This window comes from Tsukamurella sp. 1534 (assembly GCF_000312385.1).
Classification (GTDB): Bacteria; Actinomycetota; Actinomycetes; order Mycobacteriales; family Mycobacteriaceae; genus Tsukamurella.
This window is the reverse complement of sequence record NZ_HE997626.1, coordinates 1,955,647-2,042,683: the sequence shown is the minus strand read 5'-3', so window position 1 is coordinate 2,042,683 and position 87,037 is coordinate 1,955,647. Positions and strand designations below refer to the sequence as shown.

Here is an 87,037-nt window from a genome sequence, read left to right as displayed (position 1 = left end):
GGCTGGTGCGCGGCACCGCGTTCGGGTGGACCCTCCTCGCGGTGGTACTCGCCGCGGTGTTCGGGGTCCTGTCCACCGAGGTCACCGAGCTCGTCGAGGCGAACCCGATGATGCTCGAGGCGCTCGGCGTCTCCCGCGCGACCGACCTCGTCGGCAGCATCGCGGTCCTGTTCATCGCGCTGTGCGCGGCGGCGGCGGGGCTGCAGGTGGTGGGCCGCCTCGGGCAGGAGGAGGCGACGGGGCGCCTCGGCCTCGTCGGGTCGACCCGGGTGCGGCAGCGCGCGTGGTGGCTCGCCTGGGGCGGCACGGCCCTGGCGGTCGCGGCGACGGTGCTCCTCGCCGGCGCCCTCGTGCTCGGGGTGGCGACGGCCGCCGCCAGCGGGAACGGATCCGACGTGGGGGTCTCGTTCGGCGCCGGCCTCGGCTACCTGGTTCCCGTCTGCTTCGTGGTGGCGGTGGGGCTCGCGGCGCGCGGCGCCACGTCGCGCCCGGTCGCCCTGGGCTGGCTCCTCGTGGCGTGGGCCGCGGTGGTGGGAATGCTCGCCGAGACGCTGCGGCTGCCCGGCTGGGCGCGCGACCTGTCGCCGCTGCACGCCGTCGGCACCCTCCCGATCGACGCGGCGAGCGCGCCGGTGATCGCCGGACTCGCCGCGGCGACGGTGCTCCTCGGGGCCGGTGCGATCGCCCTCGCCGCGCGCCGCGACGTGGCCGCGGGATAGGGCACGGGCCCCGGACGACGGAGAACCCCCTCCGGGCGTGAACCTCACGCGCCGAAGGGGGCCCCGTCATTCCAGGTGGGTGGCCGCCTAGCGGTCAGCCACCTCCTTGATCCTGAAATTCACCATTTCTCGGATCACCTCCTTTCCGTTGACAGGACCGACGCTACGCCCGGCCGCGGCCCCCGGCAACGGATTTAATCTCTCGGCGAACGACGAGGTCAGGGCTTCGCGGGCCGGTCCACGAACCACGCGGTGAACACGGTCTCGCCGCCGTCGCGCGCGTACCGCACGTCGCCGCCCAGCAGGCGCGCGTTCTCCCGGGCGATCGCGAGCCCCAGGCCCACGCCACCGCTGCGGGTGCGCGCCTCGGCCACCTTGTGCAGGCGGGTGAACACGGCCTCCTCGTGCCCCGCGGGCACCCCGTCGCCCCGGTCGCGCACGGTCACCAGCGCACCGTCGGCGGTCGGGTCCACGGCGACGGTGACCGGCTCGGCCCCGTGCCGCAGCGCGTTGCCCACGAGGTTGGTCACGACGGCGACCACGCGCCTCGGATCGGTGCGCAGCACCGCCGGGCGCCCGGAGACGGCGACGCGGGACCAGCCGCGCCGCTCCAGCGCGGACCCGACGAGCTCCCTCACCTCGAGCTCCTCGATCTGCAGGGAGACGGTGCCGGCGTCGCGCCGCGTCATCTCCAGCAGGTCCTCCACGAGCTGCGCCAGCTCGTCGATCTCCCGCCCCACGAGCCGGGCCGCGCGGCCGGGCGGACCGTCGCCCCGCACCTGCTCCCGCAGCACCTCCGCGGCCGGGACGAGCGCGGCGAGGGGGCTGCGGAGCTCGTGCGAGACGTCGCTGACGAACCGCCGCGAGCGCTCCTCCTCACGGCTGAGCACCTCGATCACCTCGGACTGCCGGTCCAGCATGGCGTTGAACGTGGTGGTCATGTCGCGCAGCTCGGCGACGGAGGTCTCGGGCAGGCGCGCGTCCCGGTCACCCGAGGCGACCTGCGCCGCGACCTCCTTGAGCCGGCGCAGCGGCCGGGTGAGCAGGCGCGCGAGGACCAGTCCGACCGCGCCGCCGAGCATCCCGCCGCCCACGGACGCCGCGGCGATGAGCAGAGTCAGCTGGCGCAGCCGCGCGGACACGTCGCCGAGGGGCGCGAGCCGGTAGATCGTCACCGCGGAGGCGCCCGGCGGCAGCACGTTCGAGCTGAGCGAATGCCCCACCAGCACCTGCCCGTCGGGCATCCGCTGGAACCGGTACCCCACGTTCAGTCTCTGGAGGTAGTTCTCCATCTCCGGGGGCACGAGCGGCGCCACGCCTCCGCCCTGCTCCACGACCCGCCCATCCCGGAAGACGGCGGTGTCCGGCCCCAGCTCCGACAGGTCGCGGCCCTTGTCGAACATCTCCATCTCGTGCCGGAAGGTGGTGAGCGCGGCCTCCTGCGCGTCCTCGTAGACCCACCCCCGGGCGAGGTACCCCAGCGCGCCCCCGGTGACCAAGGCCGTGGCGCACGCGATGAGCACCGTCGACAGGATGACCCGGAGGCGCAGGCTCACCTGTCGCCCCGGAACCGGTAACCGAATCCGCGGACGGTCTCGATCCGGCTCTCGCCGTCGTCGGGATCGATCTTCGCGCGCAACCGCAGGATGGCGTTGTCCACGAGGCGCGAGTCGCCGAGGAAGTCCTGGTTCCAGGCGAGGCTCAGCAGCTGCTCGCGGCTGAGCACCTGCCCTGCGTGGTCCTCGAAGGCGTACATCATGCGCTTCTCGATCGGGCTCAGCGGCAGCGCGACACCGTCGCGGAAGACCTCGGCGGCCGCACGGTCGATCACGAGCCCCGTGCCGGGGGCGGGCGCGACGGCCGCGGGGTCCGGCTCGGGCGCCGGCGGATCTTCGAGTACCGCGCGCCGCATCGCGGCCTTGATCCGGGCGTCCAGCACGCGCGGGCTGACCGGCTTGACCACGTAGTCGTCCGCGCCGGCCTCGAGGCCCGCGACGGTGTCGATGTCGTCGGAACGCGCCGTGAGGATGATGATCGGCACCCGGCTCGACCGCCGGATCCTGCGGCACACGGCGAAGCCGTCCTCCCCCGGGAGGCCGAGGTCGAGGAGCACCACGTCCGCGGCGCCGACGCGCTCCTCGAGGTCGTCGGTGGCCGCCGGCAGGTGCGCGAGGCGGTGGTCGAGCAGTTCCAGCGAGAGGGTCAGCCCCTCGACGATGTTCTCGTCATCCTCGATGAGCAGCAGGGCGACCACCCGCGCGCCTCCGTTCCGCCGTCATCGCCGCCGGGAGCTCGGCGACCCAGTCCGCCGCGAGGCACAGGACGCGGGCGAGCGCCGCCGAGAACCCGGCGAGCAGCCACGCGCCGAGCACGTCGGCGGGGCGGTGCCACTGCTGCGCGACCACGGCCACCGAGACCACGACGGCGGGGCCCAGCATGGTGAGGGCGACCACGGCGCGTGAGGAGCCCGCCCGCGCGGCGACCGTCGCGGCGACGGCGATCACCGCGACCGCCGCGACGGTGTTCGACGGGAACGAGTTGAGCAGCGGCCCCACGCCCAGCTCGGGGCGCGGCAGTACGACCTTGAGCGCCACGGCGGCGACCACGCCCACGCCGAGGGTGAGGAACGCCTCCACCCACACCCGCAGCGAGTGGCGCGCGAGCACCACCGCGCCGGCGGCGACGGCCAGGGCCAGGAGGATCGGCACCTGCAGATCGCCCAGCACCCCACGGGTGGGGACGTCGACGCCGGCGGCGCCGGAGACGCGGTTCATGACCTCCTGGTCGATGAACTGGCCCACCGGCGTGCCCACGGCACCCAGGTAGAGCATCGCGAAGGCCAGCGCGGACAGCGCGGCCGCGATGAGCGGTCGGTCGATTCGGTACATGACTCCTAGCCTGCGGTCGCGACGTCGCCGTGACCTCTCCACCGCGACGCGACCATGTCTCAGTCATGTCACAGTAGCGGTCGGGCGACGGCGCGCCGGGGAGGCTACGCCGAGCCGTACCAGTCGGCCATCTGCTTCGACGACGCCCAGCGAGCGTACGTCGGGTCCTGGGGCCAGCCGTCGGGGGCGTCCTGCCACACCTCCTGGCGCCCGTAGGGCAGCACGTCGAGGAGGCCGAAGGTGTAGGACACCTGCTCGGCGCCCCGGCTGAAGGTCTGCCACTGGTGGTAGACGGTGTCCCCGTCGCGCACGAAGGTGTTGTAGGCGAAGCCGCCGCCGGGGCTGGCCCCCATGTCGGCGCCGAAGCTCGATCCGGCGGTCGAGTACCAGGTCATCGTGTTCCCGAGCTTCTTCTTGTAGGCGAGGACCTCGTCGATCGGGCCGTTGGTGATCACCACCATCCGGGCGTCCCAGTTCTCCAGGAAGTCGAGCCGGGCGTAGTGCGCCGTGACACCGGTGCAGCCGCCGCACTGCCACTCGTTCCCGTCGGTCCACATGTGGTGGTAGGTGATGAGCTGGCTCCTGCCGTCGAAGACCTCGGCGAGGGTCACGGTGGAGCCGTCCTCGGCGGTCAGCCGGTACTCGGGGAGCTGCACGGCGGGCAGCCGCCGGCGCTGGGCGGCGATGGCGTCCAGTTCGCGGGTGGCGGCCTTCTCGCGGATGCGCAATTCGTCGAGCTGCTGCTGCCAGGTCTCGCGGTCGACGACGGGCGGTACGGCGTTCATGGGTTCCTCCGACTGATGTTCACGGTGTACACATCTGTTATGTTCACACCGTACACACGAGTGGCAGGGGGCACAAGGGTTCATGGCGTACCACCACGGGGACCTGGCGCAGGCGCTGGTCGACGCGGGCCTGGAGGTCACGCGCGGCGGCGGGCCGTCGGCGCTGACCATCCGCGAGGTGACCCGCCGGGTGGGCGTCAGCCCCAACGCCGCCTACCGCCACTTCCCCGACCGGCTGGCCCTGCTGCGGGCGGTGTCCGCCGCGATCGAGCAGCGGATGGCCGACGCGATGCCGGTCTCCGCGGGGCAGGGCCCGGTCGAGCGGCTGCGCGCCGTGGGCCTGGGCTACATCGCTTTCGCGCTCGCTGAGCCCGGCTGGTTCTCCGTCTGCTTCTTCGGCGACGAGGTGCCCGACCCCGAATCCCTCTCCGGCATACCGCCGTACGTCGCCCTCACCGATTCCCTCGACCTCATGGTGCACGCGGGCCTACTCGCACCCGCGGCGCGACGGTCCGCCACCTGGTCCTGTTGGTCGATGGTGCACGGCTTCGCGGAGATGGCGTTGCGCGGCCCCCTGCACCACCTGCCCGGCGATCAGCAGTGGCCGCTCGCCGAGGCCGCGGTGGACGCCGCCATCGCGGGCGTCATGGCCTGAGCGCCCGTGCCGCGGCTCCGGCCGTTCCGAACGTCGGGTTCTGCGGGCCTCCGCGCCGGGATTCGGCGGACGGCCGCTGAACCCGGATCTCGGGAACCGCGACGCGGCCCGGCGCCGCGTGTCCGGCGACCACGACGGTGCGCCCGCGGAACAGACCGGCGGGGTCCAGGATCTCGTCGAGCAGCCGCCCGGCGTCGGCGCGGTCCAGGTGCTCCGTCGGCTCGTCCAGCAGGACGACGGTGGCGCGGCTCACCAGGGCGCGGGCCAGCAGCAGCCTGCGCCGCTGGCCGCCGGAGAGCGAATCGGCGCCGTGATCCAGCGCGGTGTGCACCCCATCGGTGAGCCCGTCGATCCACGGGCCCAGCCCCACTGCGCGCAGCGCGGTCTCGATCTCCGCATCGGTCGCATCGCCGCGCGCCACGCGGCAGTTCTCGGCGAGCGAGGTGGCGAAGACGTGCGCGTCCTCGCCGAAGAACCCGACCGCGGCGGGGAGGTCCGCGTAGTCCGCGGCGGGCGCACCGTCCACGAGCACCCGGCCGCCGCGGGTGTCGAGGCCGGCCAGGGCCAGCAGCAGCGTGGTCTTCCCGGCGCCGGATTCGCCGCGCACCAGGAGCCTGTCGCCGGGGCGCAGGACGAGGCCGTCCAGCTCCAGCACGGGACGCCCGGCCACGGTCCGCTCCCCCGCCGCGGGGGCCGGAACGAGATCCAGCAGGGGCGCGAGGCGCGAGGCGGCGTCGGCCGATCTCACGTACTGCCGGGCGGCGTCGGGCAGCGGGGCGACCGCCTCGAACGCGCTCAGCGGCAGCAGGATCAGGATGCCCAGCGTCATCGGGTCCGCGGCGCCCGCGCGGGTGAATGCGAGCAGGAGGGCGCCGAGGACGGCCACCCCCACCGCGAGCGGCACCGCGGCGTCGGCGAGCGCGCCGATCCGGGCGGCGCGGTCCACCGCCGAGCGACGCGCTGCCTCCGCCTCATCGGCACGGGCGCGCACGGCGGCGAGACGTCCGGCGACGGCGAGCTCCCCGGCGTGGTCGAGCACCGCCGACGCGGCGGCGCCGAACTCCTCGCTGCCGGCGGCCTCGGCGGCGGCGCGGGCGCGGGTGGCCCGCACCACGAGCCACGGCGCGAGCACCCCGGCCACCAGCAGGCAGCCCGCCAGAACCGCGCCCGCGCGCGGGTCGACGAACGCCGCCCAGCCGACCGCGGCACCGGACACGGTGAGCGCGGTCGCCGCGGGGATCACGGTGCGCACCAGCAGGTCCCCCACCGCGTCCACGTCGGCGCCGGTGCGCGCCAACAGCTCCCCGTCGCGCAGGCGGACGCTCGCGGCGGGCGGCGCGGCGGCGAGCCGCGCGTACAGCGCCACCCGCAGCTCGGTGAGCCCGGACAGCGCCACGCGGTGCGTAGCGAGCCGCTCGACGTACCGCATGAGCCCGCGGGTGATTCCCAGCGCCCGGACCGCCGTCACGGCGACCGACAGCGCGAGCACCGGAGGCATGGTCCAGGCCTTCGTGATCAACCACGCGGAGAGCCCGGCGAGCGCCAGGGCACTGCCCGCGGTGAGAACGCCCGCACCGATCGCGCCCAGCAGCGCGAGCGGCCGGGTCCGCAGGGCGCGCAGGCAGATCCGCAGGTCATGCACGGCGCACCTCCAGCACCTCGTCGGCCGCCGCGAGCACCCGCTCGTCGTGACCGACGATCACCACCAGGGCCCCGGCGCCGGCGCGGGCGCGCAGCTCGGCGAGCACGCGGTCGGCGTGGTCCGGGTCCAGGTGCGCGGTCGGCTCGTCGAACAGCAGCACGTCGCGACCGAGCGCGAGAGTCCGCGCCAGGGCGAGCCGCTGCCGCTGACCGGCCGACAGCCCCGCGCCGCCCGTCCCGACGGGACGCTCCCACCCCCGCTCGGCGACCACCTCGTCGAGCCCCGTGGCCGCGACGACCCGCGGAACGGATTGCGGCACAGGAGCCCCCAGGAGCGTGAAGTTGTGTTCCAGGGAACCCGGCTCGAGGTAAGGGTGCTGCGGGCACCACGCGACGCGCGCCCACCACTCGGGGCCGCCGCGCAGGGGCGCACCGCCCACGGTGACCTCCCCGCGGTCCGGCACCGTCAACCCTGCGAGAACCGTGAGGAGGGTGGACTTCCCGCATCCATTGGGCCCCGTGAGCGCGGTGATCCGCCCGGGCCGGAGAACTCCGTCGAAGCCCGACGGGGCCGCGCCGTCCCGCCCGTCGACCGCGACGCCGCGCAGGACGATCTCGCCGGTGCGGGCGGCGCCGTCCCCGACCGCGGGTGCGGGGTGGTCGAGGAGGGCGAACACCCGCGACGTGGCCTCCACTCCCTGCTCGGCGGCGTGGAACCGGGCGCCGACCGCGCGCAGCGGCTGGTACACCTCGGGGGCCAGCACGAGCGCGAAGACGCCCGCGAACAAGGTCATCTCACCGAACACCAGCCGCAGGCCGATGCTCACGGCGACGAGCGCCACGCACAGTGTGGCGAGCAGTTCGAGCACCATCGAGGAGAGGAACGCGATGCGCAGGGCTCCCATCGTCTCGGCCGCGTTGCGCTCGCCGAGCTCGCGGACGGTGCGCTCGGGGCCGCGCTGACGGCCGAGCGCGCGCAGGGTGGGCAACCCGGCCACGAGGTCCAGCAACCGGGAGGAGAGTCTCGCCATGGCCGCGAGGCGCCGGCGCGTACGGTCGCGGGTGAGCAGGCCGATGAGGACCATGAAGACGGGCAGCAGCGGCAGTGTGCCCAGGGCGATGGCGCCCGAGATCGGATCGGCCACGAACATCGCCACGACCAGGGCGGGCGTGGCGATCACGCTGAGCGCCAACGCCGGAACGTAGCCGGTGAGGTAGGGCAGCAGGTCGTCCAGGCCCCGGGTGAGGGCGGTGCGAAGTTCCTCGTGATCGGTGCCCGCGGGCAGCCTGCCGGGCCCGACGGCGCCGAGCGCGGCGGACCGCAACTGGGACACCACGCGGTCCGCGGACCGTCGCTCGATCCGCGAGCGCACGTAGGTGGTGAGCACCCGGACGGCGACGGCGCCCGCGACCAGGAGCACCGGGCCGGGCAGGTCCGCGGGACCGGTCACGAGGCGGGCGAGTACCGTCGCCACGCCGTACGCGAGCGCGATCACGGCGGCGGTATCGACCACGCCGCAGGCGATCACGGCCGCCATGAGCCCGCGGGAGCTGCGGGCGTACCGCAGCAGCCGCGGGTCCACAGGACCCGTGCGCGTGCGGACGGCCGGTTCAGGCACGGGGGCTCAGGCCGATCGACGGCGGGATCTGCGTGGCGCTGATCCGCTTGCGGAACACCCAGTAGGTCCAGGCCTGGTAGATCATCACCATCGGCAGCAGCACCACTGTGCACCAGGACATGACGACCAGGGTGTAGTGCGAGGACGAGGCGTCGGCGATGCTGATGGACCGCGCGGGATCCGTGGCGTTGAGCACGTCGGGGAACAGCGACCCGAACAGCAGCACGCTCACTCCGATCACCGCGAGGGAGGTGGCGGCGAAGGCCGCGAGCTCACGGTCGGCGCGGATCATCGCGCCCGCCGCGACGAGGCCGGCGGCGGCCGTCACCACCATGGTCCACGTCCACGGCTTCCCGTAGGAGAGCTGCGTCCACAGCACGAAGGCGGCGCCGATCACGGTGACGGGCAGCCACATCCGCGCGGCAAGGGTGCGGGCGTCGGTGCGCACGGCACCGTCGGACTTGAGTGCCACGAAGATCGCGCCGTGCAGCAGGAACAGCCCCAGCAGCGCGACACCGCCGAGCAGGCCGTACGGGTTGAGCAGATCCCAGACCTCGGAGGTCATCCGGCCGTCGGCGTCGATGTCCACGCCTCGCAGGATGTTCGCGAACACCAGGCCCCAGCAGAACGCCGGGATCCAGGAGCCGAGGCCGATGCCGAAGTCCGCCCAGCCGCGCCACCGCGGATCGTTGATCTTGCCGCGCCACTCGATCGCGCAGACCCGCACGATGAGCCCCACGAGGATCGCGAGCAGGACCAGGTAGAAGCCGGAGAACACCGTGGCGTACCAGACCGGGAAGGCCGCGAACATGGCCGCGCCGGCCGTGATCAGCCACACCTCGTTGCCGTCCCACACGGGGCCGATGGTGTTGAGCAGCACCCGGCGCCGGGTGTCGTAGTCGGCGTGGCCGCGGCGCCGGCCGAGGATCGGCATGAGCATGCCGACTCCGAAGTCGAAGCCCTCCAGCACGAAGTAGCCGGTGAACAGGAACGCGATCGCGAGGAACCAGTAGTCGGGGAGCGTCATGGCAGTCCTCCTAGTACGCGAACGAGAGTCGGTCGGACGGCGTCTTCTCCCCCGGCGGCGCCCCGTCGGGGTCGCCGGGTTCGTCGGGCCCGTCGCCGGTCCCGTCGTCGTCGGCGTGCGGGTCGTGCAACGCGGGCCCCTCGATCACGTACCGGCGCAGCAGCGCGAACCACAGGATGTAGAGCACGCCGTAGACGGCGGCGAAGGTGATGAGCGAGAAGGCCATCATCATCGTGGAGTGACCGGACACGGCATCGGCGACGGTGAGCCGGATCGTCTGATCGCCGTTGGGATTCGGGACCACGACCCACGGCTGGCGCCCCATCTCGGTGAACACCCAGCCGGAGCTGTTGGCGAGGAACGGGGTGGGCAGGGCGATGAGGCACAGCCTGCTGAACCACTTCGACGACGGTATGCGGCCCCGCCGGGTGACCCACAGGCCGGCCAGGGCCAGCAGGCCGGATCCGACGGACCAGCCCATCATCGCGCGGAACGCCCAGTACGAGACGAACAGGTTGGGTCGGTAGTCGCCGGGGCCGAACTTCTCCACGGCCTCGGCCTGCAGTTCCGTCACGCCCTTGAGGGTGGAGTTCGGGTCGCCGTTGGCGAGGAACGAGGTGACGTACGGCACCTGCAGCACGTGCTGCACCGATTCGCAGTTGTTGTGCGTGCCGATGGTGAGCAGCGAGAACGACGCACCGGTCTCCGTGTGGCAGAGCGATTCCGCGGACGCCATCTTCATCGGTTGTTGCTCGAACATGAGCTTGGCCTGGGCGTCGCCGGTCACCGCGAGGCCGACCGCCGAGACGATCATGACCCCGAGGCCGAACCGGGTGACGGGCCGGAACATCCGCGCCAGTTCCACCGCATCGGGGTCGCCCTTGCGCATGCCGCGCACCATCCACCAGCCGCCGATCGCGGCGACGAAGGTCCCCGCGGTGAGCCATGCGCCGAACACGGTGTGCGGGAACGCCGCGAGGGTGGTGGAGTTGGTGAGCACGGCCCAGATGCTCGTGAGCTCGGCACGGCCGGTGTCGGGGTTGAACGTGGCGCCCACGGGGTGCTGCATCCACGAGTTGGCGGCGACGATGAAGTACGCGGACGCGTTGACGCCGAGCGCGACGAGCCAGATGCAGCCGAGGTGGATGTACTTCGGCAGCCTGGTCCAGCCGAAGATCCACAGGCCGAGGAACGTCGATTCCATGAAGAAGGCCACCAGGCCCTCGAGCGCGAGGGGCGCGCCGAACACGTCGCCCACGAACTTGCTGTACTCGCTCCAGGCCATCCCGAACTGGAACTCCTGGACGATGCCGGTGGCCACGCCGAGGGCGAAGTTGATGAGGAACAGCTTGCCGAAGAAGTTGGTGGCGCGCAGCCACACCCGCTTCCCCGTGACCAGCCAGATCGTCTGCATCGTCGCGACCATGGGGGCGAGGCCGATGGTCAGCGGGACCAGGATGAAGTGCATCACCGTGGTCATGCCGAACTGCCAACGGGCGATGTCGAGTGCGTTCATCCAACTCTCCCTGGGCTGAGGGTGGACCGGCGCCGTCACCGACCCGTGTTACTACGGTACGTAGTAGCTACTACGAATGGTAGTAGCTACGCCGTTTCATCCCAAGAACTGAGACTAAGCACACGTCCGGCGCGGCGGGCGACGAATGCACCCCCGCGAACGCGCGGTTCCGCCGCCCAGGAGGCCGGATTCGGCTTCGTACGGCCGGAGCGGCCCCGTTCTCGCCGGAGGAACCGGCCGGACGTCAGGCGGCGTCGGCCGGCCGGCCGGCCGCCCGGCGCTGATGGGCGACGCTGGCGGCCACCACGATCGCCGCCAGGGCGGTGGAGAGGCCGACCGCGCTGCGCTGGCTGGGTTCGACGATCATCGCGACGATGACGAACACGATGAACGCGATCACCGCGTACGTCGCCCACGGGAAGAACCACATCTGCAGCGGCGACCGCTCCGTCGCCCGGCGGCGCAGCGCGATCTGGCTCACCGCGATCACCAGGTACACGAACAGCGCGACGGCCCCCGTCGTGGCCAGGAGGTACCCGAACAACTTCTCCGGCAACACGTAGTTGCCGATCACCGCGAGGAACCCCAGCAGCATCGACGCGAGGACCGCGACCGCGGGAACGCCGCGCGGCGTGGTCCGGCCGGCGGCGCGGGGAGCGTCGCCCCGCTGCGCCAGCGAGTACAGCATCCGGGACGCGGTGTAGAGCGCGCTGTTGAGGCAGGACGCCACCGCGACCAGCACCACGACGTCCATGATTCCCGCGGCGGCGGGGATGTTCATGCCCTTGAGCACCGCCTGATAGGAGCCCGTCGCCGAATCCAGCGAGTTCCACGGCACCAGCGCCACCACCACGAAGATCGAGCCGAGGTAGAACAGGCAGATCCGCCAGACCACCGAGTTCACCGCCTTGGTGATGCCCTTCGCGGGCTCCGGGGACTCCGCGGCGGCGATGGTCACGATCTCCGAGCCCATGAACGTGAACATCGTGGTGAGCATCGCCGCGATCACCGCGCCCACCCCGTTCGGCATGAATCCGCCGGTGTCCCACAGATGATGCACCCCGGACACGCCCGATCCGGGTAGCACGCCGAAGATCGCGAGGGCGCCCAACACCAGGAACGCCGCGATCGCCAGCACCTTGATCAGGGCGAACCAGAACTCGAACTCCCCGTAGTTGCCCACGGAGAACAGGTTCGTCACCGTCAGCAGCACGACCACGACGAGCGCCCAGGTCCACTGCGGGCCGCCCACCACCTTCGCCAGGATCACCGCCGCGGCCGTGGCCTCCACCGGGATCACCAGCACCCAGAAGAGCCAGTACAACCACCCGATGCTGCACCCGGCCCAGCGGCCCAGGGCGCGGTCGGCGTAGGTCGAGAAGGAGCCGGTGTCCGGATGCGCGGTGGCCATCTCGCCGAGCATCCGCATCACGAGGATCACGAGGAGGCCCGCGAGCGCGTACGAGACGAGCACGGCGGGGCCCGCGAGGTTGATCGCGGTGGCGGAGCCCACGAACAGGCCCGCGCCGATCACCCCGGCGATCGAGATCATGGTGATGTGCCTCGGTTTGAGGCTCGTGCCCAACTGATCGCCGCTGCGCCGGTCGTCGATCCGCGTGTTCATCCTCGGGACAGTAGACCCGACGGGCCCGCCTCACCGGGAGTGCCGGGATTGTCCGTAACGCGACGGGGACCGACGCTCGAGGACGCGGAAACCGCTCTCGCCGCCACGTTCTCGCGACGCGGTGTTCTCGCTACGCGGTGTTCTCGATACCGGCGTCGATGAGGTCGCGGACCGTCGAGTCCATCGGGGCGTCGGGCAGCGCGCGCCCGTTGAGCGTGTGCACCCGCGCGCACAGCGTGATCGACGAGACCAGCCACACCCCGTCGTTCATCGCGAGGTCCGCGGGGAACAGCGGCTCGATCGCGGTGGCGACGCCCTTGTCCTCCGCGGCCTCGAACAGGGCGCGCACCGTGGTGCCGGGCAGGATGCCCTGCTCGTCGGGCGGAGTGACGAGGGTGCGGCCGCGCGCGATCACGACGGTGGCCCGCGGGGCCTCGAGCACGCGGCCCTCGCTGGAGGTGAAGATCACGTCGTCCGCGCCCTGCTCCGCGGCGTACCGCACGGCGGCCATGTTCACCGCGTAGGACAGCGTCTTGGCGCCCATCAGCAGCCACGGCGCGGCTTTCGCGAGATCCGCCGAGTAGCCCCGGTTGAGGGTGATCGCCGAGATCCCGTCGCGGCGTGCGGCCAGCGCGCGCTCGGGCAGGGGCGAGACGGCGACGTACGCGGTCGGCGTGCCCGGCGCCGACTCCCGGCCGCGGGTGTACACGAGGCGCAGGGCCCCCTCTCCGCCCGCCGACTCGCCGAACAGCATCGCGGCGCGCTCCATCGCGGCCCACCAGGCGGAGTCGTTGAGCGCCGGCAGCCCCAGCGCCTCCGCCGAGCGGGCGAGGCGGTCCAGGTGCGCGCGTCCCTTGAGGGGGCGGCCGTCGCGCACGAGCACGGTCTCGAAGCACCCGTCGCCGCGGACCACCCCGAGGTCGTCGGCGTACAGCAGAGGCGAACCGGAGTCCTGCGTCGAACCGTCCAGGGTCACCACCACGGAAGCGTCTGCCATGGCGGCAACAGTAAGCCACGCGGACGACGGGCGCTGAGGCGGCGGGCGTACAGTCGGGGTGTGGTCGATTCCGTTCACTCGACGTCCGGCATCCTGAATCCCGAGGACACCCCGGATGCGGGCGTGACCTGGCATTACGGCGATCCCTTCGCGGAGCAGAGAGCCGCCGAACGCGGCGCCGCGGTGGTCGATCGATCCAACCGCCGCGTCATCACTCTCACCGGCCCCGAGCGTCTGTCGTGGCTGCACTCCATCACCAGCCAGCACCTCACGCACCTGGCCGACGGCGCCTCCGTGCAGAACCTCAACCTCGACGGCAGCGGCCGTGTGCTGGACCACTTCTGGGTCACCGACGTCGACGGCACCACCTACCTGGACACCGAACCGGAGACGCTCGCACCGAAGGAGGCGCCGCTCTCCCCCGATCTCGCCACCTACCTGCAGCGCATGGTGTTCCGCTCGCAGGTGGAGGTCGCGGCCCGCCCGGACCTCGCGGTGCTCACCGTGATCGGGCCCGAGGCCGACGCCGTCGCCCGCACCGTCGACGCGGTGCGCCGCCCCGACCCCGACGGGGTCACGCTGATCGTGCCGCGGGACGGCCTGGCCGAGGCGTTCGCCGCGCTCGTCGCCGCCGGGGCGCGCCCGGCGGGCACGTGGGCCTACGAGGCCCGACGGGCCGCCGCCGCCCACGCCCGCGCGGGGCTCGACACCGACGACAGGACGATCCCGCACGAGGTCGACTGGATCGGCACCGCCGTGCACCTGGACAAGGGCTGCTACCGCGGCCAGGAGACCGTCGCGCGGGTGCACAACATCGGCCGTCCGCCGCGCCGGTTCGTGCTGCTGCACCTCGACGGTTCCGCCGGCGAACGCCCGTCCACCGGCGACCCCGTGACGCTCGACGGGCGCACCGTCGGGCGGGTCGGCACCGTCGTCGAGCACGCCGACTACGGCCCGATCGCGCTCGCCCTGATCAAGCGGAACGTCCCCGACGACGCGCGGCTCGAGGCCGGCGGCGCCGCGGCGGCCATCGACGCCGACGTCACCCCGTCCACCGACCGCGGCGACCAGGCCGGACGGGCCGCGGTCGACCGTCTGCGCGGCCGGTGACCCGCCGGTGACCGATGCCGGACGCGTCGTCGCCGTATGCGTCGTCGCGGAGGAGCACCACCTCGATCCGCGGAAACCCGAGCAGCGCACCGCCATCGACAAGCGTCCCGCCGTGGGACCGGTCGCCGTCGACGAGCTGGGCCCGGTCACGGACCACGTGTGCGATACGCGACACCACGGCGGCCACGAGCAGGCCGTGTACGCGTACTCCGACCACGAGGCCGCCCGCTGGGCCGACGAGCTGGGCCGGGAGCTGCCCCTCGGCTGGTTCGGCGAGAACCTCCGCGTCGACGGGCACACGACCGACCTCGTGGTGGGCACGCGCCTGCGCGTCGGCGACGAGCTCGAACTCGAGGTGACGATCCCCCGCACCCCGTGCCGCACGTTCGCGCTGTGGTCCGGCGAGGACGACTGGCTCAAGCGGTTCACCGCTCGCGGCGACACCGGCGCGTACTTCCGCGTCCTCAATCCGGGGCCGGTGGCGGCCGGCGACCGCCTGACCGTGGTCCACGCACCCGGTCACGGCGCCACCGTGCGGGACCTTTTCCACGCGACACGACCGGAGCGCCTGCGCGCTCTCCTCACCTCCCCTGACCTGCCCCCGAAGGTCGAACGGGACGCCCGGCGGGCACTCAATCGCGCGGACTGACACCCAGGCGGCAGCATCAATTGCGAGAGCACGCTAAACTGGGCGGCAGGAAGAATTTGTACACGAAGAAAGGGGCCGCCACCCACCGGGCACACCGGTAGCTGGCCGCCCCTTCATTGCGCAAGGGGGTCCCCCATGGGCCGCGGCCGGGCAAAGGCGAAGCAGACCAAGGTGGCACGGGAGCTCAAGTACAGCTCGCCGTCCACCGACCTGAAGAGGCTGCAGGACGAGCTGGCGAGTGGCGGGAACGACGAGGACGACGTGCTCGCCTCGCACCCCGAGTGGAGCGACGTGGCGGGCGAGGCCTACCGCGAGGAGGAGTGGCGCCGCGCCTGACAGGCGCCGCCATCACCGCCGGCACACTCACATCCTGAGTCTTCAGTCCTGAGAACCGAGGTTCCCCCGGAACCGGTTCTCAGGACTTCCGGCGTTCTCAGAACCTCGGGTGCGACCCGTTCAGCACAGCGCCGGCGGACTCCCCGTCGGCCTTCTTGATCGACCCCAGCACCCAGCTGTCGATGTGCCGTGCCGTGAGCACGGCCAGCGCGCGGTCCACGTCCTCGGGCGCCACGATGGCGACCATGCCGACGCCCATGTTGAAGGTCTTCTCCATCTCGGCCTGCTCCACGCGGCCGCGCTGTCCGATGAGCGCGAACACGGCCGACGGGCTCCAGGTGTTGCGGTCGAGCTCGGCGACGAGTCCCTCCGGGATCACGCGGCCGAGGTTGGCCTCCAGGCCGCCGCCGGTGACGTGGCAGAAGGTGCGGACCTGGGTCTCCTGGGTGAGCCGCAGGCAGTCCAGGGCGTAGATGGCGGTGGGCTCCAGCAGCTCCTCACCGAGGGTGCGGCCGAACTCCTCGACGTAGCCGCCGAGGTCCATGTGCCCCCACTCGAGGAGCACCTTGCGGGCCAGGCTGTAGCCGTTGCTGTGCAGGCCGGAGCTCTTCATCGCGATGACCACGTCGCCCGCGCGCACGTTGTCCGGGCCCAGCACCTCGTCTGCCTCGACGACGCCGACGCCGGTCGCGGACAGGTCGTACTCGCCCTCGGCCATGAGGCCGGGGTGCTCGGCGGTCTCGCCGCCGAGGAGGGCGCAGCCGGCGCGCACGCAGCCCTCGGCGATGCCGCCGACCAGCTCGGCGACGGTCTCGGGGATCACCTTGCCGACGGCGATGTAGTCCTGCAGGAACAGCGGCTCGGCGCCGGTGACCACGAGGTCGTCGACCACCATGGCCACCAGGTCGATGCCCACCGTGTCGTGCTTGCCCATGGCCTGCGCGACCGCGATCTTGGTGCCCACGCCGTCGGTCGACGCGGCGAGCACCGGCTCGCGGTACTTCTTCAGCGCGAACAGGCCCGCGAAGCCGCCGAGGCCGCCGAGGACCTCGGGGCGGGTGGCGCGCTTGGCGTGCGGCTTGAAGAGTTCGACGGCCCTGTCACCGGCCTCGATGTCGACTCCTGCTGCTGCGTACGAAGCGCCCTGCGGCGGCTGGGGAGAGGTATCCGTCACGGGGTCATAGGCTACCCGACCCCGGGCTTCCGCGATCTACGGGCGACGGAGGACGGCAGCCGACGGCTACGGGCGGCGCAGGGCCGACGCGTTGTCGTTGTCGGCCTGGAGAGACGACGCGTGGCCCGAACCGGCCTTGAGCATGTTCTCGAGCACCGCCTTGCCCATCGACGTGCTCTCGGGCAGCGGGATCGGGTATTCGCCGTCGAAGCAGGCGCGGCACATCGAGCTTCCGGCGTGCTCGGTGGCCGCGGTCATCTCCTCCAAGGAGATGTAGCCCAGGGAGTCGGCGCCGATCGCGGCCCGGACGGATTCGACCATCGCGTCCACGGAGTCCGCGCCGCCGCCGTTGGCGATGAGCTCGGCGGGAGAGGCGAAGTCGATGCCGTAGAAGCAGGGCCATTTGACGGGGGACGACGCGATGCGCACGTGGATCTCGGCGGCGCCGGCCTCGCGGAGCATCCGGATCAGGGCGCGCTGCGTGTTGCCGCGGACGATGGAATCGTCGACCACCACGAGCCGCTTGCCGCGGATCACCTCGCGCAGCGGGTTGAGCTTGAGCCGGATGCCCAGCTGGCGGATGGTCTGCGACGGCTGGATGAAGGTGCGGCCCACGTAGGCGTTCTTCATCAGGCCCTGGCCGTACGGGATGCCGGACTCCTGCGCGTAGCCGACGGCCGCGGGGGTGCCGGACTCCGGCACCGGGATCACCAGGTCGCCCTCGGCGGGGTGCTCGCGGGCCAGGCGGCGGCCGATGTCCACGCGGGTGGAGTGCACGGAGCGGCCGTGGATCACGGAGTCGGGACGGGCCAGGTAGACGTATTCGAAGATGCAGGACTTCGGGGTGGGCTGGGCGAACCGGGTGGAGCGGACGCCGTCCTCGTCGATGGCGAGCAGCTCGCCGGGCTCGATGTCGCGGACGAACGAGGCGCCCACGATGTCGAACGCGGCGGTCTCGGACGCCACGACCCAGCCGCGGTCCAGGCGGCCCAGCGAGAGCGGACGCACGCCGTGCGGGTCCCGCGCCGCGTACAGGGTGTGCTCGTCCATGAAGGTGAGGCAGAACGCGCCCTTGAGGGTGGGCAGCAGTTCCATCGCGGCCTGCTCCAGCGTGCGGTCGGCGGCCGCGTGCGCGAGGAGGGCACCCACGATGTCCGAGTCGGAGGTGGCGGCGTTGCCCGCCTGGGTGCCGGCGACGCCCAGCTCGGCCGCGCGCTCCGCGAGTTCCGCGGTGTTCACCAGGTTGCCGTTGTGGCCCAGGGCCACGCCGTTGCCGGCGTTGGTGGTGCGGAAGATGGGCTGGCTGTTCTCCCAGGTGGTGGATCCGGTGGTCGAGTAGCGGCAGTGGCCGATGGCCACGTGGCCGGGCATGGAGCTCAGCGTCTGCTCGTCGAACACCTGGCTGACCAGGCCGAGGTCCTTGAACACGAGCACCTGCTGGCCGTCGCCGACGGCGATGCCGGCGGCCTCCTGGCCGCGGTGCTGCAGGGCGTACAGGCCGTAGTAGCTGAGCTTGGCGACGTCCTCCCCCGTGGCCCAGACGCCGAACACGCCGCATTCCTCCCGCGGTTCCTGCTCGTCCGCGTCATCGTAGGGGTTGCTGGAATCGACGACGGTGAGCGGAAGCTGCTGCACGGCTACTCCTGGGGCTGGCTGGGGCGGGCCTGATTCGATTGTAGGGCCGATTCACGTGTCCAAACGAATCGACGAGTAGGTTTCTTCCCGTCGGCGGCGTGCGCGCCGCCCGGGGAAGGGGCCGACGATGAGGTGTGCGACGACCCGAGCGACCGTCGCGACGGAGCTGGTCGACTGATGGCGAAGACGGTGGATCCGGCGCACGTGCGGGCGGCCGTGCTGGCGGTACGGGAGTGGATCGAGGACGACGACGCGCCGAAGCCGCCGCGCGCGGCGATCGCCGACGCGGTGCGGTCCACGGCACGGACCCTCGCGCAGGACGCGCCGGGCGGATCCGTCGAGGTGCGGGTGCCGCCCCTCGTCGCGGTGCAGTGCGTCGACGGTCCGCGGCACACCCGGGGGACGCCGCCGAACGTCGTGGAGTGCGGTCCGCGCACGTGGCTGCGCCTGGCGACGGGCCTGGACGTGTTCGACGGGGCGTCCGACTCGGTGCAGGCGAGCGGCTCCCGGGCGGGCGAGATCGCCCGCTACCTGCCGGTGCTGCGGCTGTAGCCCTCGGAGCGAGCTACTTCGCGGCGCGCACCTTGTCGACGGCCTTCGTCAGGGTCTGCGCGAAACCCGGCCGGTCGAGGCGTCCGCCCTGCGACCCGGATGCGGTGACCACCACGGTGTACCCGCGCACCTGCGCGACGCCCTCGAGCTGGTTGACGTCGACCTTGCGCTGCTTGCCGGGCTTGCCATCCTTGCCGTTGATGGTCACGGTGCCGGTACCCCGGGTGGCGATCACGGTGGCGCCCGCAGGGGTGCCGGGGACGTTCACGAGCGAGAGGCTGATGTTGATCAGGGCCTTCGCGGGGACCTGCTCGGACGGCTGCAGTTCGACGGTGACGTCGCTGCAGCGCTGCAGGTTCGCGCGGTTCACGGCGGTGGGCTCGGGCGAGAGCACCTCGACGAGACCGGTGGTGGTGCGGTCGCTGAAGGCGCTCACCATGGGAAGGTCGCTCGCCTTCTGCTGCAGCGCGGGGGTCACCTTGGGTGCGCACTCGGCGGGCGTGACCTTGAGCTTGTCGGCGAACTGGTTGAGCGGGGCGATCATCTCGAGGCGCTCCGCCACGGTGAGGGGCATGACCTCGTACCCGGCGGGGAACTCGCCGTCGGCGAGGAGGAGCTGGTCGACGGGGGTCGTGGGCCGGCCGGGATCCGCCTGCGCGACGGCGGCGGGGACGACGAGGGCGGCGGCCACCGCGCCCACGGCGACGGTCTGACGGAGAGTGCGCACTTCGGACTCCTGGTTCGATCCGCGAGCCCGGCGGGCTCCTTGCTGTGTCGCAGCACTGTAGCGGAGTGTGTTGATATTGCAAACACCGCGGTTCGGATGCTGGGAATTCCCCGCGCGATGCCGAGCGGTTCTGCCACAGTTCGTCGCATGGGTGCCGACGTCGAAGCCAGGGTGTTCACGCGCGAGGACCGCATGCGGTTCCGGCGCCAGGTGCAGCGCGGAACGGACGCCATCGCCCGGATGCTGGCCGACGGCCTGTTCACCGACGACGGTGCGCCGCCGGAGCCCCTGTTGGGCATGGAGGTCGAGCTCAACCTGGTGGACGACGCCATGGAGCCGGCGATGGCGAACGCGGCGGCCCTGGACGCCATCGCGGACCCGGACTTCCAGACCGAACTGGGCCAGTTCAACATCGAGATCAACGTGGCACCAAGGCCTTTCGTCGATCAGCAGACGATGAACCTGGAGGATTCGCTGCGGGCGTCGCTCAACCGCGCGGACGAGCGGGCCCGGGTGGGCGGCGCGCACCTGGTGATGATCGGCATGCTGCCGACACTGGAGGAGAAGCACTTCGCGGCGCAGTGGTTCTCGGCGAACCCGCGGTACGACCTGCTCAACGAGCAGGTGTTCGTGGCCCGTGGCGAGGACATCGAGATCGACATCGACGGTGCGCCGATGCCGGGCGAGGTGGTGGGCGAGCGCCTGGACATCACGTCGGACACGATCCTTCCGGAGGCGGCGTGCACGTCGCTGCAGCTGCACCTGCGGGTGGCGCCGGAGGACTTCGCGGCGCACTGGAACGCGGCGCAGGCGATCGCGGGCGTGCAGGTGGCGATCGCGGCGAATTCGCCGTTCCTGGCGGGGAAGGCGCTGTGGCACGAGTCCCGTATCCCCCTGTTCGAGCAGGCCACCGACACCCGCCCGATCGAGCTGCGGAACCAGGGCGTGCGGCCTCGGGTGTGGTTCGGGGAGCGGTGGATCACGTCGACCTTCGACCTGTTCGAGGAGAACACCCGCTACTTCCCCGCCCTGCTGCCCGTGTGCGGCGACGTGGACCCGCTGGAGGTGGTGGCGAACGGCGGCGTTCCGGAGCTGCCGGAGCTGCGGCTGCACAACGGCACCGTGTACCGGTGGAACCGCCCGGTGTACGACGTGGTGGACGGTCACGCGCACCTGCGGGTGGAGAACCGGGTGCTGCCGGCGGGCCCCACGGTCGTGGACACGATGGCGAACGCCGCCTTCTACTACGGCGTGGTGCGCGCGCTGGTGGAGGCGGACCGCCCGATCTGGACGCAGATGAGCTTCGACGCGGCCACCGAGAACCTCCATTCGGGCGCGCGCGACGGCTTCGACGCGGGACTGTACTGGCCGAACGTCGGCTGGATCCGCCCGGACGAGCTGGTGCTGCGACGCCTGCTGCCGCTGATGGACGAGGGCCTGAAGTCGTACGGCGTGGGCTCACGGTCGCGGGAGCGGTACATGCAGGTGCTGGAGGGGCGCTGCGTGCACCGTCAGACGGGATCGAGCTGGCAGCGCGCCGCCGTCGCCGCGCGGGAGGCCGCGGGCGATTCGCGGGAGCGGGCGCTGCGCGGAATGCTCGCCGACTACGTACATCTCATGCACGAAGGCAACCCCGTGCACACCTGGGAGGCGTGAATCATCCCGCAGTAGTGCATGGCCCCGTCCCCGGCCCAGCCTATCGATGACGAACTACGTTCGTCACCCACGCTCCGCACAGCAACGCCCCGCACATTCAAGGAGACGTCAAGACCCCTCCTTTCTGTACCGTGCCAAGCGATTGTCTCGATCGATATTCTCTGCAGACTCCCGACTTTCCGTGTACACCTCAGGGTATCGAGTCCTGTTCCAGTTCGGCGGCCGGAATACGCGAGACCTTTCGAGAGAGCCCGCCTCTCGTAGGCCGCAGCCATCACTCAGGCGCGATCGGGAGACGTCACATCGGGTGCCCTTTCCGATGGCGATGGCGATGGCGATGGCGATGGCGATGGCAGTAAGCCATAGTGCGGCCTAAAGGCTCATCATTACCGACGACTAATGGAAGGACTCAGCAAGGTCTAGGGTATGAAGAAAGTCGCGACGATCCCGGTCAGACAACGGATTGCCCGAGACAACCGCATGGCCGAGCCCCCCCTTCGCTCCAGCAAGATCAAACACGTAGTTCTTCATAAGCCCTTTCCCGTGATTGGTGAATCCACGAATCACGGGCTTTGATAACCAAAGTAGCTCTCGTCGTCAGGGGTGAAGAAGTGCCAATAAAGATTCGGGTAGCGTTCGATGATGATGTCGCCGAGATAAATGGCGATATCGATAACAACGGAGTACCAGCGAGATGACAGCATTCCAGGAGCTTCAGGGATGGGCGGATTGCGTCCTTCGACGTTGGCGATGAACCAGTCGTTGACCGCTTGGATCGACGCGTCGTCGGTGCCGGTTGGGATACCGTTGAGCTCCAGCAACTTGCGGAACTGTTGCTTACGTTGAGGCTTCTGTGCAAGCCAGTTCTCGTACTGGGCTCGCGCTGCTTCGCGTGTGTCATCCTCTGGGCGCGCGGGAGAGATTACAGTGAACTCCTCGTAGTCGCCCCAATTTACTGAGCCGCTCATGATTAGATCACCCTCCAAGGTATTTTGGCGGCATCGAGTGCACGTTGTTGTCCTGCTGCGCTCCCTGCTGGCCGGGCTGCTGCCCGGGCGCGGTCTGCTGGGCCGGCGCCCCACGTTCGCGACCCCACGTCCACGCCCATCGGCTTCCACCCCGTCCCACTGCGCGCGTTGTCTACTGTTTGGAATCGCACGCTAGCAGGTTACTGCTGGCATTATTAAGTAGCGCTGCGAACGTGTCCGAATCCGTCGAGCGTCACTCCGATCGCGGGAGCTCGCCTAGCCGCCGAGAAGGTGCCGCAGCGCGCCGTCGAGGTCGGGGTGGCGGAACGGGTGGCCGCGCTCCTCCAGGACCGCGGGACGCACCCGCTGGCTGGCGAAGGCCAGATCGTCCGCGCCCTCCCGGCCGAGCAGCAGCGCCGGCCCGAACGCCGGAACGGGGAGGAGCGTCGGCCGGTGCAGGGTCCGGCCGAGCGCCCGGGTGTAGTCCGCGTTGCGCACGACACCGGGCGCGACGGCGTTGACCGGACCGGAAAGCGTTGGGTCCCACAGGGACCGGTGATAGACGTCAACGAGGTCGTCGATACCGACCCAGGGCTGCCACTGCCGGCCGTCGCCGAGCCGGCCGCCGAGGCCGGCGCGGAACAGGGGCAGTTGGAGCCCGAGCACCCCGCCCGACGGTGTCTGCACGATGCCGGTGCGCACCGCGACCACGCGGGTGCGTCCTCCCGCGCCGTCGCGGGCGGCGTCCTCCCAGCGGTGTACCACATCGGCGAGGAAATCGGGTTCGCCGGGGCCCGAGGAGGATTCGGTCAGCACCTCGTCACCGCGGTCCCGGCCGTAGTAGCCGACGGCCGAGGCCCCGACGAACACGGGCACACCGGCGTCGGCGGCGGCGCGGGCCAGCAGGCGGGTGGGCTCGATGCGGCTGTCGGCCACGATCTCCTTGTGGCGCTCGGTGAATCGGCCCGCGATGCTCGCCCCGGCGAGGTGGATCACGGCGTCCACCCCGTCGAGGGCGGCGGGGTCCGGCGCGACGGGGTCCCACCGGCGTTCGTCGTCGTCCCGCGGCTCGCCGCGGACGAGGGAGAGCACGCGGTGGCCGCCGGTGCGGAGGAATGCGACGAGGTCGGTTCCCACCAGGCCGGACGCTCCGGTGACGGCCACCGTCGACGGGGCGAGGCCGGCGGCAGCCGCCCTGCGGTGCGCCGCGAGATCGCCCGCGAGGCGGCGGTACCGGAACTCGATCACCTCGGACAACAGCCGTTCGGGCGCGGGCGTGGCCACCTCGTCGATGACGCGGGTGTGCTCGTCGTCGACAGGCTCGAACTCGTGCACGTGCCGCCACGGGAACAGTCCGGCGGGCAGCGAGCGGAGCCCTCCCGCCACCACCTCGTCCACGAACCGGCGCCCCGCGACGAAGCCGTCCGGGTCGTGGCGCGCGCGCCACTGCAGGCCCGCGGGCAGGTCGATCACCGTGGTGCCGTCGGCGAGCGAGGCGGCCTGGGTGCGGGCCCGCATCGGTACCCACGGCGCCATGAGCCTGGTGAAGGCGCCCCGCCTCGAGAACCACGCGAAGACCTCGTCGACGGGCGCCTCGACGACTGCTGAGCGACGGATTCCCATGGGCTCCACGGTAGCCCCGGCTCCGCCGGCGCGCCGGGTACTACAGTCGCCCCATGCCCACGTAACCGTAGTTGCAGCGCAACTGCTCACGGGTGAGCGGGAATTCGGGACGCCACCGGCCGTACCGCACGAGTCCGGGTTCCACCATCTCGGTGCCTTCGAGCCAGGAGGCGATCTCGTCGCGGCTGCGCAGGTGCAACCGGTTCGCGGTGGATTCGTAGCGCTGCCGCACCCATTCCACCTCGGCCGCGATCTCAGGGTCCGGGCAGTCCGACGCGACGTGGGAGATGGCGAGGCAGCTGCCGGGGACGACCGCCTCGCGGTAGCGGCGCAACAGGGCGGCGGGCGCGTCCTCGTCGCGCACGAACACGAGGCCGCCCACCGCGAGCAGACCGACGGGGCGGGTGAAGTCGATGAGCTCCCGGGTAAGCGGATGCGCAAGAACGGATTCGGGGTCGCGGATATCGGCCTTGATCATCGCCGCGGACGTGTCGCCGCCGAGAAGCTGCCGCCCCAGTTCGTACGAGACGGGTTCGTCGTGCACGAACACGGCCCTGGCCTCGGGGTTCACGATGCGCGCCAGCTCGTGCACCGTACCGCCGGCTGTGATTCCGGATCCCAGGTCGAGGAACTGGTCCACACCGTCGGCGGACATGGTCTGGACGGCGCGGCGGGCGAACGTCCTGTTCAGCCGGGCGCCGAGCGCCCAGTGCGGCGCCGTCCTCGCGATCTCCTCCCCCGCCTCGCGGTCGACGGGCAGGTAGCTGGTGCCGCCGAGGAAGTAGTCGTACAGGCGAGAGCCGTTGGGGCGGTCCATGTCCAGGGGGCGCGTGCCACCGTCCTCCTGGGACCGCCGGCTCGAGTGGGGGTCCGTCATATCGCGTCAGAATCTAGCCGAGCCGGTCGTTCGCCGTACTATGCGATGACGAACATCACGAACGGGGAGGGACATGAGCGAGCTCTCATCGCCGTCGTCGCCACTGCGGTACGTGGCGCGCGGGGAATCCGTGATCGTCCTCCTGGTCGACGAGTTCGTCATGTCCATCGCGGATCACGTCTATCTGCCCTTCCCGGCGGCGGTGATCCGCGCGGAACTGGTCACGGCGTTCCAGAACGTGATCGCCGAACTGGGCAGTGACGATTTCGATCCAGCGGTCGGCCGCGACGTGGGGCGCACGCTGGTCGACCTCCAGATCACCGTGCCTGAGGGCGCGGCGGCCGCCGGCCGCTCGATCGCGGGCCTGCCCGACGCGCTCATGCGGGAACCGTCGGCGGAGGTCCGGCGCCGGGTCGCGCTGATCCTCGCCGAGCTCATGGCCGGCTATTCGGACGCACTCACCCGGCGCATCATCGACGGGCAGGCCGTGGCCCAGCGCGCGGCCGAGATCGCCCGGCGGTCCGCCGAGGAGGGCGAGCGGCAGGCCCAGGCGCGGCTGCGAATGATGTTCGAGCACGCCCGATCCCCCGTGTTCGTGGCCGACGGGGCCGGCAGGGTCCTGGAGGCGAGCCCCGTGATGGCGGCGATGATGACGGAGAACCCCTCGCTGACCGGGCCCGACGGCGCGAACGTGCTGAGGCTGCTCGCCGAGGATCCGCACGAGGTGGAGGGCGCGCTCGCCGAGCTCGCGGCGGCCGACGACGAATCACTCACCCGCTACCTCGAGCACCGCGGCACCGTCCTGGGCGGCCTGCCCCGGGTGCGCCGCTGGGCGCTGAGCCGGATCCGCTCCCACGACGACCGGCCGGCGCTCATCGTCGGCGTCGGTCACGATGTGACCGAGCTGCGCACCGCGCACGCACGACTGGACCATCTCGCGCACCACGATCCGCTGACGGGGCTCCCCAACCGCCGCAGCCTCGCCGCGGACCTCCGCTCCAGGCGGTCGCAGGCGCTCGGCTTCTGCCTCATCGACCTGGACGGGTTCAAGGCGATCAACGATCGCCTGGGCCACGCGGCGGGCGACCGCCTGCTGGTGGCCACGGCGCAGCGGATGCAATCGGCGCTGAGCGGCAAGGGGGTGCTGTACCGGGTGGGCGGCGACGAGTTCGCGGTCCTGGTGCCGCCGCCCTTCCAGCCGGGCGATGCGGCGCAGGTGGTGCAGCGGGCGCTGCAGACGCCCGTGGAGGTGGCGCCGGGGACGTCGGTGCGGATCGGTGCCAGCGCCGGCACCGCCGTCACTTCGGCGACGCGGAACAGCGTGGAGGCGTTGATCTCCGCGGCCGATACCGCCCTCTACCGCTCCAAGGGCGCGCGGCGCTCCTGATCCCGCGCGGCCCGCATCCGCGCATGCAAGGTCCCGGCGAGCCACAACAGGAACACGATCAGGGCCGTGGACAGCACCTGCCCGCGGACGCCGTCGTTGGCGATCGCGAGGACCACGATGCCGGCGAGCAGCGCGCCGACGGCCCACGAGAGGTACGGGTAGCCCCACATCTTCAGGGGCAGTGGCGTCCCGTCGCGCTCGGCGCGGCGGCGCAACACGATCTGGGAGGCGATGGTCGCGAACCACGTCACGATGAGGGTGGAGCCCACCACCTCGAGCAGGCGGTCGAGTACCTCGGCGCCCCACAGATAGCTCGCCGGCACGGCGAGGAAGCCGATCACGGAACTGGCCAGCACGGCGGCGACGGGCACGCCGTCCTTGTTCGCGTGCCCGGCCGCGGCGGGCGCCATGCCGCGCTCGGCGAGCGAGTAGAGCATGCGCGAGCTGCCGTAGAGGTTCGCGTTGAGCGAGCTGAGCAGCGCCACCACGATGACGACGCCCAGCACCTTCCCGGCCGCGCTGAGCCCGGCGGCGTCGAGCACGGCCACGAAGGGCTGCTTCTTGACCTCGGGGTCGTTCCACGGCAGGGCCAGGAGGATCACGGCGACGCTGCCCACGTAGAACACGAGGATCCGCCACACGGTGGCGCGGATGGCGCGGCCGACGGTGCGCTGCGGGTCCTGCGTCTCGGCGGCGGCCACGGCCACGATCTCGATGCCGCCGAACGCGAAGGCCACCACGAGCAGGGCGGCGATGACGCCGCCGGTGCCGTTCGGCGCGAAGTCGGAGAGGTTGCTCAGGCCCGGCGACGGTTCGCCGGTCCAGCCGAGCAGGAACGCGATGCCGACCAGGAGGAAGATCGCGACGAACGCGACCTTGATGAGTGCGAACCAGAACTCGAACTCGCCGAACCCGCGGACGGCGGCGAGGTTGAGGGCGGTGAGCACCACCATGAACGTGAGGGCCCAGGCCCACACGGGCGGGCCGCCGCCCAGGAGGCCGTTGAGGATGGTGCCGGCTGCGACGGCCTCGGCCGCGACCACCAGGCACAACTGCACCCACCACAGCCAGCCGACGGCGAAACCCGCGCCCGGCCCCAGGGCGCGTCCCGCGTAGTAGGAGAAGGCGCCTGGGTTGGGGTCGGCGGCCACCATCTCGCCGAGCATGCGCATCACGGCGATCACGATGAGCCCGGCCACCGCGTAGGCGAGGAGCACGGCCGGGCCGGCCGCCGCGATGCCCTGCCCGGAGCCGACGAACAGGCCGGCCCCGATCGCCGAGCCGAGGCTCATCATGATCAGGTGCCGGGCCCGGAGCCCCGCGTGCAGGCCGGGGTCGGGCGCGGCGGCCTCGCTCGACGGTGCCGACATCAGGCGAACAGCGCGGGCAGAGTGCCCTCGTGCGTCGCGCGCAGCTCGGCCAGGGTCACCGAGAACCGGCCCTGCACCTCCACCGAGTCACTGCCCTGGTCCACGACGCCGATCCGCGCGGCGGGCAGCCCGCGGGCGGAGCACATCGCGGCGAACCGGGTCTCCTCCGTGCGCGGCACGGCCACCAGGACGCGGCCCGTCGACTCCGAGAACAGCTGGACGAACGCGTCCGCGCCCTCCGGCAGGATCAACCGGCAGCCGGTCTCGCCGGCCAGGGCGCCCTCGACGACGGCCTGCCACAGGCCGCCCTCCGACAGATCGTGCGCCGCGGAGGCGAGGCCGTCGCGGGAGGCGGCGGTGAGCACCTCGGCGAGCAGCTTCTCGCGCTGCAGGTCGACCTTCGGCGGCACGCCGCCGAGGTGGTCGTGCTCGACCTGCGCCCAGATGGAGCCGTCGAACTCGTCGTGGGTGTCGCCCAGCAGGTAGAGCGTCTCGCCGGGTTCGGTGCCGAACCCCGTCGGGATGCGGCGGCGCACGTCGTCGATGACGCCGAGCACGCCGATGACGGGCGTGGGCAGGATGGCGGTGCTGCCGGTCTGGTTGTAGAAGCTCACGTTGCCGCCGGTCACCGGGATGCCCAGCTCGACGCACCCGTCGGCGATGCCGTGCACGGCCTGCTGGAACTGCCACATCACGCCCGGGTCCTCGGGCGAGCCGAAGTTCAGGCAGTCGGTGACGGCCTTCGGGGTGGCGCCGGTGACGGCCACGTTGCGGTAGGCCTCGGCGAGCGCGAGCCGGCCGCCCTCGTACGGATCGAGGTAGGTGTACCGGCCCGAGGCGTCGGTCGAGAGGGCGATGCCGCGCTGGGTGGACTCGTCGATGCGGAGCACCCCGCCGTCGGCGTTCTCGGCGAGCACGGTGTTGCCGCGCACGTACCGGTCGTACTGCTCGGTGATGAACTTGCGCGAGCACAGCGCCGGCGAGGCGAGCATCGCCAGCGCGGTGGCGCGCAGCTCGTCGTCGGAAGCGGGGCGGCGCAGGCCGGCGGTGGTATTCGCGATGAGCTCGTCCATGAACGCGGGCCGCTCGACGGGGCGCTGGTAGACGGGGCCGTCGTGCGCGATGGTCCGCGCGGGGGCGTCGACGACGGTCTCGCCGTTCCACGTGATCTCGAGGTGCTCGCCGTCGGTGACCTCGCCGATGACGGTGGCGAGCACGTCCCACTTGGCGCACACGGCCATGAACTCGTCGACGTTCTCCGGGGTCACCACGGCGCACATGCGCTCCTGCGACTCCGAGGAGAGCACCTCGGCCGGGGTCATGCCGGTGGCCCGGGTGGGCACCTGCTCCAGGGCGATGTGCATGCCGCCGGAGCCGGCTGCGGCCAGCTCGGACGTGGCGCAGGACAGGCCGGCGCCGCCGAGGTCCTGGATGCCCACGACGAGCTTCTCGCGGTACAGGTCGAGGCAGCACTCGATGAGCACCTTCTCGGTGAACGGGTCGCCCACCTGCACGGCGGGCAGCTTCTTCGGCTTCTCCCCCTCGTCGAAGGTCTCGGAGGCGAGCACGGAGACGCCGCCGATGCCGTCGAGGCCGGTGCGGGCGCCGAACAGGATGATCTTGTTGCCGGTGCCCGAGGCGAAGGCCAGGTGCAGATCCTCGGCGCGGAGCACGCCGGCGCACAGGGCGTTGACCAGCGGGTTGCCGGCGTAGGAGGCGTCGAAGACGGTCTCGCCGCCCACGTTGGGCAGGCCCAGGGAGTTGCCGTATCCACCGACACCGCGGACCACGCCGTCGAGCACGCGGCGGGTGTCGGGGGCGTCGGCGGGGCCGAAGCGCAGCTGATCCATCACGGCGATCGGGCGGGCGCCCATGGCCATGATGTCGCGGACGATGCCGCCGACGCCGGTCGCGGCGCCCTGGTAGGGCTCCACGTACGACGGGTGGTTGTGCGACTCCACCTTGAAGGTGACCGCCCACCCGTCGCCGATGTCCACGACGCCGGCGTTCTCGCCGATGCCGGCGAGCATGGTGGAGCGCATCTCGTCGGTGGTGGTCTCGCCGAAGTAGCGCAGGTGCACCTTGGAGCTCTTGTAGGAGCAGTGCTCGGACCACATCACCGAGTACATGGCCAGCTCGGCGTCGGTGGGGCGGCGCCCCAGGATCTCGCGGATCCGCTGGTACTCGTCGTCCTTGAGGCCGAGCTCGCGGAACGGCTGGTCGACATCGGGCGTGGCGGCGGCTTCAGAGACCGTGTCTACGTGCACACGCACCAGTTTAGAGGCCGCTCGGATCGGCCTCCCGGGCGAGCCACCCCGCCAGCAGCACCCGGGCCTGTTCCGCGGGCTCGCCGTCCGCGGGTCGCAGCACGAGTTCGGGGACGGTCGGCGCCTCGTAGGGCGCGTCGACGCCGGTGAAGTCCGTGATCTCCCCGGCCCGGGCCTTGGCGTACATGCCCTTGGGATCGCGGAGTTCGCACAGGTCGATGGGGGTGTCCACGTACACCTCGTAGAACGGCAGCCCCGCCTCGGCGTGGGCGGCGCGGATCCGGTCCCGGTCGGCGCGGTACGGGCTGATGAGCGCGGCGATCGCGACGGTGCCGGCGTCTGCGAGGATCTGCGCCACCGCGCCCACCCGGCGCACGTTCTCGGCGCGGTCCGCGGCGGAGAACCCGAGGTCGGCGTTGAGGCCGTGCCGCAGGTTGTCGCCGTCCAGCCGGTAGGCGGGGGTGCCGCGGGCGACGAGCAGCCGCTCCAACTCGGCGGCGACGGTCGACTTGCCCGATGCGGAGAGCCCGGTCAGCCAGATCGTCCCGCCGCGGGTGGCGCGCTCCTCGCGGCGCACCGTCGCGCCGTGCCAGACCACGGCGCTGCTGCGCAGGGTGTGCCCGCCGATCATCCCCGCGGCCACGGTCTCGTCGGTCTGCGGGTGCACCAGTACGAAGCTGCCCAGGGTGCGGTTGCGCCGGTACGGGTCGAACAGCACCGGCCGGCGGGCCACGAGACGCACGCGCCCGATGTCGTTGAGCCCGAGGGCCTGCGCGTCCCGGTCGCGGTGCAGCGTGCTGGTGTCGAGCCGGTAGTCGAGCGCCTCCACCCGCACGAGGTCCGACGAGTTGGCGTGCAGCATGCGGTATTCGGTTCCGGCGGTGAGCGCGGCGGTGTCGGAGAACCAGCAGATCGTCGTATCCAGGTCGCTCGCCGACTGCGGCCGGTTCGCCGGGCGGCAGAGGACGTCTCCGCGACCCACGTCGAGGTGGTCGGCGAGGCGCACGCACGCGGCGTCCCCCGCGTCCAGGCGGTCGGCCTTCGCGCCGCCGGGCCGGTACAGCTCGGCCACCGTCGTGCTGAAGCCTGAGGGCAGGGCCACCACCTCGTCGCCCACGGCGAACGATCCGGAGGCGACGGTGCCCGCCACGCCGCGGAAGTCGGTGCCGTGCGGACGGATCACGTACTGCACCGGCAGGCGCGCGTCGATCAGGTTCCGATCGCTCACCACGTGCACGTTCTCCAGGTGGTAGAGAAGTGACGGCCCGTCGTACCAGGGGGTGTTCGGCGACCGCTCGGTCACGTTGTCGCCGAGCAGGGCGGAGACGGGGATGGCCTCCACGTCGTGCACCTCGAGCTTCGCGGCGAATTCGGCGAACTCGGAACGGATCTCGTCGAACCGGGCCCGGTCCCAGCCCACCAGGTCCATCTTGTTCACGCAGAGCACCACGTGCTCAACGCCCAGCAGCGAGGTGAGGAACGTGTGCCGGCGGGACTGCCGGGTGAGGCCGTGCCGGGCGTCGACGAGGATGAGTGCCACGTCGGCGGTGGAGGCGCCGGTGACCATGTTCCGGGTGTACTGCTCGTGCCCCGGAGTGTCGGCGAGGATGAACTTGCGCGTGCCCGTGGCGAAATACCGGTAGGCGACGTCGATGGTGATGCCCTGCTCCCGCTCGGCGCGCAGGCCGTCGGTGAGCAGTGCCAGGTCCACCCCCTCGTCGCCGCGCGCCCTCGTGGAGGCGGCGACGGCGCTGAGCTGGTCCTCCAGAATCGATTTGGACTCGAAGAGCAGACGCCCGATGAGAGTGGACTTGCCGTCGTCCACACTGCCGGCGGTCGCGATCCGCAGGATCTCCATCAGAAGTACCCCTCCTTCTTCCGATCCTCCATGCCGGCCTCGGAGATCCGGTCGTCGGCGCGGGTGGCCCCGCGCTCGGTGATGCGGGTGGCGGCGATCTCCGCCACCACCGCTTCGGGTGTCGCGGCATCGGATTCGACTGCGCCCGTGCAGGTCGCATCTCCGACGGTGCGGTAACGCACCGTCCGTAGGCTCGGGGTCTCGCCCGCCTGGGGCGCGACGAGCGGCCCGGTGGCGAGCAGCATCCCGTCGCGCTCGATCACCTCGCGGCGGTGCGCGTAGTACAGCGCCGGCAGGTCGATCCCCTCGGCGGCGATGTACTGCCACACGTCGAGCTCGGTCCAGTCGGAGAGCGGGAACACGCGGATGTGTTCGCCGCGCTGGTGCAGGCCGTTGAACACGTTCCACAGCTCGGGCCGCTGTGCGCGGGGGTCCCACTGCCCGAACCGGTCCCGGAAGCTGAAGATCCGCTCCTTGGCGCGGGCCTTGTCCTCATCGCGGCGCGCGCCACCGAAGGCGGCGTCGAACCGGTGCTCGGTGATGCTGCGGAGCAGGGTGGCGGTCTGCAGCCGGTTGCGAGTGGCGCCGGGCCCGGCCGGCTCCACGACGGCGCCGGAGTCGATGTCGTCCTGCACGCTCCCGATCACGAGCCGCAGTCCCATCCGCCGCGCCAGCGCGTCGCGGAAGGCGAGGACCTCGCCGAAGTTGTGCCCGGTGTCGATGTGCATGACCGGGAAGGGGATCGGCGCGGGCCAGAACGCCTTGGCCGCGAGATGCAGCATCACCACGGAGTCCTTACCGCCGGAGAACAGCAGCACGGGGCGCTCCTGCGTGGCGGCGACCTCGCGGAAGACGTAGACGGACTCGGCCTCGAGCCGCCGCAGATGGTCCGCCCGGCCCGTACGGGTGGATGGCGTCGATACCGACATTCCGCCTCCGGTTCATATTTGGACCATGCCGGTCCATTTCTGACATTCGGAGAGTAGAACGCGTTCTCGTGTGCTGTCAACGGCGGGCTGCCGTCGTCAACGCCCCGGGTTGCGGCCGCCGATCCGCACGGTGATCCGGTCCGCCGCCGCGACGAGCGCGGACGCGCGGGCCGCGATGCCCGCCTCGTCGAGCACGTCGCTCACGTACAGGCTGGCCACCATCGCCTGGGCGCCGTCGGCGTCGTACACGGGCGCGGAGATCACGCTGACGTTCCGTCCCTCGCCCGACGGTGCCGCCTCGTCGCGCAGGTGGACGCGGTCGCCGATGCCGGCGACCACCTCGCCGAGCACTGCCCGGAGCTCGGCCGGGATGTCGCCGGGCACGCCCGCCATCAGGCGGTGCAGCTGCTGCCCCGCGGGGGTCAGCAGCTCCACCAGGTACCCGTCCGCGCGGCACGCCTCGATCACCCGCGCCAGCCTGTCCCCGTCGTCGCGGCCGGTGTCGTGGGACATCCACCGCTCCAGCCGGCCGGTGCGGTCCCACAGCACGTACATCAGGCCGACGGGCGGTGTGAAGGGGTAGCCGTCGCCCACCTTCACCATCGGGGGCTGCCGCGGGTCGACGGCCACGTCGAGCACCGTCACCCGGTCGCCGACGACGCCCGACAGCGACACCGGATGCCCGAACGCCTCCCACAGGCCCGTGAGCACGTCGCCGCCGGCCGGGTCCGCCCGCAGGGACCGTCGCGCGGCGCGCCCGACCGGGATGAGCGCAGGCCCGAGGCGGTACGTCTTGTCCCGGTCGTCGCGCAGCAGGTAGCCGGATTCCACGAGCGTGGTGGCGATTCCGAGGCAGGTGGGTTTGCTCAGCCCGACGCGGCGCGCCAGCTCGGACAGCCCGAACCGCTCGGTGTCGTGCGCGGAGAGGAAGTCGAGCACCGCCACCACCCGCGCCGCCGGCGGCGACGTCCGCCCGCCGGCACCGTCCCCCGTCGCCGCCCGTTCGTCCGCCATGGCACCTCCCTTGACACCCGCCGACGCGCCCGCCTACGGTCTGAAACAGGTTCTACTTGACTGGTCCATATTTGTACCACCATCGGAGGTCGGATGTACAGCGAGCCGCTCACGCGGGCCATCGAGGAGGCCGAGGCCGTCGTCGCCGCGGCGCCCCACATCGAGAACGAGGCCGACCTGCTGGAGGGCATGCAGTACCTGGCCCAGGGCGTCGCCGCCTGCGTGCACGGCGCGTTCCACTTCGACAAGGACCACCCGTTCCTGCTCAGCGGCACGGGGCCGTTCACCAAGATGGGCCTCGACAACCCGGACACGCTGTACTTCGGCGCCCGCGTCGACGGCGCGCACGAGTACGTGGTCACCGGGCGCCGGGGAACGACCTGCGACATCAGCTTCCAGGTTCTCGGCGGCGGCGAGTACACCGACGACAACGTGCCGGCCAGCACCGTCGCCTTCGACGACCGCGAGCTCACCGTCGACGACGACGGTCGGTTCGAGGTGCGGTTCGGCCCCGGCGAACCGGGCCCCGGCTACTACCGACTGCCGCCTGGTAAGGCGCAATTGGTGATCCGCGAGGTGTTCGACGACTGGTCCGCCCGCCGGAGCACGTTCGCGATCGCCCGTGCCGACACCGCGGGCACACCTCCGCCGGCGCTCACCGAGGAGCTGCTCCGCAAGCGGTACGCCGCCGCGGGCAAGCAGCTGGTGAACCGGGTCAGGACGTGGCTGCAGTTCCCCAAATGGTTCTACGATCCGCTCCCGGTGAACACGCTGACGGCACCGAGGCTCACCCCCGGCGGCCTCGCCACGCAGTACTCCTCGGTGGGCCACTACGAGCTCGGTGATCACGAGGCGCTCGTCATCACCGTGCCGCGGGGCGACGCCCCGTACCTGGGCTTCCAGCTGGGCAGCCTCTGGTACATCTCGCTCGACTACATCCACCACCAGACCTCGCTCAACGGCAGCCAGGCGCAGGTGGACCCGGACGGGATGATCCGGATCGTGGTGGCTGAGAAGGACCCCGGCGTCGTCAATTGGATCGAGACGCTGGGCCACCGGCGCGGCTACCTCCAGTTCCGGTGGCAGCGCACGGCGCGCGAGCTGACGGCGAAGGACGGCCCCACGGCGCAGGTGGTGCCCGTCTCCGAGGTCGCCTCCCATCTCCCCCACTACGAGGACAACAGGATCGACAACGACGCCCGGCGCGCGCGGATCGCGGAGCGGCAGAGGCTGATCGGCGAGAGGATGGTGGGCTGATGACGGGGCTCGGACTCGACGGGAGGGTCGTCGTGATCGCGGGCGCCGGCCCGGCGCTCGGCGCCACCCTGGCGCGGAGGTTCGCGGAGGAGTCGGCGACGGTCGTCCTGGTCGCGCGGAACGCGGAACGCCTGGAGGCGATGGCCGCCGAGGTGCCGGGAGCGGTGGCCGTGGCCGCCGACATCACCGACGAGGAGTCGATCGCCGCGCTGGCCGCCACGGTGCGGGAGCGGTTCGGTCGCGTGGACGCGCTGATCAACAACGCCTTCACCTACCCCTCGATGCAGCGGCTGGTGAAGACCGATCCCGCCCACGTCCTGGAGAGCGTGAACCTCATGGCGCTCGGGGCGATGCGCACGGTGCTCGGCCTGCGGGAGGCGCTCGCGGCCGCCGACGGCGGCGGCGCCGTGGTGAACGTCAACTCCATGGTGATCCGCCACTCGGACCTCCGCTACGGCGGCTACAAGGCGGGGAAGACCGCGCAGCTCGCGCTCGCACAGTCCCTCGCCACGGAGCTCGGACCGGAGGGCATCCGGATCAATTCCGTGGTGCCCGGCTGGATCTGGGGCGACACTCTCAAGGCGTACTTCGAGTACCGCGCGAGCACCAAGGGCGGCACCGTGGAGGAGGACTACGCCGAGGCGGCGAAGAACTCCGACCTCAGGCGCCTGCCCACCGAGGACGAAGTCGCCTCGGCGGTGCTCTTCCTCGCCTCACCCCGCGCGTCCGGCATCACGGGCCAGACGCTCGACGTCAACTGCGGAGAATTCCATGTCTAGCAACGGATCGGGCGCCCGGCGCGGAGTCGGCACGGTGGACGACCTCCACGAATCAGCCATGCGCCGCACCGGGCTCAGCGATTTCGGCGACCCGTCGGACGGCTACCGGGAGGCCCTGCAGGTGCTGCTCGACGCGTACCGCGACGAGGCTGCGCTCACCGAGACCGGCTCCAAGATCTCGCGGGTGTTCCTCCGCGGCGCCCTCTCCGCCCGGCTGATCAGCGAGGCCGCGTTCGCCGCGCACCCCGCCCACGCGGACGTCACCGTCGACCGGCCGATCTTCGTCACGGGGCTGCCCCGGTCGGGAACCACGGCGCTGCACCGGCTTCTGGACGCCGATCCCGGGAACCAGGGGCTGCAGATGTGGCTCGCCGAGGTGCCGCAGCCACGGCCGCCGCGCGCGACGTGGGCCGAGAACCCCGTCTACCGGCTGCTCGACGAGCAGTACGCGCGGCACCACACCGAGCACCCGGAATTCATGGGGCTGCACTACATGTCGGCGTCCGAGGTGGAGGAGTGCTGGCAACTGCTGCGCCAGTCGGCGCAGTCGGTCTCCTACGAGTGCCTCGCGCACGTCCCGTCGTACGCGCGCTGGCTCGCCGGGCACGACTGGACCGCGGCGTACCGCCGGCACCGGCGCAACCTGCAGCTGATCGGCATGCGCGATCCAGGTCAACGCTGGGTGCTCAAGAACCCGAGCCACCTGTTCGCGCTGGATGCGTTGTTCGAGGTGTATCCGGACGCGCTGGTGGTGCAGACCCACCGGCCGCCCGAGACGATCATCGCCTCGGTGTGTTCGCTGGCGCAGCACGCGACCGACGGCTGGTCCACGGCGTTCACCGGTGCCACGATCGGGGCGGATCAACTGGACACCTGGGCACGCGGACTCGAGGCGTTCGACGCGGCCCGGGCCCGGCAGACCGCCGCCGGCCGGGGCGGGCAGTTCGTGGACGTGGACTACCGCGACCTCGTGGCCGATCCGCTCGGCACCGTCGGGAACATCTACGGCGCGTTCGGGATCGAGCTGACCGAGGACGCGCGACGGTCGATGGGGGCGATGCACGACGCGAGCCGCTCGGGCGCCCGCCGCCCCAACCACAGCTACTCGCTGGCCGATTACGGCCTCACCGAGGACTCGGTCCGCGCCCGGTTCGCCGACTCCCCCGCCACCGCCCGCGATTGAACACCGTTACGCAGTCGGATTCTGCGTAACGGTGTTCGACCCGGCGGGGCGGGCCGCCCGGGATCAGTGGGCGGCGGCGGGCTCGGGGGCGTGGTCGTCGACCATCGTCGTCTCGTCGAACGGATCCTGCCGGTCGAGGACGGTGCGCGTCCGGTCCAGGTCGACGGTGCGCGTCCACTTCCCGACGAGCAGGGTGGCGATCGCGTTGCCGGAGAAGTTGGTCAGCGCGCGGGCCTCGGACATGAAGCGGTCGATGCCCACGATCACGCTGACGCCGCCCAGCAGCTCGGGGCGGTGGCTCTGCAGGCCGCCCGCGAGGGTCGCGAGTCCGGCGCCGGTGACGCCCGCCGCGCCCTTCGAGGCGATCATCATGAACAGCAGCAGGGAGAACTGCTCGGCGTAGCTCAGCGGCGAGCCCATGGCGTCGGCGATGAACAGCGAGGCCATCGTGAGGTAGATGGCGGTGCCGTCCAGGTTGAACGAGTACCCGGTGGGCACCACGATGCCGACGGTGGTCTTCTCCACGCCCGCGTGCTCCATCTTCGCGATCAGCCGCGGCAGCGCGGACTCGCTGGACGAGGTGGCGACGATCAGCAGGTACTCGCGGCCCAGGTAGCGCGCCAGCTTGAACACGTTGAGCCCGGTCACGAACCGCAACAGCCCTCCGAGCACCACGAACACGAACAGGATGCACGTGATGTAGAAGGCCAGCATCAGCCAGCCCAGCTGGATCACCGCGTCGAATCCGGTGGCGCCGACCACGGCGGCCATCGCGCCGAAGGCGCCGACCGGGGCCAGCCACAGGACCATGACCAGGACCCGGAACACCAGCTTCTGCAGCACCGCGATCGCCCGCACGACCGGCTCGCCCGCCGGCCCCATCGCCTGCAGGGCGAAGCCCACCAGCAGGGCGACGAACAGCGCCTGCAGCACGCTGCCCGCGGTGAGCGCGGAGAACAGCGTCTCCGGGACGATGCCCTGGATGAAACCCCAGGTGCCGCCCGCGGCGTGTGCCTGGTCGGCGTACTTGGCGCCCACGCTGGGATCGGGCTCGATGCCGAGACCGGTGCCCGGCTTGAGCAGGTTGCCCACGAGGATGCCGATCCCGAGCGCGAACGTCGACATGGCGATGAAGTAGCCCAGCGCGAGGCCGCCGATCTTGCCGACGCTCGCGGCCGCCCGCACGGAGCCGATGCCGAGCACGATGGTGCAGAAGATGACGGGGCTGATCATCATCTTGATGAGGCTGACGAACAGGTCGCCCAGGGGCTTGAGCCCCTTCCCGAACTCGGGGGCGACGAGGCCGACGATCACGCCGGCCACCACACCGACGATCACGGCGATGTACAACCAGTGGGTGCGGTCGCGTTTGCGACCGGGCGCTGCGGGCTGTTCCTCGGTTGTGGTCACGGCTGCGTCCTCTCGTTCCTGACGGGCTGAAGTCCGTGATGATTGTGCGGCACCGTGTGACCTGCAGCACAGTTTGTGTTCATTGTGTAAACGTTGTCGTCGTGAGAACTCGTTCGCGCAGTGTGGCCGCACAGTCGTTCCTGGCCCAGATCGCCGTGCTGCTGGCCGTCGCCGTCGGCGCGACGTGGCTGGTGGTCGCGCAGGCGCGCGACGACGGCGATCGCACGGCCCGCAGCCAGACCACCGCGGCGGCGGTCGCCCTGGCGGCGTCGCCCGCGACCGCCGCGGCGCTCGCGGCTCCGGACGGCTCGGGGGTCCTGCAGCCGGAGACCCAGCGCATCGCGAAGCTCAGCGGGCTCGACTTCCTGGTGGTGATGCGGCCGGATCGCACCCGCCTGAGCCACGCCGACCCCGCCCTCATCGGCGGCAGGTTCACCGGGACCATCGACCGCGCGGTGCGCGGCGAGACGTTCACCGAGACCTACTCGGGCAGCCTCGGCCCGTCGATCCGGGCGGTCACCCCCGTCTACGACGGCGCCGGGACCCTCGTGGGGCTCGTGTCCGCGGGCGTCACCCGGGACCGGCTCGGCGACCAGGTGCAGGCGGCGCTCCCCCGGATCGTGGCCGTGGTCGCGGCGGGCGTGCTGCTGCTCGTCGCGCTGTCCTTCCTCGCCGAGCGCCGCCTGCGTCGTCAGACGCTCGGGCTGTCCGCCGACGACCTCCGTGGCCTCTACGAGCATCACGACGCGGTGCTGCACACCCTCTCGGAGGGGCTCGTCGTGTTCGACGTGGACGCGCCCGACGGCCCGGCGCCCGTGGTCAACGACGAGGCGCGGCGCCTGCTCGAGCTGCCCGACGGTGCCGTGCGCCAGGCCGACCTCCCCGCCTCGCTGCGCGGATCGGCCGACCTCACGGACGAGTTGCACGTCACGAGCAGCCGTGTGCTGCTGGTGAATCGGAGGCCGGTGAGCGGGCCCACGGGCACGCTGGGTTCGGTGCTGACGGTGCGCGACCGGACCGAGCTGCAGACGGTGCTCGGGGAGCTCGACACCGCCCGGTCCCTCGCCGACGCGCTGAGCGCGCAGGCGCACGAGCACGCCAATCGGCTGCACTCGGTGATCACGATGATCGAACTGGGCGAGGGCGATTCCGCCGCGGAGCTGGCGGTGGCGGACCGCACCGCGTCGCAGGGACTGATCGACCGGCTCGCCGGGGACGCCGCGCCGTCGGCGGCCGCGCTCCTGGTCGCCAAGACCGCCTCCGCGGCGGCCCTCGACGTGGAGTTCACGGTGGCCGACGGGACCGACCTGACGAGCGCCGGGCTGGCGGACACCCCGTTGCTCACGCTGCTGGGCAACCTGGCGGACAACGCGATCGACGCGGCGGGGCCCGGCGGCTGGGTGGAGCTCTCCGCCGGGATCGACAGCGACGGTACGTGGTGCCTGCGGGTCGCCGACAGCGGCCCGGGGATGACGGCGGAGGAGTTCGCCCGGGCCCGCGAGCGCGGCTACAGCACCAAGGACCGCAGCGACAGGCTGCACGGCGGCGGCCTGGGCCTGGCCCTGGTGGATCAGGTGGTCCGTCAGGCGAATGGGACGATCGAGGTGAGCCCGTCGCCGTCCACGGTGACGGTCCGGCTACCGGGAGGGGCGCGATGAGCGGCGATGTGCGGGTGCTCGTCGTGGACGACGAGCCGCGGATCGCCCGCGCGCACGCCGAATACGTCGGCAGGGTGACCGGTTTCGCGGTCGCGGGCATCGCGGGCACGGCCGACGGTGCGCTGCGTGAGGCGCGGGCCGCGCAGCGGCGGGGCGAACCGATCGATCTGGTGCTCGCGGATGTCGGCCTCCCGGACCGGAGCGGACTCGAGCTCGCGGCCGACCTGGCCGAGCTGTCGCCACGGCCCGACGTCATCGTGATCACCTCGGCGCGCGACATCGCGACGGTGCGCGGCGCCATGGCCCGCGGCGCGATCCTCTACCTCATCAAGCCGTTCACCTTCGCGGCGTTCGCCGACCGGCTGGAGCGCTACCGCGGGTTCCGCTCGGCGCTCGCCGGCGGCGACGTGGGCCAGCGGGAGGTGGACGCGGCCTTCGCCGCGCTCCGCGACGCCCCGTCGGCGCCCGCCGCGCCGAAGGGCATGGCACCGTCGACCCTGGAGGCGGTGACGGGCGCCCTCCGGCACGCCGACGGCCCGCTCGGGGCCGCAGACGTGGCGGCGCAGACCGGCGTGTCCCGGGTGACGGCGTGGCGCTACCTGGAGCGGCTCGCGAACGACCGCTTGTGCGAACGGATCACGGAGTACGGCGGTCGCGGCCGGCCCGAAGTGCGCTACCGCTGGCTCTGACCCGCGGCCTTCTCCTCCAGTGCGCGGTACCGGCGGTTCCGCGCCGCGAGGATGGCTCCGGCCGCGAGCGCCGCGGCGGTGGACGCCACGAGGATCGCCAGCTTGGCGTTGCCCAGCGCACCCGGGGCACCTCCGAACGTGATCTCGGCGATGAGCAGCGAGACCGTGAAGCCGATGCCGGCGAGCAGCGAGACGGCCAGGAGGTCGACCCACCGGATCGCGGGGTCCAGGCTGCTGCGGGTGAGCCGTGTGACGCCCCACGTCGCCGCAAGGATGCCGAGCGGCTTGCCCAGCAGCAGGCCGGCCGCGATGCCCAGCACCACCGGGTCCGTCAGGGCTGCAGCCGGATCCGCGCCCGAGGAGCCGACCACCTGTACGCCGGCCGCCATGAAGGCGAAGACCGGGACCGCGAATCCGGCGGAGAGGGGGCGGAACCTGTGCTCGAACTCCTCGGCCAGCCCGGAACCGGAATCGGGCCCGCCCTTGAGCACCGGCACGGCGAAGCCCAGGAGGACGCTGGCGATGGTGGCATGGATCCCCGAGGCGTGCACCAGTGCCCAGAAGGCGAAGCCGATGGGCAGCAGGACGAGCCAGGCGGCCAGGTGGTGCCGGGAGAAGGCCGCCGCGTAGCGGTGCGTGAGAAAGGCGAACAGCGCCAGCGGCACGAGGCCGAGAAGCAATGGGCCCCAGTGCACTTCGGCGGTGTACGCGACCGCGATGATCGTGATCGCGAGGAGGTCGTCGACCACGGCGAGCGTCAGGAGGAACAGCCGGAGCGCCGACGGCAGATGCGATCCGACCACGGCGAGCACGGCCACAGCGAAGGCGATGTCGGTGGCGGTGGGGATCGCCCAGCCGTCCGCGCCGGCCCGACCGGCGGTGAACGCCAGGTAGATCAGGGCGGGCGCGACCACGCCGCCGATCGCGGCGACCACGGGCACCGTCGCCGTACGGGGCGAGCGGAGCTCGCCGAGCGTGAACTCGCGTTTGAGCTCGAGGCCCACGAGGAAGAAGAAGATCGCGAGCAGGCCGTCGGAGGCCCACTGTCCGAGCGTGAGGTCCAGATGCCAGGGCGCGTAGCCGATGCGGGTGTCGCGCACCGTTTCGTAGACCCCCGAGAGGGGGCTGTTGGCGGCGATCAGCGCGGCGACGGCCGCGCCGACGAGCAGGAAGCCGCCCACGGTCTCCTTGCGGAGGAGCTCGGTGACGCGACGCGTCTCGTCCGGCGAGCCCCGCTGGAACAGAACGGGGCCGCGGGGCAGTACGGGAAGTGTGGGCACGGGTCGGGGATCCTTCGGGGTCGACGACGAGGACGAAACTGCCGACCAGACTTCCCGGCGCACCGCGCTCACACTTTACACGTTCTTTACGCTCAGGGCATCCGCGCCGACTGCCGACGCCCACCGAAAAGGCGTTGCGGAAGGGCGTGCCGGCGGTGCTAGCGTCCCGCCATGGACACCCCGGATCTCGCCGCCGCATGGCCGCCGTTCGCGGTCGAGCTGCGCACACCGCGGCTGACGCTGCGCGTGGTCCGGGACGAGGACCTCCCCGGCCTGGCGGCCGCCGCGGCGGCGGGCGTCCACGATCCAGGGCGGACCCCGTTCAGCGTCCCGTGGACCGATCAGTCACCGGAGGCCCTCCCCGCCGCGATGGCGCAATACCACTGGTCGCTTCGCGCGCGCTGCCGCCCGGAGGATTGGGAGCTCGCCTTCGTCGTCCTGCGCGACGGCGCGCCGATCGGGGCCCAGCACCTCTCGGCCCGGGACTTCCGGGTCACGAGAACGGTGGATTCGGGGTCGTGGCTGACCCGGACGGCCCAGGGAATCGGGCTCGGGAAGGAGATGCGGGCGGCGTTGCTGCTCTTCGCCTTCGATCGCCTGGGTGCCGAACGCGCGACGTCGGCGGCCATGGCCTTCAACGCCCCGTCGAACGGGGTGTCCCGCGCACTCGGCTACCGGGAGAACGGCCGCGACCGCGTGACCACCCGCCCGGGAGTCGCCGAGGAGCTGGTGCGGCTGCGCCTCGACCGGGACGAGTTCGTCCGCCCCGAGTGGGCACCTGCCGTGCGGGGCGATGCTCCCCTGCTGCGCTATGTGGGCCTGTCGGACAACGCGTCCCGCTCATAGGCGGTGCGCGCGCCGCGGTCGGCCGTGCGGGTCTGATCGGGGACCAGGAGCCGGTCCAGCAGGTCGCGCACCGGTTGCGGGGCCAGCGACTGCACGCCGTGCAGGAGTCGCACGCTGCGCGGCACGTGCACCTCGAACCGCGGCCGCACCAGCGCATCCGCGATGGCCTCGGCGATCCGCTCGGGGGTGAGCATCGCAGCGGCGCCCGTCGTGGTGCCGGCGGCGAGCGCCGTGTCCACCACCGCGGGCATCACCACGCTGAGTTCGACCCCGGACCCGCGCAGTTCGCGGCGAACGGCCTTGAGGTACCCGTATATCCCGTGTTTGGTGGCACTGTAGGTCGCCTCCCCCGCGGGGCTGAGCTTCGACGCCGCGGAGGCCACGGTCACGATGTGCCCGTGCCGCCGCATCGCCATCCGGTCAGCGGCGAGCCGGGTGCCGAGGATCGGCCCCACGAGGTTCACCGCGACCTGTCGCCGCACGGACCCCGCGCTCTCCTCGCGGAAGGGCCCCACCCACATGACACCCGCGTTGTTGATCAGCGCGTCGAGCGGGCGGTCCCCCTCGGCGGCGTCGAGGAACGCGGCGAACGACTGCTCGTCGCTCACGTCCAGGCGCATCGCCGCCGCGTGGCCGCCCGCGCCGCGGATCTCCTCCGCGACACGGGTGGCGGCCGCCTCGTCGAGGTCGCCGATCGCCAGTCGCGCACCGCGCGACGCCAGGAGCCGGGCGGTGGCCGCGCCGATCCCCGCGCCGGCGCCGGTCACCGCCACGTGCCTACCGTTCAGGTCTCGCCGCGCCACGAGCGCTCCTCTCCTCGCAGGCGAGGCTACAGCGCGGCGGGCGACGGCGCGGAGTTCTTGGCGGCCACGGAATCCGCGCTGGTGAGGTACTCCTGGTGCATCACGCGCCGGGTGATCCTCGGGGTGAAGGTGCGCCCCAGCGCGGCCAGCGAGCCGAGGGGCGTGTTCGCGCGGGTCGAACGCCGCTCGATCGCCCGCACGATGATCCGCGCGGCACGCTCCGGGCTGATGGCCCGCGCACCGTCGTAGGCCTCGGTCGGAGCGATCATCGCGGTCCGCACCAGAGGCATGTGGACGTTGCAGAACGTGACGTGGTCGGAGAGCGTCTCGGTGCCCGCCACATCGCTGAAGGCGTCGAGCGCGGCCTTGCTCGCCACGTAGGCGGAGAACCGCGCGCCGCGGGCGAGGACGCCGATGCTGGAGACGTTGACCACGTGGCCGAAGCCGCGCTCGCGCATGTGCGGCAACAGCGCCAGCGTCATCCGCACGGCCCCGAAGTAGTTGACGTCCATGGTGCGTTCGAAGTCGTGCATGCGGTCGGCGGAGGCGCGCACGGACCGCCGGATGGACCGGCCGGCGTTGTTGACGAGGTAGTCGACGTGGCCGTGGTCGCGCAGGATCCGCGCGACGGTGACGTCGACGGCGTCGCCGTCGGTCACGTCACAGACGTACGAGTCCGCGTCGCCACCCGAGGCCCGGATCTCGGCGACCGCGGCGTCCATCTCGGAACCGTTGCGCGCCAACAGGATCACCCGGGCACCACGGCGGGCGAGGGCGTCGGCGGTGGCGCGCCCGATGCCCGCCGAGGCGCCGGTGATGACGACGGTGCGTCCGGCGATCCGGTCGCCTCGCCGGAACCGGGCGGGATCGAGGTGGGAGCGCCAGTACGAGAACAGCTTCGGCCCGTACTCCGGCAGCGGCGGCACCGCGATGCCGGTGCCCGCCAGCGCCCGCCGGGTGGCCTCCGAGGTGTAGGTGGCGGTGAACCCGAGGTTCTCGAACGCCTTGGGCGGGATGCCGGCCTGCTTGAGCACGGTGTCGCGGACCAGACCCGCTCGGCCCGCCCCGCTCACGCGGATCGCGGAATCGACCACGCCGTGCGGGATCCGGCCGAGCGCGCGCGGCGCGCCGGCGGGGCGCGCGATCGCCCGGTAGACGTCCAGGACGCTCTGCGGCTCCGGGTTGACCAGGTGGAACACCTCGCCGTCGTGTCCCGGCCGGTGCATCAGTTCGACCGTCGCGGCCGCCACGTAGTCCACGGGGACCACGTTGGTGTCGCCCGTGTCGGGCAGCACCACCGGCAGAACTCCGGGCACCTTCGCCATCGCCGCGAAGGTCGGGAAGAAGTAGTACGGCCCGTCGACCTTGTCCATCTCGCCGGTGCGCGAGTCGCCGACCACGACGGCCGGGCGGTAGACGCGCCACCGCACGTCGTCGGCGGCGCGCACGAGCGCCTCGGACTCGAATTTGGTGCGGTGGTACGGCGACGGGAAGCCCTGACCGAGATCGAAATCGGCCTCGCCGAAGGGGCCGCGGTGGTCGCCCGCCACGGCGACGGACGACACGTGGTGCAGCTCCGCGCCCGTCCGGCGGGCGAGCTCCACGATCGCGCGGGTGCCCTCCACGTTCACCCGGTCGTTGACCTCGGCCTTGGCGGCCATGTCGTACACGGCGCCCAGGTGCAGGATCCGGTCGACGGCGGGCGGCGCACCGTCGAGGCCCAGGCCGGGCGCGGCGAGGTCGCCGAGCACGGGCAGCACCCGGTCGGCGCCCCACTCGGCGCGCCACGCGTCGAGCTTCCCGGCGGACGACGGCCGGACCAGCACGTGGACGACGGCCGCGGGGGCGCGCTCGAGCAGCAGCGGGACGATGCGCCGCCCCAGGAATCCGGTGGCGCCGGTGACGAGATAGGTACCCATGTGACCCTCCAGGGAGCCGAGATCCATAACTGACTTTCGGGTAAGGTTACTCGAGAGTCAGTTCCGGCACCAGGGCTTCAGGGTTGTGTGAGCAGGGTCTCCAGATCGGACGCGTCCACCAGCGGATCCTCCAGATCGACCACCAGGCGCGAGTGCGCGATGAGCCGGGCGTGCCCGGTGATCGACGAGTGCAGGGCCGAATACTCCCCCACCCGCCCGGCGTCGAGCACGGTGCCCGTGAACCGGTTGCCCCGCGGCGAGATCGTCACCAGGGACTGCCCCTCGGCGATCTCGCCGCGGCGGTGCATGAGCGCCAGCCGCGCCGACGTGCCGGTCCCCGTGGGGCTCCGGCACAGCACGCCGGGGTGCACGTACGTCGCGGACCGCGATTCGAACCGGCCGTCGCCCAGATCGCGCACGGGCCCGCAGAAGTGCGCGAACGGCAGCGGCCCCACGTCCCCCAGGTCCGGGTGCTCCTGCAACAGCCCCGGCCGCGCCGCGCGCACGAACGCGTCCCCGAACGCGGTGAGCGCGATCTGCTCGTCGGAGGTGAGCTCGAACTCCCGCTCCGCAGCGTCGATCAGCGCGTAGTAGGCGCCGCTCCACACCAGGTCGAACCGGACGCGCCCGTAGAAGGGCACCTCCACGAACAGTCCCTCCTGGGCGACGTACGCGGGCTCGCTGCGCGTGGTGATGGACTCGACCCGGTCGCCGTGCACGACGGCCTCGATCCGGGCGAGCCCGGCGGGCGACTCCAGCACCACATCCTGCACACCCTCGCGCATCGGGATCGCACCGCTCTGCAGCAGCGCCGTCGCGGTGCAGATGGTGTTGGAGCCCGAGTACATCGGATACCCCATGGCCTCCATGATGATGTAGCCCGCCTGCGCCTCCGGGTGCGACGGTTCCACGATGAGGTCCACCGACATCGCCGGATCGCCGTACGGCTCGGAGAGCAGCAGCCTCCGCAGCCCGTCGCCCTCCTCCTGGAGGTAGCGGGCCTTGTCCCGCACCGACATCCCCGGGAGCGGTTCGATCCCGGCGATCACGATGCGGCTCACGTCGCCGCCCGACTGGGTGTCGATGAGCTCCAGGGAGCGCTCACGTCGCAGCATGAGGCGCTCCCGTCTCCGCCCAGTGGCGGTCCGGGACCACCACGAGGTTGCCGATGTACTTCTTGGCCATGAACTCCGTCTGGGCCTCGTGGAACCGCGACAGCGGATACGTGCCGTGCAGCAGCGGGCGGATGCTCCCCTCCTCGATGTACCGCAGCAGCCTGCGGAACGCGGTGCGGGTGCCCTGCGAGGAGCCGTGCAGATCCAGCTGTTTCAGGTACATCGTGCGCAGGTCCAGTTGAACGACGGGGCCGCCGATGGCGCCGGCGGTGGTGTAGCGGCCCTCGGGGCGGAGGATCCGCAACAGATCGTTGAACATCGGGCCCGCGACGAGGTCCGCGACCACGTCGACCGGGGCTCCGACCACCCGCTCGACCTCGGCCACCAGGTCGCCGCCCGCGTCCCGCAGGATCACGTCCTCCGCGCCGATGTCCTTGAGCGCCTGCTCCTTCCCCGCGCTGGACACCGCGTACGGGATCGCTCCGCGCACCCGCGCGAGTTGGACGATCGCGGACCCCACCCCGCCCGAGGCCCCGGTCACGAGGACCACCTCGCCGCTCGCCAGGCGCGCGCGGTCGAGCATCTGCTCGGCGGTGAGATAGGCGCAGCAGAACGTCGCGAGTTCCGCGTCGGCGAGGGGCGCGTCCACGCGGTAGGCGTTCTCCGCGGGGACCACCGCGTACTCCGCGTAGCCGCCGTCGCGGCCGTGCCCGATGTAGTCGATGTCCGCGAGGCTCTCGTCGCCCTCGGGGCGGTTGTAGATGCTGAAATCGATCATGACCCGCTCCCCTACGCGGGCCTCGTCCACGCCCTCGCCCACCGCGGCGACGCGACCCACGACATCGGCGCCCTGGATGCGCGGGAAGGTCAGGGTGGACCGGCCGCGCCGCCAGGTGGAGACGGATCCGGGATCGGTGTCGCTGCCGTAGGCGCCCTCGCGGACCCACACGTCGGTGTTGTTCATTCCGCAGGCGTGGACGTCGAGCAGGACCTCACCGGGCCCCGGCACGGGTATGGGGACGTCCTCGCGGTGGACCAGTTGCTCGAGGCCTCCGTGGCCGACGAGCTGGACCGCCGTCATGGTCGATGGGATCGAGTCTCGGGATACTTCGCTCGGCTCCATTTCCCGATGCTACATACGCACGAACTCCGAGACCAGGACGTGTTGCGGATCCTCCGAATCGTCGTAACCCGGGTACCGGATGAGGGCGAATTGGAAGCCCGTCACCGCATCCTGGCCGGTCCGGCCGCCGTGCTCCCGGCGCACGGCGGAGCCGACGAAGCCGCGGAGCAGGCGGTACGGGACCGCGTCGCTCACGTCGCCGCGCGAGGCCCCGATGCCCACCTCGGTGCACACGTCCGAGAGGGCCTTGTCGCGGCGGCGTTCGGGGAAGAAGACGGCGTGCCGCCAGCGTCGTGCGGCGGGAGGCGAGGCGTCCGCCCATGGGCTCACCGTGCCGCCGGCCGTGGCCACCCGGTACACGACGTGAAAATCGTGCCGGGCCGGCTCGGGGGCGAAGAACCGCCAGTTGGGGATGAGCACCCCGAGCCTGTCGGCGCGGCGCACCCGGTCGAACATCTTGTTGGGGTGCTGCGCGGCCGCGGTCACCAGGAGGGCCCCGGCGAGCCCCCATTCGACCGCCCGCGCGGCGGGTTCACGCCGAGGCACGGCTGCCCTCCTTCCTCTCCGGGATCCCGGCGACCCGCGCTTCGGTCTCGAATGCGCGCACCAGCGCGGCGATCCGCAGCGCGTGCTCCTCGCGGTACAGGAGGTCGTCGTGGTCGGCGCCCGCGATCACCTCGCGGCGAGCGAGGGCGCCCGCGGCGGCGTATTCGTCCTGCAGCCGCGCGTGGACCGGGTCGTGGGCCTCGCTGAGTTCGGCGGTGACCACGAGCCGGGGCACCGCGGTCGCGGGCGGGTCGCCCGCTTTCGCCTCGAAATCCCGGAGGAGCTCTCGCCATTCGCGGTCCGCGGCCGCCCACAGCCGCGGATCGCGGAACCGGTCCACCGCGGGACCGCGGACGTGTTCGGGCAGACGGTCGACGGTGCGCGGGCGTTGCGCCAGTTCACCGAGCCCGAGGCGCATGGACCAGGCGATGATCCGCAGCGCCGCACCGAGCTGCGCGGTGCCCGTGGCCTGCACCTCGGACCGCCGGAGCTGGCCGGGGTGGCTCGCGTCGAGCAGGGTGACGGCGCCGACGGCGGGCCCCGCGGATTCCGCCGCACGCAGCGCGAGGTACCCGCCGAGCGAGTGACCCACGAGGTGCACCGGCGCGCCCGCGCCCTCGGCCCGCACGAGGTCGGCGAGCCTGGTGACCTCGGCGTCCAGCGAGCCCCCGAGCGGCGGATCCTCCGCCCGGTCGTAGGTGATGACCCGGTGATCGGCGGCGAGGTCGAGGGCGAGGTGCTCCCACGCCTCGGGGATGGCGCCGAGCCCGTTGACCAGGATCACCGTGGCCGTCGCGGCCGCCCCGGGCGGCTCCCCGGCGACGCGGTAGCGGAGCGCCCCGGCCGCGGTGCGCAGGACCCGCTCGTCGCCCCTCCCCGCCCGGACCCGGCGGCGCCGCCGGAGACGGGCGCCGTTGAGGGCGACGGCGGCGGCCGCGGCACCGAGGGCGACGGTCCGCGGGAACGCGTCGCTGCGCGGCGCACCCGCGGCGTCGGCGCCGCCGGCGCGCCGGCGCCGGTCGGTGGCGTACAGCAGCGGCGGGTACATCGAGGTGAAGGCCCAGAAGAACCGGCCGAGCCCCATCACCCGGGTGTTGGCGAGGTGGAACGTCCCCATCGCGGCGGCGAAGAACGGCGCGGGCCGGCCGCCGAACAGCAGTGACACCGGGAACAGGCACTCGCATGCGAGGACTCCCCGCTCGAGTGCGGCGGTGACCCGGGGGAAGGAGTCGAACACCTTCCAGGCCAACGGGTCCCCGTATGTCCGGGTTCGGGTCACCTCGCGCACCGCGCGCCCGCTGCGCCACGCGGGGCTGGTCAGCTTGACCCATCCGGACGCGGTGTACGACAGCGTCGCCTGCGAGGCGAGATACCACAGGCACGCGTCGACGAGCCTGGGATTCGCGCGCCCCGCCCGCGCCAGGGCGCACACCGCGGACACCATGAACGAGACGTGATCGGCACCGTCGGCGCCGAAGTGGTTGCGCGGCTGCAGGACCGCGGAGGTGACCGCGAGTGACGCACCGGCCGCGGCCCGCACCGGCGCGGGCGTGGGCGCCAGCAGTGCCGACGCGGCCGCCAGGCGGGCGATGTGCGCGGCGCGGGTCGCGGCGGGGCCGGACACGGGATCGACCACCGCACCCAGTCGCGGCGACCGCGCGAGGAATTCATCCCGCTCGATCGACCAGTCCGCGAGACCGCCGGGGCCACGGTCGATCTCACGCGTGAGGTACTCGGCGGAGGCGACCGCGTGGCACACCGCGGCCAGCCGCTCGGCTCCGCCGAGGGCCTCGTCGCGACCGAGTCGCGGTCGGCGCGAGAGAAGTCGGGAAGGACGAATCATGGTGCGCCTCCTGGGTGGTCGCGGTCGCGCCCCGCTGCTGCGCGGGGCGCGACCGTCGATCGATCGGATCAGAAGGCGCCGGCAGCGGCGGCGAAGTCCGCGCCGCCGCCCATGCCCGCCACGTCCACACCGCCGCCGCCACCGGCGGCGAATCCGACGCTCGTGACGGGCGCCGTGATGCCCACGTACTCGGGGCGATCCAGCTCCACGGGGAGGCCCGCGAGAACTGCACTGTCGTTCACCTTGGAGATCATCTCGGCCATGAGAGAACCTTCTTCCTGATTCGTGAGAAGAGTTTGCGAATGCGGGTGAACGCTCCCGATCCGCTGCTCGAATCGAGAACGGCCGCAACGTAACGCGCCCCCGGGAGGCGGTCAACGGATCTCCGCGACGGTCCCTGAGATATCCCTGAACGAAACGTCGAACGCAAATAGTCGTACACCGGCCGAGCAGCATATTTGCCGACGCACATCGCCGGAATTCCATTGCGGAACGGGGTTGCCTTATGTGAACCAGGGTGTGATGCCCACCACGTCCGCCGCACACGGCTCCGACGTCACCGCGGCCCGATTCCTCCCGGTTCCGTCAACAGCCGATTCGCCCGACTCCGCGACGCCCCGCGGCCGGACTTGTCAGACCCCCGGTGCACGCTCGGCACATGCCCCTCGAACGGCGGGATCGCGCGGAGGCCACGATCCTCCACGCCGACCTGGACTCGTTCTACGCCTCGGTGGAGCAACGGGATCACCCGTGGCTCCGCGGGCGGCCGGTCCTCGTCGGATCGGGCGTGGTGCTGGCCGCGAGCTACGAGGCCAAAGCCCGCGGCGTCCGCTCTCCCATGCCGCACCGCGAAGCGCTGGCGCTGTGCCCGTTCGCCTACACGATGCCCGCCCGGTTCGACGCCTACATGGAGGCCAGCAGGCGGGTGTTCGAGATCTTCCGGGACATCACACCACTGGTCGAGGGCATCTCGGTCGACGAGGCCTTCCTGGACGTGGGCGGCCTGCACCGGATCGACGGGACGCCGGCGCAGATAGCCGCGCGCCTGCGCGAGCGGGTGCGCGTGGAGGTGGGCCTGCCGATCAGCGTCGGCATCGCCCGGTCCAAGTTCCTCGCCAAAGTGGCGAGCGCCGTCAGCAAGCCCGACGGCCTGCTCGTGGTCCCGCCGGGCACGGAACTGCGCTTCCTGCATCCGCTGCCGGTGCGCCGCCTCTGGGGCGTCGGCCCGAAGACCGAGGCCAGGCTTCACGACGCGGGCATCGTCACCGTCGGGCAGATGGCCGAGCTGGGCGAACGCCGGCTGAGCGCGCTGCTGGGGCCGGGGTCCGGGCGGCACCTGTTCGCGCTGTCCATGGCCCACGATCCGCGCAGGGTGGAAACGGGCCGCCGGCGCAAGTCGATCGGCGCGCAGCGCGCTCTCGGGCGGCGACCGAAGTCCGAGAAGGACATCGAGGACACGGCCCTCGCCATCGTCGATCGGCTGGGCGAACGCCTGCGGTCGGCGGGGCGGGTCACGCGCACCGTCGAACTGCGGCTCCGGTTCGACGACTTCACGTCCGTCAGCCGGTCCCGCTCCCTCCGCGAGCCCACCGACGAGACGCGGATCATCCTCGTCGCCGCACGCAGGCTCCTCGCCGAGGCGATGCCCCTTCTCCGCGACCGTGGGTGCACCCTGATCGGCCTGTCGCTGGCGAACCTCGAGAACCACGGCGCCGTGCAGCTCAGCCTGCCGTTCGACCGCGACGAGCACGGCCCGGACCTCGATCTGGCGCTGGATTCGCTGCGCACCCGGTTCGGCCGCGCGGCCGTCACCCGCGGCGCGCTCCTGCACCGCCCGCTGGGCCCGGACGCCCCGATGCTCACCGAACAGGATTGAGAACGTTTATTAACATAGCGCCTGCGCGGGACCGCCCCGGCCACTAGCGTGGACGGCGGACCGAGGAGTGAGCACATGCCGACGACGACCCATCCCACCCACTGCACGCTGTGCGAGGCGCATTGCGGAATTCTCGTCACGGTCGACGGGGAGCGGCAGGTCACGCGCATCGCCGGCGACCCCGACGACGTGCTGTCGCGCGGCTACATCTGCCCGAAGGCCACCGCGATGGGCGGCCTGCACCACGATCCCGACCGGCTCCGCACGCCCGTACGCAGGACGGCCGACGGGTTCGAGCCCGTCGGGTGGGACGAGGCGCTCGACGAGGTCGGCGCGCGCCTGCGGGCCGTCCGCAAGGAGCACGGCTTCCGCGCGCTCGCGATGTACCTCGGCAACCCGGCCGCGCACAGCGTGGGTGTCGCGAACGGCCTCCTGCTGCGGATCGCGATGCTCACGCCGAACTTCTTCTCCGCCTCCTCCATCGACCAGTACCCGCACGAGTTCACCGCGTGGCGGACGCTCGGCTCGAACACGCTGGTGCCCGTGGTCGACATCGACCGCACCCGCCGACTGGTGATCGTCGGCGCCAATCCCGCGGTGTCGAACGGGTCGGTCTCCACGATGCCCGGTGCGAAGAAGCGGATCAGGGCGGTCCGCGAACGCGGCGGGACGGTGGTGGTGATCGATCCGCGCCGCACCGAGACCGCGAGGATCGCGGACCAGCACGTGGCCGTCGCGCCGGGCGGCGACGTGTACCTGCTGCTGGGCGTGCTGCACGTCCTGCTCGCCGAGGGGCTGTGCGACCTGGGCGCAGTCCGCCGGATCGCGGACGGCGTCGACGAGCTGCGGGCCCTGGTGGCCGGCGCGACGCCGGAGGCGATGGCGCCCCTCGCCGGCGTGGACGCCGGGACCATCACGGCCCTCGCCCGCGAGCACGCCGCCGCGGAGTCGGCCGCGATGTACTGCCGCATCGGAATCTGCCAGCAGGAGACCGGCACCCTGGTGACCTGGCTGATCACGGCGATCAACACGGTCACGGGCAACCTGGACCGGCCCGGCGGGATGATGTTCACGACGCCGCCGATCGACGCGCCCGCGCTCGCGAAGTTCCTTCCCGTCGGCTACCGGAAGTGGACCGACCGATCGGGGAGGTACCCGTCGTTCCGCGGGGAGCTGCCCGTCGCGGCCCTCGCCGACGAGGTGACGACGCCGGGGCCGGGCCGGATCCGTGCGATGGTCACGTTCGCCGGCAACCCCGTCTCCTCGATCCCCCACCGCGGCGAGCTCGACGAGGGCCTCGCGGGCCTGGATCTCCTGGTGTCCGTGGACATCTACGTCACGGAGACCACCCGGCACGCCGATTTCATCCTGCCCCCGCTCTCGCACCTGGAGCGCGGCGGCTTCAACTTCCTCTTCCCCGTGTTCAGCGTGCGGAACAACGCCCGGTACTCGCACCCCGTCCTCGATCCGCCCACGGGCGGGCTGGACGACTGGCAGATCCTCAACCGGCTGATCCTCGAGGTGCTGCCCGTGCCCGCGCGCAGGCTCCTCGGCCGCCCGCTCCGCCGGCTCAGCGACGCCTTCACCCCCGACCGGATGGCGGCGCTCCCCCTCGCACTCGGGCCCTACGGCGTCCTGCGCCGCGGCCGCCGGGGGCTCACCGTCCGGCGGATGCGCGAGACCGCGGGCGGGGTCGACCTCGGCCCGCTGCGGCCCCGGCTGCGGAAGGTGATCGCCACCCGCGACCGCCGGGTACGGCTCGCGCCGGAGTCGTTCGTCGCCGAGGCCCGCTCGACGCTCGCCGCGGCGCTGGCCGGCCGCGGACCGTCGACGCCCGAGGACGACGGATACGACTTGAAACTGATCGGCCGGCGGCAGCTCAAGAGCAACAACTCGTGGCTGCACAACCTGCCCACGATGGTCTCCGGCTCGAACCGCTGTTCCGTGCTGATGCACCCGGCGGACGCGGAGCGGTGCGGTGTGACCGGCGCCGAGACCGTCGCGGTCAGCTCGCGCACCGGCACCATCGAGGTGGCCCTGGAGGTGAGTGACGAGATGCGTCCCGGCACCGTCGCCGTCCCGCACGGCTGGGGCCACAGCGGCACCGGGTGGCGCGTGGCCGACGGGCTGCCGGGGCAGAACGTCAACACCCTGCACGACCCCGCCCGGGTCGACCGGCTCTCCGGCAACGCCGCCGTGAACAGCACCTGGGTGCGGGTCACGACGGCCTGACCCGGCGCCGCGCTACGTGTGCGTGAGGCGCCACTCCGCGGCCTCGGCCCTCTCTGCGGCGGCGCGCTCGGCGAACTCGGCGCGCGCCCGCCGGTGCTCGGGCGTGCGGCGGATGATCGCATACGCGACGCCCACCACGAGGAACCAGATCGGGGTCACGATCATCGCCTGCAGGGTGTCGGTCTCGCGCGTGAACGCCCACAGCAGGAACGCGAAGAACGCGAACACCACCCACGGCATGAGGGACCCGAGTGGCATCGCGAAGGTGCTCTCGGCGTGCGCCTGCGGGCGGCGCGCCCGGTACACCAGGTAGCTGGCCAGGATGATCGACCACACGAACATGAAACACAGCGACGAGACGGTGGTGACCACCGTGAAGCCCGCCGACTTGTCGAGGTCGAACGCCAGCAGCACCACCGAGGACAGCAGCATGACGGCCGTGAGGAACAGCGCGTTCTGCGGCACCTTCCGGCGCGACAGCTTCGCGAACACGCGGGGCGCGTCGCCCTCCGTCGCGAGCCCGTAGACCATGCGTGAGGTGGAGTAGATGCCCGAGTTCGCCGACGACATCGCCGAGGTCAGCACGACGGCGTTGACGAGGTGGGCGGCGGCCCCGAAGCCGGCGAGGGTGAAGAGCATGACGAACGGGGACTCGTCCTTGCTGAACCGGTCCCACGGCACGACCGACATGAGCACGATCAGCGAGCCCACGTAGAACAGCAGGATGCGCAGGGGGATCGAGTTGATCGCCCGCGGCAGGTTCTTCTCCGGGTTCTTGGTCTCGGCGGCGGTGGTGCCCACCAACTCGATGCCGACGAAGGCGAACACCGCGATCTGGAAGCCCGCGACGAATCCCATGAAGCCCGTGGGGAACACGCCGCCGAACTCCCAGAGGTTGGTCAGCGAGGCGCGGGCACCGTCGTGCTCGAACCCGGTGATGGTGAGCACCGCACCCACGATGATGAGGGCGACGATCGCGATGATCTTGATCATGGCGAACCAGAACTCGGTCTCGCCGAAGGCGCGGACGGTCGGCAGGTTCAGCCCGATCAGCAGCAGGATCACGGCGATCGCCGGGATCCACGGCGGGATGTCCTCGGCCCAGAACGTGATGTACACCGACGCGATCACCACCACATCGGCGACGGCGGTGACCACCCAGCAGAACCAGTACGTCCAGCCGGTGAAGTGCGCGGCCCACGGGCCCAGGATGTCGCCGGCGAAATCGGAGAAGTTGCGGTATCCGGTGCGACTCAGCAGCAACTCGCCCATCGCCCGCATGACGAAGTAGAGCATGAAGCCGATCACCATGTACACGAGGATCACCGACGGCCCGGCCACCGAGATGGTCTTGCCGGAGCCCATGAAAAGGCCGGTGCCGATCGCGCCGCCGATCGCGATGAGCTGGATGTGCCGGTTCGTGAGGGCCCGGGTGAGATGCTGGTCGTCCTCCGCGTCCGGCGGGACCTCAGGCGATGTATTCATGTCTCGCAACACTAATGGACGGCGCGGAGACCTCGATCACGCGGGCGCGGGGCCTCCGGCGCCTCGCTCGGCGACGAACCGGCGGGTGACGGCCATGTCGCGATCCCCGAGACCATCGTCGACGAGCTCGGTGAACGCGGCGAGCACCGCGGGCAGCAGGGCCGCCTCCGTGCCGGTCGCGTCGGCGACCTCGGCGCCGGAACGGAGGTCCTTGAGCAGGTACTTGGCCATGCCCGACGGGGAGTCGTCCCCCGTGATCAGCTTCTCGGCGCGGGTCTGCAGCAGGCGCGACGAGGCGTAGCCGTGGCCCAGCAGCTCCCACATCGCGCGCACGTCGATGCCGGAGCGGTCGGCGAGCACCGTCGCCTCGCCGAGAGCGAGGATCGTGGACGCGACCACGAGCTGGTTGCACGCCTTGGCCACCTGCCCGGCGCCGAGCGGGCCCAGCCGGACCGGGGTCCCGCACGGCGCGAGCGCCGCCGCGACGCGGTCGCAGTCCTGTTCGGCGCCGCCGAGCATGATGGACAGGTTCCCGGCGTGCGCGCCGTCCTCGCCGCCGGAGACCGGGGCGTCGACCACGCGGACCCGGCCCTCTGTAGCGCCGTCCAGCCGGTCCGCGAGCGCGCGGACGCCGGGCGCCGATGTCGTGGATCCGATCGCGAGGAGCAACGGCCGGTCGCCGGCGGCGAGTCCCCGCTCGCCCGCCAGGACCTCCTCGATCTCGGGCAGGTCGGGCAGCATGAGCAGCACCACGTCGGCGGCCGCCGCGACGCCCGCGGCATCGTCGTGCCACGTCGCGCCCGCCTCCACCAGATCGGGCCGCGGCTGGCGCGCGGTGATGTGCACGGCGCCGTGGTGGTCCAGCAGGTGCCGCGCCATGGGGTCGCCCATGGCGCCCAGGCCGATGACGCCGACGGCGGTACCGGCCTCCGATTCCCGGGCCGTCGTCACGTCACTCCGGCGCGAGGAAGGCGGCGAGGGCGGCGGAGTAGAGGCCGATGTCGGCGGAGCCCATCAACTCCCGCGCGCTGTGCATGGCCAGCTGCGGTGCGCCCACGTCGACGGTGGTCAGACCGGTGCGGGCCGCGGTGATCGGGCCGATCGTCGACCCGCAGGGCAGGTCCGCCCGGTGCACGTACCGCTGCAGGGGCACGCCAGCCTGCTCGGCGGCGAGCGCGAACAGCGCCTCCCCGTCGGAATCGGACGCGTACCGCAGGTTCTGGTTCACCTTGAGCACCGGCCCGCCGTTGACGGCGATCTGGTGCCCGGGCTCGTGCCGGTCCGGGTAGTTCGGGTGCGTCGCGTGCGCCATATCGCCGGAGGCCACCGCGGACAGGCTCAGCGTGCGCAGGAAATCCTCGCGGGACAGCTTGTGCGAGAGCCCGATCCGCTCCAGCACCGTGATCAGGAAGTCGGATGCCGCGCCGCGATCGGAGCCCGAGCCCACCTCCTCGTGGTCGAACAGCGCGAGCACGGGCACGATGCCGTCCACCGGGCGCACCCCGAGCAGCGCCTCGGTGCCCGCGTAGCACGTGCCCTGGTTGTCCAGCCGGGGCGCGGACACCAGCGCACCGTCGGACCCGACGGTGCGCGACGGGGCGAGGTCGTGCGTCATCAGCTCGAACCCGAGCACGTCGTCCGCGGCGTACCCCTCGGACGCGGCCACCCGGGACAGGAACCGGCCGGCCCCGGCGGTACCCCACACGGCGTGCACGTGCCGCTGCGGGTCGAGTTCCACGCCCTTGCGGTCCTCGGAGAGGTGGATCGCCAGCTGGGGTACCCGCAGCAGCGGTTCGTCGATGCGCACCAGCGTGTGCACCACGCGCCCGCCCTCGCGGACGGCGATCCGGCCCGAGACGCCCAGGTCGCGGTCGAGCCAGGAGTTGAGCCAGGCGCCGCCGTACGGTTCGAGCCGCACCTGCGCGAGGCCCGCCGATTCCGCGTCGTGATGCTGTTTGACCCGCAGGTTCGGGCTGTCGGTGTGGCCGCCGACGATGCGGAAGGCCGGCAGCTCGCCGTGCTCGCAGTGCGAGGAGTCGAACGCGATGACGGACCCGCCGCGCACCACGAAGTGCCTGCCGGGACCGGGCCACGGATCGTGCTCGGCGAGCTCGGTGTAGCCCGCCTCGACGAGCCGGCGCGCCACCGTCCGGCACACGTGGAACGGCGACGGCGACGCGTCGACGAACGCGCAGAGGCCCGCTGCGTCCGCCCCGACCGGCCCCGTGGTCATCAGACCGCCAGCACCGCGTCCAGCGCGGAGAAGAAGAGGCCGAGGCCGTCGTCCGACGGGCCGGTGAGGGCCTCGGTGGCGTGCTCGGGGTGCGGCATGAGGCCGACCACGCGGCCGTTCGCGGACGCGATGCCGGCGATCGCCCGCGAGGAGCCGTTGGGGTTGCCGCCGGCGTACCGGAACGCCACGCGCCCCTCGCCCTCCAGCTCGTCGAGGGTGTGCGCATCGGCCACGTAGCGGCCCTCGCCCGATTTGAGCGGCACCAGGATCTCGGCGCCCGACTCGTAGCGGGAGGTCCACGCGGTGTTCGTGGCCTCGACGCGGAGCCACTCGTCGCGGCAGATGAAGTGCAGGCCCTCGTTGCGCACCAGCGCGCCCGGCAGCAGGCCGGACTCACAGAGGATCTGGAAGCCGTTGCAGATGCCCAGCACGGGCATGCCCTTGCCCGCGGCCTCGACGACCTCGGTCATCACGGGCGCGAGGGAGGCGATGGCGCCGGCCCGGAGGTAGTCGCCGTAGGAGAACCCGCCGGGCACGACCACCGCGTCCACGCCCTTGAGGTCGTGGTCCTTGTGCCACAGCGACACGGCCTCGGCGCCCGCGCGCTCCACGGCGCGCGACGCGTCGACGTCGTCGAGCGTGCCGGGGAAGGTGATGACGCCGATCCGTGCGGTCACGCGGTCACCCGCGTCACGGTGAAGTCCTCGATGACGGTGTTCGCCAGCACGTCCGAGGCGATCTGCTGCAGCTGCTCGTCGGACAGATCGCCCTCCACTTCGAGCTCGAATCGCTTGCCCTGCCGCACATCCGCGACGCCGGGGAACCCCAGGCGACCCAGCGCGCCCACGATCGCCTGGCCCTGGGGATCCAGGATCTCGGCCTTCGGCATCACGTCCACCACAATCCGCGCCACGTGCGGCTCCCTCTCGGTTCGTCGTCGCGTGATCGGCGTGTCGATCGCGCTGTATCAAGGAGTTTACCGGCGCATACTGGCCCCATGCGACTCACCCACTTCCGCCATTCCTGCGTCCTCGTGGAGATGTCCGACACCCGGGTCCTGTTCGACCCGGGCAACTTCAGCCACGGCTTCGAAGGGCTGACGGGGCTCGACGCGATCGTGGTGACCCATCAGCACCCGGACCACATCGACCCCGAGCGGATCGACGCGCTCGTCGACGCCAATCCCGGCGCGCAGCTGTTCGCCGACCCCACCACCGCCGCGGACCGCGGCGGCCGCTGGATCGCCGCGGTGCCGGGCCACGACTACGGCATCGGCAACCTGATCGCCCGCGCGGTCGGCGGCCGGCACGCGATCATCCACCCGGACATCCCGCAGATCGACAACACGTCGGTGCTGCTCGGCGACGAGGAACAGCCGGCCCGGTTCTACCACCCGGGCGACGCGCTGCACGTCCCCGAGGACGTCCAGGTCGGCGTCCTCGGGCTCCCCGTGAGCGCCCCGTGGTGCAAGATCAGCGAGACCGTCGACTTCTTCCGGGCCGTCGCGCCCGCCGCCGCGGTGCCCATCCACGACGCGCTGCTCTCCGCGGAGGGCGACGGGATCTACCTCGGCCGGCTCGCGGCCATGGCGCCCGACGGTGCCGAGCTCGTCCGGGTGGCGACGGAGGCCTCCGCGGAGTTCTGACGCGGCGGCGCACCCCGGCGCCCTCCCGGCGGACGTCCCTCGTGACCGCCTTCCGGCGTGATATGACCTAGGTCACAATCCGCTTCGGAAGGGTATGCAATGTCACCCGAGGTCATCGCGCTGGCCGTCCTCGTCGTCGTCTTCCTCATCGCGACGGTCCGCGGCGTCAACATGGGCGCACTCGCCCTGGTCGCCGCGTTCATCGTGGGCATGGCGGTGTTCGGCGTCGACGACAAGGAGGTGCTCAAGGGCTTCCCCGGGGATCTCTTCGTCATCCTCGTCGGCGTCACCTACCTGTTCGCCCTGGCCAAGAACAACGGCACCGTCGACTGGATCGTGCACGGCGCGGTGCGCGCCGTCCGCGGGCGGGTGGCGCTGATCCCGTGGGCGATGTTCCTGGTGAGCGCCGCGGTCACCGCGATCGGCGCGGTGAGCCCCGCGACGGTGGCGATCGTGGCGCCGGTGGCGGCGGGCTTCGCGGCGCGGTACCGGATCCACCCGATCCTGATGGGGATGATGGTGGTGCAGGGCGCCACCGCGGGCAGCTTCTCCCCCATCGGCATCTTCGGCTCCATCACCAACGGCGTCGTGGAGTCGAACAAGCTCCCGGGGAACCCTGCGTTCCTGTTCGGCGCCACCTTCCTCTCCTGCGTGGCGATCGCCGTGATCGTCTTCCTCGCGTTCGGCGGCCGCGAGCTGGTCGCCCGCGGGAACGAGCCCGAGGTCATGGCGACGGCGGGCGCCGACGCGGAGACCGCGGCCCACGCCGCCACGTCGGCCGCCCGGCCCACGGAGCCGCACTCCGCGGCCGAGGTGCAACGCGCCCGCCCGGCCGGCGGCGCGGGCGACGGTTCGCCGGGCGCCGACGAACCGGACGGGGACGTGACCCGGTTGGACGCGCAGCGCACCGGCACACTGCTCGGCATCGCGGCGCTCATCGTGGGGGCCCTGGGCTTCGATCTCAACGTCGGTTTCACGGCGCTCGGCATCGCCGTCGTCCTCACCCTGGCGTTCCCCGATTCCGCGAAGGACGCGGTCGAGAAGATCAGCTGGAGCACCGTGCTGCTCATCGCGGGCATCGTGACGTACGTCGACCTGCTGCAGGAGCAGGGCGTGGTGGACTGGCTCGGCGAGGGAGTCGCGGCAGTCGGGTCCCCTTTGCTGGCAGCGCTTCTCATCTGCCTGATCGGCGCGGTGGTGTCGGCGTTCGCGTCCACCACCGGCATCATCGGGGCGCTCATCCCGCTCGCCGTGCCGTTCCTGCTGACGAATCAGGTGAGCGCCGTCGGGCTCATCGCGGCGCTCGCGATCTCCAGCTCCGTGGTCGACTGCAGCCCCTTCTCCACGAACGGCGCGCTGGTCGTCGCCAATGCGGCACCGGACCAGCGGGACATGGTGTTCCGCCGGCTCATGCAGTGGGGCATGTCGATCGTCGTGCTGGGCCCGCTCATCGCGTGGCTGGTGCTGGTGGTCCCGACGGCGTGACCCGGGTCGCCGTCAGAGGCGGAACAGGTTGACCTTGTACGCCGATACCATGGGTGTGAATCCCATGGCGCCCAGCAGGATCCGGTACTTCCACGGCCAGGTGGCCCCGACCGTCTTCTGCGGCCGCGCGAAGGACCGGGAATCGACCAGCTCCAGGCCCGCGGCCGCGAGCGAGCCGGGATCGTCACAGGTCCACTTCATCCGCGCGGTGACCGCACGGAACACCGGGTTGCGCTCCTGGTTGTCCATCATCATCGCGCCGCCGGTGTCGAGCGCGAGGGTGTCGCCCACGAACCGTCGGGCGATCCGGCCGAGCACGTCGAGCACCTCGGCCTCCGGGAAGTACAGCAGGACGGCCTCCGACAGCAGGAAGACCGGCCCCGGGCGCTCGGCGACCACGTCGTGCCAGCCGTCGTCGAACACCGATCCGGCGATCATCGTGTACCGGTCGGAGTCCTCGAAGAACCTGCGGCGCAACGCCATGGTGTCCGGGACGTCGAGGTCGAACCACCGCACATCACCGTTGTCGAGTCGGTCGAACCGGGTGGACAGCCCGCAGCCGAGATCGACGACGGTGCCGTCGGGGTGCTCCGCGAGGAAGTCCCGGATGTAGCCGTCGAAGATCGACGCACGCAGCACCGACCCGGCGAGCGCCGGGCCGCGGAACCGGCGGAAGTCGTAGTCGATCGCGTCCACCAACTCGACCGCCCGGCGATCACCGAGGACGCTGCGGTGGGCGCGGGCGTCCTGCGCCCGCCCGTAGAGCGGGATGAGGAGCGTCTCCTGGACGTCGCCGAGCTCGACGGGCACCTTCATGAGGTTACCCTAACTCGGGCGTCAAGACTCAGGCCGCGAGCAGCACCTTCGCGCGCGACGCGTACACCTGCGGGCGCGCGCCGTGGTGCAGCGCGAGGTCGACGGCGTCGAGCATCGTCCGGGTCACCGTGGACGACGCCAGCCGCCGCGCGTCGACGCTGAGCCGCAGCACGCCGCCCCGGCGGGCGATCCGGTTGGACTGGGCGAGCAGCGCGCGGCACCACCAGGGCTCGCTGAGGAACCCGTCGCCGATCCCGAGCACCCGGGCCCTCTCCTCCTCCCCGGTGATGAGGTCGGTGGTCGCGGTGTAGCCGAGGTTCACGCGGAAGCCCGCTTCGGGCAGCGCGAGCAGGGCACCCGTCGACGCGTTCCAGCGGGGCGCGGCGAAGACCCGTGTCCGCAGGCCGACCTCCTCGAGCACCCGGTCGGCGGCCGCGAGACGCAGTTTCGCCTCATGGGTGCCGAGGGTGGAGAACTCGGCACGGCGGCGCTTGGTGGCGGCCTGGTCATAACCGTTGAGCACGATCGCGTCACCGGCGGCGCGACGTTCCCGCAGGTAGGACTGCGTCGAAGGATCGTCGACGAGCCGGTACTTGCCCTTGAGCCGGGGCGCCACGAGCAGCGATACGGGTACGTCGCGGTCCGCCATCTGCTCGGTGAACCACTCGGCGCGCTCACGCGTGGCATCGGAGAGTGACGAGACCGAGACGTACAACGGCGAGCTCATGGCCTCAGTGTGAGCCGCACACCTTGCGCGCGCGAGGACGAAAGGTTGCGTGTCGCTGAACGAATCCGCCGAATCCGGTCAGCCCGGAAGGACCGCCTCGATGGCGCCGACCACCTCGTCGGACTCCGGCTCGGTGCGGGGACGGAAACGCTGCACACTCGCGTGATCGGGCGCGACGAGGAACTTCTCGAAGTTCCACTGGATGTCGCCGGCCTGGCCCTCCGCGTCCGGGGTCGTGGTCAGCTCGGCGTAGAGCGGGCTGCGGCCCTCGCCGTTGACATCGGTCTTCTCCAGCAGCGGGAACGTGACGCCGTAGGTGGTGGAACAGAACGTCGCGATCTCCTCGGCCGTGCCGGGCTCCTGCCCCGCGAACTGGTTGCACGGCACGCCGAGCACCGTGAGGCCGCGGTCGGCGTAGCGCGTGGCGAGGGCCTCGAGGCCGGCGTACTGCGGCGTGAGGCCGCATTTGCTGGCGACGTTGACGACGAGCACGGCCCGGCCGGCGTAGTCGGCGAGGGAGGTGGGCGCACCGTCGAGGGTGGTGAGGGCGATGGAGTCCAGAGCGGTCATGCCACCGACCGTACCCACGCGGCGGACGCGGTGTAACACAGAACACATCATTCTCATTGGCGCAATGATTGCGCAAGAGTTATGGTTTTTGGGTGCAAGCAACACCCGCGTCCGTGACTCCCGGGGCCCTCACCGAGGTCTTCGACGAGTTCGTGGGCCGCCTCATGTGCAACGTCACCCAGGAGACCCTGGGCACGATGTTGTCCTCCGAGATCACGGCCCACCAGTTCCACGTCCTCCTCCAGCTCAACGTCACCGACGAGCCGATGCCCATCAACAGGCTCGCCGAGGATCTGGGACTGTCCGTCGCCGCCACCGGACGGAACGTGGAGAAGCTTGTCCAGCACGGGATGGTCGACCGCCGCGAGGACGCGACGGATCGCCGGATCAAGAACCTGACGATCACCGAGATCGGCCGAAAAACACTTGCGGAGAGCTTCACCGACAAGCAACGTGAGATCCAGGCCTTCGCCGAGCGGCTCCCCGTCGATCTGAGGACGCGGCTGCACGACGTGATGCTCGAGATCCTCGATCAGGGGCTGATCCCCCACAACCCCTTCTTCACCGCATTGAAAGAGAACGCATGAGTACCGAGAACACGCTCGACAAGAGCGAGATCCCGCACGCGGGTGAGGGCCTCGACCGTCGCGTCCTGATGGTGGCCGGTGTGGTCGTCCTCGGATCGATCATGGCCATCCTGGACATGACCATCGTGGCGGTCGCGCAGAACACCTTCCAGTCCCAGTGGAGCGCATCGCCCGCCACCGTGGCCTGGACGATGACCGGCTACACCCTGGCGCTCGCCGCGGTGATCCCCGTGACAGGCTGGGCCGCAGACCGATTCGGCACCAAGCGGCTGTACATGACGGCCACCGCACTGTTCGTCGCAGGGTCCGCGCTGTGCGCCACCGCGACGTCCATCGATCTGCTGATCCTGTACCGGGTCCTGCAGGGCCTCGGCGGCGGCATGTTGATGCCGCTGGGCATGATGATCCTGACCCGGGCCGCCGGCCCGGAGCGCATCGGCCGCGTCATGGCCGTACTGGGCATCCCGATGCTGCTGGGCCCCATCGGCGGCCCGATCCTGGGCGGCTGGCTGATCGAGTCCTTCTCGTGGCACTGGATCTTCCTGATCAACGTGCCGATCGGCGCGATCGCCATCGTCTACGCCTGGTTCGTGCTGGACAAGGACGAGCCCGTCAAGGGCGAGAAGTTCGACGTCGTCGGATTCCTCCTGCTCTCCCCCGGCCTCGCGCTGTTCCTGTTCGGCGTCTCCTCGATCCCGGAGGCACAGCAGGACACGTCGATGTACACCGGGCGCGTCATCCCCGCCACCGTCGTCGGCCTCGTGCTGATCGTCGGATTCGTGTTCTGGGCGCTGCGCGCCAAGCTGCCGCTGCTCGACCTGCGGCTGTTCAAGAACCGGAACATGACGGTGGCCATGATCACCTTCGCCATGTTCGCGATCGCCTTCTTCGGCAGCTCGATCCTGTACGCGCAGTACTTCATCGGCATCCGCGGAACGTCGACCCTGATGGCCGGCCTGCTGCTGGCCCCGCAGGGGATCGGCGCGATGGTCACCATGCCGATCGCCGGCGTGCTGACCGACAAGATGGGCCCGGGCAAGTTCGTCATGACCGGCCTGGCTCTGATCACCCTCGGTATGGTGTCCTTCACCCAGCTGACCCCCGAGACGCCGTACTGGCTGCTCCTCGGTTCGCTGTTCGTGCAGGGGCTCGGCATGGGTATGACGATGATGCCCACGATGTCGGCGGCGATCCGCACCCTGGCACCGGAGTCCATCTCGCGCGGTTCCACGCTGACGAACATCGTGCAGCAGATCTCCGCGTCGATCGGTACCGCGATCTTCTCGGTGCTGTTCACCAACTGGCTGACCAACGCCGGGCCGACGATGCCGAGCCCGACGGGCGGCGAGGTCGCGAGCGGCGCGGCGGCGTTCGGCGCGAACTCCAGCCCCGCGAGCCGCGATGCGGCGGTCGCCCAGATGAGTGAGCCGGGCTTCTCGAAGTTCCTGCACGACAACCTGCCGTTCGCGGCGGAGGCCTTCGGGAACACCTACTTCGTGGCCGCGGTCCTGGTGGCGCTGTGCATCATCCCGGCGTTCTTCCTGCCCCGCACGCACGAGGCGGACACCGAGGCGGCGGAGCGCCAGATGGTGATGCCGCACTGATCGCGTCCCGTTGAGACGACGGAAGCGCCCGGTCCCCGGTTCAGGGGCCGGGCGCTTCCGTCGTCAGGGCACCCCGTCCGGACGCATCGGCGTTCGCGCGGTGCGGCGTTCGCGCGGTGCGCGGATCAGGCCAGCAGGCGGTCCATGTCGAACTTCGCTTCGACCGGCGCGATGTAGGCCTTGAGCGCGCGCACGTCGCCCGCGCCGCCGGTCGCGCACGTGTACGCGAGGGTGACGCGCGGCTTCGCCTTCCCGATGGCGTATTCGACGCGGTGCTGCGCGGCACCGGGGCAGGGCTGGCCCGCGGCGGCGCGGGGCAGGGCGTCGACGTTCGCGCTGAGGGCGCGCCACGTGGTCGCGTCCAGCGTCGCCGTCTCGGTGGCGGTCGGCGGGGCGGTGCCCCACACGCTGCTGTAATTGCCCACCCGGATCGTGGCGACGCCGTCGCGCACGGTGATCCGGTACTCGCGATGGGTCTTCATCGACGTCGAGGGGCCGATGTAGACGTAGGTGATGATCGGGCCGGGCCCGCCCGGCGCGGGGGCCGGCACCGGGGCGGCCTGGGCGGGCGCGGCGACCGTGCCGCACACCGTCGCCGCCGCGACCACTGAGATGAAGAGCTTCTTCATCTCACTGAAGCTACTGCGCCGCGCCGAGCCTGTCGAGTATCCAGGCGTACTCGAACGCGGTCTCGCGCCATTTCGCGTAACGGCCGCTCACGCCCGCGTGCCCGGCCACCATCTCGGTCTTGAGCAGGATCCGTTCGCCCGACGTGCTGTTCGCGAGCAGTCTCGCGACCCACTTCGCCGGCTCCGTGGGGAGCACCCGGGTGTCGTTGAGCGAGGTCGTCACCAGCATCGCGGGGTACGGCCTGGCCTCGACGTTCTCATAGGGCGAGTAGGCCTTCATGTACCGGTAGACCTCGGCGTTCTCGAGCGGGTTGCCCCACTCGTCCCACTCCCCGACGGTGAGCGGGAGCGACGGGTCGAGGATCGACGTCAGCGGGTCCACGAACGGCACGTCGGCGACGATGCCCGCGAAGGACTCGGGCGCCAGGTTCGCGACGGCGCCCACGAGGAGCCCGCCGGCGCTGCCGCCCATGGCCACCAGCCGGTCCGGGGCGGTGCGTCCCTCGTCGACGAGGTGCCGCGCGACGTCCACGAAATCGGTGAAGGTGTTGTTCTTCTCCAGCTTCTTCCCGTGGTCGTACCAGGCGCGGCCCATCTCGCCGCCGCCCCGGACGTGCGCCACGGCGAACACGACGCCGCGGTCCAGCAGCGAGAGGCGGGCCACGGAGAACCACGGGTCCATGGTGGCCTCGTACGAGCCGTAGCCGTAGAGCAGTGTCGGCGCGGGGCCGCCGGCGTCGATGTCGGTGCGGCGCACCACGGAGACGGGGACGCGAGCTCCGTCCCGGGCGGTGACCCACACCTGCTCGGCGGCGTACTGGCCGGCGTCGTAGCCGGGCACGTTGATCCGCTTGAGCACGGTCTGTTCGCCGGTGTCCGGCGTGAGTTCGAGGACGGTGCCGGGCGTGACGAAGGATTCGTACGCCAGGCGCAGCCGCGGGGCGTCCCACTCCGGGTTCGCGGCGGTGCCCACGTTGGCGAGCGGTTCGCCCGGATCCCATTCGGAGAAGGACGGTTCCGCCTCCGTCGCGGCGAGCGCGAGGCGCGGCAGGCCGCCGCGGCGGTAGCCGAGGGCCAGGGTGCGGGCGAACGCGTCCACGAAGTCGAGCCGCACGTCGTCGCGGTGCGGCACCAGGACCGTCCAGTCCGACGGTGCGCCGACGGGCGCCGAGGCCAGTTCGAAGTTGATGCCGGTGCGGTTGTGTAGGAACAGGAACCGGTCCTCGCCGCCGAGCACCGCGTGGTCGACCGAGTACTCGACGTCCTCCTCGCGCGGGAGCAGCACCTGGAATTCGCCGGTCGGATCGGTGGCGTCCAGGATCGAGGTCTCGGAGCTCAGCGTCGCGGAGGCGACGATCATGAGGTACTTCTCGCTGCGGGTGAGGCCGACGCCCACCCCGAAGCGTTGGTCCGGCTCGTGGAAGACACGGACATCCTCCGCGCCGGCGCCCAGTTCGTGCCGCCAGATGCTGTCCGGGCGCCACGCCTCGTCGACGGTGGTGTAGAACAGGTGCCGCGAATCGGGCGCCCAGGTGGCGCCGTAGAAGGCGCCGGACACCTCGTCGGCGAGCACCTCGCCGGTGTCGATCACCTTGAACCGCAGCGTGAACCGTTCGTCCCCCGAGGTGTCCAGGGAGTACGCCAGCAGCGCCCCGTCCGGGGAGACGGACGCGGCGCCGACGGCGATGTACTCGTGGCCCTCCGCCTCCGCGTTGAGGTCGAGGAGCACTTGCTCGCCGGGGAGCGGATCGTCGGAGAGCACCGGCGGGTTCCAGTCGTCCTCGGCCGCGATCGGGGCGCGGCAGTGGATGCCGTACTGCTTCCCCTCCTGCGTGCGGGCGTAGTACCAGTGGCGTCCGCGGCGCTGCGGGACCGACATGTCGGTCTCCTGCGTGTGCGCCTTGATCTCACCGAAGATCTTCTCGCGTAGCGGTTCCTGTGCGGCTGTCGCCTCTTCGGTGTACGCGTTGTGCTCGCGCAGGTAGGCGAGCACCTCGTCGTTCTCGGTGTCGGCCAACCAGGCGTACTGGTCGATCACGGTGTCCCCGTGGAAGGTCCGCTCGCTGGGAACCTTCTTGGCGACGGGCTGCACCGCCGCGCTCATGCGGCTCCACCGGGCCAGTCGGCGAAGCTCAGACCCGAGATGCGTTCGTACGCCTCGATGTAGCGCGCGCGGGTCCGATCGACCACGTCCTGCGGCAGCGGGGGCGGAGGCGTCTCGGAGTCGGTCGACCAGCCGGAGGGGCCGGTGAGCCAATCGCGCACGATCTGCTTGTCGAAGCTGGCCAGCGTCGTGCCGGGCTCGTACTCCGCGGCGTCCCAGTAGCGCGAGGAGTCGGGGGTGAGCACCTCGTCGGCGAGGAGCAGTTCCCCGTCGGGCGTGAGACCGAACTCGAACTTGGTGTCCGCGAGGATGATCCCCCGGTTCCGGGCGATCTCGGACCCGCGGGAGTAGACGTCCAGGGTGAGGGCGCGCAGCTTCGTCGCGAGTTCCTCCCCGACATCGGCCACGATGCGCTCGAAGGAGACGTTCTCGTCGTGGTCCCCCACCGCCGCCTTGGTGGCGGGGGTGAAGATCGGCGGTTCGATGCGGCTGCCGTCCACGAGCCCGTCGGGCAGCGGGACGCCGCACACGGCGCCGCCCGCGCGGTACTCCTTGAGCCCGGAACCGGTGAGGTACCCGCGGGCAACGCATTCGACGGGCACCATGTCGAGCCGGCGGGTGATGAGCGCGCGGCCGAGCACGGATTCGGGGATGCGCGGATCGTCGACCAGCCCCGCCAGGTGGTTCGGCACCCCGAGGGCGTCGAAGAAGTAGACCGACATCGCCGTGAGCACCCGCCCCTTGTCCGGGATCGGGGTGTCCAGGATGTGGTCGTACGCGCTGACGCGGTCGCTCGCGACGAGCAGCAGATGCTCCTCGTCCACCTCGTACAGCTCACGGACCTTGCCCGAGTAGATCGGCGTGTATTCGCTCAGTTCCGGTCGCACGCCCCCAGCCTATTGCATGGGTCGGCGGATTTCCGGCGGCAGGTTCACAGCGGTTTCCGTGACGAAACCGCAGGAACTCGCCACGGAAACCGCTGTGAACCGCGCCGAAAGGGATCCGATCGCCGCTCTGGTGCGTCCAATGAGTATGTTCCGGCGAACCCGCGACCTCATGCCCCAGGAGACCGAGTACGCCGTGCGCGCGACGTCCGCCTCGGTGATCCACGGGATCCGGCGCATCGGCGACGGGCCGCCGACGGTCCACGACGTGCGCGACGCCCTCACGCCGGCGTATCCCGATGCCGTCTTCACCGGCTGGACCGCGGCGGCATTGCACGGCGCGGATTTCGTCGACGGCCATCCCCCGGAGCTCTGGGTCCCGCAGCACCGCTCGCGGAACGGCGTGATCATCCGGTCCGGAACGATGTCGCCCGAGGACATCACCGTCGTCTCACGGCGTCGATCAGTGCGTCCGCGAAGACCGCTACGGGCGGTCCGTCACTTCTCTTCCGCAGGTCCGGGCATATCTCGCCGCCCATCGGGGTATGCACGGGCGCAGGCGGGCGCTGCAGGTCCTCGCCGAAGCGAGCACCGGCGCGGATTCGCCGTGGGAGACCTACACGCGACTCACCGTGCACAGATCGGGCCTGCGGATGTTCCTACCCCAGCGGCCCGTCGGCGGCACCGGCTACCGAGTGGACCTCGGGTCCGATGAGCACCGGATAGCCATCGAGTACGACGGGGGGCTACCACCGTTCGATCGCGCAGCAGCGCAAGGACATCCGCCGCTGGAACGCGATCGGCGGCGAGGGCTGGAGCATCATCGGGGTCACAGCCACGACCCTGGTCCACGACCGTGCCGCGTTCATCGCCCGGGTCGAACAGGAGCTGCGGGTCCGTGGCTGGACCGGTCCGGCGCCGATGTACCCGCGCCTCGACCTCCCCGTTCGCGAGATCGACGCCGTTCGTAGCGGTTTCCGCGCTGAACATGCAGGACGCGGTCGCTGGAACCCCTGCGAACCGGCCCTCAGAGGATGGGCGACGGGGTGTAGGCGGCGGCGTCGGGGTGCTTCGCGACCAGGGCCTCCACATCGGCGACGACCTGGGCGACCTGCGCCTCCGCCGCACCGGTGAAGGCGGCGCGGTCGGCGACGGCGTCGTCGAGTTGCGCGCGGGTGAGGCCGAGGCGCGGATCGGCGGCGAGGCGGTCCAGCAGGTCGGGCTCGCGGCCCTCCTCGCGCATGGCCAGCGCCACGGCGACGGCGTGCTCCTTGATCACCTCGTGCGCCACCTCGCGGCCGACGCCCGCCCGTACCGCGGCCATGAGCACGCGGGTGGTGGCGAGGAAGGGCAGGTACCGGTCGAGCTCGTTGGAGATCACCGCCGGGTAGGCGCCGAACTCGTCGAGCACCGTCAGGAACGTCTCGAAGAGGCCGTCGATCGCGAAGAAGGCGTCGGGCAGGGCCACGCGGCGGATCACGGAGCAGAACACGTCACCCTCGTTCCACTGCGCGCCGGCCATCTCGGCCGCCATCGAGCCGTAGCCGCGGAGCACCACCGCGAGACCGTTGACGCGCTCGCACGAGCGGGTGTTCATCTTGTGCGGCATCGCGGAGCTGCCCACCTGCCCGGGCTGGAAGCCCTCGGTGACCAGCTCGTGTCCCGCCATGAGCCGGATGGTCGTGGCGAGCGACGACGGCCCCGCGGCCAGCTGCACGAGCGCGCTCACGGTGTCGTGGTCCAGCGACCGCGGGTACACCTGCCCCACGGACACGAAGGATTCCGAGAATCCGAGGTGCTCGGCCACCCGCGATTCCAGCGATGCCAGCTTCGACGCGTCGCCGCCCAGCAGGTCCAGCATGTCCTGCGACGTGCCCATCGGCCCCTTGATGCCGCGCAGCGGGTACCGGTTGATCAGGTCCTCGACGCGGGCGATCGCCACGAGCAGCTCGTTGGCGGCGCTGGCGAAGCGCTTCCCCAGCGTGGTCGCCTGCGCGGCGACGTTGTGCGACCGGCCGGCCATGACCACCGACGAGTACTGCGCGGCGCGCTCGGCCAACCGGGCGGCGACCGCGACGGCGTGGTCCCGGACGTGGATCAGGGACTGCAGCACCTGCAGCTGCTCGACGTTCTCCGTGAGGTCCCGCGAGGTCATGCCCTTGTGGATCTGCTCGTGCCCCGCGAGGTCGCTGAACTCCTCGATCCGGGCCTTGACGTCGTGCCGGGTCACGCGCTCCCGCTCCGCGATCGACGCGAGGTCCACCCGGTCCACGACGGCCTCGTAGGCCTCCACCGCACCGTCGGGCACGTCGATCCCGAGGTCGCGCTGGGCCTTGAGGACCGCGATCCACAGCTGCCGCTCCAGCACGATCTTGTGCTCGGGCGACCACAGCTCGCGCATGCGCGGGCTGGCGTAGCGGTTGGCGAGGACGTTGGGGATGCGGGGGGCACTCACCCCTCCATCATCGCACCCGGGCCGGAGCCGCGGCACCGCACATCGGGCCCGACGGTGCGCCTCACCGTCAGGGGGCGATCGGCGCCAGATCATCGATGACCGCGGCGACCGCGTCTCGCACCGCGCGGGTGATGCCGGCGTCGGGATCGGTGAAGGCCGCGAGGGCCGCCCCGTCCTCGATGGCCACCAGCCGCTGCACGCGGACCTTGTCGACGGTGCGCCCGGACCGCTCGAGCACCTCGGCGTGCAGGTCCACGAGCTCTCCGCGCAGCCGGGCCTGCAGCAGCGACAGCTCGGGGTCGCGCGTGCACACCACCAGCCGCTCGTACCGGGAGACGAGGGCGCTGCGCTCCTCCTCGGTCTCGGAGGCGAAGAACACCGAGGCGATGAGCCGGGCGAGCGCGGCCTCCCCTCGTCGCCGGCGGCTCACCGCGGCGACCCGCTCCCGGACCGCGCTCACATCGTGGTCACCGGCGTAGGCGACAGCGTGAGAGAGCAGGTCTCCCAACGACTCGAAGTAGTACGTCGTGGCAGCCAGGGGGATGTGCGCCCGGTGCGCGACGGCGCGGTGGCGCACCGACTCGAACCCGCCCTCGACGAGGAGCTCGCCCGCCGCGGCCACCAGGGCCGCGCGACGACGCTCACCCTTGGGAGTGGTCGCGGCTGTCACAGAAGGACATGCTGCCAGGGCGCCGCGCTCCCAAAGCTGGTTTCGACCAAATCGTCATGCCGACTTCGCAGCGCACGGCCGTTGCAGCCGCATCACAGCGCCTGGTGGCCGATGTCCTTGCGGAAGTGACTGCCGGGCAGCTTGATCCGTTCGAGCTTGGCGTACGCATCCGCGCGCGCCGCCGCGAGATCGTCGCCCACGCCCACCACGTTGAGGACGCGTCCCCCGGCGGAGACCAGCCGGCCTTCGCCGTCGAGGGCGGTTCCGGCGTGGTAGATCCCGGGGCCGTCGGCACCGGTGATGACGTCGCCCTTACGGGGCGTGGCGGGGTAGTTCTCCGCGGCGAGCACCACGGTGATGGCGGCACCGTCGCGCCACTGCAGCGGAGGCAGATCCGCGAGCGTGCCGGTGGCCGTGGCGTGGAGCGCCTCGGCGAGCGGGGATTCGAGCAGGCCGAGGACCGCCTGGGTCTCGGGGTCGCCGAAGCGACAGTTGAACTCGACGACGGCGGGCCCCTCCGCGCCGATCGCGAGGCCCGCGTACAGCAGGCCCGAGAACGGCACGCCGCGGCGCACCATCTCCCGCGCGACGGGCCGCACGACGGTGTCCACGATCTCGTCGACCACGCCCTCCGCGAGCCACGGTAGCGGCGAGTACGCGCCCATGCCACCGGTGTTCGGGCCGGTGTCGCCGTCGCCGACGCGCTTGTGGTCCTGCGCGGGCAGCAGCGGCACGACGGTCTCCCCGTCGACGAGGCAGAACAGCGACACCTCGGGACCGTCGAGGAAGGACTCGAACAGCGCCGGCCGGCCGGACTCGATGAGGTCGGCGGCGTGCGCGCGGGCGGCGGCGCGGTCGGCGGTGACGACGACGCCCTTCCCGGCGGCCAGGCCGTCGTCCTTGATCACCCAGGTGGGGCCGAACCGGTCCAGCGCGGCGTCGATGATGGCGGGGCTGTCGACGATCTCGCTGCGCGCCGTGCGCACGCCGGCGGCCTCCATGACGTCCTTCGCGAAGGCCTTGCTGCCCTCGATCTTCGCGGCCTCCGCCGACGGTCCGAACACGGCGATGCCGCGGGCGCGGACGGCGTCGGCGACGCCGAGCACCAGCGGCACCTCGGGCCCGATCACCACGAGGTCCGCGCCGAGTTCCGCGGCCAGCGCGGCCACCGACTCCCCTGACGAGGCATCCACCTCGTGGTTCGTGGCCGACGCCGCGGTGCCGGGATTGCCGGGCGCGGCGTGCAGCTCGGTGACCCGGGGGTCACGGGACAGCGCTTCGATGAGGGCGTGTTCGCGGCCGCCGGTGCCGATGACGAGTACTCGCACGCCGCTGACCTTACCCAATGGCGGGCTGCTCATATAGCCTGGCCGTATGGCAGATTCGAATGGTACGACCAGCACAGTCTTCTCGAAGATCATCGCCGGCGAGCTCCCGGGCCGGTTCGTGTACCAGGACGATTCGGTGGTGGCCTTCCTGACCATCGCCCCGCTCACCCAGGGCCACGTGCTCGTGGTGCCGCGCGACGAGGTGGACAACTGGGAGTCCGTCGACGACGAGCTGTGGAACCGCATCACCGAGGTCAGCCGCAAGCTGGGCCGCGCCGTGAAGCGCGCGTTCGACGCGCCGCGGGCGGGCCTCATCGTCGCCGGGATGGAGGTGCCGCACCTCCACGTGCACGTCTTCCCCGCCTACACGCTCACCGATTTCAACTTCGACAGCGTCGACACGAATCCGTCGGCCGAGTCCCTCGACGAGGCGCAGACGAAGATCGTCGAGGCGCTCGCCGCGGAGTGATCACCGCGGTGTAGTCACCGGGGCAGGCTGACCGAGAAGGTGGCGCCCTGCCCGGGCGCGGTGTCCAGCCACACGGTGCCGCCGTGCCGCTCGACGATGCCGTGCACGATCGACAGCCCCAGTCCCGCACCGCCGCTCCCGCGACTGCGGGACGAGTCCGTGCGGTAGAAGCGCTCGAACACCCGGCTCGCCTCATCGGGCTCCATCCCCGGCCCGGTGTCCGCCACGGACAGCAGCACGCGGTCGGCCTGCGTCGCGACGCGGACTCGCACGGACGCGTCGTCGGGCGTGTGCCGCAAGGCGTTCGAGACCAGATTGGTCACCACCTGGTGCAGCCGGTCGCGATCACCGTCGACCACCACCTCGGGGCTCTCCACGTCCAGATCGATGTCGCGGCCCGGCTCGCGGGCCTGCGCGGCGTGCACCACCTCGCCCGCGACGGCCACCAGATCCACGGGCTCCGCCGCGAGCGGGCGACGCGCGTCCAGCCGCGCCAGCATGAGCAGGTCCTCGACCAGCAACCCCATGCGCTGCGCCTCGGATTCGATGCGGGACATGAGGAACTCGGTATCGTCGGACGCGCCCTGCCGGTACAGCTCGGCGAAGCCGCGGATCGACGTGAGCGGGGTGCGCAGTTCGTGCGACGCGTCGCCCACGAACCGGCGCATGCGCTCCTCATCGGCCCTGGCCTGCTCCTCCGATGCCGCCACCCGGCCGAACGAGTCCTGCACCTGGTGCAGCATGGTGTTCAGCGAGGCGGACAGCCGCCCGACCTCGGTCTGCGGCGGCGCCGCCGGGACCCGGCGGGTGAGATCGCCCGCCGCGATCGCCTCGGCGGTGGCCTCCACCTCCTCCAGCGGGCGCAGCGATCTGCGCACCACCAGGTAGCCGAGACCGCCGGCGATGATGAGGACGCCGCCGCCGATCAGCAGCTCCAGGGCGACGAGGGCGCGCATGGTGCCCTCGACCTCGGACAGCGTCACCGCGACGAAGCTCACCCCGAACTCCGAATGCGATTGCACGACGCGCCATTTCGGTCCCTTCCCGCCCATGGAGTTCACCGTGACGGCGTCGCCGCGCAGATCGCCGAGGCCGCTGAGGTCCGGGCGGTCGGTGAAGTCCGGGTTGCTCACCTGCACCTGGGTCCCGTCGGCGAGGAACGTCGCCTGATAGAAGCGGGTGGGAGGGCCGCTGCCCCGCGAGGGAACCGGGAAGTCGAGCGGTTTGGGCCTGCCCCAGGTGTCGGCGGCCTGGCGGAGCGACTGGTCCTCCCGGGACATCAGCCGGTCCTCCATCGCCGTCGTCAGCGCGATCCCCGAGGCGAGCAGGCCGATGAACACGAGGCCCACCACGATCCCCACCAGCGAGAAGCGCAGGGGGATACGGGATGCGAGACCGGTACGGGTGCGCACCTGCCGCCTACCGGGGCTCGCGCAGCACGTAGCCCACCCCCCGCAGGGTGTGGATCAGCCGATTCTCCCCGGTGTCCACCTTGCGGCGCAGATAGGAGACGTACGATTCCACGACGTTGACGTCGCCGCCGAAGTCGTAGTGCCACACGTGATCCAGGATTCGCGGCTTGGACAGGACGACGCCGGCGTTGACCATGAAGTAGCGCAGCAGCGTGAACTCGGTGGGTGACAGGGAGACCAGCTCCCCGGCCTTCCACACCTCGTGCGTCTCGTCGTCGAGCTCCAGATCGGCGAAGGTGAGCCGCGTGCTCACCTCCTTCTCGCCGAAGTCGCTCCGCCGGAGCAGCACGTTGATGCGGGCCACCACCTCCTCCAGGCTGAACGGCTTGGTGACGTAGTCGTCGCCGCCCAGGGTGAGCCCGGCCACCTTGTCCTCCACGGAGTCGCGGGCGGTGAGGAACAGCGCGGGCGCCTCCACGCCGTCCTGGCGGAGCCGCTTGAGCAGCCCGAATCCGTCCATCCCCGGCATCATGATGTCGAGCACCATGACGTCCGGGCTGAAGGTGCGCACCCGGTCCAGGGCCGACGGGCCGTCGTGGGCGACGGCCACGTCGAACCCCTGGAACTTGAGGCTGACCTGCAGGAGTTCCCGGATGCTCTGCTCGTCGTCCACGACGAGGACCCGGGCCGACACATCATTCTTCACGCTGGACACCCGGCCATACTGCCGCGCGCAACACCGCGCACTCTGACATCTCCCTGGCAGTTCGCTGTGAACGCTCCCGCGCTACCGCGGCTTGGCGGTGGTCGGCGGCGCCTGGCCGTTCTCGTTCGGGTTCGTGCCGGCGCCGTGGTTCGGGTTGGTGCAGATGGTGCCCTGGTCCGGGCCGGTGCACGGCACGTCGTACTCGCTACCCTCCCCCGGCTGCTGCGTGGGCTTGACGGTGGTGACCGTCTTCGTGGGCGCGGGCGCGCCGCCGCCGGGGTGGTTCGCGTGGCCGCCGCCCGTCCGCGTCGCGGGCGGGGCGGTCACGCCGGTGGCGGGCGCGCCGGTCGACGGGGTCGCCGGCTGCGAGGCCGTCACCGAGAACGTGCTCTCCGAGGCCGGGGCCGGGGCCGGCTCGGACGAGTCGTCGCCACACGCGCTGAGAGCCAGCACGGCGCAGGCCACCGCACCCGCCGCTGCGATCTTCGATCCCATGGACACTCCGACACTCCTCTGCGTTCGGTGGTGCCCACCCGGGGCCGGGCGGGCCATTCCGACCGTATCAACGTATCGGCGTACGCCAATCCCCTTGCGCCGTCAGGACAACCCGCGGCGCACGGGACCTGCGATCGCACATCAGCCGCGGAGGAACTCCAGGATCTCCGGGGTGGGCTTGTCCACGATGTCGGCAACCTCGGGGTGCTTCGAGACGTACTTCGCCACGAGCGGGCACACGGGCACCACGCGCTTGCCGGCCGCGCGGGTGTCGGCCAGCGCATCGTGCACCAGCGTGGAGCTGAGCCCCCGCCCGGAGAACTTCTCGTCCAGCTCGGTGTGCGGGAAGATCCGCTGCTCACCGCGGTCCACGAACTGCGTGAAGCCGGCGAGCTCGCCGTTCACCGTGATGTCGTAGCGGCCTTCGGCGTCGTTGCGGACGACGGCCACGGTCTCGTTCTGATCGCTCACTGGGGACTCCTCTTCCGGGGCTTCAAACGGGTCGTGGGCAGCGGCGGCGCGGGCAGGTACTGCTCGTCCCGCCAGCCGTCCACACTCCCGAAACGTTCGGTCCGCGCTTCCCATTCCGCGCGGTACTCCACGATGTCCTCGTGGCTGCGGCCGACGAAGTTCCACCACATCACGATGTCCTCGCCGAAGGGCGTGCCGCCGAGCAGGATCACGCGAGCCGGCTCCTCGGTGGGGTTGTGCAGCCGGAGTCCGCCGTGGCCCGGCCCCATGTAGCCGAGATCGCCCCGGTTCAGGGAGACCCCGTCGAACAGGAGGCGCTCGGTATCGAGGAGCGCCCCGTGCTCGAACGCGGCGTCCACCTCGAGCGTCACCCGGGCCCCGGGCCGCAGGACGAGCTCCGCTCCGAGCAACGGGGTCGCGGTCGTGACGTCCGCATCGCTGCCGGCGAGGGAGCCGATGAACACCTTCACGGTGCCGCCCGGTCCACCGGAGCGCACGTCGGGCAGGTCCACGACGGGCGGCACGTAATGCTGGAAACCGTTGTGCGCATTACGTACGCGGTCCGGCAGGGCGAGCCACAGCTGCACGCCGTGCAGCCGCTCGGTGCGCGGCGTGGACACCTCGGAGTGGCTGATGCCGAAACCCGCCGACATCAGGTTGAGCTCGCCCGGCAGCACCGGCGCCTGGACGCCCGCGCTGTCGCGGTGCTCGATCTCGCCCTCGAACAGCCAGCTCACCGTCTGCAGGCCGGTGTGCGGGTGCGGCGGCACGTTCATGCCGCCGGTGGCCGAGACGTCGTCGGGGCCGTAGTGATCCGCGAAGCACCACGCGCCGATCATCGACCGCTCGTGGGTCGGGAGGGTGCGGCGCACCGTCATCGCGCGGGGGCCGCCGAGCGGGACCTCGCGGGCCTCGATCACCTCGACTCCGGAGCCGGGGGCCGAGGCCCCGCATTCGACCTCTTCCGGCTGACGGTCGGTGTTGCTCATGTTCGCTAGCCTAGTGCCATGCCAGGGCAGCGCGTCAGAATCGACAAGGCGTCCCCGGACGCGTACCGCACGCTCGTCGCCGTGTCCGCGGCGGTCGGCGACACGGCAGCGGCGGCAGGACTGAGCCGCGCCGTCGTCGAGCTGGTGAACCTGCGCTGCTCGCAGATCAACGGCTGCGCGTACTGCCTTTCGCTGCACCACGACGCGGGCATCAAGGCCGGTCTCACCGAACAGCAGATCGCCGTGCTGCCTGCGTGGCGGGACGCGCCGTCGCTGTTCGACGATCAGCAGCGCGCGGCCCTCGAGATCGCAGAGCTGGTGACCGAACTGCCCGACCACTTCGCCGCGGACGCCGGCTACGACTGCGCCACCGACGTCCTCGACACCGCGCAGACCTCGGCCGTCGTGTGGGCCGCGATCGCGATCAACTCCTTCAACCGCCTGTCCATCGTCAGCGGGTACGAGGTGCGCAAGCGCGGCTGATCCGGGTTCCGACGGTGCGCCGCGCACCGGCCGAACCTCCACCCCAGGACGGATGCCGGAGCCGGCGATCGGTGGTTGAGTGGGCGCATGACCGAACGGATCACGGAGTTCACGCGCGCGGGCCTGACGTTCCCGGTGGTCGACACCGGCCCCCTCGACGGGGACATCGTCGTTCTCCTGCACGGATTCCCGCAGACCGCGTCGTCGTGGGGCCCGACGGCGGAGCTGCTCAACGCGCAGGGCTTCCGCACCGTGGCGCCCACCCAACGCGGCTACTCGCACACCGCGAACCCGAAGAGCCGCTGGCAGTACCGCAGCTCGCAGCTGGTCGCCGACGTGGCCGAGCTGCTGCGCGTCACGGGGCCCGCGCACCTGGTGGGCCACGACTGGGGTGCATCCACCGCGTGGCTGGTCGCCGCGGAGCATCCCGGCCTGGTGCGCAGCCTCACCACGGTCTCCGTGCCGCATCCGTTCGCGTTCCTGCGCTCCTTCCTCCGGTCCACGCAGGCCCTGAAGTCGTACTACATGTATCTGTTCCAGATCCCCGTGCTCCCGGAGTTGCTCGCCCGGCGCTACCCCGGCGCGGTCTCCGAATTCCTGCGGAGGGGCGGCATGCCCGAAGAGGCCCGGCGGGCGACCCACGACGAGATCGTCGAGCCCGGACTGTTCGGGACCGCGCTGAACTGGTACCGCGGCATGCCGTTCGTGTCGGTGGCGGGCGGCGCACCGTCGCACGTGCAGTGCCCCACCACCCACATCTGGAGCGACCAGGACATCGCCCTGGTCCGCGCGGGCGCCGACCTCGCGGGCGAGTACGTGGACGCCCCCTACCGCCTCATCGTGCTCGAGGGCGTGAGCCACTGGATCCCGGACGAGCGGCCCGCCGAACTCGCCGAGGCGATCGTCGAGAACACCCGGCCGCGCTAGGCCGGGACGCGATCAGAGGATCCGCTGCATCAGAACGAGATCGAGCCACCGTCCGAACTTGATGCCCACCTGCGGCATCTGCCCCGTCACCCGGAATCCGAGCTTGCGGTGCAGCGCCACCGACGCGTGGTTCGACTCCTCGATCGCCGCCACCACCACGTGCACACCGGCGGCCTGGGCGCGCTCGATCAGCGCGCGCATGAGCGCCTCGGCGATGCCGCGGCGGTAGTAGCCGTCGGCGACGTACACCGAGTTCTCCACGGTGAGGCGGTAACCCGACTTCGCGCGGAACGGCCCGTACGAGGCGTAACCGCCGAGCTCACCGTCGACGATGGCGACGAGCACGGGGAATCCGCCGGCGCGACGCTCCGCGAGCCACGCCTCGCGCTCGGCGAGGTCGGACTTCTCCTCGCTCCAGATCGCCGTCGAGTTCTCCACGGCGTCGTTGTGGATCTCGAGGATCGCCGGCAGGTCGGCCGGCTGGGCGTCACGGATCTCCATACCCGCGATCGTATGCCCTCGCCCGGCGGCGGGCCCGGCCTAGTCGGCCACGATGCGCGGCAGCTCCGAGGCCTTCGACGTGAACTCCGGCGCCCGCTTCTCCAGGAACGCGGCCACGCCCTCCTTGCCGTCGCCGATCGACGTGTAGAACATGCCCAGCGAGTCGGCGAGGTGCGCCTCCAGCGGGGTCGCGACGCCCATGTTGCGGTAGATGAGCCGCTTGTTGATCGCCACGCCGACGGCGGAGCGGCCCTTGACCCAGGACCGGGCCAGCTCCTGCGCGGTGGAGACCAGATCCTCGGGCTCGTGCAGGCTCCGCACCAGCCCGCCCTCGTGCGCGGCCTCCGCCGTGAGGATGTCGGCCGAGTACACCCATTCCAGCGCCTGCGCGGGGCCCACGATCCGCGGCAGGAACCAGCTCGAGCACGCCTCCATGACGATGCCGAGCCGGCCGAACACGAAACCGATCCGCGCCCTGGTCGACGCGAGCCGGGTGTCCATCGCGAGTGTCATCGTGGCGCCGATGCCCACCGCGGGGCCGTTGATCGCGGCGATCACGGGCTTGGGCAGCGCGTGGATCGCCAGCGTCAGCTTGCCGCCGGTGTCGCGCACGCCGTCCTGGTACGGGGCCTCGTCGTAGGAGGCCGCGAACTCCTCGGGCGTGGGCGAGAGCGATTCGTCCAGGCCGAACACGTTGCCCTCGCCCGTCAGGTCCATCCCCGCGCAGAAGGCGCGGCCCGCCCCGGTGACGACCACCGCGCGGATGTCGTCGCCGTGGGCGTGCACCTCGAAGAACTCGGTCAGCTCCCGCGCCATGGTGACGCTGAACGCATTGAGCTGCTCCGGCCTGTCCAGCACCAGAGTGGCGACGCCGTCCTCGTCGATGCTCCAGCTGATGGTCTCGAAGGAATCCGTCATGCCGGCCACGATATGCTGTGAGCCGCCGGCCGTACGGCCGCACGCCTCCCTAGCTCAGTGGTAGAGCACCGCTCTTGTAAAGCGAAGGTCGTCGGTTCAATCCCGACGGGGGGCTCCACGATCCTGCATCAGCCGCTCGCCCCCGACGACATCGAGGGCGCGTGGGCGCCGGCCGAACGGGCGGCGGCGGAGGTGCTCGCGGCACTCCGCTGAGCCCGCGCACCGCGCCCGCAGCGCCCGCCTGCGGGATCGTCGACGAGACGGTTCGCGACAGTTGATCGACCGAGGTGAGAAGGCACTCCGATAGACCTGAATCACCCCGGGGTCTGGCACAGTAACGGCAGACGTTCCTTCGACGACTCCGTAACGACGCAACGACCCCGAGGAGGTGTGTACCCACGATGAAGCCGGATCTCCGCGACCGTCTCGCGAACGCAGTCCAGGTCCTGACGGGCCGCAAGGCGGCGACCGCGGATACCGCAGGCCTGCCGGTCCTGACACCGCTGCAGCCCATCGACCTCCGCGACGCCGAAGCGGTCGGCGAGGTCCTCGAGGTCGCCATGAAAGTCGGCGAGGTGCTCCTCGATTCGGGAACGGGCGCCGTGGACACCGAGGCGCAGGTGCGCTACGTCGCCGCGACGTACGGCATCGACGACGTGACGGTCACCGTGACCTACAACGCGATCACGGTGTCCGTGCAGCGCGGCCGCGGCCTCCCCCCGTCGACGTACATCCGCACCGTCAGCCACCGCTCGCTCGATTACACCCGGCTGTCCCAGGTGGACACCCTGGTGCGGCGCATCGGCCGCGGCCGGATCCGGCCCGATCAGGCGCTCACCGCGCTCGAATCGATCATGACCGCGGGGCACCCGTACTCGCGCCTCGTCGCGACCGGCGGCTGGGCCCTGATGTCCGGCGCGCTCACGCTGCTGCTGGGCGGCAGGCTCGGACTCGCCGCCGTCGCGTTCGTCACCACCGCGATCATCTACGTCGTCAACGTGCGCCTCGGCCAGCTCGGCCTGCCGTACTTCTTCCAGCAGGTGGTGGGCGGCTTCCTCGCGACGCTGCCCGCGGCGCTGATCTACAAGCTGTCCATCGGCTTCGGCTGGGACGTGGAGCCCTACCGGGTGATCGTCGCCGGGATCATCGTGCTGATGGCCGGGCTGTCGCTGGTCGGCGCGGTGCAGGACGCCATCACCGGGGCGCCGGTCACCGGCGCCGCCCGGTTCTTCGAGGTCATCGTGTTCACCGGCGGCGTGGTCGCCGGCGTCGGCATGGCCCTGCGGGTGGCCTCCCAGCTGGGCGCCACGCTGCCGCCGCTGCGCCAGGAGCCGTTCGACTACGCGCCCCTGCCGATCCTGGTGTCCACCGGGGGCATCGCCGCGGCCGCGTTCGCTCTCGCCGGATACGCGCAGGTGCGCGCCCTCATCGCGTCCTTCCTCGCGGGCTGCATGGGCGCGTTCGTCTCCGGCTCACTGCTCGACGCCGGCCTGGGCCCGATCGTCGGCTCCACCGTCGCCGCCACGACCGTCGGCCTCGCCGGTGGTCTCCTCGCCCGGCGTGCAGTGGTGCCTCCCCTGATCGTCGCCGTCGCGGGCATCACGCCGCTCGTCCCCGGCCTCGCGGTGTACCGCGGCCTGTCCGAGCTGATGGAGGGCCAGACCACCGCGGCGCTCACCAACATGGCCACCGCGCTCACCGTCGGGTGCGCGCTGGCCGCGGGCGTGACGCTCGGCGAGTGGGTGGCCCGCACCATCCGCCGCCCGCACATCAGCGGTATCCCGTTCCGCCGGGTCCGCGGGCAGATGGAACCCCGGGTAAACTGACAAGCGCTTACCAATCCCTAGTGAAGGTGCGTTCATGCCCCCGAAGACCACGGACATCAGCGAAGACGAACTGGAGCCCGTCGCGGACGAGACCGCGCACCAGGCGCAGCGAGTCGTCGCGGCCTACGCGGAGGACGCCGACGAGTGCCGGATGCTGCTGTCGATGCTGGGCATCGGCCCCAAGGAGGCCTAACCGGCGATGGCAGCTGCTGAGGGCGGGGACGGGCGTACCGATGGTCGTGATCCGGAACCGCGCTCCGCGGTGACGGCGCGCGCGAAGAAGGACTCCGCGAAGGGCGGCTCCGAGTTCGTCGTGGTGGCCAACCGGCTGCCCGTCGACGTCGAGCGCGCCCCGGACGGCACCCTCACCTGGAGGGAGGCACCGGGCGGCCTGGTGACGGCGCTCAAGCCGATCCTCAGTGCCCACAACGGCGCCTGGGTCGGCTGGCCCGGCGCCCCGGACGTCGGCGGCGAGCCGATCGACGGCGAGAACATGCTGCTCTGCCCCGTCAAGCTCAGCGCACAGGAGGTGCAGGAGCACTACGAGGGCTTCTCCAACGGCAGCCTCTGGCCGCTGTACCACGACGTGATCGTCAAACCCGAGTACCACCGCGAATGGTGGAACACCTACGTCGAGGTCAACCGCCGGTTCGCGGAGGAGACCGCCAAGATCGCCGCGCCCGACGCCACCGTCTGGGTGCAGGACTACCAGCTGCAGCTGGTCCCCAAGATGTTGCGGATGCTGCGGCCCGACGTGAAGATCGGGTTCTTCCTGCACATCCCGTTCCCGCCCGTCGAACTGTTCATGCAGATGCCGTGGCGGCGCGAGATCATCGAGGGCATCCTCGGCGCCGACCTCGTGGGCTTCCACCTCCCCGGCGGCGCGCAGAACTTCCTCTACCTGGCGAACCGGCTCGTCGGCTACCCCACCAGCAAAGGCACCATCGGCGTGCGCTCGCGGTTCGGCGTTGTCACCGTCGGGTTCCGGTCGGTCCGGGTGGGCGCGTTCCCCATCTCCATCGACTCCGCCGATCTCGCGGCCACCGCGAAGACCCCGGAGACCCGCAAGCGGGCCCGCGCGCTCCGCAAGGAACTCGGCTCACCCGAGAAGATCATGCTCGGCGTGGACCGGCTCGATTACACCAAGGGCATCGACGTGCGGCTGCGCGCGATCGGCGAGCTCTACGAGGAGGGCCGCCTCGATCCGGAGCGGCACGTGTTCGTGCAGCTGGCCACCCCGTCGCGCGAACGGGTCGAGTCCTACCGCACGATGCGCAGCGACATCGAGCGCATGGTGGGCCGCATCAACGGCGACTTCGGGCAGGTCGGCCATCCCGCGATCCACTACATCCACCGCCCGGTGCCGCGACGGGAGCTGCTGGCGTTCTTCGGGGCGGCCGACGTGATGCTGGTGACCCCGCTGCGCGACGGCATGAACCTGGTCGCCAAGGAGTACCTGGCCTGCCGCACCGATTCCTCCGGCGCGCTGGTGCTCAGCGAGTTCACCGGCGCCGCAGCCGAACTCCGCCAGGCCTATCAGTGCAACCCGCACGACCTCGAGGGCGTCAAGAACGCCATCGACGAGGCGGTGCACCAGGATCCCGAGGAGGGTAAGCGCCGTATCCGCGCGATGCGCCGCCAGGTGCTGCAGTACGACGTGGACCGCTGGGCCCGAACCTTCCTGCAGACGCTGTCCGGCCGGGTCGACGAGGCACCGCGCACGTGATCCCGGCCGACCTGCGGGCCGCGCTGGAGCTCTTCGCCGGGCTCCCCCGCGTGCTCGTCGCCACCGATTACGACGGGGTGACCGCGCCCATCGTGTCCGATCCCGCCGCGGCGCACCCGCTGCCGGGAACCGTGGAGGCCCTCGTCGCGCTCGCCGCGCTTCCCGGGGTGACCGTCGCCGTGGTGTCGGGGCGGGACCGCGCCACCCTGGACCGGCTGTCGGGCGTCGAGGAGCCGATCGTGACGGTCGGGAGCCACGGCGCCGAATGGGCCGAGGGTTTCGAATCCCCGCTCGACGCGGCGGCGCTCGCCCGGCGGGACGCCGTCCTCGCCGGGCTCGAGGAGATCGCCGCCCGCCACCCCGGCGCCGCGGTGGAGCGGAAGCCGCTGGGCGCGGCGCTGCACGTGCGGAACGTGGCGGACGCCGCGGACGCGGACGGCGCGCTGGAGCAGGCCCGACGGGGCCCCGCCTCGGTGCCGGGCGTGCACGCCACCGAGGGTAAGGCCGTACTGGAACTGACCGTCACCGACGCGTCGAAGGGCCGCGCCCTCACCCTGATCCGCGACCGCGTGGGCGCGCAGGCGGTGCTGTACCTGGGCGACGACGTGACCGACGAGAAGGCTTTCGCCGTACTCGAATCCGCCGGCGACGTGTCCGTCAAGGTGGGCGACGGCGAGACCGCCGCCCGCTTCCGCGTCCGCGGACCGGAGGACGCCCGCGCGGTGTTCGAGGACCTGGCCGCCCTGCGCGCCTGACCCGCGCGAACGCTGCGGACGACGGTTCAGGCCATCGGGGTCAGCGCGGCGGGATCGTCGACGGGGAGCGGCGCCGACGATGCGGCGGTCACCGCGAGCCGCTGCAGCCGGATGGATCCGCCGTGATTGTCGAGGAACGCGATATCGGCGGCGTCGCGGCCGGTCGCGATCCGCATCATCGTCTCCCGCGGCGCGAGGCCGGTACCGTCGAGCACGGACCAGCGCCCGTCGATCAGGACCTCCGCGACGGCGTGGAAGTCCATCGGGTCGCAGCCGGGGGCGTACACCGCCGTCATCCGCGCGGGCAGCTTCAGCGCCCGCAGCAGCGCGACGGTGAGGTGCGCGTAGTCCCGGCACACGCCCGCGGACGCGAGCAGGGTGTCCGAGGCGCCGTCCAGCGGCGTGCTCGCGCCCGGCCGGTAGTCGAGCCGCCCGGCCACGAAATCCCTGACCGCCAACGCCTTCTCGGCGTCCGTGCCACCCGGGAACTGGCGCCCCGCGTACCCGAAGAACCGGTCGACGTCCGCGTACCGCGACGGGCGCAGGTACACCGACCGCAGGTACTCGTCGACGGGCTCCGGCGACGCCGTGCCCGTGACCTGCGCCCGGTACTCCATCCGCGCCTCGCCCGGCGCCGCCTCCACGCGGTGCAGCCGGGAACCGTGCGGGCCCACGAGCTCCGTAACCGGTTGCGGCGCACCGTCGAGCGTGAACGACAGCTCCTCGCGCACCTCCAGCCCGGGAACCCGTGCCACCGCGATCTGGTACTCCAGCACCGTGGCCCCGTGCACCGTGCACGAGACCTCGGAGGACACGGACCGGACGATCGGTCCTAGTTCTTCTTGTTCAGTGCCGACATCGATTGCCACGTGGGCCAGTCTATGGTCCAGTCGAAGATGTCCCCGTCAGCCTCCGACAGCGGGATCGACGTGTTGGTCACCTCCACCGGGTCACCGATCATCGCGATCTGGAAGTACGACTGCGCATCCGACAGGGACAGGTTGATGCAGCCGTTGGTCACGTTCGACGCGCCCTGGTTCCCGACGGTCTGCGGATTGGCGTGGATGAACTCACCGTTGTTGGAGATCCGCACCGCGAACCGCTCACGCACGTTGAAGTACCCCGCCGCGGGGTTGGACATGAAGAAGTCCTCGTGCATCTCGCTCACCACGTGGATGCCGGAGCGGGTCACGTTGCGCGGCAGGTCGCCCTCGCCGTAGGAGCACGGCAGATCGAGCACCACCTGGGTCCCGCGCATCACCCGGATGCGGTGGGAGTCCGCGTCCGCCTTGACGATCTGCGCGCGGCCGATGCGGAACGCGCTCGTCACATCGGCGGCCCCGTACGCGCCGCCGCCGTGGTCCAGCCCGTACAGCTTGCCGTTCATCGACACCTTCGTGCCCGGCCGCCAGTACTCCTTGGGCCGCCAGTGCGCGCGCGAACCGTTGTCCTCCGGAAGCCAGGCCCAGGATCCCTCGGTGTGCGGCGTGGTGGTGACCTCGAGGGCCTTCTCGACGGCCTCCTTGTCCTCGACGGTGCCCGAGAACTTGAGGATCAGCGGCGCGCCGATCCCCACCTCGGCGTCGTCGGCCACGTTGATCACCACGGACAGCGTCTCGCCCGGGTCCACGACGGTCACCGCGTGGTCGAGGCTCGAGAACGTGCCCGCCTCACCGTCCGCGACGCCGGACCACTTGTAGGTGGCGCCGTAGCCCAGGGGCTCGGCGACGGTGTAGGTGGTGCCGTCGGGAGAGGCGTTGAGCTTGACCGGCTTCCCGGTGGCGGTGTTGGTCAGCGCCACCCCGGGCCGGAACCGCCCGCCGTTCGCCTGGACGGAGACCGTGGCCGCCGGTGCCGGCTTCTCGTCGCCCGACGGGGTGTAGGTGTACGTGGGCCCCTCGGCCTTCTGCGATCCGGGGAGGATCCCGCCGCCGCGGCCGCACGCGGCGGCGACGGCCGCCACCGAGGCGACGGT

At 71.5% G+C, this 87,037-nt stretch carries 79 protein-coding genes, 1 tRNA gene and 1 pseudogene (1 of these 81 cut by a window edge); 28 read left to right on the top strand and 53 right to left on the bottom strand.

Going from position 1 to position 87,037, the window contains the following annotated elements; translation table 11 throughout:
- A pseudogene (locus BN39_RS09820) lies at positions 1–719 on the top strand (hypothetical protein); the annotation flags it as partial.
- Positions 720–937: 218 nt separating this feature from the next.
- Here the strand turns inward: BN39_RS09820 and BN39_RS09815 are convergent.
- The 4 genes from BN39_RS09815 to BN39_RS09800 form a co-directional block, all read right to left on the bottom strand.
- Positions 938–2,275, bottom strand: coding sequence for a cell wall metabolism sensor histidine kinase WalK (locus BN39_RS09815; protein ID WP_019202222.1), 1,338 nt, complete (start codon positions 2,273–2,275; stop codon positions 938–940).
- The gene (locus BN39_RS09810; RefSeq protein ID WP_019202221.1) at positions 2,272–2,973 is read right to left on the bottom strand and encodes a response regulator transcription factor; all 702 of its coding nucleotides are present in this window, start codon (positions 2,971–2,973) and stop codon (positions 2,272–2,274) included. The genes BN39_RS09815 and BN39_RS09810 overlap by 4 nt, the downstream gene beginning before the upstream one ends.
- Entirely contained in the window at positions 2,945–3,607 is a 663-nt protein-coding gene (locus tag BN39_RS22210) for a phosphatase PAP2 family protein (protein ID WP_019202220.1), read from the bottom strand. The genes BN39_RS09810 and BN39_RS22210 overlap by 29 nt, the downstream gene beginning before the upstream one ends.
- A gap of 104 nt (positions 3,608–3,711) precedes the next feature.
- Positions 3,712–4,392, bottom strand: coding sequence for a DUF899 family protein (locus tag BN39_RS09800; protein WP_019202219.1), 681 nt, complete (start codon positions 4,390–4,392; stop codon positions 3,712–3,714).
- An 82-nt stretch (positions 4,393–4,474) separates the two neighbouring features.
- Here BN39_RS09800 and BN39_RS09795 point away from each other — a divergent pair, with 82 nt between their 5' ends.
- Positions 4,475–5,047, top strand: a complete 573-nt coding sequence (locus BN39_RS09795; RefSeq protein WP_019202218.1) for a TetR/AcrR family transcriptional regulator — start codon at positions 4,475–4,477, stop codon at positions 5,045–5,047.
- On the opposite strand, the gene cydC is transcribed toward BN39_RS09795, so the two are convergent.
- The 6 genes from cydC to BN39_RS09765 form a co-directional block, all read right to left on the bottom strand.
- Positions 5,037–6,689 (bottom strand): thiol reductant ABC exporter subunit CydC, encoded by a 1,653-nt coding sequence (cydC, locus tag BN39_RS09790; RefSeq protein WP_019202217.1) that lies wholly within the window; start codon positions 6,687–6,689, stop codon positions 5,037–5,039. The genes BN39_RS09795 and cydC overlap by 11 nt on opposite strands.
- Complete coding sequence (gene cydD, locus BN39_RS09785) at positions 6,682–8,307, bottom strand: thiol reductant ABC exporter subunit CydD (protein ID WP_040766122.1); 1,626 nt, start codon at positions 8,305–8,307, stop codon at positions 6,682–6,684. Before cydD ends, cydC begins: the two co-directional genes overlap by 8 nt.
- On the bottom strand, positions 8,300–9,334 hold the full coding sequence (gene cydB / locus BN39_RS09780) for a cytochrome d ubiquinol oxidase subunit II (protein ID WP_019202215.1): 1,035 nt from the start codon (positions 9,332–9,334) through the stop codon (positions 8,300–8,302). The genes cydD and cydB overlap by 8 nt, the downstream gene beginning before the upstream one ends.
- A 10-nt stretch (positions 9,335–9,344) precedes the next feature.
- A complete protein-coding gene (locus BN39_RS09775) occupies positions 9,345–10,850 on the bottom strand; it encodes a cytochrome ubiquinol oxidase subunit I (RefSeq protein WP_019202214.1) in 1,506 nt (501 codons plus the stop codon).
- A gap of 244 nt (positions 10,851–11,094) precedes the next feature.
- Complete coding sequence (locus tag BN39_RS09770; RefSeq protein ID WP_019202213.1) at positions 11,095–12,474, bottom strand: amino acid permease; 1,380 nt, start codon at positions 12,472–12,474, stop codon at positions 11,095–11,097.
- Positions 12,475–12,604: 130 nt separating this feature from the next.
- Positions 12,605–13,471 carry an aminodeoxychorismate lyase gene (locus tag BN39_RS09765; RefSeq protein ID WP_019202212.1) on the bottom strand — a complete coding sequence of 289 codons (867 nt, stop codon included), beginning with the start codon at positions 13,469–13,471 and terminating at the stop codon, positions 12,605–12,607.
- Positions 13,472–13,531: 60 nt separating this feature from the next.
- On the opposite strand from BN39_RS09765, the gene BN39_RS09760 reads away from it, so the two are divergent.
- The 3 genes from BN39_RS09760 (at position 13,532) to BN39_RS09750 (ending at position 15,566) form a co-directional block, all read left to right on the top strand.
- Positions 13,532–14,581: a folate-binding protein YgfZ gene (locus BN39_RS09760; protein ID WP_019202211.1), complete on the top strand. Its 1,050-nt coding sequence runs from the start codon at positions 13,532–13,534 to the stop codon at positions 14,579–14,581.
- Positions 14,582–14,588: 7 nt separating this feature from the next.
- Complete coding sequence (locus BN39_RS09755) at positions 14,589–15,230, top strand: MOSC domain-containing protein (RefSeq protein ID WP_019202210.1); 642 nt, start codon at positions 14,589–14,591, stop codon at positions 15,228–15,230.
- A gap of 135 nt (positions 15,231–15,365) precedes the next feature.
- A complete protein-coding gene (locus BN39_RS09750; protein WP_019202209.1) occupies positions 15,366–15,566 on the top strand; it encodes a DUF3073 domain-containing protein in 201 nt (66 codons plus the stop codon).
- Between the two features lie 97 nt (positions 15,567–15,663).
- Here BN39_RS09750 and purM read toward each other — a convergent pair whose 3' ends face one another.
- Positions 15,664–16,740, bottom strand: coding sequence for a phosphoribosylformylglycinamidine cyclo-ligase (gene purM / locus BN39_RS09745; protein WP_019202208.1), 1,077 nt, complete (start codon positions 16,738–16,740; stop codon positions 15,664–15,666).
- A gap of 66 nt (positions 16,741–16,806) precedes the next feature.
- Entirely contained in the window at positions 16,807–18,375 is a 1,569-nt protein-coding gene (gene purF / locus BN39_RS09740; protein WP_019202207.1) for an amidophosphoribosyltransferase, read from the bottom strand.
- 177 nt (positions 18,376–18,552) lie between these two features.
- Here purF and BN39_RS09735 point away from each other — a divergent pair, with 177 nt between their 5' ends.
- On the top strand, positions 18,553–18,927 hold the full coding sequence (locus BN39_RS09735) for a sterol carrier family protein (RefSeq protein WP_019202206.1): 375 nt from the start codon (positions 18,553–18,555) through the stop codon (positions 18,925–18,927).
- 13 nt (positions 18,928–18,940) lie between these two features.
- Here BN39_RS09735 and BN39_RS09730 read toward each other — a convergent pair whose 3' ends face one another.
- Positions 18,941–19,654 carry a hypothetical protein gene (locus BN39_RS09730; RefSeq protein WP_019202205.1) on the bottom strand — a complete coding sequence of 238 codons (714 nt, stop codon included), beginning with the start codon at positions 19,652–19,654 and terminating at the stop codon, positions 18,941–18,943.
- 147 nt (positions 19,655–19,801) lie between these two features.
- Between BN39_RS09730 and BN39_RS09725 the strand changes: the two genes are divergently transcribed.
- Positions 19,802–21,310 (top strand): glutamate-cysteine ligase family protein, encoded by a 1,509-nt coding sequence (locus BN39_RS09725; protein WP_019202204.1) that lies wholly within the window; start codon positions 19,802–19,804, stop codon positions 21,308–21,310.
- A 563-nt stretch (positions 21,311–21,873) separates the two neighbouring features.
- On the opposite strand, the gene BN39_RS23195 is transcribed toward BN39_RS09725, so the two are convergent.
- The 3 genes from BN39_RS23195 to BN39_RS09715 all read right to left on the bottom strand — a co-directional run bounded on the left by BN39_RS23195 (position 21,874) and on the right by BN39_RS09715 (position 24,778).
- Complete coding sequence (locus BN39_RS23195; RefSeq protein ID WP_148281457.1) at positions 21,874–22,278, bottom strand: hypothetical protein; 405 nt, start codon at positions 22,276–22,278, stop codon at positions 21,874–21,876.
- 276 nt (positions 22,279–22,554) lie between these two features.
- Positions 22,555–23,901, bottom strand: coding sequence for a TIGR01777 family oxidoreductase (locus BN39_RS09720; RefSeq protein WP_019202202.1), 1,347 nt, complete (start codon positions 23,899–23,901; stop codon positions 22,555–22,557).
- 40 nt (positions 23,902–23,941) lie between these two features.
- A complete protein-coding gene (locus BN39_RS09715) occupies positions 23,942–24,778 on the bottom strand; it encodes an SAM-dependent methyltransferase (protein ID WP_019202201.1) in 837 nt (278 codons plus the stop codon).
- A gap of 73 nt (positions 24,779–24,851) precedes the next feature.
- On the opposite strand from BN39_RS09715, the gene BN39_RS09710 reads away from it, so the two are divergent.
- The gene (locus tag BN39_RS09710; RefSeq protein WP_019202200.1) at positions 24,852–26,165 is read left to right on the top strand and encodes a sensor domain-containing diguanylate cyclase; all 1,314 of its coding nucleotides are present in this window, start codon (positions 24,852–24,854) and stop codon (positions 26,163–26,165) included.
- On the opposite strand, the gene BN39_RS09705 is transcribed toward BN39_RS09710, so the two are convergent.
- From BN39_RS09705 to BN39_RS09685, 5 genes are all read right to left on the bottom strand, one after another.
- Positions 26,135–27,535 carry an amino acid permease gene (locus tag BN39_RS09705; RefSeq protein WP_019202199.1) on the bottom strand — a complete coding sequence of 467 codons (1,401 nt, stop codon included), beginning with the start codon at positions 27,533–27,535 and terminating at the stop codon, positions 26,135–26,137. The two genes, BN39_RS09710 and BN39_RS09705, sit on opposite strands and share 31 nt — an antisense overlap.
- A complete protein-coding gene (purL, locus tag BN39_RS09700; RefSeq protein ID WP_081585977.1) occupies positions 27,535–29,808 on the bottom strand; it encodes a phosphoribosylformylglycinamidine synthase subunit PurL in 2,274 nt (757 codons plus the stop codon). Before purL ends, BN39_RS09705 begins: the two co-directional genes overlap by 1 nt.
- Positions 29,809–29,812: 4 nt before the next feature.
- Positions 29,813–31,660 carry an adenylyl-sulfate kinase gene (cysC, locus tag BN39_RS09695; protein WP_019202197.1) on the bottom strand — a complete coding sequence of 616 codons (1,848 nt, stop codon included), beginning with the start codon at positions 31,658–31,660 and terminating at the stop codon, positions 29,813–29,815.
- Positions 31,660–32,589: a sulfate adenylyltransferase subunit CysD gene (gene cysD, locus BN39_RS09690; protein ID WP_019202196.1), complete on the bottom strand. Its 930-nt coding sequence runs from the start codon at positions 32,587–32,589 to the stop codon at positions 31,660–31,662. The genes cysC and cysD overlap by 1 nt, the downstream gene beginning before the upstream one ends.
- A 96-nt stretch (positions 32,590–32,685) precedes the next feature.
- Positions 32,686–33,603 (bottom strand): helix-turn-helix domain-containing protein, encoded by a 918-nt coding sequence (locus BN39_RS09685; RefSeq protein WP_019202195.1) that lies wholly within the window; start codon positions 33,601–33,603, stop codon positions 32,686–32,688.
- A 93-nt stretch (positions 33,604–33,696) separates the two neighbouring features.
- Here BN39_RS09685 and BN39_RS09680 point away from each other — a divergent pair, with 93 nt between their 5' ends.
- The 3 genes from BN39_RS09680 to BN39_RS09670 are packed head-to-tail and all read left to right on the top strand — an operon-like array spanning position 33,697 to position 36,822.
- A complete protein-coding gene (locus BN39_RS09680; protein ID WP_019202194.1) occupies positions 33,697–34,860 on the top strand; it encodes a hypothetical protein in 1,164 nt (387 codons plus the stop codon).
- Positions 34,860–35,639, top strand: a complete 780-nt coding sequence (locus tag BN39_RS09675; protein ID WP_019202193.1) for an SDR family oxidoreductase — start codon at positions 34,860–34,862, stop codon at positions 35,637–35,639. The genes BN39_RS09680 and BN39_RS09675 overlap by 1 nt, the downstream gene beginning before the upstream one ends.
- On the top strand, positions 35,632–36,822 hold the full coding sequence (locus BN39_RS09670; RefSeq protein WP_040766119.1) for a sulfotransferase: 1,191 nt from the start codon (positions 35,632–35,634) through the stop codon (positions 36,820–36,822). The genes BN39_RS09675 and BN39_RS09670 overlap by 8 nt, the downstream gene beginning before the upstream one ends.
- A 63-nt stretch (positions 36,823–36,885) precedes the next feature.
- Here BN39_RS09670 and BN39_RS09665 read toward each other — a convergent pair whose 3' ends face one another.
- Complete coding sequence (locus tag BN39_RS09665; RefSeq protein WP_019202191.1) at positions 36,886–38,232, bottom strand: cation:dicarboxylate symporter family transporter; 1,347 nt, start codon at positions 38,230–38,232, stop codon at positions 36,886–36,888.
- A gap of 101 nt (positions 38,233–38,333) precedes the next feature.
- Here BN39_RS09665 and BN39_RS09660 point away from each other — a divergent pair, with 101 nt between their 5' ends.
- Positions 38,334–39,890: an ATP-binding protein gene (locus BN39_RS09660; RefSeq protein WP_040766117.1), complete on the top strand. Its 1,557-nt coding sequence runs from the start codon at positions 38,334–38,336 to the stop codon at positions 39,888–39,890.
- Positions 39,887–40,579: a response regulator gene (locus BN39_RS09655; RefSeq protein WP_040766115.1), complete on the top strand. Its 693-nt coding sequence runs from the start codon at positions 39,887–39,889 to the stop codon at positions 40,577–40,579. Before BN39_RS09660 ends, BN39_RS09655 begins: the two co-directional genes overlap by 4 nt.
- On the opposite strand, the gene nhaA is transcribed toward BN39_RS09655, so the two are convergent.
- Positions 40,564–41,859 carry a Na+/H+ antiporter NhaA gene (gene nhaA / locus BN39_RS09650; protein ID WP_019202188.1) on the bottom strand — a complete coding sequence of 432 codons (1,296 nt, stop codon included), beginning with the start codon at positions 41,857–41,859 and terminating at the stop codon, positions 40,564–40,566. The genes BN39_RS09655 and nhaA overlap by 16 nt on opposite strands.
- Before the next feature lie 171 nt (positions 41,860–42,030).
- Between nhaA and BN39_RS09645 the strand changes: the two genes are divergently transcribed.
- Positions 42,031–42,705, top strand: a complete 675-nt coding sequence (locus BN39_RS09645) for a GNAT family N-acetyltransferase (RefSeq protein ID WP_019202187.1) — start codon at positions 42,031–42,033, stop codon at positions 42,703–42,705.
- On the opposite strand, the gene BN39_RS09640 is transcribed toward BN39_RS09645, so the two are convergent.
- The 7 genes from BN39_RS09640 to BN39_RS23190 form a co-directional block, all read right to left on the bottom strand.
- Positions 42,669–43,478 carry an SDR family NAD(P)-dependent oxidoreductase gene (locus BN39_RS09640; protein WP_019202186.1) on the bottom strand — a complete coding sequence of 270 codons (810 nt, stop codon included), beginning with the start codon at positions 43,476–43,478 and terminating at the stop codon, positions 42,669–42,671. The genes BN39_RS09645 and BN39_RS09640 overlap by 37 nt on opposite strands.
- A 56-nt stretch (positions 43,479–43,534) precedes the next feature.
- Positions 43,535–45,427 carry an SDR family oxidoreductase gene (locus BN39_RS09635; RefSeq protein ID WP_040767251.1) on the bottom strand — a complete coding sequence of 631 codons (1,893 nt, stop codon included), beginning with the start codon at positions 45,425–45,427 and terminating at the stop codon, positions 43,535–43,537.
- A 77-nt stretch (positions 45,428–45,504) separates the two neighbouring features.
- Positions 45,505–46,542, bottom strand: coding sequence for a proline racemase family protein (locus BN39_RS09630; protein WP_019202184.1), 1,038 nt, complete (start codon positions 46,540–46,542; stop codon positions 45,505–45,507).
- Positions 46,529–47,623 (bottom strand): alcohol dehydrogenase family protein, encoded by a 1,095-nt coding sequence (locus BN39_RS09625; protein ID WP_019202183.1) that lies wholly within the window; start codon positions 47,621–47,623, stop codon positions 46,529–46,531. Before BN39_RS09625 ends, BN39_RS09630 begins: the two co-directional genes overlap by 14 nt.
- A gap of 51 nt (positions 47,624–47,674) precedes the next feature.
- Positions 47,675–48,211: a DUF5819 family protein gene (locus BN39_RS09620; RefSeq protein WP_019202182.1), complete on the bottom strand. Its 537-nt coding sequence runs from the start codon at positions 48,209–48,211 to the stop codon at positions 47,675–47,677.
- Positions 48,198–50,054, bottom strand: coding sequence for an alpha/beta fold hydrolase (locus tag BN39_RS09615; RefSeq protein WP_148281456.1), 1,857 nt, complete (start codon positions 50,052–50,054; stop codon positions 48,198–48,200). Before BN39_RS09615 ends, BN39_RS09620 begins: the two co-directional genes overlap by 14 nt.
- 68 nt (positions 50,055–50,122) lie before the next feature.
- Complete coding sequence (locus BN39_RS23190; protein WP_019202180.1) at positions 50,123–50,317, bottom strand: hypothetical protein; 195 nt, start codon at positions 50,315–50,317, stop codon at positions 50,123–50,125.
- Positions 50,318–50,712: 395 nt separating this feature from the next.
- On the opposite strand from BN39_RS23190, the gene dinB reads away from it, so the two are divergent.
- Both dinB and BN39_RS09600 read left to right on the top strand, forming a co-directional pair.
- Positions 50,713–51,930 carry a DNA polymerase IV gene (gene dinB, locus BN39_RS09605; RefSeq protein WP_019202179.1) on the top strand — a complete coding sequence of 406 codons (1,218 nt, stop codon included), beginning with the start codon at positions 50,713–50,715 and terminating at the stop codon, positions 51,928–51,930.
- A gap of 75 nt (positions 51,931–52,005) precedes the next feature.
- On the top strand, positions 52,006–54,162 hold the full coding sequence (locus BN39_RS09600; protein WP_019202178.1) for a molybdopterin-dependent oxidoreductase: 2,157 nt from the start codon (positions 52,006–52,008) through the stop codon (positions 54,160–54,162).
- Between the two features lie 12 nt (positions 54,163–54,174).
- Here BN39_RS09600 and BN39_RS09595 read toward each other — a convergent pair whose 3' ends face one another.
- The 5 genes from BN39_RS09595 to purS are packed head-to-tail and all read right to left on the bottom strand — an operon-like array spanning position 54,175 to position 58,793.
- Positions 54,175–55,647, bottom strand: coding sequence for an amino acid permease (locus BN39_RS09595; RefSeq protein WP_019202177.1), 1,473 nt, complete (start codon positions 55,645–55,647; stop codon positions 54,175–54,177).
- Between the two features lie 36 nt (positions 55,648–55,683).
- On the bottom strand, positions 55,684–56,598 hold the full coding sequence (locus BN39_RS09590) for an NAD(P)-dependent oxidoreductase (RefSeq protein WP_019202176.1): 915 nt from the start codon (positions 56,596–56,598) through the stop codon (positions 55,684–55,686).
- A 1-nt stretch (position 56,599) separates the two neighbouring features.
- Complete coding sequence (locus tag BN39_RS09585; RefSeq protein WP_019202175.1) at positions 56,600–57,880, bottom strand: M18 family aminopeptidase; 1,281 nt, start codon at positions 57,878–57,880, stop codon at positions 56,600–56,602.
- Entirely contained in the window at positions 57,880–58,557 is a 678-nt protein-coding gene (purQ, locus tag BN39_RS09580) for a phosphoribosylformylglycinamidine synthase subunit PurQ (RefSeq protein ID WP_019202174.1), read from the bottom strand. Before purQ ends, BN39_RS09585 begins: the two co-directional genes overlap by 1 nt.
- Positions 58,554–58,793 (bottom strand): phosphoribosylformylglycinamidine synthase subunit PurS, encoded by a 240-nt coding sequence (gene purS / locus BN39_RS09575; protein ID WP_040766109.1) that lies wholly within the window; start codon positions 58,791–58,793, stop codon positions 58,554–58,556. The genes purQ and purS overlap by 4 nt, the downstream gene beginning before the upstream one ends.
- Positions 58,794–58,877: 84 nt before the next feature.
- Between purS and BN39_RS09570 the strand changes: the two genes are divergently transcribed.
- The gene (locus tag BN39_RS09570) at positions 58,878–59,525 is read left to right on the top strand and encodes an MBL fold metallo-hydrolase (RefSeq protein WP_019202172.1); all 648 of its coding nucleotides are present in this window, start codon (positions 58,878–58,880) and stop codon (positions 59,523–59,525) included.
- Positions 59,526–59,624: 99 nt separating this feature from the next.
- Positions 59,625–61,010: an SLC13 family permease gene (locus BN39_RS09565; protein ID WP_019202171.1), complete on the top strand. Its 1,386-nt coding sequence runs from the start codon at positions 59,625–59,627 to the stop codon at positions 61,008–61,010.
- Between the two features lie 12 nt (positions 61,011–61,022).
- Here BN39_RS09565 and BN39_RS09560 read toward each other — a convergent pair whose 3' ends face one another.
- The 3 genes from BN39_RS09560 to BN39_RS09550 all read right to left on the bottom strand — a co-directional run bounded on the left by BN39_RS09560 (position 61,023) and on the right by BN39_RS09550 (position 63,123).
- Positions 61,023–61,826 (bottom strand): class I SAM-dependent methyltransferase, encoded by an 804-nt coding sequence (locus tag BN39_RS09560; protein ID WP_019202170.1) that lies wholly within the window; start codon positions 61,824–61,826, stop codon positions 61,023–61,025.
- Between the two features lie 28 nt (positions 61,827–61,854).
- Complete coding sequence (locus BN39_RS09555) at positions 61,855–62,553, bottom strand: DUF2334 domain-containing protein (RefSeq protein WP_019202169.1); 699 nt, start codon at positions 62,551–62,553, stop codon at positions 61,855–61,857.
- Positions 62,554–62,631: 78 nt separating this feature from the next.
- Complete coding sequence (locus tag BN39_RS09550; protein ID WP_040767229.1) at positions 62,632–63,123, bottom strand: glutathione peroxidase; 492 nt, start codon at positions 63,121–63,123, stop codon at positions 62,632–62,634.
- A 92-nt stretch (positions 63,124–63,215) separates the two neighbouring features.
- On the opposite strand from BN39_RS09550, the gene BN39_RS09545 reads away from it, so the two are divergent.
- Positions 63,216–63,710 (top strand): MarR family winged helix-turn-helix transcriptional regulator, encoded by a 495-nt coding sequence (locus BN39_RS09545; protein WP_148281455.1) that lies wholly within the window; start codon positions 63,216–63,218, stop codon positions 63,708–63,710.
- Positions 63,707–65,314, top strand: coding sequence for a DHA2 family efflux MFS transporter permease subunit (locus tag BN39_RS09540; protein ID WP_019202166.1), 1,608 nt, complete (start codon positions 63,707–63,709; stop codon positions 65,312–65,314). Before BN39_RS09545 ends, BN39_RS09540 begins: the two co-directional genes overlap by 4 nt.
- A 125-nt stretch (positions 65,315–65,439) precedes the next feature.
- Here BN39_RS09540 and BN39_RS09535 read toward each other — a convergent pair whose 3' ends face one another.
- The 6 genes from BN39_RS09535 to purD all read right to left on the bottom strand — a co-directional run bounded on the left by BN39_RS09535 (position 65,440) and on the right by purD (position 73,384).
- Complete coding sequence (locus tag BN39_RS09535; RefSeq protein WP_019202165.1) at positions 65,440–65,943, bottom strand: hypothetical protein; 504 nt, start codon at positions 65,941–65,943, stop codon at positions 65,440–65,442.
- Between the two features lie 10 nt (positions 65,944–65,953).
- Complete coding sequence (locus tag BN39_RS09530) at positions 65,954–68,047, bottom strand: S9 family peptidase (protein WP_019202164.1); 2,094 nt, start codon at positions 68,045–68,047, stop codon at positions 65,954–65,956.
- Complete coding sequence (locus tag BN39_RS09525) at positions 68,044–68,934, bottom strand: phosphoribosylaminoimidazolesuccinocarboxamide synthase (protein WP_019202163.1); 891 nt, start codon at positions 68,932–68,934, stop codon at positions 68,044–68,046. The genes BN39_RS09530 and BN39_RS09525 overlap by 4 nt, the downstream gene beginning before the upstream one ends.
- A gap of 1,024 nt (positions 68,935–69,958) precedes the next feature.
- Positions 69,959–71,386: an adenylosuccinate lyase gene (gene purB / locus BN39_RS09515; RefSeq protein WP_019202160.1), complete on the bottom strand. Its 1,428-nt coding sequence runs from the start codon at positions 71,384–71,386 to the stop codon at positions 69,959–69,961.
- 67 nt (positions 71,387–71,453) lie between these two features.
- Positions 71,454–72,056, bottom strand: coding sequence for a TetR/AcrR family transcriptional regulator (locus BN39_RS09510; RefSeq protein ID WP_040766107.1), 603 nt, complete (start codon positions 72,054–72,056; stop codon positions 71,454–71,456).
- 92 nt (positions 72,057–72,148) lie between these two features.
- Positions 72,149–73,384 (bottom strand): phosphoribosylamine--glycine ligase, encoded by a 1,236-nt coding sequence (gene purD, locus BN39_RS09505; RefSeq protein ID WP_192814843.1) that lies wholly within the window; start codon positions 73,382–73,384, stop codon positions 72,149–72,151.
- 46 nt (positions 73,385–73,430) lie between these two features.
- Here purD and BN39_RS09500 point away from each other — a divergent pair, with 46 nt between their 5' ends.
- On the top strand, positions 73,431–73,853 hold the full coding sequence (locus BN39_RS09500; protein WP_019202157.1) for an HIT family protein: 423 nt from the start codon (positions 73,431–73,433) through the stop codon (positions 73,851–73,853).
- A 14-nt stretch (positions 73,854–73,867) separates the two neighbouring features.
- On the opposite strand, the gene BN39_RS09495 is transcribed toward BN39_RS09500, so the two are convergent.
- From BN39_RS09495 to BN39_RS09475, 5 genes are all read right to left on the bottom strand, one after another.
- Complete coding sequence (locus tag BN39_RS09495; protein WP_019202156.1) at positions 73,868–75,265, bottom strand: cell wall metabolism sensor histidine kinase WalK; 1,398 nt, start codon at positions 75,263–75,265, stop codon at positions 73,868–73,870.
- A gap of 7 nt (positions 75,266–75,272) precedes the next feature.
- Positions 75,273–75,971, bottom strand: coding sequence for a response regulator transcription factor (locus BN39_RS09490; RefSeq protein WP_040767220.1), 699 nt, complete (start codon positions 75,969–75,971; stop codon positions 75,273–75,275).
- An 81-nt stretch (positions 75,972–76,052) separates the two neighbouring features.
- Entirely contained in the window at positions 76,053–76,466 is a 414-nt protein-coding gene (locus BN39_RS22205; protein ID WP_019202154.1) for a hypothetical protein, read from the bottom strand.
- A 141-nt stretch (positions 76,467–76,607) separates the two neighbouring features.
- The gene (locus BN39_RS09480) at positions 76,608–76,937 is read right to left on the bottom strand and encodes a GNAT family N-acetyltransferase (protein WP_019202153.1); all 330 of its coding nucleotides are present in this window, start codon (positions 76,935–76,937) and stop codon (positions 76,608–76,610) included.
- A complete protein-coding gene (locus BN39_RS09475; RefSeq protein ID WP_019202152.1) occupies positions 76,934–77,926 on the bottom strand; it encodes a pirin family protein in 993 nt (330 codons plus the stop codon). The genes BN39_RS09480 and BN39_RS09475 overlap by 4 nt, the downstream gene beginning before the upstream one ends.
- Positions 77,927–77,944: 18 nt before the next feature.
- On the opposite strand from BN39_RS09475, the gene BN39_RS09470 reads away from it, so the two are divergent.
- Both BN39_RS09470 and BN39_RS09465 read left to right on the top strand, forming a co-directional pair.
- Positions 77,945–78,409 carry a carboxymuconolactone decarboxylase family protein gene (locus BN39_RS09470; RefSeq protein ID WP_019202151.1) on the top strand — a complete coding sequence of 155 codons (465 nt, stop codon included), beginning with the start codon at positions 77,945–77,947 and terminating at the stop codon, positions 78,407–78,409.
- A gap of 87 nt (positions 78,410–78,496) precedes the next feature.
- Positions 78,497–79,336 (top strand): alpha/beta fold hydrolase, encoded by an 840-nt coding sequence (locus BN39_RS09465; protein WP_019202150.1) that lies wholly within the window; start codon positions 78,497–78,499, stop codon positions 79,334–79,336.
- 12 nt (positions 79,337–79,348) lie between these two features.
- On the opposite strand, the gene BN39_RS09460 is transcribed toward BN39_RS09465, so the two are convergent.
- Together BN39_RS09460 and BN39_RS09455 are read right to left on the bottom strand one after the other, a co-directional pair.
- Positions 79,349–79,837, bottom strand: coding sequence for a GNAT family N-acetyltransferase (locus BN39_RS09460; protein WP_019202149.1), 489 nt, complete (start codon positions 79,835–79,837; stop codon positions 79,349–79,351).
- Positions 79,838–79,876: 39 nt separating this feature from the next.
- Complete coding sequence (locus BN39_RS09455; RefSeq protein WP_019202148.1) at positions 79,877–80,755, bottom strand: crotonase/enoyl-CoA hydratase family protein; 879 nt, start codon at positions 80,753–80,755, stop codon at positions 79,877–79,879.
- Between the two features lie 43 nt (positions 80,756–80,798).
- Between BN39_RS09455 and BN39_RS09450 the strand changes: the two genes are divergently transcribed.
- From BN39_RS09450 to otsB, 5 genes are all read left to right on the top strand, one after another.
- Positions 80,799–80,873 (top strand) — tRNA-Thr (locus BN39_RS09450).
- 283 nt (positions 80,874–81,156) lie between these two features.
- Positions 81,157–82,581, top strand: a complete 1,425-nt coding sequence (locus tag BN39_RS09445) for a threonine/serine exporter ThrE family protein (protein WP_019202147.1) — start codon at positions 81,157–81,159, stop codon at positions 82,579–82,581.
- Positions 82,582–82,615: 34 nt separating this feature from the next.
- Entirely contained in the window at positions 82,616–82,774 is a 159-nt protein-coding gene (locus BN39_RS23670; RefSeq protein ID WP_019202146.1) for a hypothetical protein, read from the top strand.
- 69 nt (positions 82,775–82,843) lie between these two features.
- Positions 82,844–84,307, top strand: a complete 1,464-nt coding sequence (locus tag BN39_RS09440; protein ID WP_019202145.1) for a trehalose-6-phosphate synthase — start codon at positions 82,844–82,846, stop codon at positions 84,305–84,307.
- Complete coding sequence (gene otsB / locus BN39_RS09435) at positions 84,304–85,062, top strand: trehalose-phosphatase (protein ID WP_019202144.1); 759 nt, start codon at positions 84,304–84,306, stop codon at positions 85,060–85,062. The genes BN39_RS09440 and otsB overlap by 4 nt, the downstream gene beginning before the upstream one ends.
- Before the next feature lie 26 nt (positions 85,063–85,088).
- Here the strand turns inward: otsB and BN39_RS09430 are convergent, their stop codons facing one another.
- Complete coding sequence (locus BN39_RS09430) at positions 85,089–85,877, bottom strand: transglutaminase family protein (protein WP_019202143.1); 789 nt, start codon at positions 85,875–85,877, stop codon at positions 85,089–85,091.
- A gap of 17 nt (positions 85,878–85,894) precedes the next feature.
- On the bottom strand, positions 85,895–87,037 hold the 3' portion of the coding sequence (locus BN39_RS09425; protein ID WP_019202142.1) for an Ig-like domain-containing protein. The gene runs 51 nt beyond the window's last position; the window shows 1,143 of its 1,194 coding nt (coding positions 52–1,194); the start codon falls outside the window, past its right edge — the gene reads right to left on this strand; its stop codon occupies positions 85,895–85,897.

Coding starts and splice junctions, on each gene's coding strand:
- BN39_RS22210 (WP_019202220.1), bottom strand. CDS start 3,607: ATGTACCGAATCGACCGACCGCTCATCGCGGCCGCGCTGTCCGCGCTG.
- BN39_RS09800 (WP_019202219.1), bottom strand. CDS start 4,392: ATGAACGCCGTACCGCCCGTCGTCGACCGCGAGACCTGGCAGCAGCAG.
- BN39_RS09795 (WP_019202218.1), top strand. CDS start 4,475: ATGGCGTACCACCACGGGGACCTGGCGCAGGCGCTGGTCGACGCGGGC.
- cydB (WP_019202215.1), bottom strand. CDS start 9,334: ATGACGCTCCCCGACTACTGGTTCCTCGCGATCGCGTTCCTGTTCACC.
- BN39_RS09775 (WP_019202214.1), bottom strand. CDS start 10,850: ATGAACGCACTCGACATCGCCCGTTGGCAGTTCGGCATGACCACGGTG.
- BN39_RS09770 (WP_019202213.1), bottom strand. CDS start 12,474: ATGAACACGCGGATCGACGACCGGCGCAGCGGCGATCAGTTGGGCACG.
- BN39_RS09765 (WP_019202212.1), bottom strand. CDS start 13,471: ATGGCAGACGCTTCCGTGGTGGTGACCCTGGACGGTTCGACGCAGGAC.
- BN39_RS09750 (WP_019202209.1), top strand. CDS start 15,366: ATGGGCCGCGGCCGGGCAAAGGCGAAGCAGACCAAGGTGGCACGGGAG.
- BN39_RS09735 (WP_019202206.1), top strand. CDS start 18,553: ATGGCGAAGACGGTGGATCCGGCGCACGTGCGGGCGGCCGTGCTGGCG.
- BN39_RS09725 (WP_019202204.1), top strand. CDS start 19,802: ATGGGTGCCGACGTCGAAGCCAGGGTGTTCACGCGCGAGGACCGCATG.
- BN39_RS23195 (WP_148281457.1), bottom strand. CDS start 22,278: ATGAGCGGCTCAGTAAATTGGGGCGACTACGAGGAGTTCACTGTAATC.
- BN39_RS09720 (WP_019202202.1), bottom strand. CDS start 23,901: ATGGGAATCCGTCGCTCAGCAGTCGTCGAGGCGCCCGTCGACGAGGTC.
- BN39_RS09715 (WP_019202201.1), bottom strand. CDS start 24,778: ATGACGGACCCCCACTCGAGCCGGCGGTCCCAGGAGGACGGTGGCACG.
- BN39_RS09710 (WP_019202200.1), top strand. CDS start 24,852: ATGAGCGAGCTCTCATCGCCGTCGTCGCCACTGCGGTACGTGGCGCGC.
- BN39_RS09705 (WP_019202199.1), bottom strand. CDS start 27,535: ATGTCGGCACCGTCGAGCGAGGCCGCCGCGCCCGACCCCGGCCTGCAC.
- cysC (WP_019202197.1), bottom strand. CDS start 31,660: ATGGAGATCCTGCGGATCGCGACCGCCGGCAGTGTGGACGACGGCAAG.
- cysD (WP_019202196.1), bottom strand. CDS start 32,589: ATGTCGGTATCGACGCCATCCACCCGTACGGGCCGGGCGGACCATCTG.
- BN39_RS09685 (WP_019202195.1), bottom strand. CDS start 33,603: ATGGCGGACGAACGGGCGGCGACGGGGGACGGTGCCGGCGGGCGGACG.
- BN39_RS09680 (WP_019202194.1), top strand. CDS start 33,697: ATGTACAGCGAGCCGCTCACGCGGGCCATCGAGGAGGCCGAGGCCGTC.
- BN39_RS09675 (WP_019202193.1), top strand. CDS start 34,860: ATGACGGGGCTCGGACTCGACGGGAGGGTCGTCGTGATCGCGGGCGCC.
- BN39_RS09670 (WP_040766119.1), top strand. CDS start 35,632: ATGTCTAGCAACGGATCGGGCGCCCGGCGCGGAGTCGGCACGGTGGAC.
- BN39_RS09655 (WP_040766115.1), top strand. CDS start 39,887: ATGAGCGGCGATGTGCGGGTGCTCGTCGTGGACGACGAGCCGCGGATC.
- BN39_RS09645 (WP_019202187.1), top strand. CDS start 42,031: ATGGACACCCCGGATCTCGCCGCCGCATGGCCGCCGTTCGCGGTCGAG.
- BN39_RS09635 (WP_040767251.1), bottom strand. CDS start 45,427: ATGGGTACCTATCTCGTCACCGGCGCCACCGGATTCCTGGGGCGGCGC.
- BN39_RS09630 (WP_019202184.1), bottom strand. CDS start 46,542: ATGCTGCGACGTGAGCGCTCCCTGGAGCTCATCGACACCCAGTCGGGC.
- BN39_RS09625 (WP_019202183.1), bottom strand. CDS start 47,623: ATGACGGCGGTCCAGCTCGTCGGCCACGGAGGCCTCGAGCAACTGGTC.
- BN39_RS09615 (WP_148281456.1), bottom strand. CDS start 50,054: ATGATTCGTCCTTCCCGACTTCTCTCGCGCCGACCGCGACTCGGTCGC.
- BN39_RS23190 (WP_019202180.1), bottom strand. CDS start 50,317: ATGGCCGAGATGATCTCCAAGGTGAACGACAGTGCAGTTCTCGCGGGC.
- dinB (WP_019202179.1), top strand. CDS start 50,713: ATGCCCCTCGAACGGCGGGATCGCGCGGAGGCCACGATCCTCCACGCC.
- BN39_RS09600 (WP_019202178.1), top strand. CDS start 52,006: ATGCCGACGACGACCCATCCCACCCACTGCACGCTGTGCGAGGCGCAT.
- BN39_RS09595 (WP_019202177.1), bottom strand. CDS start 55,647: ATGAATACATCGCCTGAGGTCCCGCCGGACGCGGAGGACGACCAGCAT.
- BN39_RS09585 (WP_019202175.1), bottom strand. CDS start 57,880: ATGACCACGGGGCCGGTCGGGGCGGACGCAGCGGGCCTCTGCGCGTTC.
- BN39_RS09570 (WP_019202172.1), top strand. CDS start 58,878: ATGCGACTCACCCACTTCCGCCATTCCTGCGTCCTCGTGGAGATGTCC.
- BN39_RS09565 (WP_019202171.1), top strand. CDS start 59,625: ATGTCACCCGAGGTCATCGCGCTGGCCGTCCTCGTCGTCGTCTTCCTC.
- BN39_RS09560 (WP_019202170.1), bottom strand. CDS start 61,826: ATGAAGGTGCCCGTCGAGCTCGGCGACGTCCAGGAGACGCTCCTCATC.
- BN39_RS09555 (WP_019202169.1), bottom strand. CDS start 62,553: ATGAGCTCGCCGTTGTACGTCTCGGTCTCGTCACTCTCCGATGCCACG.
- BN39_RS09550 (WP_040767229.1), bottom strand. CDS start 63,123: ATGACCGCTCTGGACTCCATCGCCCTCACCACCCTCGACGGTGCGCCC.
- BN39_RS09540 (WP_019202166.1), top strand. CDS start 63,707: ATGAGTACCGAGAACACGCTCGACAAGAGCGAGATCCCGCACGCGGGT.
- BN39_RS09535 (WP_019202165.1), bottom strand. CDS start 65,943: ATGAAGAAGCTCTTCATCTCAGTGGTCGCGGCGGCGACGGTGTGCGGC.
- BN39_RS09530 (WP_019202164.1), bottom strand. CDS start 68,047: ATGAGCGCGGCGGTGCAGCCCGTCGCCAAGAAGGTTCCCAGCGAGCGG.
- BN39_RS09500 (WP_019202157.1), top strand. CDS start 73,431: ATGGCAGATTCGAATGGTACGACCAGCACAGTCTTCTCGAAGATCATC.
- BN39_RS22205 (WP_019202154.1), bottom strand. CDS start 76,466: ATGGGATCGAAGATCGCAGCGGCGGGTGCGGTGGCCTGCGCCGTGCTG.
- BN39_RS09475 (WP_019202152.1), bottom strand. CDS start 77,926: ATGAGCAACACCGACCGTCAGCCGGAAGAGGTCGAATGCGGGGCCTCG.
- BN39_RS09470 (WP_019202151.1), top strand. CDS start 77,945: ATGCCAGGGCAGCGCGTCAGAATCGACAAGGCGTCCCCGGACGCGTAC.
- BN39_RS09465 (WP_019202150.1), top strand. CDS start 78,497: ATGACCGAACGGATCACGGAGTTCACGCGCGCGGGCCTGACGTTCCCG.
- BN39_RS09460 (WP_019202149.1), bottom strand. CDS start 79,837: ATGGAGATCCGTGACGCCCAGCCGGCCGACCTGCCGGCGATCCTCGAG.
- BN39_RS09455 (WP_019202148.1), bottom strand. CDS start 80,755: ATGACGGATTCCTTCGAGACCATCAGCTGGAGCATCGACGAGGACGGC.
- BN39_RS09445 (WP_019202147.1), top strand. CDS start 81,157: ATGAAGCCGGATCTCCGCGACCGTCTCGCGAACGCAGTCCAGGTCCTG.
- BN39_RS23670 (WP_019202146.1), top strand. CDS start 82,616: ATGCCCCCGAAGACCACGGACATCAGCGAAGACGAACTGGAGCCCGTC.